This is a genomic window from Ruegeria sp. C11 (assembly GCF_056537725.1).
On sequence record NZ_JBQFSB010000006.1, the window covers coordinates 112,123 to 224,648 of the forward strand.

Below are 112,526 nucleotides of genomic sequence, written 5' to 3' on the forward strand. Positions count from 1 at the left end.
GCCCGCTTCGACCAGATGCGCCGTCACCTCGGGGATTCTCGGCGCGTGCTCCGATGCCATCCGGGTGCGGATCAGTTCGTTTACGTCCGCCATGTCGGCGGTCAGAATCTCCGCCAGACGCTCATGCGGTTTTGAGATTGTGCCGACGCTCATCAAACTCCTGCTACAAGGCTCGACTTTCGCCCCACCTTGCCCTTACATCCATCCCCATGAAAGAACTTCTGCGCAGCACCGATCCGACCATCATGGCCTTTGCTTCCGCTCTTCTTCAGGGCGAGGATATAGACTGCTTTGAGATGGACGTAAATATGAGCGTCCTAGAAGGCGGCATAGGAATCTTTCCGCGCCGCCTGATGGTGCGCGTTGATGATTTCGATCGGGCCGCCCGGGTGATGCGCGACAACGAAATTCCCTTGGGGAGATGAGTGGTTTTTCCGAAAGCGATCTGACCCGAAACGACTTTCTGGGTGGTCGGATCAGGTTGTGGCAGCCTAGAATCGGATATCGCGCGGGCGTTGATCCTGTGTATCTTGCGGCTTCTGTTCCGGCCTCTGCCGGACAATCTGTGCTTGAACTGGGATGTGGAGCCGGGGCTGCGATCCTTTGCCTGTCCACTCGGGTGCCGGGATTGGCGCTGACCGGGATCGAACTGCAGCCCGCCTACGCGGAACTGGCGCGCAAAAATGCATCGGAAAACGGCAAGGCGCTTGATGTTGTTCAGGCCGATCTTTCCGCCTTGCCGACTGAACTGAAACAGCGGCAATTCGACCACGTCATCGCCAATCCACCTTATTACCAGCAGGGCGCACATAGCCAGTCACCGGACGAAGGGCGGCGGATTGCCTTGGGGGAACAAACGCCCCTGTCCGTCTGGATTGACGTGGCAGCCAGGCGCCTTGCACCGCGCGGCTATCTTCACATGATACAGCGCGCCGACCGTTTGCCCGACATGCTGACGGCCTGTTCGGGGCGTCTGGGATCGGTCGAGATTCTGCCGCTGGCGCCCCGCGAAGGTAGGTCTGCCGAATTGCTGATTTTGCGTGCCAGAAAGGCAGGGCGAGCCGCGTTCAGACTGCACGCTCCGGTCATTTTGCATAAAGGAGACCGGCATCCGGGTGACGAAGATCACTATCACTCTGAGATCGAGGCCATACAGCGTCACGCCGCTGCTATGCCGTGGCCCGGCTCAAACAGGCGGTGAACAGCCGAAAATGTCGGATTTATGACAGAATCTGTGCGCTCGCAGCGTGACAGGGTGGAAACGATGTGATCAACTTCATAGGTACCATTCACAAAAAAGGAGGATCGCCATGAGCGTGAGCGCACATCTGACCGAGCTGAAGAAAAAGCACGCAAATCTCAGCGTCGAAGTAGAAGAAGCCCAGCGCTCGCCAGGTATCGATGATCTCCACATCGCTCAATTGAAGAAGCAAAAGCTAAAACTGAAAGAAGAGATCGAACGCCTTTCCACTTAAGGTTTCAGGCTGGCCCGCGCGGCAATTGTCGCGCCGCCAGTGATGAGCAGGGCCGCGACCGCCAGCGTCCACGATGGCGCGGCGATCCCGGCCAGTACCAGCACAAGGGTTGACAGCAACGGTGCCGCATATGAGCTGGTGCCGATCATCTGAATGTCGCCCTGCTTGACCCCGATATCCCATACGTAAAACGCCAGCCCGACGGGCCCCAAGCCCAGGGCAATCGTCGATGCCCAGCCAAGTGTCGAGGCAGGCCAAACCGTTTCTTCCAACGCAAAATGCAATCCCCACGAGGCCACAGCCGTCAGCACGCAGAAAACCGCGACCGAACTGGTGGGTGTCTTACCCAGCCGACGGGACAGAACCGAATACCCTGACCACGTCAGCGCACATAAAAGGGCCAGCGTATATCCCGGAAGATGCGCCGCCTGAAACCCGGCGCTGCCGCCACCGGTAATGATCAGCGCAGCACCTGAAAATCCAAGACATGCGCCAAACGAATGTCCGATGCGCAGGGATTCTCCGGGCAGCAGGCCGGAAAACAGGACTATCAGTAAGGGCCAGAGATAGGCGATCAACCCCGCCTCGGCCGCAGGTGCCATTCGCAGCGCCGAAAAATACAGCGCGTGATATCCGAACAGGCCAATCGCGCCGAACAGATAGATTTTCCAGCTGACCTCTCGCAACTGCGCCAGACCGGCTGTTTGCGAGGTCCAGATCAAGCCCAGTACGCCGCCAATGGTAAAGCAGATCGCGTTCAGCAGCAGTGGCGGCGTCGGGGCCGAACCAACGGTAAATAGCGCCAGCAAGGACCACAAAAGTACCGCGATGAAGCCGATGGCGGTGGCGCGTGATCTGGTCATCGGCGGTAGACATCCTCAATCGGTATGATTTCAAACTCGTCCGAGATATGGGCGGTTTTTTCAATCTCTGTCACGAACCATTCCTTGAAAGCGGCAATCTGTGGCCGCTTTTCCGCCCCCTGCAGGCACAGAAACCGAAACCGCGCCTGCGATTCGATGGCTGTTCTGAAAGGCGCAACCAGACGACCTTCGATCATGTCCTTGATGATCATCGCACGGCGACCCAATGCAACCCCCACACCGGCGACGGCCGCATCGATGGCATGATCCGCGTTTGAAAAATGCGCGCCATGCGTGGGCTCAAAATCCTGACCGACGGCACGAAACCAGGCAGGCCAGTCACACGGCGGATTCAGAAAACTGATTGAATCGTCATGAATCAGGGGCGCATCCCGCAGACTCTCGGGGCTCGGAAAGCGTTCGGCCAGTTCTGGTGTCATGACAGGCGTCAGCCACTCTTTGCGCACCGGAACGGAATACAGCCCGTCATCCTGCCCATAGCCAAATCGGATTGCGACATCCACGTCGTCCCGCTCCAGGTCCATCATGCGAAGCGTTGCCGAAAACCTCAGATCGATCTCGGGATGCGACCGCGCGAACTCGTACAGGCGCGGGGCCAGCCACTTGGCCGTCAAGGCCGGGCCAGCCGTCACGGTAAGGGTCGTGTTGTCCTGCAACCTGCGCGTTGCTGCCCAGGCAGCCTGAAGGGCCGAAAACCCATCAGCGGCACCGGGTGCCAGTGTCTTACCGGCCTCCGTCAGTTCTACCGCGCGATTGAGACGGCGAAACAAAGGCTGGCCCAGATGCTCCTCAAGCGATTTGATCTGAAAGGACAACGCGGCGGGAGTGACGTTCAGCTCGTCGGCGGCCTTTGCAAATGACATATGACGCGCAGCGGCATCAAAGGCGCGAAGGGCGGTCAATGGGGGTAGGCGGTCGCTCATTTCAGATAAGAATTATTTAACTGACCCGGGGAAAACTCTCGTTTGCCATAATTGAAATCAAGCGCCATCCTTGAAGCAAGTCAAGCCCACCTGAATTGAAAGGAAGACTGCCATGATCGAGATGACGACAAATCCCGCAGCCCGCTGTGCCTTTCAACGTGCACATGAAGAACGCGGCAAGGTGATCAAAAAGGTATTGAACTGGTTTTTTGGTTCCCGCTGAACGCAGCGCGCGCGTTCTTACGGGATAAAAGAAGGGCCGGCCCAAAGGGGTCGGCCCGTTCTGTTTTTCCGGTCGTCTGGTTTAGACGAAGAATTGTGCACCGTTTGCGGAAATGGTCGATCCGTTGATGAACTGCGAATCGTCCGACGCCAGGAACGCGACGCAGCGCGCGATTTCTTCCGGCTCACCCAGACGGCCCGCAGGGATCTGTCCAATAATCGCGTCACGCACCTTTTCCGGCACGGCCATGACCATCTCGGTCGCGATATAGCCGGGGCAGATGGCGTTTGCAGTGATGCCCGCGCGGGCGCCTTCCTGCGCCAGCGATTTGACGATGCCCAGATCGCCCGCCTTGGTCGCGGCATAGTTCACCTGCGCGAACTGCCCCTTCTGACCGTTGATCGAGCTGATGACGATCACACGACCGAACTTGCGTTCACGCATGCCGGGCCAAACGGGGTGCACGGTGTTGAACACGCCGGTCAGGTTGGTGTCGATCACCTGATGCCACTGTTCCGGCGTCATCTTGTGGAACGGAGCGTCCTTGGTGATGCCGGCATTTGCGACGACGATGTCGATCGGACCGACTTCGGCCTCGACCTTTTCGATGCCCGCCTTGGACTCGTCATAGTCGGCAACATTCCACTTATAGGTGGCGATGCCGGTCTCTTCGGTGAACTTCGCCGCGGCTTCGTCATTCCCCGCATAGGTGGCTGCAACGTTGTATCCTTCGGCTTTGAGCGCCTTGGAAATTGCTGCGCCGATGCCGCGGGAGCCGCCGGTTACGAGTGCTGTACGTGCCATTCAGGATTCCTCCAATTATAGTCGCCTTGGTAATGCTGTTACTCTGGAGCGCTCGGATGCGCAATATTGTTTCGCGGCAAAAATGCAAACTCTCGTTGTCAATTTTGTCGCATCACTGCCATAAGTTTGAATTGTAACAAAAAAGGGCGCCGTTCTGGCGCCCTTTTGATTTTGGGATCAGCGCAATCAGTCGCGCTCCACGCAAAGGGCAACACCCATGCCGCCACCAATGCAGAGGGTCGCGAGACCTTTCTTGGCGTCGCGGCGCTTCATTTCGAAAAGCAGAGTGTTCAGGACCCGGCAACCCGACGCACCGATCGGGTGGCCGATGGCGATGGCGCCGCCGTTCACATTCACGATCGACGGATCCCAGCCCATGTCCTTGTTCACGGCGCAAGCCTGTGCGGCAAAGGCTTCGTTGGCCTCGACCAGATCCAGATCGTCAACCGACCAGCCTGCTTTTTCCAGTGCCTTGCGCGAGGCATAGATCGGTCCAACGCCCATGATCGACGGGTCCAGACCGGCGGTTGCGTAAGAAGCGATCCGGGCCAGAGGCTCAATCCCGCGCTTTTCTGCATTTTCGGCCGACATAAGCAGGGTTGCGGCAGCGCCGTCGTTCAGACCGGATGCGTTGGCCGCAGTGACCGAACCGTCCTTGGTGAAGGCCGGGCGCAGTTTTGCCATGGCTTCCATGGTGGCGCCGTGACGGATGTATTCGTCCTTGTCCATCACGATGTCGCCCTTGCGGGTCTTGATGGTGAAAGGTGTGATTTCGTCGGCGAACTTGCCGGCCTTTTGCGCGGCTTCGGCCTTGTTCTGGCTGGCGACTGCAAACTCGTCCTGCATGTCGCGGCTGATCTGCCATTTCTCGGCAACGTTTTCGGCGGTCTGGCCCATGTGATAGCCATTGAATGCGTCCCACAGACCATCGCGGATCATCGTGTCGATGTATTTCATGTCACCCATCTTGTGACCGGCGCGCAAGGCGGCGGCGTGGGGCGACAGGGTCATGTTCTCTTGCCCGCCAGCGGCTACAATATCGGCGTCGCCCAGCTGGATGTGTTGGGCACCCAGTGCCACAGCGCGCAGGCCCGAGCCGCATACTTGGTTGATGCCCCATGCAGCGCTTTCCTGCGGCAAGCCGGCGTTGATATGCGCCTGACGCGCGGGGTTCTGTCCCTGAGCGGCGGTCAAGACCTGGCCCATGATGGTTTCGCTCACTTCGCCCTTATCGATTCCGGCGCGCTCGACGACCGCTTCCAGAACGGCGGTACCCAGATCATGTGCAGGGGTGTTCGCAAACGAGCCGCCAAAGCTGCCGACACCGGTGCGTGCGGCGGATGCGATTACTACGTTGGTCATATGGTCAATCCTTTACCGTCATGGTCCTTTGGGAAATCTGACGGCGCAGGTTTCGGGAAAACAATCCCCGTGTCACAAGCGCCTCACTATCCCCCGCTCCGACTGTACCTGCCATAACGTAATGCTGCAGTCGCAGCAACGGACAGCTTGTCTCATCAATGTGATCAGCAGGTTCTTGCGGACGCACGGCAGAGGCTAAGCGCTTGCGCGGCCGTCACTATTTTTCTTCCAAGGCGGTGTGACCGATGGTGCGCCAAACAGAAAGCCCTGCAGGCAGTCAACGCCGCTTGCCAGCAGAAATTCCGCATCCGGAGCGCTTTCAACCGATTCGGCGGTGACCAGAATGTCAAATTCGCGCGCGACCGAAACCAGCGCCCGCACCAGCGCCTGATTATCCGCATTCCCGCTGACGCCGCGCACGAACTGGCCGTCGATCTTGGCGGCATCGAACAGGAAGTCGCGAAAGTGGCGAAAGCTAAAGCTGCTGGTGCCATAATCGTCCAGCGCAAAGGCAATTCCCCGTGCCTGAAGGCGGTCCATGAAATCGATCACCAGCTCGGGCACAAGCATGGCTGAACTTTCCGAGATTTCCAGAATCAGCCGCTCTCCCAACTGGGCATTCCGTTTCAGAAACCTATTCAGAATCCGCGACCAGCGGGCATAGCCGATGGATCGTGCCGACATGTTGATAGACAGCCGGATTTGCGGGTTTCTGGACAGCGCGCGCAATCCCAGCTCAAGCGCGACGCAATCGAGCTCTCGACCGATTGGGGTGTCCTCGACCTGCGGCATGAATTCACGGGCGGGAATGACCCGGCCGGTTTCGTCCAGTACCCGGATGAATCCTTCGTAAAATGCAAGCGCATGCGGTGGATTGGCCTGAACAACCGGCTGAAAGGCAAGCCTGCACTGTTTGTGCTTCACAGCCTCAGTCGCCATGCCCACAACGGAACGGTCCCGCGCGCTGACCGCCGCGTTCAGGGGGGTGTCCGCGCCTTCGGGCACATCCGCCGGATTGCTTCGCTTACTCACGGTGATTCCTTGTGCGTTGCCGGAAAAGGTCCGGCAGCAGTTTCACGGAAAATCCGTAAATCCGCAGTTAATTCGCAAAGGATTTATGTGTTGCCCAGGTCAGACAGCCTCAGCGGGACATCTGCCATGCGCGGCTCAGTGTTACAGCGGCGCCGATAACTGCCCCAAGCGTTCCCACCGCCATCATGGCAAACCCGGTGGCAATTCCCACAGGCGGGACACCTTCGTTCAGGGCGGCCGCCATCGCAACAACAAGACCCATCAGGCCTATTGCGGTGTATATCGCGGTTGTACGGCTCATTGCTGCCTCCGGGGGTTCACATTCGAAACACCCGTTTCATATGGAGTTGCCGCGCCGTTTTTCAAGCGGCGGCCAAAACAACCGGCGGTATTCCGTCAGGCCCGTTCCGCTGCCGGGGTGTGGGGCGGTGTCCCGACCTGTTCGAAACCGGGGGTTCCGCGATCTTCGGGATGGCGTGCCAGATGACGGGCCTTGATCTTCTCCGAGGTGTCGCGGCTGCCGTCGTGACTGTATCCTGGCGGCGCAAAGGCATAGGCCAGCCGCTGTCGCAGGCTCAGACCGGGCTGGATCACATCGCGAAAGATACCGACCCATTCGTGAAAGGCCACGCGCAGCGGGTTGAAGGTGCCGATATTGTGCACCAGACCATAGTCAACCCGGTCGCCTTCCTGTTCCGGCACAAAGGTTCCGAACATCTTGTCCCAGATGATGAAAACGCCTGCATAGTTGCAATCCAGATAGCGTGCGTTGCGGCCGTGATGCACGCGGTGATGGCTGGGCGTGTTCATCACCGCCTCGAACCAACGGGGCATTTTGCCGATCGCTTCGGTATGTATCCAGAACTGATAGATCAGGTTCAGCCCGCCCACGAACAGCACCATAGCGGGGTGGAATCCCAGCAGGATCAGCGGTGCACGCACCACCATCATGAAGGTGAACGTATAGGTCCATGTTTGCCGCAGGGCGGTGGTCAGGTTGTAGTGCTGCGAACTGTGGTGGTTCACGTGGCTGGCCCAGACCCAGCGGATGCGATGCCCGAACCGGTGCACCCAGTAATAGCGCAGATCATCCAGAACAAAGCACAGGATAATGACGGGGATCGAGGTGCCGAGGTTCAGCGGTGTCAGCTCCCACAACCACATGAAAAACGCCCAGGCGATGAAGCCGAGCAACAGACCCGAGGCGATGTTGCCCGCCCCCATGATCAGAGAGGTCACGGCGTCGCGCGTCTCATACCGACCGCCTCGTCGTTTGACGGAGATCCAAAGAAACTCTGCCAGAATGGCGGCAATGAAAAATGGTACGGCCCACTGTACCGCATCCGGGAAAGTCACCTGATCTGTCATGCAGGCTCCATCAAATGCCGCCAATGGCGGCGTTCGGTTTCGTCAAGGCGGACAACAACGCTGGGTGCACCGAAATCGTGAAAGTGAACCGCCAGACCCTGCGGATGTTCCAGCCAGTCGAAATCCATCAGATGCCGCCCGACGGTATCTGCGCCAAAGGACCACAGCAAACCTGCCCCCGTTTCGGTACGGATCAAGGCCGAATGGCAGTCATGCGCGACGGTGACATCAATCACTATGTCTTCCGGGAAATGGCGCCGCCACTCGGCCCGCGCGTTGTCGGGCGTCAGCACGCGCCGCTGCGATCTGCCGGTCAGATGCAGTAACAGTGCGATCCCGGCAAGGCCTCCGATCACCAGAACCAACAGGATTTCAAGTGGCATTCAGTCCTCCTGCCGATACCGTGCAAAGGACGCCGGAGACTGTCAAAGGTGGCGTGGCGTCAGCCGGTCTGCATCTGCTCAAGCACTTCATGCCGGACGACGCGTTCAACAAAGGGAACCAGCCCGTCAGGGCCGGATTGCCGGTCTTTCAGGTGAATGCAGATATCGGGTCTTCGGGACGCGATGATGCCGACAAGCTCACCTCGCACCCTGTCATCCAGCCCGGCGCCGATAATGGCACAGGCGATACGCCGTTCTGTTTCCAACTGGCGCTTCACCTCTTCCTGATCGTGGGCGCCTAGCCACTCAATGGGCAGATGCTCCAGTTTTTGCGCGACGTCGCCGATTACATTCGGCAGTCGTCCGATCAACAGAACCACGGGTTTCATAGCCGCCTCCTTTCCCACGGCTGCAATTCAGAACCGGCCCGTTATGGGCCGTGTTCAGTGTAGCACAAAAACGAAGCGGATGGCGTGGCGCTAGTTGGATATCGTAAAGGTTCCGGACTCACCCTTGCCCTTGTCGCGGGTGAAAGTGACCTGATTGCCGTCTATCGAAACTTTCTGACAATCCTCGGGGAGTTGTTTGTCACCGACAATAACGTTTCGGCACCAGTACCGTCTGTTCCAGGCCCAGGCCCCGACGACTTTGGCTTTATTTCTGCCAACACCCGATATTTTTCCATCCGCCGAGATGACAAACCAGGTCTCTCCGCTGACCAGCTTTTTACCGGCCACAGCCTCCAGGAATTGCTGCTTTTTGCGGATGTCCTTGGCCTCAGCGGTTTCAACGAGGAAAAGTGAAATGCTGGCCACTGCGGCCAATAGGGCAACAATCTTCATAACAATCCTCCCAATCACAAAGATCGGGAGAATAGCACATTTCGGATAATTTTTCGCCCTGGCCTCAGCTCTCGCCGCCGACAAGCGTTGAAATGATCGACTTGGCGCTGTCGGAATTCCATTCGGCATCGCCGATCAGGCGGGCAATCTCGTTGCCCTCGGGGTCGATGATCACGGTGATCGGCAGGCCGACCACACCCATTTTTCGCGCCACGGCCTGTTTCGGGTCTTGATGACGGGGCAGGTTGGTGATGCCGTTTTCGTCAAAGAACTTTTTGATACCCGCGGGCGAGTTGCGCCCGGTGGCCAGCGTCAGCACCTCGAATTTGTCGCCCCCGAACTCATCCTGCAATTCGGCGATCTGTGGCATTTCCTTGCGGCAGGGGGCGCACCACGTGGCCCAGAAATTCAGCAAGACGTATTTGCCGCGGTAATCCGCCAGTGACCCGGTGCCGGTGTCATCCTCCAGCTGAAATTCGACCACTTCGACGGGCTTTGGCTCTGAATGCAGGATCAACCGCTTCAGAGTACCGTCACGCAGTGGCGCCAATGTTTCGGCATCTGTCGCCAGCGCGGTGTTTGCACCCAGCGCAAGGGCCATATAAAGGGGGATCAGACGAATTAGGCGCATATCAACTCCGGGTTCTCCAACATGACCGATCAATCCTCGAACCAGATGTGGGGCGGCCGCTTTGCCGCCGGTCCAGACGCGATCATGGAGGCGATTAATGCCTCGATCGGGTTCGATCAGCGGATGGCAGCCCAGGACATTGCAGGCTCGCGCGCCCATGCCGCCATGCTCGCGGCCACAGGCGTTATTACTGATAGTGACGCCGAAGCAATTCGGGAAGGGCTGCTCACCGTATTGTCAGAAATCCAGAGCGGCGCGTTTCAGTTCTCGACCGCGCTGGAAGACATCCACATGAACGTCGAGGCGCGGCTGAAGGAAGTGATCGGAGAGCCCGCAGGCCGTTTGCACACAGGCCGCAGCCGCAATGATCAGGTTGCGACGGATTTCAAACTCTGGGTCCGCGATCAGTTGGACGCGGCTGAGACCGGCCTGCTGGCCCTGATCCGTGCGCTTTTGGCGCAGGCCGAGGCCGGGGCCGATTGGGTCATGCCCGGCTTCACCCACCTGCAAACCGCGCAGCCCGTGACATGGGGCCACCACATGATGGCCTATGTCGAGATGTTTGGTCGTGACCTCAGCCGTGTCCGCGATGCCCGCGCCCGGATGAACGAATCCCCCCTTGGCGCAGCCGCGCTGGCCGGAACCTCTTTCCCCATCGACCGCCACATGACGGCACAGGCCCTGAGTTTTGACCGCCCCGCCGCCAACTCGCTGGATGCGGTAAGCGACCGCGACTTCGCGTTGGAATTCCTGTCGACCGCTTCGATCTGTGCCATGCACCTGTCACGCTTTGCCGAGGAACTGGTGATCTGGTCTTCGGCCCAGTTCCGATTTGTATCACTGTCGGATCGCTTCTCGACCGGCTCGTCAATCATGCCGCAAAAGAAGAACCCCGATGCTGCAGAACTGATCCGGGCCAAGGTCGGGCGGATTTACGGGGCCAATACGGGACTGATGATGGTCATGAAGGGCCTGCCCCTGACCTATTCCAAGGACATGCAGGAAGACAAGGAACAGGTCTTTGACGCTGCAGACAACTGGATGCTGGCGCTGGCGGCGATGGAAGGCATGGTCAAGGACATGACCGCCAACCGCGAAAGCCTCGCCGCCGCTGCGGGATCTGGCTTCTCGACCGCGACCGATCTGGCTGACTGGCTTGTGCGCGTTTTGGGCCTGCCATTCCGCGATGCGCACCACGTCACCGGATTGCTCGTGGCAATGGCCGAGGCCAAGGACTGCGACCTGCCAGATCTGACGCTTGAGGATATGCAATCGGTCCATGCGGACATCACGGATGATGTCTATTCTGTCCTTACTGTCGAAAATTCGGTAAACTCACGCCAGTCCTATGGTGGCACGGCCCCGACTCAGGTCCGTGCCCAGATCGACAGATGGAGGGCAATGCTGCCATGACCCTTTTGCGTGTGATCGTACTGACAGCCGCCGGGTTCGCTCTGGCGGGCTGCGGCGCCGATGGTGAGCCCATTCAACCGACGTTGAATGCAAATGTCGGTGTCTCGGGAAGCGGGACCTATGTCGGTGGCGGGGTCGGCTTTTTCAAAGGCCCCGTGGGACTGTATTTGGGTTTCTGACCACCTGATCGAAAGTCGCGGCAACTTTGCCTTCACCGGGTGAAGGCAAATTGCGTGACTTGGAAACAATCTTGCCAAATTTCTGTCATTTTGTCCGCGTATCCCAATTGGGACGATTGCGCAGAATTAGGAATAATGATGTCCACTGACGGCCAGAATGCAGCAACTCTTTTACAGGTTCCCCCTGATCCGGTTCCCCCTGCCTCATCTTTGATCGTGTCGGTCGCGCGCGACTCGGGCATCAGCCCGTTTCGCCAATTCGCTGAGATGAGCAAGCTGCATTTTGGTCCGGGCAAGTTAAACTCGGATGAATACTATTCTTTCCGGCTGTACGATCCGTCTAAATCGATTGACGAAAAGAAAGAGTATGTCGGCACAAATGCCAGCCGCGCCCTGAATCTACGGATGTCCGAAAAGACGCGTGCAGGGATGGAGCATATCGTCGATCACAAACTGATATACGGCACGTTCATCAGCGCGATGGGATTGCGATCGACGCATACGCAGGCCTATGCGTCGTCGATCCGGTCACTGGGCAACCTTCCCGTCCTGTCGTCTCCGGAAACCCTTGAGGCCTATCTCAGGGAAAAGGCAAAATTCCCGCTCTTCGGAAAGCCGCAATTTTCTTCGATGAGTGTCGGTTCCATCCTGATCACCGGTCTGGAAGGCGATACGCTGATCCTCGGAAACGGCAAGGCCATCCCGATTTCGGCCTTCTGTGCCGAGGTGTTTCTGAAGTTCTCGGACGGGTATCTGTTGCAGGATGCCCTTCTGCCTCATCCGGATCTGGCTTCGGTTGTGGGCAATGTCACCGGAACGGTCCGGATGGTAACCATCAGACGCTCGACCCAGCCCGAGCTGCTGTACTCGCTGTGGAAAGTACCGTCACCAGCCGCGATGTCCGACAATTTCTGGCAAAGCGGCAGCATGATCGCGCGTGTGGACAGGGACACTGGCCAGGTCGGCACCTGCTGGGCCGGAAAATCGACCGAGGCGCACGAGATCGAGGAGCACCCGGTATCGCAGGTGAAATTTGCCGATATCACGATGCCCGATTGGGAAGATGCCAAGAAGACCGTGCTGGACGCGCACGCTATGTTCCCCGAATTTGGGGTGCTGGGATGGGATGTTGCGCTGACAGACAATGGCCCGACCATTGTGGAAGGCAACACAAGCCCGCTGCACACGCTGTACCAGCTTGCCTATCAGCGGGGCGTGATGAACCCGGAATTCAAACCGGTGTTCGATCAGGTGGAGGCGTATTCCGAGCAATTGCAACGCCCGGTGGAAAAAAAGCGCAAACGGAACGGATCAAGGCGGTGAATCCCGGTCGGGGCTATTGATCCGCATCGTTCTTTCGGATTAAGCGCGCAGGTATGGATCACTTTCTCTACCGCGACGGCGCGCTTTTCGCCGAAGACGTACCGATCACCGAAATAGCCGCCGCGGTGGGAACGCCGTTCTACGTCTATTCGACGGCAACCCTGTTGCGGCATTTCCAGTTGTTCGACGACGCGCTGAATGGCACCGACCACCTTGTCTGCTACGCGATGAAGGCCGCCAGCAATCAGGCGATCCTGAAAACTCTGGCGCAGGCCGGAGCGGGAATGGATGTGGTTTCGGGCGGCGAATACCTGCGGGCCAAAGCAGCGGGTGTTCCGGGGGACAGGATCGTCTTTTCCGGCGTTGGCAAGACCGCCGACGAAATCCGCACGGCCCTGACGGGGGGCATCCGCCAGTTCAACGTCGAATCCGAACCCGAGATGGAGGTGATCAACGCCACCGCGCTGGAGCTGGGCGTTGTTGCGCCGATCACCGTTCGCGTGAACCCGGATGTGGATGCCAAAACCCACGCCAAGATCGCGACCGGCAAGTCCGAGAACAAGTTCGGCATCCCGATCGCCCGCGCGTCCGAGGTTTATGCACATGCAGCCAGCCTGCCGGGGCTGGAGGTGGTTGGAATCGATGTCCACATCGGTTCGCAGCTGACCGAGCTTGAGCCGTTTGAACTGGCCTATCAGAAAGTTGCTGAACTGACCGAACGGCTGCGCGCCGAGGGCCACAATATTCGCCGTCTGGATCTGGGTGGCGGTTTGGGGATTCCGTACACCCGTTCGAACGACGCACCGCCGCTGCCCGTCGAATATGGTGCACTGATCAAGAAAACCCTTGGCCATCTGGGCTGCGAGATCGAGATCGAACCGGGACGCCTGATTGCAGGCAATGCGGGTCTGATGATCAGCAAAGTGATCTATGTGAAATCAGGCGAGGGGCGCGATTTTCTGATCCTCGATGGCGCAATGAACGACCTGATCCGTCCCGCCATGTACGAGGCGCATCACGATATTATCGCCGTGCGGGAACCCGCGCCGGGGCTGGAGCCGCAGCCCTATGACATCGTCGGCCCGGTCTGCGAGACTGGCGATACTTTTGCCAAGCAGCGCAACATGCCGCCGCTGGCTGCCGGTGATCTGATCGCATTCCGCAGTGCCGGTGCCTATGGCGCGGTGATGGCCAGCGAATATAACACCCGCCCCCTGATCCCCGAAGTTCTGGTCAATGGGGATCAATTCGCGGTTATTCGCCCAAGGCCAAGCTTTGACGAAATCATAAACCGCGATACCATACCTTCGTGGCTTTGACGCGATAACCGCGCGGGCCGGACAGGAGGCCCGCTTTGAGCGCCAGACAAAAGTTGCCGATTCCCCGGATGTCGCTGCTGCTGACGCATGCGGGGATGCTGGCCGAGCGGGTTCTGCGCGCGTTCTGGCCGTTTTTCTCGATCTTCATGGCGATTCTGGCCGCTCTGATGCTGGGTCTGCACGATCTGGTGATGGCGGAGGTCGTCTGGGCCGTTTTTGCGGCGGCGCTTTTGGCCCTGCTGGTTGCGGCGGGTATCGGAATCAGGCGCTTTCACTTCCCGACTAGGGCCGAGGCGCTGGTCCGGCTGGACGAATCGCTGCCCGGTCGCCCAATTCAGGCGTTGATCGACGATCAGGCGATCGGGTCGATGGATGCGGATTCGGTCGCCATGTGGCGCGCGCATCAGGCACGTATGGCTGCAAAAGCAACCACAGCCGAACCGGTCAAACCCGATCTGCGGCTCGCCGCGCGTGATCCTTACGCTTTGCGGTATGCGGCGCTGCTGGCACTGGTTGTCGCCTTTCTGTTTGGGTCATTCTGGCGTATCGGCACCGTCGCGGAAATCGCGCCGGGCACGGCGGTCGCGGCACAAGGCCCGACATGGGAGGGTTGGGTTGAACCGCCGCTTCATACCGGACGGCCAGCGCTGTATCTGGCCGATCAGGAGGACGGTGCCCTGAGCGTTCCCGAAGGCAGCCGGATTACATTGCGTTTTTACGGTGAAGTCGGTGGACATTCCCTGACTGAAACAACCTCGGTCACCGGAACCGAAGCAGCCACTGCGCCCGAGCAGGATTTTGTGGCAACGCGCCCCGGTGTGATGCGAATTGAAGGCCCGATGGGTCGTGAATGGGTGATCGGTATCGTGGCCGATGAAGCACCGCAGGTTGCAGTGACCGGCGCGGCGGCGACAGGTACCGGTGGCCAGATGACGCTGCCGTTCATCGCCAGCGACGATTACGGGGTGGTTTCCGGTTCCGCCCGCATCGATCTTGATCTTGCGTCGGTGAGCCGCCGCTATGGTCTGGCGACCGAGCCGGACACCCGGCAGGCCGTCACAATCGATCTGCCAATGCCCATCGCCGGGGACCGGGCCGAATTCAGCGAAGATCTGATCGAAGACTTTTCCCAGCACCCCTGGGCACATCTGCCGGTTAAAATCATTCTGTCGGTTGAGGACGCAGCCGGTCAGAAGTCGCAATCCGAGGTCCTTGCCACAAACCTGCCCGCGCGCCGCTTCTTTGATCCGCTGGCTGCGGCCGTTATCGAACAACGCCGCGATCTGCTTTGGGCGCGCGCCAACGCGCCGCGCATCGCCCAGATTTTGCGCGCTGTCTCGCACCGGCCCGAGGACCTGTTCCGCTCGGACACGGCCTATTTGCGCCTGCGTGTAACCCTGCGCAGGCTCGAAACTTATACCGAATATGGGCTGACGTCCGAACAGCAGGCCGAAATAGCCCAGGCGCTTTGGGATCTGGCCATCCTGCTTGAGGACGGAACTCTGGCCGATGCGCTGGAACGGATGCGTCAGGCGCAGGAGCGTTTGTCCGAAGCGATGCAGAACGGCGCCAGTGATCAGGAAATCGCCCGGCTGATGCAGGAGTTGCGCGACGCAACCGATGATTACCTGCGGCAGCTTCAGCGTCAGGCACAGGAAAACGGCGACGATCAGGGCCAGCCGGGCCAGAACGGTGAAAGCATCCAGATGTCGCAGAATGATCTGCAACGCATGATGGACCGGATTCAGGAACTGATGGAACAGGGCCGGATGGCCGAGGCACAGCAGGCGCTGGAAGAGTTCCAGCAGATGATGGAAAACATGCGCGTCACCCAAGGGCAGGGTGGGCAATCCGAAGGTCAGCAGGCAATGGAAGGTCTGGCCGAAACCCTGCGCGAACAACAAGGCCTCAGCGATCAGGCGTTCCGTGACCTGCAGGAACAGTTCAATCCCGGCGCACAGGCCGGTGAAAGCCGGGGCAACGAGGGCACCTCGGGCGGTCAGGGCCGGGGTCGAAGCCACGAAGGTCAGGGTGGCCAGGGCCAGGGCCAGGATGAGACGGGGCAGGGACAGCAGGGACAAGGTAGTCTGGCTGATCGCCAGCAGGCCCTGCGCGAGGAACTCCGCCGTCAGGAGCAGGGCTTGCCACGAACCGGCACGCCCGAAGGTGAGGCCGCCCGTGAGGCGCTGGAACGCGCCGGGCGCGCGATGGAAAACGCCGAGGGCGCGCTGCGCGACAACGATCTTGCGGAAGCCATTGACCGCCAGTCAGAAGCCATGGAGGCCCTGCGCGAAGGAATGCGTTCGCTGGGTGAAGATATGGCGCAGCAGTCCCAGCCGGGTCAGGGCACACAGGACGGTGATATGCAGGCGACCAACCGCGACCCGTTGGGAAGAAATCCGGGCAGCGTCGGCGCATTTGATACAGACGAAAACCTGTTGGGACGCGAAGATGTCTATCGACGCGCCCGCGAGTTGCTGGAGGAAATCCGCCGCCGCTCGGGTGAATCGGATCGGCCCCGGATCGAACTGGAATACCTCAAACGCCTGCTGGAACGTTTCTGACCCGACCCTAGGGTCCGATCATTCCTGTGGTGCGGAGCCTGCAGCCTGAGATTCCAGCCAGATGCGCGCCTGATCTACCAGCGACACATAAGGCTTCAGTATCGGTTCGGCCTGAGGAACCGCGTCGCTGATCTGGCGCGCGTTCCCGTAGACCAGATACAGAACAATACCGATGGTCAGGATCAGCCCGAAACCACGTATGAAACCGCCGGACTTGCGCGGGGGTTCGGTGGCTTCCGGCGTGTCGTCGGCATTGTCGCTGCGTAGTGTCGTGCTGATCGCCTCGACATCCGGCAAGACATCCCGGCGCGATCCCTCAGACGCTGTTTCCGTTGCCGCAGGCCTTTTGGGGGCGACTTTGGCTTCGGGCTCGGTGTGCGCTTCCAGCCCCAGATCCGGCTGGCTTTCCAGATTTTCGGTTTCCTGCGCCCGCAATCCGGCCTCGCGCTCGGCTTCTTCGCGCAGGATGCTGGCAACCGATGGGTCCAGATTGCTGTCACTGTCAGTATTCGGAGGCTTCGGCGCGTCGGCCTCGGGTGTCTCGGCCTCGGCTGTATCCTCGACCTTGACCTCGGTTGCGGCGACCTGCTCGGGCTCTTTGGCTTGGGATGGTGCCGGCTCAACATCCGTCGGTTTTGACGGTGTCTTTTCCTGAAACCATGTTTCCTCGCAATTCGAACACTGCACGTCCCGTCCGCCCTCGGGGATAACCTCGTCCGGTACCTCGTATTGTGCGCTGCATTTCGGACATGTAAGACGCATACTGCCTCCGGGCCTGCCTTATGATCTGATAGTAGTTTTTTTAGGAATGATATTCCGTTAATACCTGCGAGCAAAGGGCGTTTTCGGTTTCGTGAGGCAAGTGTCGCCAATTCGACCCGCTACCGGCATTGAAACTGTCCGGGGGCTGGGGCAAGAAGAACGCCAAACCAAAGGGGGCAGGTGTGATCGAGCTGGAAAACGTCAGCTACAGCTACGGCGGAGGGGAGTTGCTGAGCAACGTTTCGATGCAGTTAAAGCCCGGCTCGTTTCATTTTCTGACCGGCCCATCCGGGGCCGGAAAGACCACGCTTCTCAAGCTCTGTTATGGTGCATTGTTGCCCACCGCAGGGCGGCTGAGTGTCTTTGACGAAAACGTCGCTGGACTGGACCGGGACCAGATGGCCGTGCTGCGCCGCCGGATCGGGGTGGTGCATCAGGACTGCCGCTTTCTCGATCACATGACGGTGGCTGAAAACGTCTCGCTGCCGCTGATGGTGTCGGGGCGCGGAGTGGCCGACGAACAGGACAACCTGAACGAGTTGCTGCAATGGGTGGGGCTGGGTTCCCGGCTGGACGCGCTTCCGCCTGAATTGTCCGGTGGTGAACGACAGCGCGCGGCGCTGGCCCGTGCGGTCATCCTTTCGCCGGATGTGGTGCTGGCTGACGAGCCGACCGGCAATGTGGACTGGGACATGTCGCAGCGGCTGTTGCGCCTGCTGGTCGAGCTGAACCGGATGGGCAAAACTGTATTGATCGCAACCCACGACCTGAGCCTGATCCGCGCTGCAAAAAGCCAGATTCAGGCGCGCGTTCTGCGTATCTCGCAGCGGCGCCTGCAACTGGCGGGGGCAGACCTGTGAGCAAGGGCGACATCCGCAATCTGCTGCATGCAGACAAACGCGCCGACCGGGTGGTGCCGCCAACCGGGATCACGGCGCAGTTAACCCTTTTTGTGTCAGGGGCCATGGCCTTTCTGGCTGTTTTTGCGCTGGCGCTCTCGCTTGCGTCTGGCCGTCTGGCCGACCGCTGGGCCTCAGAGCTTGCGGGCGCCGCGACGTTGCGCATCAATGCGCCCGCCGATCAGCGCGCAGCACAGACCGAGACGGCGCTGAAGGTTCTGCAGCAAACCCCCGGCGTTGCCTCGGCCCGGGCGTTGACAACCGAAGAACAGGCGGCGTTGCTGGCCCCGTGGTTCGGCCCCGACCTGCCGCTCGACAGCCTGCCGGTTCCCCAGTTGATCGAGATTACCGAAGGTGAGCCGGGCATCGACACCATGGGTCTGCGCCTGCGGCTTGGGGCCGAGGTTCCGGGCGCCGTGCTGGACGATCATACGCGCTGGCGCGAACCTTTGGTGGATGCCGCCATCTCGCTCAGGCGTCTGGGCCTGATCTCGATCCTGCTGATTGGCGGGGCCACTGCGGCAATGATCACGCTGGCAGCCAATGCCTCGCTGGCTGCGAACGCGCAGGTGATCGAGGTGTTACGCCTGATCGGGGCAAAAGACCGCTTCATCGCCGGCGCTTTCGTGCGCCGCTTTACCTATCGCGCCCTGTTCGGTTCTGCCGTCGGAACGCTGTTTGGCATGACCGGCGTGCTGCTGCTGCCCGAGGCATCCGATGCGGGCGGGTTTCTGACCGGTCTTGGGTTTCAGGGCATCGGCTGGGTTCTGCCCGCCCTGATCCCTCTGTTGGGTGCAGTCGTGGCGTTTTTCGCCACATGGAACGCGGCGCGCCGCAAGTTAAAGGAGCTTTCGTGATGGCCCTGGCAATTCAGTGGGTGCGGTCGCTTGTTTTCACGATCCTGATGTACGTCTGGATGCTGTTTCTGGGGCTTCTGTTTGCGCCTTATGCACTGGTCACCAAAAGAGGCGCCTTGCAGGCATGCAAGCTGTATGCGGGCAGTACGATCTGGCTGGCGCGATGGATGGTCGGCATCCGCAGCGAGGTGCGCGGACCGGTCCCGACCGGCGAAGTGATGATCGCGGCGAAACACCAGTCGTTCTTTGACATTCTGATCATTTTCGACGCCGTGCCGCATGCTAAATTCATCATGAAACGAGAGCTTTTGTGGACACCCATCATCGGCATATACGCCAAGCGGCTCGGGTGCATTCCCGTCGACCGAGGCAGGAAGGGTGCTGCGATCGCAAAGATGGTCAAGGACGTCGCCCGCGAATTCTCTGAACCCGGCCAGCTGGTGATCTATCCACAAGGGACTCGGGTCGCACCGGGGGCGAAGAAACCCTATAAGGTCGGTACCGCCGTTCTGTACGAAGGGCTTGAAAACCCCTGTGTTCCGGCGGCGACAAATGTGGGGGTTTTCTGGCCCAGAACAGGCATCCTGCGCAAACCCGGCCACGCGATTGTGGAATTTCTTGAACCGATCGCACCGGGGGTCCGGAAAAACGATTTCATGGCACGGCTCGAGGATTTGGTCGAGACGCGCTCGAACGAACTGATGCGCGAAGTGGGGTTTGATCCGGATGCAGTTCATTAAAGATATTGCGGCGCTTGAAGCGCTTTATGGTTCCCCGGGTGCTCCGGCCTTGCGCAAGGTGGCCCGCCGCCTGACGCCGCTTTATCGGCAATGGATCATGGCCTCTCGCATTTGCGTGCTCAGCACGGTCGGACCGGAAGGCGTCGATGGCAGCCCGCGTGGCGACGATGGGCCGGTGGTGCTCGAGCTTGACCCGGGTACGCTGGCCTTGCCGGACTGGCGCGGCAACAACCGGCTGGATTCGCTGCGCAACATCGTGCGTGACCCGCGCGTGGCGCTGATGTTCATGGTGCCTGGATCGAACAATGTGGTGCGTTTGAACGGCAGGGCGCGCTTGACTGCAGACGAGGCATTGCGCGATCGGTTTGAAAAGAACGGAAAACGCCCTGCGACCGTGATCGTGGTAGAGATCGAAGAAATCTACACACAATGCGCCCGCGCCCTCATCCGGGCGAAAACTTGGGCGGGCGCGGATGAAAGTCCGGAGTTGCCAACCGTCGGTGAGATACTGGCCGAGATGACAGACGGAGAAGAAGGCGGCGCGCGCTATGATCAGGAATGGGGCGCGCGCGCAGCAAAGACGATGTGGTGAGCAAGACCAGATGCTGAAAATGTGCTATTATGTCGGCATATTTTTCAGAAAGGGAATTGCATGCCTGATGTTAAGTATTTGTTTTTTCACACAGCCGCTGCAGACATTCGTAATGTGGATGCGCAAAAGATCGATGAATGGCACAGAGCCAAAGGTTGGAACGGCATAGGTTATCACTACGTCATCACGGATGACCGGCATGACACCAAGCCCGACGGGTTGGTGGAGGCGGGGCGTCCGGAAACCAGGGACGGCGCGCAGGTCTTTGGGGCAAACGGAATATCTCTGGGAATCTGCTGTGCAGGTCACGGCAACAAATCCGATTTCACAAACGCGCAGAAAGTCTCGCTGGTGAAATTGCTGACAAGCCTCGCCGAAAAGTACTCGGTTCCGACCCAGAACATCCTCGGCCATCGCGAGGTCAATGATCTGGTCGCTGCGGGCATTCTGGGCGATCACGCCAAGACGTCAAAATCCTGTCCCGGTCACAAGGTCAACACTGATGAGATCAGGGGACTGGTCGAGGTGGCGCGGGCAAATGGGGGCGTCGCGCCTGCAGCAGCTGCTGGTGTCGTAACCGAGGCAGCGGTTGCCGAAGCTATCAGGGTCATTGCCCGTGGTGAAAACGTGTTGGGTAACGCAACCGACGAATGGCGCCAGTTCTACTTTAATGGTGAAATTCAGGCCTTGCTGGCGCACTAAAAAGGCGCGCAGAAATCTGCACGCCCTGAATGCTTTGCCCAGTGGCTGTTCTGAGTCAGCTGTGAATCGGGCCGTCGCCGCAGGCCAAAGCTGCCTCGCGCACTGCTTCGGAATAGGTCGGATGTGCATGGCAGGTCAGGGCCAGATCCTCGGCGGATGCGCCGAACTCCATCGCGACACAGACCTCGTGAATCAATTCACCCGCTGCCGGACCGATGATATGCGCCCCCAGAATGCGGTCGGTTTCCTTGTCGGCTAGGATCTTCACGAACCCGTCCGGCGCCAGCGTGGCCTTGGCCCGTCCGTTGCCCATGAACATGAACTTACCCACCTTGTAGGCGCGCCCCTGTTCCTTGAGCGTCTGTTCCGTCTCACCCACGTTGGCCACTTCGGGCGCAGTGTAGATCACGCCGGGAATGACGCCGTAGTTCACATGACCATGCTTGCCCGCCACTTGTTCCGCGGCGGCCATGCCCTCGTCTTCGGCCTTGTGCGCCAGCATCGGCCCCTCGGTCACGTCGCCGATGGCATAGATGCCGGGAATATTGGTCTGCCAGTCCGCGCCGACCTTGATCTGGCCATGCTTGGTCTTCTCGACGCCCAAGGCGTCGAGCCCCAAACCCTCGGAATAAGGGCGGCGACCGGTGGCCAGCAGAACGGTATCCGCGTCGATGACATGCTCGCTGTCATCCTTGCGCAGCTTGTAGGTCACCTTGGCCTTGGTCTTGGTCGCTTCGGTCTTTTGCACCGCCGCGCCCATGATGAACTTCAGGCCCTGCTTCTTGAGGATACGCTGAAAGGTTTTCTGCACCTCGCCATCCATGCCGGGTGTAATCACGTCGAGGAATTCGATCACCGTCACCTCGGCACCCAGACGGCTATAGACCGAGCCCAGCTCCAGCCCGATCACACCCGCGCCGATCACGACCATCTTTTTCGGAATCTTGCCCAGCTCAAGCGCGCCTGTCGACGTCACGACAACCTTTTCATCAACATCCACACCGGGCAATGAGGCCGCTTCGGAGCCGGATGCGATGATGATGTTCTTGGCCTCGTGAACCTCGTCACCCACCTGAACCTTGCCGACGGCAGGGATCGATCCCCAGCCCTTGATCCAGTCGATCTTGTTCTTCTTGAACAGGAACTCGATGCCCTTGGTGTTGCCTTCGATAACTTCGTTCTTGTAGGCCAGCATCTGTTTCCAGTCGACCGAAGGGGTTTTACCCTTCAGACCCATCTTGGCAAAGTTGTGCTCGGCCTCGTGCAACTGGTGGCTGGCATGCAGCAGCGCCTTGGACGGGATGCAGCCGACGTTCAGGCATGTGCCGCCCAGCGTCTCGCGCCCCTCGACAACGGCGGTTTTCAACCCCAGTTGCGCGCAGCGGATGGCGCAGACATAGCCGCCGGGCCCGGCGCCGATTACGATGACGTCATAGTTAGCCATTATACTCTCCTAAATCGACCGGGTTGACCGGTGTCTGCAGGATCCGATCTTGCCGGATCACTGCACGTCGTTCTTCAAACAGGTTCCAGCAGCTTGATCGAGATATGCGCAATACCGCCGCGTTCGTGGTGCATAGACAGTTCCTCAGATCCGAAAAAGGCCCGGGCCTTGTCCAGATTCGTGACCTCGAACATGGCGATCGCGTGATCCTTCTGATCTGGATCACGCCAGACGTGCAGGTCGCGGATACCCGCGGCCTTGCGCATCGGTTTGTCCTCGCGGAACACTTTCAGCCAGACATCGAAATCGGCCACATCGGCCTGCCAGAGTACATGTGTCGCCATTTTACAGATCCATCAGCAGGCGGCGCGGGTCTTCCAGCGCCTCTTTCACGCGGACAAGGAAGGTCACGGCACCTTTGCCGTCAACGATCCGGTGATCATAGGACAGGGCCAGATACATCATCGGGCGAATCTTGATCTCGCCGTTGATGACCATCGGGCGGTCCTGAATCTTGTGCATACCCAGGATTCCCGACTGCGGCGGGTTCAGAATCGGTGAAGACATCAACGAGCCGTAGACGCCACCGTTCGAGATGGTGAAAGTGCCACCCTGCATCTCAGCCATGCTCAGCTTACCTTCGCGGGCGCGCTTGCCTTTTTCGGCGATGGCTTTCTCGATGGCTGCAAAGGACATCGCATCGGCATCGCGGATCACCGGCACCACAAGACCCTGTGGGGTCCCGGCGGCAACGCCCATATGCACGAAGTTCTTGTAGACGATGTCGGTGCCGTCGATCTCGGCGTTGACTTCGGGAACCTCTTTCAGCGCATGACAGCAGGCCTTGGTGAAGAAGGACATAAAGCCCAGACGCACGCCGTGCTTCTTTTCGAACTGGTCCTTGTACTGATTGCGCAGGGCCATCACCTCGGTCATGTCCACCTCGTTATAGGTGGTCAGGATGGCGGCGGTGTTCTGGGCGTCCTTCAGGCGTTTGGCGATGGTCTGGCGCAAACGGGTCATGCGCACGCGTTCTTCGCGCGCCGCATCCTCGGCGGCGACTGGTGCACGCGGGGCCTGTGCCGCAGGGGCGGGTACCGCGGCTGCAGGCGCCGGTGCCGTGGCCGCTGCGACGGCTTTTGCCACGTCTTCTTTCATGATGCGTCCGTCGCGTCCTGTTCCGGTTACCTGATCCGCAGACAATCCGGCCTCGGCCATGGCCTTTTCCGCCGATGGTGCATTGGCCACATCCTTGGCGGCGCCGGTGGCAACCGCAGGCGTCACCGCCGCTGCGGGGGCCGCAGGAGCCGGGCTTGCGCCCGATGCGGAGCCCGAAATCACGGCCAGTTTGGCCGATGCGTCCACGGTTGTGCCTTCGGGGGCCACAATCTCGGCCAGGACACCCGCCGCAGGGGACGGAACCTCGACCGAGACCTTGTCGGTTTCCAGCTCGCACAGCATCTCGTCCTGCGCCACGCTGTCGCCGACTTTCTTGAACCATGTCGAAACGGTCGCCTCGCTGACCGATTCACCCAGTGTCGGCACCATCACGTCGACGCTGCCGCCTGCGGGGGCTGGTGCAACCGTCGGTTCAGGCGCCGCAGCAGGTGCCGGTGCAGCCCCTTCTCCGGCAGTGATGGTGGCCAGCAGGGCGTTGACACCCACTGTCTCGCCTTCGGCGGCGACAATCTCGCCCATGACACCGGCGGCGGGCGAGGGTACCTCGACCGTTACCTTGTCGGTCTCCAGCTCACAGAGCATCTCATCAACCGCGACGGCGTCGCCGGGTTTCTTGAACCATGTCGCAACCGTGGCTTCGGTTACCGACTCGCCAAGCGTGGGAACACGAACTTCAATCGTCATCGCTTACTTTCCTTCGATGCTCAGCGCTTCGTTCACGAGCGCTTCTTGTTGGGCTTTGTGCTGGCTGGCCAGACCCGTCGCGGGCGAGGCCGAAGTTGCGCGACCCACATAGCGGGGTCGTTTGTAATCGGCGCCGATGCGGGTCAGCACCCATTCGATATTGGGCTCGATAAAGGTCCAGGCCCCCTGATTTTTGGGTTCTTCCTGACACCAGACCATCTCGGCCCCTTTGAAGCGCTCAAGCTCGTTGATCAGCGAGTGCGCCGGGAAGGGATAAAACTGCTCGATCCGCATTAGATAGACGTCGTCGATGCCACGCGCGTCGCGTTCTTCCAGTAAGTCGAAATAGACCTTGCCGGAACACATCACCACGCGCTTGATCTTGTCGTCCTTGACCAGCTTGGTGTCCGAGTTGCCTTTCTGCGCGTCATCCCACAGCACCCGGTGGAAACTGGACCCGGTGGTGAAATCATCGGCCGTGCTGACAGCCAGCTTGTGGCGCAGCAGCGATTTGGGCGTCACCAGGATCAGCGGCTTGCGGAAGGTCCGGTGCAGCTGACGGCGCAGGATGTGGAAGTAGTTTGCAGGCGTTGTGCAGTTTGCCACGATCCAGTTGTCCTGCCCGCACATCTGCAGATAGCGTTCCAGCCGCGCCGAACTGTGTTCGGGGCCTTGCCCCTCAAAGCCGTGCGGCAGCAGACAGACCAGACCGGACATGCGCAGCCACTTGCTTTCGCCCGAACTGATGAACTGATCGAACATGATCTGCGCGCCGTTGGCGAAATCGCCGAACTGCGCCTCCCACAGAACCAGCGCGTTGGGTTCCGCCAGCGAATATCCGTATTCAAAGCCCAGCACCGCATATTCGCTGAGCATCGAGTCGATCACCTCGTAATTCGACTGCCCCGCGCGAATGTTGTTCAGCGGATAATACCGTTCTTCGGTTTCCTGATGGATGAACCCGGAATGACGCTGGCTGAAGGTACCGCGCGTTGCGTCCTGCCCGGCCAGACGCACCGGATAACCCTCGGTCAGCAGTGATCCAAAGGCCAGCGCCTCACCCGTGGCCCAGTCAAAGCCCGTGCCGCTGTCGAACATCTGCTTCTTGTGATCCAGCAGGCGGCCCACGGTTTTGTGCAGGGCATACCCCTCGGGCGCGCGGGTCAGCGATGCCCCAACCTCGGCCAGTGTTTCCGGCGTGATCGCAGTTTCGCCGCGCACATATTCTTCTTTGCTTTTGTCCATGTGTGACCAGCGGCCGTCCAGCCAATCGGCCTTGTTCGGCTTATAGTCCTTTCCGGACTCGAACTCGTCGTTCAGATGCGCCTGGAACGCGGCCTTCATGTCCTCGATCTCGCCCTCGGGGATCAGGCCGTCCTTGACCAGTCGCTCGGTATACAGGCTCAGCGTGGTCTTATGGGTCTTGATCTTCTTGTACATGATCGGGTTGGTGAACATGGGCTCGTCGCCCTCGTTATGACCGAACCTGCGATAGCAGAAGATGTCGATGACCACGTCCTTGTGGAACTTCTGACGGAACTCGGTCGCCACCTTCGCCGCGTGCACAACCGCTTCGGGGTCGTCACCGTTCACGTGAAAGATCGGCGCTTCGACCATCAGTGCGATGTCGGTCGGGTAAGGGCTGGACCGGCTGAAATGCGGTGCGGTGGTGAACCCGATCTGGTTGTTCACCACGATATGCATCGTGCCGCCCGTCTTGTGTCCGCGCAGGCCCGACAGGCCAAACCCTTCGGCCACCACACCCTGTCCGGCAAAGGCCGCGTCCCCATGCAGCAGAATGCCCATTACCCGGGTGCGGTCACTGTCCTTTTTCTGATCCTGCTTGGCGCGGACCTTTCCCAGTACAACCGGGTTGACCGCCTCGAGGTGCGACGGGTTGGCCGTCAGCGACAGGTGCACAGTGTTGCCGTCAAACTCGCGATCGCTGGATGCACCCAGATGATACTTCACATCACCTGATCCATCGACTTCTTCAGGTTTGAAGCTGCCGCCCTGAAACTCGTTGAAAATGGCGCGATAGGGCTTGGCCATCACGTTGGCCAGAATGTTCAGACGCCCGCGGTGCGGCATCCCGATCACGATATCCTCAAGACCCAGCGCACCGCCGCGCTTGATGATCTGTTCCATCGCGGGGATCAGCGCCTCGCCGCCATCCAGGCCGAACCGCTTGGTGCCCATGTATTTGACATGCAGGAACTTCTCGAACCCTTCGGCCTCGACCATCTTGTTCAGGATGGCCTTGCGCCCCTCGCGGGTGAAAGAGATTTCCTTGCCATATCCCTCGATCCGTTCCTTCAGCCAGGCGGCCTGTTCGGGATCGGAAATATGCATGTACTGCATCGCGAATGTGCCGCAATAGGTGCGCTTTACGATCTCGACGATCTGCCGCATGCTGGCCATCTGCAGGCCCAGCACGTTGTCGATAAAGATCGGGCGATCCATGTCCCCGTCGGTGAAGCCATAGGTCTTTGGATCAAGCTCGGGATGTGGCGTGGTTGCGCGCATGCCCAGCGGGTCCAGATCGGCTACCAGATGGCCCCGGATGCGATAGGCTCGGATCAGCATCAGCGCCCGGATCGAATCCAGTACCGCGCGCTTGATCTGTTCGTCGCTGACCGTGACGCCTGTCGCGGCGGCCTTGTCCCTGATCTTGGTGCCGGCCGCTTTGGCGTCGACCTCGGCCCATTCACCGGTCAGTGCGCCCGTCAGGTCATCGCTTGGCATCGGCGGCCAGTCGGCGCGCGCCCATGACGGCCCTTCGGCCTCTTTGCGAACATCCGGCTCGGCATCCCCCATGGCCTTGAAAAACTCGGCCCAGGCGGCATCCACCGCGCCGGGGTCCTTGGCGTACTGGGCGTATAACTGCTCCAGATATTCGGCATTGTGCCCCTGCATAAAGCTTGAGGCATGAAAGGCAGAGTTGGGCGTTTGTTCGGTCATTGTGGGACCTCGAATGGGTAGGCGGTTACGTTTCTGATTTCAGTTTTGCGGGTGGTCCGGATAATCCAGAGCCTCAAAGACCCAGTCCATCTTTCGCCGCACGATTTCTATCGTTTCCGGGTCGAAGTAATCGGACACAGGGATATCCTTTCGTCGTTCACTCATTGACTTCTCATGAGGCAGATCAAAGCTGTTCTCCACCAGCCCAAAGCCAGCATAGATTTCATTCAGGTCGGAAAGCAGATGTTCTTTTCGAATAAAACGATTGATGATCAACTTGTCGTCGACCGACACGATTTCCCAATCGTTGCTCCAGTTTTCTGACAGGATGAAAGCTCTGAACTGTTTGAATTCTGTACTTGCGTCCTCAGACGGAAGGTTTCGCCGATGCTTCCTGAAGTGAAACTGTGAAACCGCCCTGTCAAACGGATCTCTCACGTTTGCGATCTTTGTGTAGGACTCGAATGTCCTGCGCCCCAGGTTTTCTTTGACCTCCTGGGCAGGCATGTGATTGCGCCATGGGTGGTTGCGCCAGAAATGCCATTTTGGCCGCCGCCGGTCCGATACCTCTCCTCTGGCGCCCACTATCCCATATCTGGAAGTGCGGACCTCTCCAGGTTGCAAAACACCCAGACCAGGCTCTTCGCACAAAGGCTGCAAAGCCTTTTCCGCCGAAGTACCCGCCGTCTTTGTCGTCTTCAAATATATGAAGCGGTGTTCATAACAAACGAGAACCATTTCACTGATCCTTCCCGATGTACGATTTATCGGCATCTACCTTACTCATTAACTCGAACTCGGCCGTTGGGATTCATTGGATGGGTTTGGACCGTATTGATTAGTGCCTGGCTGGCTGGGTCGCGTCAGCCACCACAGCACCAGAAGGGGCGACACAAACAGAACCAGCAGTGTTGGAATAACCACCAGCAGCGTTGCTCGGGTCAGAAGGATATCCATCGTGCCGCCGTGGAACTGGCTGGCGATGCCGATACCAAAGATCAGAACCGCAAATGCACCAACCATAAGCAGGATCGGCAGCAAGGCAAAAATCCCACTGCGCCCGGTGTCGTGCATCCGGCGGAAGGCTACGGCCAGATGCGGGATGAACACGATCAGCCCCACGATGCTTTGCACCGGGCGCGAGGACGTGGCGGTGACGGATTTCACCTCATCGGTTTCGGCTACCGAGACCTGTGTGAAGAACTGCCAGTCGATGATCCCGGCGATGATGTTCCAGATCACGATGAACAGGAAAAAGAACCAGTATTCTGGGCGGGACGCGCGCCCCGAAAAGGTGAAGAACTTGGCAAAGCAGGTGCGGACTGCGTCGGAGAAGGTCATTGAACGCACCCTCTCAGTTGGCCTGAGAATACAAGATCCACGCACCGGAATGCGCGGAATATGGTATGCAACTGACCGCATGCCATCCTTGTTATCTAACCTCACCGTTTACAACTTTCAGGACCGTGCCCTGAAGTGCATTGAAGTTGTGTCCGGCACCGCGCACGGTCACCAGTTTAGCATTGAGACCGCGCGATGCCGCCTTGCTCACATAGTCCTCACTGAGTACCGGAAACGTGTTGTTATCATCAGTCCCAACGACGAGCGTAATACGCGTTCCGCGGGCGATTTTTTTGACCTGTTTGTGCGGCGACTGACTGCCGCTTTTTGTCCAGGCGGACCGTCCGCGCATGTTGCGCCATTTCGAGATGTCGCAAGGGCAGGACACAAGTACTGCACTGTCAACCAATCCCGGGGCCAACCCCAAAACACCGCCGACCTGTGCCGCACCTCCGGAATGTCCGACGGCAACAACTTTGCTTGTTCCGATCTGCTGCGCCATGTCCTGAATGGTCTGAGCAACCAGGCCGTTGTTTCGCTTTGTATAGTGATCGCGGCGATTGTTGTTGGACCCTTTGGATTTCAATCCGGACCCGTCCCCGTATCCCGGCCTCAACAGGGCAAGCACAGTAACACCCCGGTTGGCTGACGCGATTTTCGAGGCAATGTTATAATGGTAGTTGGCCGGTCCGCCACTGCTGACATCCCCGTGAAGCACAACGACCAGAGCCTTATTCCCTGATCCAAAAACCTTGCCCTGAAGAGGGCTGGGAGATTGTGCAAAGGCAAATGCCGAAAAGGCGACCCATAGCAGGGCCGCCAAGCTTAAACGTAATCCGGCCAGCCGGCTCATCCAATCGCTTCCAGCACAGCCTCACCCAGCTGCGCCGGGCTTTCGGCCACGACGATGCCGGCACTGCGCATGGCTTCGATCTTGTCCTCGGCACCGCCCTTGCCACCGGCGACAATGGCGCCAGCGTGGCCCATGCGACGTCCCGGAGGGGCCGTGCGGCCTGCGATGAAACCGGCGGTCGGCTTTTTGCGACCCTTCTTGGCCTCGTCCGCCAGGAACTGCGCGGCTTCTTCCTCGGCCGAGCCACCAATCTCACCGATCATGATGATGGACTCGGTCTCGTCATCGGCCAGGAACCATTCCAGCACGTCGATATGCTCGGTGCCTTTGATCGGATCGCCGCCGATACCCACGCAGGTGGACTGGCCCAGCCCCACATCGGTGGTCTGCTTGACGGCCTCATAGGTCAGGGTGCCCGAACGCGACACAACGCCGACCGAGCCGCGCTTGTGGATGTGACCGGGCATGATGCCGATCTTGCAGGCGTCCGGAGTAATCACACCGGGGCAGTTCGGGCCGATCAGGCGCGATTTGCTGCCTTCCAGTGCACGCTTCACCTTCATCATGTCCAGAACCGGGATACCTTCGGTGATGCAGACGATCACTTCCATCTCGGCATCAATCGCTTCGAGGATCGAGTCCGCTGCAAAGGGCGGCGGCACATAGATCACGCTGGCATTGGCTTCGGTCACGTGCTTTGCCTCGTGGACCGAGTTGAACACGGGCAGGTCAAGATGGGTCATCCCACCTTTGCCGGGCGTCACACCGCCGACCATCTTGGTGCCATAGGCGATGGCCTGTTCGCTGTGGAATGTGCCCTGCGAGCCGGTAAAGCCCTGACAGATCACTTTGGTATTTTCGTCGATGAGGACTGCCATCTGGCGTTCTCCTATTTTAGGCGGGCCGCGGCCTGCCAGAATTCTTCGGAAAGGTGAGCCGAAGCCCACCCCACGGAATTGAGATTAACCTTTGACGGCCTTCACGATCTTCTCGGCACCGTCTTTCAGGTTGTCCGCCGCGATCACGTCCAGGCCAGAGGTGTTGATGATCTCTTTGCCCTTTTCGACATTCGTGCCTTCCAGACGCACGACCAGCGGCACCTTCAGGCCGACCTCTTTCACCGCGGCGACAACGCCTTCGGCGATGACGTCACAGCGCATGATGCCGCCGAAGATGTTGACCAGAATGCCTTTGACCTGCGGGTCCGAGGTGATGATCTTGAACGCTTCGGTCACTTTCTCTTTGGTCGCGCCGCCGCCCACGTCGAGGAAGTTGGCAGGCTCAGCACCATACAGCTTGATGATATCCATCGTAGCCATCGCCAGACCCGCACCGTTAACCATACAGCCGATCTCGCCATCCAGCGCGATGTAGTTCAGGTCATATTTCGACGCTTCCAGTTCCTTGGGGTCTTCCTCGGTCGTGTCGCGCAGCTCGGCAATATCCGGATGGCGGTAGACCGCGTTGCCGTCAAAGCCGACCTTGGCGTCCAGTACCTTCAGGTCGCCGCCGTCGGACACGATTAGCGGGTTGATCTCCAACATCTCCATGTCCTTCTCGATGAAGGCATTGTAGAGCTGGTTCATCAGCTTGACGCATTGCTTGACCTGAGCACCTTGCAGGCCCAGCGAAAACGCGATGCGGCGGCCGTGATAGGGCTGATAGCCGGTGGCCGGGTCAACCGAGAAGGACAGGATTTTCTCGGGCGTGGCTGCGGCCACCTCTTCGATGTCCATGCCGCCTTCGGTCGAGCAAACGAACGAGATGCGGCTGGTCTGACGATCCACCAGAAGGGCGAGATACAGTTCGCGTTCAATCCCCGAACCTGCTTCGATGTAAATACGGTTGACCTGCTTGCCGACCGGTCCGGTCTGATGGGTGACCAGCGTGCGGCCCAACATCTTCTTGGCTTCCTCGGCGGCTTCCTCGACCGATTTGGTCAGGCGCACGCCGCCTTTTTCCCCGGCGTCGGCTTCCTTGAACGACCCCTTGCCGCGCCCGCCCGCATGAATCTGTGCCTTGACCACCCAAAGGGGGCCGTCCAGTTCACCGGCAGCCGTCTTCGCCTCTTCCGCGCGCAGAACAACGCGGCCATCCGAGACCGGAGCCCCATAGCTGCGAAGAAGGGCTTTGGCCTGATATTCGTGAATGTTCATCGAAATTGTCCCGTCTGACTACGATTACACCGATATAGGCGTGTCTAGGGATCAAGTTTAAAGGGTTTTTTGACGTGTAACGGTTTTTTGTCGAAGATTTTTCATATTTGTGATCACGGGTTTTTGGGGTGTGATCACAAAATTGAAGTTGCACGCAAATGATTCGAAATTTGTAGGCAAGCAGGGAAAAACGCATCCAAAAAAGACGTTTGCGCCAACATTACCGACGTTGAGCGCGAAGACCGCAACTTAGCATATTTATTGAATGACCCAAGCCACCGGTCATGACCGATGTCAACCGACACCGGGTTTTGCGAAAACCATCAAGAGCAGGCGCCAGAGACGCAATCAGACACTTCCGAATTATCAGCTTTCTGCCTGGGCCAATTCCACCAGCGGTTTCTCGTTGGTCTGATGCCGCGCTACGAACTTGCTCAGCCTGCGTCGATCCGGGACAACCTTTGCCGTTGCGGTCAATAACCCTTGCGTCTCAGCATCCGGAAAAATGGCCCGTATCTCGTCCAGCGCGTCCTGCCCAAGCGTTTTGCGCGCCTCTTCCCCCAACAACAACGTTTCGCTGGGCAGACCGTTCGCGAATACGACCTCGTGGCGCTGGCACAGGAAATGGACGTATGTGACGCAATCTGCATCTGTGTCGACGCAGACACCGGGAAGGTCGGTTAGCTTCACCGCTGGAATCAGAATTTCCCGGTCGCCAAACATACGTTCAGCTATTGGGGACCGGGCCATGACGCGGTGCTGTCTTGAAACATGCAGATCGGTTTTGGGATACCCGTCCCCAAGCGCGTCGGCATGAATGACGATCGGGCGAAGGTTGGGCTTTGCCTGTAACTCATTTGCGTGAATTGTTCGGGCATTGATCCAACGTATCGTTTGCGGCCCGTTGTCCAAGGTCAGGACTTCGTCACCGGGTGCAAGATTTTCCACGGGTACAGGCCCGCTTGGCGTTTCGATCAGGGTTCCTGCGGAAAAGCAAACGGTATTGGCTGTCAGATCCACATCGTCGATGTAAACCTGACCAGCGTTCCCACCGGTTCTTCCGCCCATGACGAAGTCCCAGCCATCCTGGCTGGTTGTTATCCATTCGTTACCCGGAATAGAGCCACTGACGGTGTCGGGACCAAAACTGGCGGTCACGTTTCCAGAGGCATCGACGCTGACTGAAAAATCTGCAGCAGCAGGCGAGCTCATGTCACTGACGGAGGTGGAGCCAATTATCGCGCCGTTCCAACGAATTTCAATCACATTGCCTGAATAGCCCGCTGTCCCCCAGTTAAAGGGGGCAAGGCGAATGGAAAGCCCGGTTGAAACCCCCTGTTCCTCGGTCGAACTCAGCGATGCCGGGTCGCCAAGGTTGAAAGTCAAACCGTCGGATTCGCCATCGCCCCACGGGCCGGGCGCGGTTATGAAATCCAACGTCATATTGGCGTCGAAATGGTTCACCCGTTCCGATCCGCTGAGGTTGGCGTTGAGGTCCAGCCGGTTTTCCTCACCCTGTCCCGAATAAAAGACGAATTCGTTGTCGCCGTCGCCAGAATTGGGCGAGTTGAGAACCCCCAGATTGGTACCGTTTGTTCCGTATTCCGTGGCGCCGTTAAGATTGTCGCCGTCGCCGTCGGGATCAAATGTATTGGTGTATGTAAAGGTTCCCAAACCAAACGCTCCTTGTTTCAAGCGAAAATCAATAGATCACTCGGGTCTTGTCCAAAGTCGCCGAGGCTATCTACCGAAATTGTGGCAAAATTCCAGTTTCTATGGGCGAAAAATCATTGAATTACAAATGTTTACGTAACGTAATACCTCGAGTTCCAGTTGATATGATTCTTGCCCGGTAATTTGTTTTGAGCAGCAATAAATCAAAAGCCGACGTGCTGAGGTGGTTCGATGAGTCCTTGCCGGTAAATACGAAACCTGTCGCTCGATGCCGGGCCGAGGCAATGACCCGAGGGAACAAGGCCTCTGCTTTTCTGTTCAGGGCTGATTCATCAAAAAAGAAGCCCCGTCAAAATTCTGACGGGGCTTCGGAATATCAATGTCTGTCACGTGGACCGGTGCCGGTTCACGATAAATCGCTGACCTGTATTAGCCCAGCGAGTTGTCGATGCCCTTGCAGGCTTCGATCAGGCCCTTCACGGCGTTGACCGAGTTGTCGAAACCGGCCTGTTCTTCTTCGTTCAGCTTGATGTCAACGATACGCTCGATGCCGCCCGCGCCGATCACGGTGGGTACGCCCACATACATGCCTTCAACACCCAGTTCACCGTCACAGTATGCGGCACAGGGCAGAACGCGTTTCTGATCTTTCAGATAGGCTTCGGCCATTTCGATGGCCGAGGTTGCGGGGGCGTAGAAAGCCGAACCTGTTTTCAGCAGGCCAACGATCTCGGCGCCGCCGTCACGGGTGCGTTGCACGATTGCGTCCAGTTTCTCCTGTGTGGTCCAGCCCATCTCGACCAGATCCGGCAGCGGGATGCCCGCAACGGTCGAATAGCGTACCGACGGCACCATGGTGTCGCCGTGGCCGCCCAGAACAAAGGCAGTGACGTCGCGCATGGACACGTTGAACTCTTCCGACAGGAAATGTGCGAACCGGCCCGAATCCAGAACGCCCGCCATGCCGCAGACCTTGTTGTGTGGCAGGCCCGAGAACTCGCGCAGGGCCCAGACCATCGCGTCCAGCGGGTTGGTGATGCAGATGACAAACGCATCCGGGGCGTTGGCAGCGATGCCTTCGCCGACCGATTTCATCACTTTCAGGTTGATGCCGAGCAGGTCGTCGCGGCTCATGCCCGGTTTGCGGGGCACACCTGCGGTCACGATGCAGACGTCGGCACCAGCGATATCCTCGTAGGACTGGGTGCCTTTCAGCTTGGCGTCAAAGCCTTCGGACGGACCGGATTCGGCGATATCAAGCGCCTTGCCCTCCGGGGTGCCCTCGGCGATGTCGAACAGGACAACGTCACCAAGTTCTTTCATAGCTGCGAGGTGGGCGAGCGTGCCGCCGATCTGACCTGCGCCGATCAGCGCGATCTTGGGTCTGGCCATTTGGAATCTCTCCGGTCGGTTTTGAAATCGCGATTTTGCTAGTCGCTAAAACGGCATTGCGCAAGGGTTCCGCGACGCGGCATGCGACCGCATACCGTTTGCGCCGGTCCGACCGATTGCGCTAAAGGTCCTGAGAAACCGGGGTTTCGGGGCCGCCGCATGTTCGAATTGAATCTGACGTTTTTTGCTGTGGCGATCCCCGCCGTGATCTTTGCGGGTATCTCCAAGGGCGGGTTCGGTTCGGGCGTGGCCTTTGCCTCGGCCTCGATTCTGGCGCTGATACTTGAACCCGGACAGGCGCTTGCGCTGATGCTGCCGATCCTGATGATCATCGATCTGGCCACACTCCGCCCCTACTGGAAACGCTGGAGCTGGCCCGACGCCCGCCTGTTGATGTTGGGTGCGGTGCCGGGCGTGGCGCTGGGCGCGTGGCTCTATCGCGCGACCGATGCCGACCTGCTGCGCCTGTTGATCGGCGGCATTTCTGTCGGGTTTGTCCTCTGGCACCTGGCGCAATCCCGCGGCTGGATGAAACCTGCCGCGCGCCGCCTGCCAGCAGCCGCGGGCCTGTTCGCCGGGCTGGTTGCCGGTTTTACCAGCTTTGTCAGCCATGCCGGTGGCCCGCCCGCCGCTGTCTATCTCTTGTCACAACGCCTGTCGAAAACTCAGTTTCAGGCGTCCACCGTTCTGGTCTTCTGGGCCGTTAACATCGCCAAGTTCATTCCCTATGCCTATCTGGGCATGTTCACCTGGCACACAGCCCTTGCTGATCTGCTACTGGCGCCATTTGCTGTTCTTGGCGCTTGGCTGGGCGTTCGTGCCCACTGGATGATGTCCGAGCGCCTGTTTTTTGGCATCGCCTATGTGCTGCTGACACTCACCGGCACCAAACTGATCTGGGATGCGTTGAGCTAGACGTTGGGTGGCAACCCATCGGCCAGCGCCTCATAGCCCTGACCCGAGGCGATCAGGCAGGATGTTCCATCCGGCAGGGTCACAACAATGGTCCAGCTGCCAGTCCCCTCTGAGGCAAAAACCTCCATCACCGCACCTTGCCGGGCCATGCCGATGCCCCGGCGTGTCTCGCCATATGTCTCGGCCAGCCTTTGGATCACATCCATGCGCGGCGCACAATTGCGGGGTTGGGCGTTCAGCTGCTGCGCCGCCAACACCATGATCCCCAGCCCCATGGTCATCTTGAAAACTGTCTTCTTCATCTCTGGCCCCTTCTTTCATCCGATGCTCCAAAGGGTGCCGCACCCTTTGCGAAATACCGTTAAGACGGCGTGCGTTGCGCCGCCCGCAGCGTCAAATGCTGCATCGCGGCGATTTTGCGCTTGAACTTTCCGGCAAAAAATGCCCCATTCCGCGCAACTTTATTTCTCTGGGAGAAGCCAATGGACCCGCGCCAGCGCCCCTATCGTTCCGTTCTTTACATCCCCGCCTCAAAAGAGCGGGCGCTGGACAAGGCCCGTAACTTGCCGGTCGATGCGATTATTTTCGATCTGGAAGATGCAGTTGCAGCGGACGAAAAGGACAACGCGCGGGAAACTCTCAAGGCTGCACTGGCGGCCGGTGGATATGGTGAACGTGTCAGGATCGTGCGAATCAACGGGCTGGACACCGAATGGGGTCGCGCCGATGCCGAGGCCGTGCGCGATATGAACGCCGATGTCGTCCTGCTGCCCAAGGTCAGCTCCGCCGCGGATGTGGACGCGCTGGCGGCAATCACTGGTGATCTGCCTATCTGGGCCATGATGGAAACGCCGCGCGGGATGCTGAATGCGGCTGAAATTGCTGCTCACCCACTGATGGCCGGTTTTGTCATGGGAACAAACGATCTGGCCAAGGAACTGCAAACCCGCTTCCGCCCTGATCGCTTGCCAATGATGACCTCGCTTGGTCTGTGCCTTCTGGCTGCCAAGGCCGAGGGGCTGGTTATCATCGATGGCGTCTACAACGCGTTCAAGGATGACGAAGGGCTGGCCGCCGAATGCGCGCAGGGCCGCGATATGGGTTTTGACGGTAAAACCCTGATCCATCCGGCCCAGGTTGAGGTCACCAACGCTGCCTATGCCCCCTCGGATGCCGAGATCGATCTGGCCCGCCGTCAGATCACCGCCTTTGAAGAGATCGAGGCGCAGGGGCAGGGGGTTGCCGTTGTCGATGGCAAGATCGTTGAAAACCTGCACGTTGTAACTGCCCGCGAAATTCTGGCAAAAGCAGAAGCGATAGTAGCTTTGCAAGCGGGGTAAGCCAGCAATGGGCTTTGTTCTGTTAATTCTGGGTGTGGCACTTTGGTGGGCCGCGCATCTTTTCAAACGTGTGATGCCTGAACAGCGTGCCGCAATGGGCAACGCGGGCAAGGGCGTTGTCGCGCTGGCGCTGGTGGCGTCGATTCTGCTGATGATTTTCGGCTATCGCATGACCGATTTCATCTACGTCTGGTCGCCGCCGACCTTCATGATTCACATCAACAATCTGCTGGTGCTGATCGCCATTTATTTGATGAGCCCCGCCGGGCAAAAGGGGCGTTTGCTGAACGGAATGCGCCATCCGATGCTTGCGGGTTTCAAAACATGGGCTTTTGCGCACTTGCTGGTGAATGGTGATCTGGCCTCGATCGTCCTGTTCGGTGGGTTGCTGGCATGGGCCGTGGTCGAAGTGATCGTGATCAACAGGTCCGAACCCGACTGGACGCCGGGAGAGCCCGGTACAGTGGGTAAGGATGCGATGTTCTTTGTCGCCTCCATCGTTCTGCTTGGCATCATCGGATATGTGCATGGTCTTGTCGGACCCTCGCCATTCCCCTCGTAAGGATTTGATACTATGGCTAAACTCTACCGCCTTCTGACCGAGGAAGACACTTCGGCCTTCTGCCACAAAGTTTCAGATGCGCTGGCAAAAGGGTGGGAGTTGCACGGCTCTCCTTCGTATGCATTCGACCCGGCCAACAACGTGATGCGCTGCGCGCAGGCGGTAACCAAAGAGGTTAAGGCCGATTACTCACCCGAAATGAAACTGGGACAGCAATAATGGCGAAAACAAATCCGGGCCACTTTTTCGAGGATTACTTTGTCGGGCAGGTTCTGCACCATGCGGTGCCGCGCACCGTAACCGATGGCGAGCGCGCGCTTTATCACGCGCTTTATCCGGCGCGCCATGCGCTCTACTCCTCGGATGAATTCGCCCGGAATTGTGGCCTGCCGCAAAGCCCCATCGACGATTTGGCCGCATTCCATGTGGTGTTTGGAAAGACGGTCCCGGATATATCCCTCAACGCGGTCGCCAATCTTGGCTATGCCGAAGGGCGCTGGCTGAAACCGGTTTATCCCGGCGATACGCTTCGGTCCGAATCCGAGGTGATCGGCCTCAAGCAGAATTCCAACGGCAAGACCGGCGTTGTCTGGGTCCGCACCCGGGGTCTGAACCAGCGCGACGAAGTGGTGATCGAATATGTCCGTTGGGTGATGGTGCGCAAATCGAACCTCGACGCCCCCGCGCCCGACACCGTTGTGCCCGAACTTAAAAAGGCGCTGGATCCGCAGGATCTGGTGGTGCCGCAGGGGCTCGATTTCTCGAAGTACAGCTTTGTACAATCCGGAGAGTCGCACCGGTGGGATGATTACAAAACGGAAGAAACGATCGATCACATCGATGGTGTGACCGTAGAAGAGGCCGAGCACATGCTGGCCACCCGCCTCTGGCAGAACACCGCCAAGGTGCATTTCGACCTCACTTTCCGCTCCGATGGTCGCCTGATCTATGGCGGCCACGTCATCTCGATGGCGCGGGCGCTGTCTTTCAACGGGTTGGCAAATGCGCAGATGGTTGTGGGCCTGAACGGTGGCGCCCATGCAAACCCCTGTTTTGCAGGCGACACCATCAAGGCCTGGAGCGAAGTACTGGACAAGGCCGAAACGGATGTGCCGGGCGTCGGAGCAATCCGTCTGCGTCTGGTTGCAACCAAGGGCGGTGACCCGTTTGTGCTGCGCTCGGATGACGGTAAATACAGTCCCGATGTTCTGCTCGATCTGGATTATTGGGCGCTTATGCCTATGTAATAAAGGGCTTTTCAGACCGTGGCACAGTCGTTGTACCACCTGACATTCATGTGATCGCAGACGCCATATTTCATGCTAGTCTGCGATCATGAAAGCTCTGCGTTGCCTTGCCGTGTCCCTATGCCTCGCGCCTCCAGCGGCGGCCTGCGATCTGGCATTGGCATTGGCAGTGGACGTGTCGGGGTCGGTGGATTCCAATGAGTTCCGAATACAGATGGACGGCCTGGCTGAGGGACTGCGTGATCCGGTTGTCTCCGAGGCTCTGGTTCGGTCAAACGCGCGCCTGATGCTGGTGCAATGGACCGGCGCATCGCGACAACAGATCACCATTCCTTGGACCCATATCGACAGCTTTGACAGACTCGAAACCTTTGCGCAGCAAGTTGCGCAGGACCCAAGGGTCTGGCGAAACTTCTCCACCGCGATAGGAGAAGCCCTTGAAACCACGATACCTGCGTTTGAAGAGGTTCGGGAATGCGGCAGGCATCTGATTGATATCTCTGGGGACGGCATTTCAAATGAAGGGATCGAGCCCGCCAAGCTGCGCCAATCCCTGCGCAGTCACGGCATTACGGTGAATGCAATTGCAATTGAAGAAAGTGAGCCGGACCTTACGGCGTATTTCTTCGAGAACGTCATAGTCGGAGAAGGCGCATTCGTTGTTTCAGCGGCTGGTTTCCGGGATTATCCTGAGCGCATCCGTAAAAAATTACTGCGTGAGGTCACGCAGCAAACCGCTGGTCTGCGCTGAATTTCAGATTCGTGATCACAAGTGCGCCACGTTGATATCGCTCACATAGTTAGCTTGGCCATCAGTTTGTGATCACATGATCATTTTGCGTGATCACATAACTTCGATATCTGTAGACATGCGTCAATTTTCGCTTCTTTTTGCACTTGCAGCGCGTGACAGTGTCGCAAAATGCGGTAAAACGTTCGGTAGCCAACCGGAAAGGAGCCACCATGGCCGATGTGAATCGGGGCAATCGCCCGCTCTCACCACACCTGACGATTTATCGTCCTCAGCTGACCTCGGTCACCTCCATCCTGACCCGGATCACCGGGAACGCGCTGATCGTTGCCGCTCTGCTGATCGTTTGGTGGTTCCTTGCCGCTGCAACTTCACCCGAAGCTTACGCCTTTGCCAATGGGGTCATTACCTCAGTGTTGGGCGATCTGGTCATGGCGCTATCACTTTGGGGGATCTGGTATCACACGCTGGCCGGTGTCCGGCATCTGATCTGGGACAATGCCATCGGGCTGGACATCCCCACCGCGTACAAGCTGGGCTGGGCGGTGGTGATCGGATCGTTCATCCTGACCATCCTGACCCTTCTGATAGTCGCATAACGGAGGCGGACGATGCGTTATTTAACTGACCGCAAACGCGCTGTTGGCATGGGCTCGGCCAAGTCCGGGACCGCTCATTTCTGGGCCATGAAGGTCAGCTCGGTGGCTTTGCTGATCCTTGTGCCCTTGTTTATCTTCACGTTCGGACCCGTTCTGGGCCAGCCGTATGACGTGATGCTGGATTATTATTCGCGACCATTCCCGGCCATCGTGGCTGCGCTGACCCTGATCGTTGGCTTCAAGCATTTCGCTGACGGTGCACAGGTGATGATCGAGGATTACGTGCATGGGCTCATGCAGAAGATTCTGATCATTCTGGTGATCTGCTTGTCCTACGCCGCCGCTGCGACTGGCCTGTTCGCCATCGCGCGCATTGCCCTTTAAAGACCGGAGCTGAAAGAAATGGCTGCTTACGAATACGAAACGCACGAATATGACGTGGTCGTGGTCGGCGCCGGTGGTGCGGGTCTGCGGGCCACGCTGGGCATGGCCGAACAGGGATTGCGTACTGCCTGTGTGACCAAGGTTTTTCCAACCCGTTCACATACCGTTGCTGCGCAAGGTGGTATCGCGGCGTCGCTGTCGAACATGGGCCCGGATAACTGGCAATGGCATATGTACGATACCGTGAAGGGATCGGACTGGCTGGGTGACACCGATGCGATGGAGTACCTCGCCCGCCACGCGCCCAAGGCTGTCTACGAATTGGAACACTATGGCGTTCCTTTTTCGCGCACCGAAGAGGGCAAGATTTATCAGCGTCCCTTTGGTGGCCACACGACCGAGTTCGGCGAAGGCCCTGCCGTTCAGCGCACCTGCGCCGCCGCCGACCGGACCGGCCACGCCATCCTGCACACGCTTTATGGCCAATCGCTGAAGAACAACGCCGAATTCTACATCGAGTATTTTGCCATCGACCTGATCATGTCTGACGATGGTCAGTGTCAGGGCGTCGTCTGCTGGAAGCTTGACGACGGCACCATGCATGTATTCAACGCCAAGATGGTAGTGCTGGCGACCGGCGGCTATGGTCGCGCCTATTTCTCAGCCACCTCGGCCCATACCTGCACCGGTGACGGTGGCGGTATGGTGGCCCGTGCCGGGCTGGCCCTGCAGGACATGGAGTTCGTGCAGTTCCACCCGACCGGCATCTATGGCTCGGGCTGTCTGATCACCGAAGGCGCGAGGGGTGAGGGCGGTTACCTCACCAACTCGGAAGGTGAGCGGTTCATGGAGCGTTACGCGCCCCAGTACAAGGATCTGGCGCCGCGCGACTATGTCTCTCGCTCGATGACGATGGAAATCCGCGAGGGTCGGGGTGTTGGTAAAGATGGTGATCACATTCACCTGAACCTCAGCCACCTGCCAGCCGAAGCGCTACACGAGCGTCTGCCGGGTATTTCGGAATCGGCCAAGATCTTTGCCGGTGTTGATGTCACCAAGGAACCCATCCCGGTTCTGCCTACCGTGCACTACAACATGGGCGGCATTCCCACGAACTATTGGGGTGAGGTTCTGAACCCGGTTGCTGACGATCCGAACGCCGTTGTTTCGGGACTGATGGCCGTGGGCGAGGCGGGTTGCGCATCCGTTCACGGAGCAAACCGCCTGGGTTCGAACTCGTTGATTGACCTTGTGGTCTTTGGCCGGGCGGCCGCCATTCGTGCGGGCAGGGTGGTGGACCCCGAGGCCCCGAACCCAGTGCTGAATCAGGCTTCGGTCGATCAGGCGTTTGACCGTTTTGATGCGATCCGCAATGCCAGCGGTTCGATCCCGACCGCTGACCTGCGGCTTGAAATGCAGAAAACCATGCAAGCGGACGCCGCTGTTTTCCGTACGGCAAAAACAATGGCCGACGGCGTTGAAAAAATGACGGCCATTGCGGCCAAGATGGATGACATCCAGGTTTCCGACCGCAGCCTGATCTGGAACAGCGACCTGATGGAAACGCTTGAGCTGACCAACCTGATGCCGAACGCGCTGGCCACGATCATCGGTGCCGAGGCGCGTAAGGAATCCCGTGGGGCCCACGCACACGAGGATTTCACCGAGCGCGACGATGAGAACTGGCGCGTTCACACGATCAGCCATATCGACGGCAACAAGGTCGACCTCAGCTATCGTCCGGTCATCGTTGACCCGCTGACCACCGAAGACGAAGGCGGCATCAGCCTCAAGAAAATCGCGCCCAAGGCGCGGACCTTCTAAGGAGAGGAACACATGGTACAACTGACCCTCCCGAAGAATTCGCGCATCACGACCGGCAAGACATGGCCTAAACCTGACGGTGCGACCAATGTCCGAAAATTCCAGATTTACCGCTGGAACCCGGATGACGGCCAAAACCCGCGTGTGGATACCTATTTCGTCGACATGGACGATTGCGGGCCAATGGTTCTGGACGCGCTCATCTATATCAAGAACAAGGTCGATCCGACGCTGACCTTCCGCCGGTCCTGCCGTGAAGGAATTTGCGGGTCCTGTGCGATGAATATCGACGGGATCAACACATTGGCCTGCATTTATGGCATGGATGAAATCAAGGGTGATGTGAAAATCTATCCCCTGCCGCATATGCCGGTTGTCAAGGATCTGATCCCCGATCTGAACCATTTCTATGCCCAGCACGCGTCGATCATGCCGTGGCTGGAAACCAAGACCAACCGCCCGGCGAAAGAGTGGAAGCAGTCGATCGAAGATCGCAAGAAACTGGATGGGCTTTATGAGTGCGTGATGTGCGCCAGCTGCTCGACCTCGTGCCCCAGCTATTGGTGGAACGGCGACCGGTATCTTGGCCCGGCTGCGTTGTTGCATGCGTATCGCTGGATCATCGACTCGCGGGATGAGGCAACGGGTGAGCGTCTGGATCAGCTGGAAGACCCCTTCAAGCTTTATCGCTGCCACACCATCATGAATTGCGCCAAGACCTGCCCCAAAGGTCTGAACCCCGCAAAGGCAATTGCCGAAATCAAGAAGATGATGGTGGAACGGACCGTCTGAACCAAAAAATGAAAAAAGCACTGGCCGCGTTGCGGCTGGTGCAAAGCGATGTTGCGAAATTGTGCGGTGCAGCCGCTTCGCCAACAGCCTAGGCTGATCGTCGGGGAGGAGTGATCAAACCAAAAAGGTCACCCCAATGGACAAGAGCCGTAATTCGGAAAAAACAGATGCAGCAGAGGCGCTGAAACTGCTGGAGCAGGCATGGGCCTATTACACACCTGAACCGGTTTATCCGGCGTCCGAACATGAACCTGAGCTTTTCGAATATGCAAACGCCGCCTGAAGCTTAGTGCGTTAAAGTCGATTGAATTTATCGAAGGAAATGGGCAAACCGAAAGAATGCCCATTCTTCTTTTGCTACTTGCCGCCGGTGTATTTGCCTACTTCCTGTGGCGCGCGCGGACAACAACTTTGACTAGGGATTGCCGGTGGCGACAACACCGCAAGGAAGGCCGATGGGTTTGTACCTACTGCGGCGCCAAATCAGAAGGTGACGCTCAGCCGACGCAATGTATGCGAAACAGGTCTTAAATCCACTTGCGTGTCAGGGTTTCCTATTCGGGCAGTTTGCGCCAATCTGCGTGAAACTTCCGAAAGGGCAATCATGAGCCACCCACCATCCGACGCCAACGCCCGGCGCGCAATCGCCCCTGTCATCTGTTATCCGAATGATACGCTGCCCAAGCCAGATATGGAATTCTATGCTAAGGCCCGTGTAGAAGCCGAAAAGGTTTCGGAAACGGTGGTCCCTCCGCGTGATGCGCGGTGCTTTGAGGTTCCGGCCGGACATTTCTTTCGCATCACTTCGGTGGACGGCCCGCAGGTCGGCGATCTGAACCTCTGGAATCGTGACGACCTGTTGGAACGCTTCTATTCCGGCAAGACCCGGGCGTTGCACGGCACCCATATATCCACCGGTGAACGTATGTGGTCGAGCTTTCCGTATCTGCGACCGATGGCGACGATCACAGAAGATACTCTAAGCTGGTATGGCATAGATCAGTATGGCGGTTCGGTTCATGACGTGATTGGAACCAGGTGCGATCCCTATACGGGCAACCTGCTTTCCGGATCGCAATACCATCACTGTTGCCACTCCAACCTGACGCGGGCTCTGGCGGACCACTTGTCCATACCGCTAGCCGAAGCTGAACCGCACGTTCACGACGTTCTGAATGTTTTCATGTGCACCGGGTTCACCCGTGATACGGGGCAGTATTTCATGAAAGCCTCACCGGTCCGCCCCGGCGATTATCTGGAGTTCTTTGCCGAGATCGACCTTCTTGGCAATCTCAGCGCCTGCCCGGGCGGCGATTGCTCGTCGGAACATTCATCCGATACTGCGGCCTGCTATCCGCTACTAGTGGAAGTGTTTGCGCCGAATAACAGCGCACTGTCAGATTGGATAAGCCCTGCTCGTAACGGGTACGACCGCACGCACGGAAGCTAAGGGCGATTTCGAAGGATCCGGGCGAAGAAAGGTTTCGCCCGGATAGAATTATCATTCAGCGTCAGGAAATGCTGCCTGCAGGGCGATCTCGACCATATCGCCAAAGCTGCTTTCACGCTCCGACGATGGCAAGGCCGCGCCGGTCAGCAGGTGATCCGATACAGTTAGAACGGCCAGAGCCCGGCATTTGTGGCGCGCGGCGAGGATATAGAGCTCTGCTGCCTCCATCTCGACCCCGAGAATTCCATGGCGCACCATCTGTTCATTCAGGTCGGGGCGTTCGTCATAGAAAACATCCGAGGAATAGATACCGCCGATATGGGTTGGCGTGCCTTTCGCCTGCGCGGCCTTAGCGGCGGCCTGCAACAGCCCCCAATCTGCACAGGGTGCGAAGTTCAGCTCTTTCATGATGCCACGCGACGGCGTGCTGAGCGTGGTGGACGTCATCGCAAGGATGACATCACGCACATCAATACTTTCCTGCATTCCCCCGCATGAACCAATTCGGATCAGGGTTTTTGCGCCAAAGTCGCGGATCAGTTCATTCACGTAAATGGACAGCGACGGCATTCCCATTCCGCTGCCCTGAATTGTGACCGGAAATCCTTTCCAGGTTCCGGTAAATCCCAACATTCCGCGGACGTTGTTAATTTGCCGGACATCGGTCAAAAAAGTCTCGGCCGCCCATTTGGCCCGATATGGATCACCTGGCAGCAATACAGTTTCTGCGATGTCGCCTTTTTCTGCGCCTATGTGAATTGTCATCTTCGCCGCCTCGATCAGATTTCCAGATCGGATATGTCGGCCCCGGCTTTCAGCGCATCATGTACCCATTGCGGTTTGCGACCGCGCCCAGACCAGGTTTGGTCGGAATTGGATGGATTGCGGTATTTGGCCTTTGCCTTAGCCCCTTTTGCCGAACGGCGCGCATCCCCAGACAACTCCGCAAGCGAAAAGCCATACTCTGCCGCTGCCTTTTCCGCGGCCTCAAGCGCCTCACGGCGTTCGCGTACTTCTGCCTCTTTCAAAGCATCGTCGATATTGCCCCGCAATTCGGTCAATTCCTTGCGGGTCATTTTACTCAGGTCGATTCCCATCATTATCTCCGTATGGCGAAAGCCAATTAGGTGGCCAATTTTTTGGCCACCGTAATTACATACATCGCCATTATCCATCCCTCAATTATTGGGGAGGACGTTAGAGTTATTCAGCGGCAATATCCTTGGGATCGGCCAGCGTAATGATGTCGCCCATTATCGAATTCAATTCGAAATTCTTCGGCGTATAGATTTTGGCTACACCCATTTCGCGCAGCCTTTCTGCATCATCATCGGGAATAATACCGCCAACTACCACTGGAAGTTCCCCGAGCCCCGCTTCGCGCAGGCGCACCATCACGTCCTCAACCAGCGGAAGGTGGCTGCCGGACAGGATCGAAAGACCGATCACATGGGCTTGTTCCTCTGCGGCCGCCTTGACGATTTCCTCGGGCGTCAGACGGATGCCTTCATAGCTGATGTCCATCCCGCAATCCCGCGCGCGGAACGCGATCTGTTCGGCACCGTTCGAATGGCCATCCAGCCCCGGCTTGCCGACCAGGAACTTCAGGCGGCGGCCCAGCTGATCGCTGACAGCATCCACGGCGGCGCGCAGATCGTCCAGTCCTTCGGTCTTGTTGGAAACCGAACCCGATACACCGGTCGGGCCACGATAGGTGCCATAGGCCTTGCGCATTTCCTCGGCCCATTCGCCTGTGGTTACACCGGCTTTGGCGGCTGAGATTGATGGCTCCATAATGTTGGTGCCGGCTTTTGCCGCCTCACGTAGTGCGGCCAGCGCGGCCTCGACCGCCTGACTGTCGCGTGAGGACTTCCAATCATTCAGGCGATTGATCTGTTCCTGCTCGACCGCCGGGTCGACAACCATGATTCCCCCGTCCTCGGTCTGAAGGGGCGAGCTTTCGCCTTCGATCCACTTGTTCACACCGACGACAACCGTTTCGTTCCGCTCGATGCGGTTCAGGCGCTCGGCATTCGAATCAACAAGACGGGATTTCATGTATTCGATCGAAGCAACCGCGCCGCCCATGGACTCAAGATTGGCCAGTTCTGCCCGCGCGCCGTTCTTCAGCTCTTCGACCTTGGCATCGACAACCTGATTGCCGTCAAACAGATCGCCATATTCCAGCAGGTCGGTTTCATAGGCCAGAATCTGTTGCATCCGCATCGACCATTGCTGATCCCATGGGCGCGGCAGACCCAGCGCTTCATTCCAGGCCGGAAGCTGTACTGCGCGTGCGCGGGCTTTTTTGGAAAGCGTCACCGCCAGCATCTCGATCAGGATGCGATAAACGTTGTTTTCGGGTTGCTGTTCGGTCAGGCCCAGCGAGTTCACCTGTACCCCATACCGGAATCGGCGGAATTTGGGGTCCGTCACGTTGTAACGCTGTTCAAGGATTTCGTCCCAAAGGTCGACAAAGGCGCGCATTTTGCACATTTCAGTGACAAAGCGGATGCCCGCATTCACAAAAAATGAGATGCGCCCGCAAAGGGCCGGGAAATCTTCGGCTGGTACGCGTGGGCGCAATTCGTCCAGAACCGCAATCGCAGTGGCCAATGCATAGGCCAGTTCCTGCTCGGGCGTCGCACCCGCTTCCTGCAGGTGATATGAACACACGTTCATCGGGTTCCATTTGGGGACGTTGGTGTAACAGTACTCGGCCACATCAGCGATCATTTTGAGGGATGGCTTGGGCGGGCAGACATAAGTTCCGCGGCTCAGGTATTCTTTGATCAGGTCGTTCTGAACCGTACCTTGCAGGCTGGAGATATCCGCCCCCTGTTCTTCGGCAACGGCGATATACAACGCCAAAAGCCACGGCGCCGTTGCGTTGATGGTCATTGAGGTATTCATCTGCTCAAGCGGGATCTGATCGAACAGAACACGCATGTCACCAAGATGGCAGATGGGGACGCCCACCTTTCCTACTTCGCCGCGCGCCAGAGTATGATCGCTGTCGTACCCGGTTTGGGTGGGCAGATCGAATGCCACGGAAAGGCCGGTCTGACCTTTCGCCAGATTGGACCGGTAAAGCTGGTTCGAGGCTTTGGCGGTGGAGTGACCCGCATAAGTCCGGATGAGCCAGGGGCGATCTTTCTGCGTCTGCGTCATGACAAGAGCCTCGTGCTTGAGTGGGCAATAATATTTCACTGTAGCGTTCTAAATCGCAATTTTTGGGATATGTCAATTCGCTGCGTTGCGGCATCCACAGGTTTCTTCAGATTGTTCCCGCTGGCGATTGGTGGCAGGGTGCAGCTATGTGGCAGACCGTAGAAGTTCCGATTTGGCTGTTTGTGTTGATCGTCGTGTTTGCTGCGGTCACATTTGCCTCGCATTTTCTTTTTCCGTCCGTTCGTTGGTTTTTTCGGCGTCGTCTGGAACGGGCAGTCGCAAGGCTGAATCAACGGCTGCAGCGCCCGATACAACCGTTCAAGCTGGCGCGGCGTCACGATATGATTCAGCGCCTGATCTACGATCCTCAGGTCGGTAAGGCGGTACAGGAACATGCGCGCGAAACCGGTATCCCCGAGGCGGTCGCGTCGGAACAGGCTCGCAGGTACGCGCGGGAAATCGTGCCTTCGTTCTCGGCCTTTACCTATTTCAGCTTTGCCATCCGGCTCGCGCGCTGGCTGAGTAACGCCTTTTATCACGTTCGGCTGAGTTACGAGGACGAAAAGGCGCTGAAAGACATTGATAGTGATGCAACGGTTGTGTTCGTCATGAATCACCGCAGCAACATGGATTATGTTCTGGTTACCTATCTGGCTGCACAACATTCGGCACTGTCTTATGCGGTGGGGGAATGGGCGCGTGTCTGGCCACTCAGCCGCCTTATCCGGGCGATGGGGGCGTATTTCATTCGTAGAAAATCCGGGAGTGAGCTCTACCGTCAGGTTCTGGCCTGTTACGTACGGCATGCGACCGAGGCCGGTGTCACGCAAGCTATGTTTCCCGAAGGCGGGCTGAGTCTGACGGGCGGCCTTGGGCGACCGAAACTCGGGTTGTTGAAATATATTCTTGACGGAACCAGCGTCGACGGAAAAGACGTCGTTTTTGTTCCTGTCGCGCTGAATTATGACCGGGTTCTAGAGGATACGATACTTACCCGCGCGGCGCTGGGCAGCGAGAGGCGCTTCCGGGCAAGAATCGGGGTCATCACGCGCTGGTTTCTCAAGCAAATCTGGTTGCGCCTGATCGGGCGCTATCGCGGATTTGGTCTGGCATCGGTGCGGTATGGTACTCCGATTTCCTTGCGCGCCTTCAGAAAGGGTGGGGAGCGGGATTTGATGACCGATCTGGCGCGCGAGCTGATGGCAAGGATTGGCGCTGCCATCCCTCCAGTTCCAGCACCTGCTGCGTGTCGGCTTGTTCGCGAGAACGGGTCTATGCCGGAGGAGGTCGTGAAAGAGCGGATCTGCAAAACTCTTGAGCGAAATGGCGGCCAGCCCCAAAGCTGTATTGAAGATACAAATGCGGCCATTGAGCAGCTTGTGGAGCGGAGAATCCTTTGCCGCGCGGAAGGCCTGTTATTGCCTTCGATCGAGCGGCTGGACTTGATGGAGTATTACGCCGCATCGGCTCCGGTCGTAGACGATATCTCTGATGCTGCGAGTGCAAAGGAGATTTCTGCATCCGCTGGGTCATAAAATTACAAAACTATGCCCAAAAACTATTGCATTGTTTCTTTGGGGCTAATATTTCCTCCTTTGAGGTTCGCGATTCTGCGTCGCGGCAACGGAATTGAACAAAGGAGGCCACCATGGCTTTGGACACGGACAGCGGTATCGCGTCATACGAGGCACCCGAAAAAGACCTCTATGAGATGGGAGAGATCCCTCCGATGGGCTACGTGCCCAAACAGATGTATGCTTGGGCCATCCGCAAGGAGCGCCATGGTGAGCCGAACACGGCCATGCAGCTTGAAGTGGTCGACGTCCCAAAGCTCGACAGTCACGAAGTGCTGGTTCTCGTGATGGCGGCGGGTGTGAACTACAACGGTGTCTGGGCGTCGCTGGGCACGCCGATCAGCCCGTTTGATGGTCACAAGGCACCCTATCATATCGCGGGTTCGGATGCGTCGGGCATCGTTTGGGCTGTCGGTGAAAAGGTCACTCGCTGGAAAGTCGGCGATGAGGTCGTGATCCACTGTAATCAGGATGACGGTGACGACGAACATTGTAACGGTGGCGACCCGATGTATTCGGATTCGCAGCGCATCTGGGGTTATGAGACTCCCGACGGCTCGTTCGCACAGTTCACCAATGTTCAGGCACAGCAGCTGATGCCGCGTCCGAAACACCTGACCTGGGAAGAAAGCGCCTGCTACACTCTGACTCTGGCAACCGCCTACCGGATGTTGTTCGGGCACGAGCCGCATGACCTGAAGCCAGGCCAGAACGTTCTTGTCTGGGGCGCGTCGGGCGGTCTGGGCTCATACGCGATCCAGCTGATCAATACGGCGGGTGCGAATGCGATCGGCGTGATCTCTGACGAAAGCAAGCGCGACTTTGTCATGGGGCTGGGCGCCAAGGGTGTTCTGAACCGCAAGGACTTCAATTGCTGGGGTCAGCTGCCGACAGTAAACACACCGGAATATGCCGAGTGGTTCAAAGAGGCCCGCAAGTTTGGCAAAGCCATTTGGGACATCACCGGCAAGGGCGTGAACGTTGACATGGTGTTCGAACATCCAGGCGAAAGCACCTTCCCGGTTTCCACCTTTGTTGTGAAAAAAGGTGGCATGGTTGTGATCTGCGCCGGAACCACCGGTTACAACCTGACCTTCGACGTGCGTTACATGTGGATGCACCAGAAGCGCCTGCAGGGTTCACACTTCGCGCACCTCAAGCAGGCGGCGGCGGCCAACAAGCTGATGGTCGAACGGCGTCTTGATCCGTGCATGTCCGAAGTGTTCACCTGGGCCGATCTGCCCGAGGCACATATGAAAATGCGCCGGAATGAACATAAGCCCGGCAACATGTCTGTTCTCGTTCAGGCACCGCGCACTGGTCTGCGTACGCTGGAAGAAGTTCTCGAAGCGAAAGACTAATCGCGCAAAAAACACGACTGGAAAGCCCGCGAATCGCTTCGGTGAGTCGCGGGCTTTTTCATTGTGAAACTGGCCTCAGAAGTTTCAGTCCGTTACAACTCTGTGTCTCGCTATTTTTGGGGAGTAGAAACCGGTGAATATTCGCACCAGTGCCTTACATGCTATGGTTGTGTTAACCTTTCGTTAACTCTTTCGGAGAGACCCTGATGGCGCAAAATGAGTGGATACTGGACGTACTGTCGGATCTCAGAACTTTCGCCGCCGCGAACGGGATGAGTACGCTTGCCGAACAGCTTGATGATACCAAGCTGATCGCCGCAACCGAGATCGCGTCCCAACAAGATGAGGCACGGGCGCCAGTTTATGGGAACGAAAGTCGAATTGAGCCAGGTCCTGGGAGATTTGGAAGACACCAACTCGCTTGAAGACTTAGAGCGGATAGCGATTTCCATCAGGGACAGGCTTGGTGTTGCTCATATCATCTATCACTGGGTAGACAGCGCCGGCGATCAATATGGGTGTACCACCTATCCGGATGCCTGGGCTGAACGGTACCTGGAAAGAAATTACCACAGAATTGATCCCGTAATTCTGGGGTGCTTTCAAAGGTTCCAGCCGGTTGACTGGAAAACACTTGATTGGTCGGGCAAAATCGCCAAGGCGTTCTTGCAAGATGCGCTGAGTCACGGGATCGGGAATCAAGGCTATTCAATTCCCATCAGAGGGCCGAACGGTCAGTTCGCTCTGTTCACCGCCAACCACAGCTGTGATGATGAAACTTGGCAGGGTTTTATGAAGACCTATGGCCATGACCTGATTCTGATTGCGCATTTTTTTAACAAGAAAGCGCTTGAATTCGAAAGCGACCGGACACCTGAAACGTCCTGCTCATTGTCTCCGCGGGAAGTCGATGCAATGACCTTGCTTGCACTGGGATACAGCCGTGCACAAGTCGCACATTCACTGTCGATTTCCGAGCATACGCTAAGGGTTTACATAGAAAGCGCGCGCTTCAAGCTTGGGGCGCTCAACACCACCCACGCCATTGCAACGGCAATGAGTAGAGGCTTAATAGTGGTTTAACGGGCGTTCGATAGTCACACGGTAAATTAACCACAAGTTTGTACCCCCTTTGTTCCAGACATGGACGACAAGGGGAACAAGTCATGCTGCGTTATGTGTATGCCGATGAATTATTCAAATATCCGAAACTTGCTGAAGGGATGTTTCAGGATCGCGCAGATCAGTTCAAGACCCGGCTGGGGTGGGACGTTCAGATCAACGAAAAGGGTGAAGAGCGGGATGAATACGACGACCTGAACCCCCTTTATGTGATCTGGGAAGAAGAAGATGGCAGTCATGGCGGTTCGATGCGAATTCTGCCGACAACGGGCCCGGTCATGGTCAATGATGTGTTCGGTCATCTGACCGGGGGCAAACCTGTTCGTAGCCCGCTGATCTGGGAGGTGACGCGGTTCTGCCTGTCCCGCACGGCCAGCGCCCGGACGGCGGGCGCAATCATGCTGAGTGGGGGCGAGGTCATGGAAGGTTTCGGGCTGACCCACATCGCCGGGGTATTTGACGCACGTATGGTTCGCATCTATCGGCTGATCGGATCATCCCCGGTTATTCTGGGTTCGGAAGGTGAAGGCCGGGATCAGATTTCTGTTGGTCTGTGGCCGTATTCCCCGGCAGATTGCGCGCGTGTGGCTGAAAGGGCGGGTGTCCCCAGGGAACTGTCACGCATGTGGTTCAACGCGGCTTTCGGGAAGATGGCCAAACCCCGGTTCGCCCTTTCGGCCTGATGCCAGCGATTTCCTTATTCCGCATCTGGTGATGGGTCGCGCGGCCCTGTAGGGTCGCGCCATGTCCTTGCCGAATGTGACCTTTTCCGACGATCAGGCGACCGCCTATGACAGCATCGCCGAGATGCTGAAAACAGCTGGAGTTGACCTTGAAGACGACGCGCTGCTGAGGCCACCAGGCGGAGGGAAATCCGGGGTAATGGCGGTGATCGGTAAAGCAGGTTCCGGAAAAACGCTGCTGCTTGCCGAGCTTTACAAGGCACTCGCCGAGGCGGGTGTGAATGTTGTGTCCGGCGATTATGAAAGCCGCAAGTCCAAGGACAAACGCAGCCTTGCCATTCTGGCCCCAACGAACAAGGCCGCTAGTGTTCTGCGATTGCGCGGGGTCCCGGCAACCACAATCCACCGCATTCTCTATACGCCCGTATATGACCCTGAATACGAGCGGATTGCCGAATGGCTTGCTGGCAACGGGGACCGCCCCGAGATCGAAGGTCTGACGGATGAGGCACTGGATCGAGCGGCTGCCTTTTACGAGAAAAACAAGTCGATCCCCGGGGCTCTAGCTGCAGCAGGTTTGCGCGGGTCGGATTTCATAACCGGTTGGAAACGCAGGGACGAACCGCTGGACATCGGATTCGTGGACGAGGCGTCGATGTTGGACGACCGGCAGTTCGAGGACCTGCAGGAGATTTTTCCGACACTTCTGATGTTTGGCGATCCGGCACAGCTGGCGCCTGTCAATCAGTCCGGATCGATGGTCTTTGATGGATTGGCAGAGCCGCGAAAGTTGACCCTGCACCGCGTTCATCGTCAGGACGCGGATAATCCGATTCTGGATCTTGCACATGCTTTGGCCGACCCGGCGATGGGGTTTGAAGAATTCGAGCACTTGATTGAACAAACCTCGCGCAAGGATGATCGCGTGATCTGGGGCCAACGGGTCGAGGTCGACCTGATGGCCCGCAGCCCGGTTCTGGTCTGGCGTAATGCAACACGGATACGATTGATTAACGCATTCCGGCATGTTCACGGTGCGCCTGAAACGGAACTTCTGGAAGGCGAGCCGCTGATTTGCGACGGAATTGAACTGCCGCTGAAGCACCGCAAAAAACGCCTCGACCTCGAAGCGCGCGGGCTTATCAAAGGGGCACAGGTCATCTATCTGGGGCCGGGACGGAAACCGGGGTTTTCCCGGCTGCATGTTATCGGCGCCGAGGACCCGCAGGTCAGTGCCGCATCCATCGTCAAAATCGAAAAGCCGGACGAGGAAGAGCCGTTCATCCCCTACGCCGCACGCATGGGGGCCACATTCCTGCACGGCGCGGCGGTCACGATTCACAAGGCGCAGGGATCGCAATGGAACACGGTACAGGTCTTTGCCCCGGATATCTATGCTGCCGCCAGAATGGGCCGGACCGAGGCCGGACAGCCCTTGTGGAAACGTCTGGCCTATGTCGCGATCACCCGCGCTCAGGAACGCCTGATCTGGGTAGTGCGCAACCGTTTGGCCAAACCGACACACGAACTGCGTGTGGATGATCTGCGGCAGGTTCCGGCTGCATCCCTGACTCTGGAGGCGGAAGAAACATGAGTTCAATCATCGTGACCGGTGCAAGCTCGGGCATAGGTCGGGCCACTGCCGAGCTGTTTCTGGAACAGGGTTGGGTTGTAGGCCTTTTGGCGCGCAGCGGCGGCGTTCTGTCTGAGATGGCTGGCCAATACGAAAACGCTGTTCCGCTGACTGCGGACGTGACGGACCCGCAGGCAGTCGACGCTGCCTTTCTGTCATTTGCGCAAAAGGCCGGACGGTTGGATGTTCTGTTCAACAATGCCGGTGTGTTTACGCCTGCAGGCAAGATTGACGAAATCGCGCTGGAGGATTGGTATCAGACGGTCAACGTCAATCTGAATGGCATGTTCCTGTGCGCCCGGGCGGCTTTCAGCACCATGCGCAGGCAGTCTCCGCAAGGGGGGCGTATCATCAACAACGGATCCATCGCGGCACATGTGCCGCGCCCGAACTCGGTCCACTATACGGCAACCAAACACGCGATCACCGGCCTGACCCGAAGCCTTTCTCTGGACGGGCGTGATCTGAACATCGCGTGTGGTCAGATTGACATCGGCAACGCGAGAACGCCCATGGTTCAGGGATTGGTCGATGCGGCGATAACACAAGGGCAGCAGCCCGATCCGACCATGGCTGTCGAAGACGCGGCTCGTTCCGTTCTGCATATGGCGACGCTGCCGCCCGAAGCCAACGTGCAGTTCATGACCGTGATGGCGACAACAATGCCTTATATCGGACGCGGCTGAAGATCAGTTCTCGCGCAGCAGACGGAATGCCGTGGATGCGCTCCAGCCTGCGGCAATGGCAATCGCAAGAGACATCAGGCCATATACCATCGGGTTTTGCCGTGACAGGTTGTAAAGAAAGCGTTCCAGTCCGACCTTGCGCACGTCGATCGCGGTTTCCAGCTGTGAAATGACCTCTCCCCCGCGCGTCAGGAAAATTCGGGCGACGTACTCGCCCTCGGTCAGATCTGCAGGCATCTCGATCGAGGTGCGAAACAGGGTCTGCTGGTCCACGGCCACCGTGTCTTCGCGAATGGAATACAGGTGTTCCTTTTCACGGATGCGAACGACCGCATCAGCAAATGACTGTGCCTCACGGATATGCATGGCAGCCCCAACCGAGCGAATGGCCCGCTCGATGGAAATGCGATACCGCAGGTCTTCGGTATCGGTAAGCACCTGATCGAACGGTGCACTGGTTGCGACTGCGTAAAAACTGGGGGCCGAGTCCACCAACACGCTGTCCACATTCACCCAGATCCCGAACTTCTTTTCCTTGCGGCGCACCATCACCGGTTCGGATGGGCCGGACACAGCAACGACCACTTCCAGCGGTGGGCCCGATGGAATTGGGGCTTCGCGTTTGACTGCACCAAAGATCAGGATATCGGAGCCGTCGAAATTGGCGGTAATGGCAACACGGTCCTGGCTAAGGCCAAGAACAACCTGTTCCCCGTCAGCAAAAGCAGAGGAACACAACAGACAGAAAACAGCGATCAGACGCAACATCTCAGTGCCCTCCGTCCGTGCCAAGTGAATACAGCTCCGACGGCTGAAGAAGCAGTTCCAAAGCCAGCTTCCCGCAGACCGCCAGAACCATGAGGGCAAGCAAAATACGCAATTGCTCGGCTTTCATGCGGGCTCCGATCTGGGTGCCGATCTGGGCTCCGACGACACCGCCTACCAGCAGCAGAACGGCCAGCATCACATCAACAGTATAGTTGGTGGTCGCGTGCAGCATCGTGGTGAATGCGGTGACAAAGATGATCTGGAACAGCGACGTTCCCACCACGACCTTGGTCGGCATCCCCAGAATGTAGATCATCGCCGGAACCATGATGAATCCGCCACCGACGCCCATGATTGCGGACAACACGCCAACGCAAAGGCCGACGACCAGTGGCGGGATGACCGAGATATACAGGCCAGATGTCCGAAACCGCATCTTGAGGGGCATCGCATGAACCCATCCGCGCTGACGGCGTTTGGGCGGCGGTGCTCCGTCGGCCTTGCGCAGCTTGCGGATGGCGTTGAGGCTTTCGATGAACATCAGCCCACCGATGACACCCAGAAACACCACGTAGCAAAGCTTTACCAGCAGATCGACCTGACCGAGGCTTTTGAGATAGTTGAACACCACCACGCCCAGCGCTGCGCCGATTAGTCCGCCTATCAGCAATACCGTCCCCATCCTGAGGTCCACGGTCTTTCGTCGGAAATGGGCCAGAACGCCTGAAAATGATGATGCGACGATCTGGTTCGCTTCGGTGGCCACCGCGACGGCTGGAGGTATCCCGATAAAGAACAGCAGCGGTGTCATCAGAAACCCGCCCCCGACACCAAACATTCCGGAAAGGATGCCCACCAGACCACCAAGGCCCAAAAGCAGGAACGCGTTAACTGATACTTCGGCTATCGGTAAATAGATCTGCATGGTGACTTCTAGTCCAGCCTGGATAAGTTGTGCAATGCGGCAGGTTTTACGCACTCACCGGCATCAAGTGATCGTGTGCAGCCCAAGGGTGACAGTTCCGTGTCATTTCCCACCGCACGTGGTGAGTTTTGATTGCCGGTAGGATCAATCCCACCTTGTTCAGTGACCGAATACAGCTCGACCGGCTCGAGCAGCAGTTCAAAGGCGATTTTGCCCGAAACTGACATCACAAGAAGGGCCAGCAGAACGCGCAATTGCTCGGCTTTCAGGCGCGCGCCGATCTGTGTGCCCAACTGTGCCCCCACGACGCCGCCCAGAATCAAGAGAAGGGCCAGCATCAGATCAACACTGAAATTGGTTGATGCATGCACCATCGTCGTGAACCCGGCCACAAAGATGATCTGAAACAGGGACGTTCCGATCACAACCTTGGTCGGCATCCCAAGAATGTAGATCATGGCAGGCACCATGATAAAGCCGCCGCCGACCCCCATGATTGCCGACAGAATGCCCACGCCGAACCCAACCAATGCAGGTGGAATGACGGAAATATAAAGGCTTGAGCCGCGAAATCGCATCTTGAATGGCAGCGCATGAACCCATGTTCGCTGACGGCGTTTATAAGGTGCCGCGCCGCCGGCTTGTTTAGACCTCCGGATTGCGTTCACGCTTTCGACGAACATCAGGCTGCCGATGACGCCCAGAAACACCACGTAACAAAGCTGAACGGCCAGATCGACCTGCCCGAGCTGCTTGAGAAAGTTGAAAAGAACCATCCCCAACGCCGCACCGAAAAGCCCGCCAATAAGAAGAACAAGCCCCATCTTCAAATCGACGGTTCTTCTTTTGAGATGGGCCAGAAGCCCCGAGAATGAGGACGCGACAACCTGATTTGCCGAGGTTGCGACTGCAACCGTTGGCGGAATGCCGATAAGAAACAGCAAAGGCGTGATCAGAAACCCGCCCCCCACTCCGAACATCCCGGAAAGCACTCCGACGGCCGCACCGATGCCCAGTAACAATAGGGGATTCACCGAGACCTCGGCGATAGGGAGGTAGACATGCATACCCCCTTAGAGCGGTTGCGGCACGCAAAATCAACTCTGCATGCCGCTATGCAGCGAACAGGACCGAAGAACGGTCCTGAACTGGCCCTATCACCGTTCTTTTACATAGGGTTCGCCGCCTGCGCGTGGTGGGATGGCCTTGCCGACGAACCCGGCAAGAATCACGACCGTCAGGATATAGGGCAGGGCGTCCATAAGCTGAACCGGAATGACGACGCCACCCAGATCGATGTTCTGGAATCGCAGGGCTATGGCTTGCAACAGGCCGAACAGCAGGCAGGCCCCCATGGCGTGCCAGGGTCGCCATTTGGCGAAAATCAGCGCCGCCAGCGCAATGAACCCGCGTCCCGCCGTCATGTCCTTTACAAAGCCAGCCTGCAAGGCTGTCGCTAGATAGGCCCCCGCAATGCCGCAAAGCACGCCGCAGATCGCAACGGCCGCATAGCGTAGGCCCACCACTGACACCCCAGCGGTGTCGACCGCCGCGGGGTTTTCACCAACGGCGCGCAAGCGTAGTCCGAATCTGGTCCGGTACAGTATCCACCAGGTCGCGGGGACGGCCAGAAAGGCGAAATAGACCAGAATGGAATGACCTGAGAGCAATTCGGAATAAATCTGGTGCAAAACGTTGGTTTCGGACATCAGCGCCGAAACCGGGCGTCCTGCAAGCTCCGCGTCTTCCGGACCGATTGCCAACGGGAATTCAGCGCTCTCAAAACGCCCTTCACCGATCAGCGAAGGAGTACGTCCTCCCTGTTGAAACCAGTCCTGTGCGACAAGCACGGTCATACCGGCGGCAAGGAAATTGATCGCCACGCCTGAGATTAGCTGATTACCCCGGAAAGTGATCGAAGCCAGACCGTGCAGCCCGGCAAGAACCAGCGAAGACGCGATACCCGCCAGTAGCCCCAGCCAGACCGAACCGGTTACGGCCGCGACAGCGGCGGAAAAGAACGCGGCCATCAGCATCTTGCCTTCCAGGCCGATGTCAAAGATGCCCGCCCGTTCGGAGTATAGCCCTGCAAGACAGGCCAGCAGCAAAGGTGTCGCCAAGCGAACGGTCGAATCGAGGACCTGTATGAGTGTCAGAAAATCCATCAGGCCGATCCTTTCCGCAGTCCAAGGAACAGCTTTTCAAGCGGCATCCGCACCATATTGTCCAATGCCCCGGTGAACAGGATCACCAGTGCCTGAATCACCACGATCAGTTCGCGAGGGATTGAAGTCCACAGCGCCAGCTCTGCCCCCCCCTGATAGAGAAATCCGAACAGGATCGCGGCGAGGAATACGCCAAAGGGATGCGACCGGCCCATCAGCGCCACTGCGATACCGATAAAGCCCGCACCTTCGGTCGAATTCAGAACCAGCCGCTCTGCCTCGCCCATCACGTTGTTGGTTGCCATCAGACCAGCCAAAGCACCCGAAATCAGCATGGCGACAATGGTGATGCGGACAGGCGAAATACCTGCGTATATGGCCCCGGTTTCCGAATGGCCATAGGCCCGGATTTCGTAACCCAGGCGGGTGCGCCAGATCAGCGCCCAGACCACAACGCAGGCAAGGATCGCCACAAAGAACGAGATGTTGGCAGGCGCGCCGCGGAACACCACGTTTTCGGCGGTCGAGAACATTGACTGGAAGGTCGGCAGATGCGTCGCCTCGGGGAAACGGGCGGTCGCTGGGTCCATCGACCCCTGAGGACGCATGACGTTGACCAGCATATAATTGAGAAATGCTGCAGCGATGAAATTGAACATGATCGTGGTGATCACGATATGGCTGCCGCGTTTGGCCTGCAGATAGGCCGGAATTGCTGCCCACGCCGCGCCAAAGATCATAGATGCCGCGCAAGCTCCGAGCAAAGCGATGGACCAGTGCGGCCACGGCACGTGCAGGCAGACAAGCGCCACGCCCAGCCCGCCCAGCATCGCCTGACCTTCGCCACCGATATTGAACAGGCGCGCATGGAACGCGACGGCCACGGCCAGACCGGTGAAAATGAAATTGGTGGCATAGTACAACGTGTAGCCCCAGCCATAGGTCGACCCCAGTGCGCCGGTAACCATCAGGTTCACAGCCTCGACCGGGTTTTCACCGATTGCAAGGATGACAAGGGCGGAAAGGATCGCTGCCAGTATCAGACTGATCACTGGGATCAGGACCACGTCGGCCCATTTAGGCATTTTGTCCATGTTACGCGGCCTCCCCCGCAACACCGGCCATCAACAGGCCCAGTTCTTTTTCATCTGTTTCATGTGGCAAACGTTCGCCCATGATATGTCCGTCAAACATCACCGCGATCCGGTCCGAGAGCGAGAAAATTTCCTCCAGTTCGACCGAGACCAACAGGATGGCCTTGCCCTGATCACGCAGCGCGACGATCTGTTTGTGGATGAATTCGATCGCGCCGATATCAACGCCACGCGTCGGCTGGCCGACCAGCAGCAGGTCCGGATTGCGCTCGATCTCGCGTGCGACGACGATTTTCTGCTGGTTCCCGCCCGAGAAATTCTTGGCCGCCAGCCAGCCATCGGGCGGGCGTACGTCGAACTTCTCGATCTTGCGTTCGGTGTCGGCCCGCAGGGCTGCGTTGTCCATGAAGATGCCACGCTGATAAGCCGGATCGCGATGGTACCCGAAGGCCACGTTTTCCCAGGCGTGAAAGTCCATGATCAGACCCTCGCGCTGCCGGTCTTCGGGCACGTGTGCGATATGCTGGGCGCGGCGCGCCTGCCCATCCGAACCCGGACCGCTCAGCGCCAGAGGGGAACCATTCAGTTTGATCGTACCACTTCCGGCGCGCATACCGCCCAGAACTTCCAGTAGCTCTGACTGGCCGTTTCCGGCGACACCGGCGATGCCGACAATCTCGCCCGCCCGAACAGTCAGATTGATGCCCTTGACCCGCTCGACCCCAGCCTCGTCGCTGACGTGCAAATCCTCGATTTCCAGAATGGGCTTGCCCGGTTGTGCCGGAACCTTGTCGACCTGCAACAGAACCTTGCGGCCCACCATCAGTTCGGCCAGTTCTTCGGGGTTGGTTTCCGCTGTTTTGACCGTTGCCGTCATCTGGCCGCGGCGCATAACCGAAACCGTATCGGTGGCTTCCATGATCTCGCGCAGCTTGTGGGTGATCAGGATGATCGTCTTACCTTCTTCCCGCAGACGGTGCAGAATGCGGAACAACTGATCTGCCTCGGCCGGTGTCAACACGCCCGTAGGTTCGTCCAGAATCAGAATTTCCGCGCGCCGGTACAGCGCCTTGAGGATTTCGACCCGTTGTTGCATCCCGACACCGATCTCGTCGATGCGTTTGTCCGGATCGACAAACAGTTCGTATTCTTCTTCCAGCTCTTTCAGTTCCTTGCGCGCCTTGGCCAGAGATGGCGCAAGCAGGCCGCCTTCTTCGGCGCCCAGAACGATGTTCTCCAGAACTGTGAAATTCTCGACCAGCTTGAAATGCTGGAAAACCATGCCAATGCCTGCAGCGATCGCCGCCTGACTGTCGGGGATGTCGGTCTTTGTACCGTTGATCCAGATTTCACCTTTGTCGGCTTTGTAAAAGCCGTAGAGAATGCTCATCAACGTGGATTTGCCCGCACCGTTTTCACCGATGATCCCATGGATCGTACCGGGGGCGACGCTGATGGAAATATCTTTGTTGGCCTGAACCGGCCCAAAGGCTTTGGATATCCCTTTGAGCTCAATGGCGGGGACGGTCATGTCTTGTCCTCAATTGCCGAAGGGCCGCGCTTGCAATTCGCGGCAGAGTGGATGCGGGACGGAAAGCGCTCTCCCCGTCCCGCGCGATATCAGAACTGCAGTGCCGGGCAGCTGTCGTTCTCGTAATAGCTGACGACCGTGACGTTGCCATCGATGATGTCCTGGCGTGCCTTGTCGACTGCGGCCTTCATTTCATCCGAAACCAAAGGCGCGTTGTTGTCATCCAGAGCATAGCCAACGCCCTCTTCGGCGAGACCCATGGTAAAGACGCCGGGCTCGACCCCGTCGCCCGCTTTCATGGCTTCATAAACAGCCACGTCCACGCGTTTCAGCATCGAGGTCAGAACCTTGCCCGGATGCAGGTGGTTCTGGTTGCTGTCGACTCCAATGGACAGGATGCCTTCGTCTGCAGCGGTCTGCAGAACGCCAACACCGGTACCGCCCGCGGCGGCATAGACAACGTCAGCACCCTGGCTGATCTGAGCTTTGGTCAGTTCCGAACCCTTCACCGGGTCATTCCAAGCGGCCGGGGTTGTGCCGGTCATGTTGGCGACGACATTGATGTCGGGGTTAACCGCCTTGGCACCTTGAGCATAGCCACAGCCAAAGTGACGGATCAGCGGAACGTCCATGCCGCCGATAAAGCCAACGGTGCCTGATTTCGACGCCATCGCCGCCATCATGCCCACAAGGTACGACCCTTCGTGCTCGGCAAAGCCGACCTGACGCAGGTTCGGCGCGTCCAGCCATGTCACGTCAACCACGACGAACTTGGTGTCGGGATAGTCGGGTGCAACGGTGCTCAGCGGATCGGCCATCGCGAAACCCATGGTGATGATCGGGTTTGCACCCGCTTCGGCAAAGCGGCGCAGAGCCTGCTCACGCTGTGCTTCTGACTGCAGCTCGATCTCGCGATAGCTTCCGCCGGTTTCCTCGGCCCAGCGCGAGGCGCCGTTATGTGCGGCTTCGTTGAACGACTTGTCGAACTTGCCACCCAGATCAAAGATCAGGGCCGGTTCGGCAAGGGCTGCGCCTGCCGTCAATGCGACGGCGGCAGCGGCGCCCATCAAGGATTTCATCAGGGTCATTTTGTACTCCCGTTGGTTTTTATCGATCCGGAGCGAACGAATAATCCGTTGCTCCGCTCAAAGCGAGCAGAACTGCTGTGATGCTGGCAATTAAGGCCGTTTGCGGCGGCGGTGGTCAACCGCTTTTTGACCAGATGGTCTGAGAAACGCCCGGCTGCCGTCAGGGCAAGCTGCGTTCCATTACAATTGCATCCACGTTCTCCTCGTTTTCGCGCCGATAGTAGCCCCGGCACAGACCGCAGGGCGCATAACCGCAACTTTTATAGAGTGCAATGGCCGCTTGATTGTCAGCAGCGACATCCAGAAACGCGCGGGACGCGCCCGCCCTGATGGCTGTGTGCTGCCAGTCGTTCATCAGATGACGTGCCAATCCTGCTCGCTGGCGCGAGGGGTGGGTCGCAATGGTCAGCAGTTCCGCTTCGTCCGCTATGACGCGGAAAACCGCAAAACAGTCCGTATTGCCAATGGCATAGGTGAACCGGTTGGCCAAAAGATCAGCGAACTCTTCTTCGGTCCAGGGGCGCGACTGTCTGAAAGCTGCGGCGTGCAGGGCCGCCATTTCCGCCGGTGTCATTCGTCCAGAAGTACCGGCGGCACGTCTCTGGAAGGCGCCGCGTCAGCCGGTCGAACATAAAGAGGGGCCGGTGCCTCGCTGGTTGTGTTCCAACGCTGGGCTGCAGACCGGGCAATCGCCTCGGCATGTTTTTGGGGCTCATCGCAAAAAAACAGGGGGGTATGGGCTTCCACCTGTTCTCGGCCTGACAATACCGGAGCGTCCTCTCCGATCTGAATATAAACCTGATCCCGCGGGGCCGCGATAGCAGGGATGTGGCCAGCCGGGGCGACCAAACTCAACGCCTCAAACCCTGAGACGCCAACGGCGGGGACCTCAAGACCCAGCGCAAGCCCGCGAGCGGCGGATACCGAAATTCGGATGCCGGTGAAGTTGCCCGGACCGATTCCGACGCCGATTGCATCCAGATCGCTCCAGTCACATCTGGCCTCGGTCAGCAGTTCCTGAAGTAGTGGCATCAGCCGTTCGGCTTGCCCCCTCGACATGGCTTCGGCCCGCGACAAAAGGATTTCGCCGTCACGCAACAAAGCGGCCGCGCAATGCGCGGCCGATGTATCAAATGCCAGTATCGTCGGTTCAGACGGCAACCGGGCGCACCTCGGTCACTTCGGGGATGTAGTGACGCAGCAGGTTTTCAATGCCCATCTTCAGGGTCAAAGTGGACGAGGGGCAACCCGCGCAGGCGCCCTGCATATGCAGATAGACGACACCGCGGTCGAAGCCGTGGAAGGTGATGTCGCCACCGTCCTGCGCCACTGCCGGGCGCACGCGGCTGTCCAGCAACTCTTTGATCTGGTCTACGACTTCGGCGTCCTCGCCGGTGTGCTCGGCATGGCCCGAGGCTGTTTGCGCATCCGCGCCCATCACCGGTTGGCCGGACTGGTAGTGTTCCATCACCGCGCCAAGAATAGCGGGCTTGATGTGGTCCCACTCAACGCCGTCTTCTTTGGTCACGGTTACGAAGTCGTTGCCAAAGAATACGCCGGTCACGCCATTCACAGCAAAGATACGCTGCGCCAAAGGCGATTTCTGAGCCGCCTCTGGCGACGGGAAGTCCGCCGTGCCCATTTCCAGAACGGTTTGACCGGGCAGGAATTTCAACGTGGCCGGGTTTGGGGTGGATTCGGTCTGGATGAACATGTCAAGCTCCGCTTCTGTTGACCCTGATATGCGGGTGCGGACCTCAGAAGTCAAGAATTGGAACGATTCTAAAATGTGTAAATCTGGATCAGCATTCAGCTCTGGTTCAGATCCGGGCAGTCGCAGCCACTGATCGAACCTGTTGGCGAAGAGGAAAAGCCGCAGCATTGGACACCGGTGCTGAGCGTGCAGCAGCGTGTGCCTTGCGCAATTTCACAAGCCGAACCACCAGGCGACTGGCTGCCGACGGACAGAGTCAGAACAAGAAGAAAGGTCAGGCGCAGCATTTTATCCTCAATTCAAAGATGGATCACGATGATCGAACGCGGCCGCCAACATCAGAAAGACGAAAAAGTCGCGCACATAGGGCCGTTGTTCCTGCGGATGACGCGCCAGCAACCGGCTTGTGACGTTGTTTTCTACTTCGATGAACTTGCGCAACGTGTCGCGCCAGATGAAGTATCCGGCCAGATCGGGAACGGTCCAGAACTGCCCTTCGCGCAGGGCGGACGCACTGGTATTTGCCGCATAGGCATAGTCTTTCCATTTCTGGAGATAGCTTTGCTTCAGATCGTCCGCGGCACGCACCTCAAGCACCTTGCTGGACAGTCGGTGGTAATGGATGATGACAGATGTGGCGGATTTGGGTGTTCCGTCCACGCACCGTGATCGGAAAATTACGCGGAACAGCCACAGTTCACTATCATCTTCCTCGCTGACCGCAGGGGCGTTTTTGATCGGTTCGATGAAATAGGTCGACATCAGCAAATAGTCGTCCTCGCTCAGGGTGTTGGTGATTTCGGTGGTCAAAGCGGTTTCCGCCCCCGCGGATGCTTCGAAAATCCCGGCTGAAACCTTGGCCTTGAGGCCTACAGATGCGTCAAACCCCGAGGTATCGGTGATTTTCGTTCCACATTCCTTGACCGAGGTGATGCGGTAATTTGTCATTGCATCCAGCAGATTGGTTTCCTGTCCGGCCTGCCCGACGCCAAACCGGCGATGGAACGAGCCATCCAGTTGCCAGGCAAACGCCTGATCTGCATAAGCCTTCGTTACGATCTTGAGCGGAAACAGAGCGTTGTATTCTGCACCGGCAGCCTTTCGGCTTGCGCAGAACGACAAATAACTTGCGCCACTCTGGTGTGGCTCACCCCCAGCCTTGTAGGCCAGAACCGGAAACGGCTGGCACGCCGCTTCTTCAAGGTCTTCCAGACTGATTTCGTCTCCGCTTTCGCTCCAGTAATCCGCATCGCGAGAGGATTGGCTCAGGGCCGCCTGAAAGGCCTGTATTGTACTCATCGCCTGTGGATCATCCGCTTCAGCCACGGCAAACCCATAACGCGCCGAAACAACGTACCGGCACTGGGAAGGTCTGTCGCAGATTTCCATCCCACTTCCCGGGCAGTTATCGGCGCTTCTGCAAATCAGCGAATTTGCGGGGCTGTCGCTAAAGAAATAGGTCTGTTCCTGTAAAAGCGGCTGAATGTCCTGTTCGCGAATAAGCTTGCGATGTCCGTACTCGGTTATGACAAGGATTGCGCGGTCGCCGCGACCCGCTTCGAAATCCGGAAGCGAGACATAGGCGATCGGTTTCACGACGACGCCGATAGGATACATTTCCTGTTCTTCGAACTGGGCGTCATCGCAGCGCACATTCACGAAACGGCCCGGGGTGACCGTCACATAGTATTCATGTTCGCTGTATGGTACTGGTTCTGCTTCGTCGTTGCCGGTCAGAAACCAGTTCCACCTGATTCGCGGTTCATTGTCTTCCGCGCCGTGTAGTCGCGGGCAGGGATCGAACCCTTCGGCCTGTGCGGCGGTAAGGCATAGCGGTATAGCAAAAACCGCGACCAGAACGGTATGGAATAATTTTCTCACAACTAATACGCACAAGCTAATAAATCGACTCGCGCATATTATCAGAGTTTTTGAATTTTTCCGAATCGACACAGGATTCTGCATCACCCGGTTCAATGCCCGGTCAGGTGATCTCTTCCAGTTTTTCTTTACTTAGATCACCCGGAACTATGGTGATGGGAATGGGCAGGCCGCCGGAATTGCGCGTCAACTGTGTCACCAGAGGGCCGGGTCCCTTTTTGTCGGTTCCCGCGCCCAGCACCAGAACCCCGATTTCAGGGTCGGAATTCACATGCTCGATGATCTCGGGAACTGGTTCACCTTCGCGAATCGCCAGTTCCGGCTCAACCCCCTGCTTGTCCCGCATCCATTTCGCGAACACCTCGAAATGGGCATGAATTCTCTCGCGCGCTTCCTCACGCATCACCGCTGCAACGCCGATCCAGTGATTGAATTCATCGGGCGGTATCACGGACAGGACGATAACGCCGCCGCCAGTGTTTGACGCGCGCATAGCTGCAAACCGCATTGCATTCAGGCATTCGCGGCTATCGTCAAGAATAACAAGGAACTTGCGCATATATGTCCTTTCCGTTTCCGAGATCATGCCTGAGCAAACGAGGGCTGGCAACTCAACAACGCAGTTGGCCCGCTCAACGGTTTGACGCAGCCCAGTCCCAATACAACTCACGTGCGCGCCGGGCAATCGGCCCGATTTGGTACTGCGTGTCATCCAGCGCAGTCACTGGCGTCACCTTGTTCATGTTGCCGGACATAAAGACTTCGTCCGCATCGTGAAAATCCTCAAAGCTCAGGATGGATTCGTGCACCGTGACGCCATCCTCGCGCAGGTTCTTCATATGCCGCGCGCGGGTGATGCCCGCCAGAAATGTGCCGTTTGCCACGGGCGTGAATACCTCCCCGTCCTTCACCATGAAGATGTTGGCGGTGGCGGTTTCGGCGACATGGCCCATGGCATCTGCGACAAGGGCATTACTAAACCCTTTGGAGCGGGCTTCGCGTAACATCCTTGCATTGTTGGGATAAAGGCACCCCGCCTTGGCGTTCACGACTGCCGTTTCCAGTACAGGGCGGCGAAAACGCGTTGTCGTCAGCGTGACTGAGGCCTCTGCCGGGGCCAGAGGTATCTCTTCCAAACAGACAGCAAAGCCGGTGCTGTCTTCCTGTGGCACTATTGCCGATGCGTCACCGTCGATGCCCCAGTACATCGGGCGGATGTAGACGGCTTTGTCCGGGCCGTATGCCTGCAAGCCGTCGCGCACAATTTCAACCATCTGATCGACAGACACGGTCGGAGTCAGCATCAGCGCCTTGGCCGACCGGTTGGTTCTTGCGCAATGCGCCTCAAGATCCGGCGTCATTCCGTTGAAAAAGCGCGCCCCGTCAAACACGGATGTTCCCAGCCACGCGCCGTGATCTCCGGCCCGCATGATCGGCGCGTCCCCGTCGTGCCATTTGCCTTCGAAGTAGGTGCGAATGTTGCTGCCGACCGCCATGATGCTCTCCCTCAATTCCAGCAGAAACTAGGGGGGCACCGGGCAGAGGTCCAGAGAATAGTCAGACCGAAACAGGCAGCGTTTCGCGCTTGACCATGGTTCGCAGGGCAAAATTCGAACGCAGGTTTCGGATACCTGGTATCTGCATCAACTGGTTTTCCAGAAACGCGTCGAATGCCGAAAGATCGGACGCAACAACCCGCAAGAGAATATCGCGCGACCCTGTCATCAGATAGCACTCCATCACCTCGTCGCACCGGCGTATGGCGCGCTCAAAAGCATCAATGGCTGAACGGTCCTGTTTTTCCAGCTCGACTGACACAAAAATCGACACCCCGTAGCCAAGTTTCGCGGCATCCACCTTTGCCGTGTATCCCGTGATGATCTGGTCCTTTTGCAAACGATCCAGTCGACGTGCGCAGGGCGTCGCAGAAAGGCCGATGGTTTCCGCCAGCTCGGTAACGGTCATACGACCATCCTGCTGAAGGGCCCGAACGATTTTACGATCGATGTTGTCCATAGTGACAATCTCTAAATCCTACAGCTAAATTAGAGGACTTCACCAAAAATGCAAAGTTGGTCAGCACATCTTGGTGAAAACCGCTCAGCCCGGTGTGGCATGATTCCTGCAGTACTTCGGAGGGGCAACATGAAGATTACCGAAATTGACGCGCCGGACCACGAGCGCGTGGTGCAGTTCGAGGATGCCGCCAGCGGTTTGTTTGGCTACGCCGCCATTCATTCGACGCGGCTTGGACCCGCTGCTGGCGGTGTCAGGATGAAGACATATGGTCACCGCACCGAAGCGTTGCATGATGCCCTGCGCTTGTCGCGGGGGATGACCTTCAAGAATGCGGCCGCTGACCTGCCATTGGGTGGTGGCAAGGCGGTCATTATAGGCGATCCGACTTCGGACAAGACCCCGCAATTGCTGCGCGCCTTTGGCCGTGTCGTCCACAGCCTTGAGGGGCATTACCGGACTGCCGAGGATATGGGGATGACACCCGCCGACATGGCACATATCGGGACAGAGACGACTTTCGTTGCGGGCCTTTCAGACGGTGAATTCGCGAGCGGCGACCCTTCTCCGATTACGGCGCAGGGTATCTTCAACGCAATTCGAACCGCCGCGCGGCACCGGTTCGGGTCAGAGGACCTCAGCGGGAGAACGGTTTCGGTACAGGGTCTCGGCCATGTCGGGCATCACCTGTGTCGATTGCTGGACGGAGCGGGGGCAAACCTTGTCGTCACGGATATCGATCCGCAACAGGTTGCCCGGGTGGCCAAGGAGTTCTCCGCAACGCCGGTTTCACCGGATGAGATTTATGGCGTCGAGGCAGAGATCTTTGCCCCCTGCGCCATCGGTGCGATCCTGAACGAAACCACCATTCCGCTGCTCAAAGTCGGAGCGGTGGCCGGTGGCGCAAACAATCAGCTTGCTACCGATGAAGATGCGCTGCGCCTGCACGAACGCGGGATACTTTACGCACCCGATTACGTTGCAAACGGCGGTGGCATCATCAATGTCGCTACCGAGATTCTGCGGATTTCGAACCGGCAGGAATGGGTCGCGGCCAAACTGGACGCGCTGGACAGGACCATGGATCGCATTCTGATCCGTGCGATCAGCCAGTCGGTCAGCCCTCATGACGTGGCCGAATCCATAGTCCGGGAAATTCTGCAACCGCAGGCTGCCTGAACAAAAAAACGGGCCGCCTTGCAAAAGGGCGGCCCGGAATTGCTCAAAGGTTGGGTTCAGGAATTGCCCGCCCCGACCATTCCGACGATTTCGTAGGTCCGGCGCAGGATCGGAACCGTAATCTCGCGCGCCCGTTCAGAACCGCGCGCCAGAATCCGGTCAATTTCGGCCTGATCGTCCATCAGGCGCGCCATTTCCGAAGAAATCGGCGAAAGACGTTCAACTGCCAGGTCGGCCAGCATGGGCTTGAACTCGCCGAATTGCTTGCCGCCAACCTCGGCTAGAACTTGATCCACCGGCTGATCGCTTAGCGCGGCATAGATGTTGACCAGATTGCGCGCCTCGGGGCGTTCTTCCAGACCTTCGGCCTCGGATGGCAGGGCGTCGGGGTCGGTCTTGGCCTTGCGGATCTTCTTGGCAATGGTGTCGGCATCGTCGGTCATGTTGATCCGGCTCATGTCCGACGGGTCGGATTTGGACATTTTCTTGGACCCGTCGCGCAGGCTCATGACACGGGTTGCCGCGCCCTCAATCACGGGTTCGGTCACCGGAAAGAAATCGACGCCGAAATCGTTGTTGAACTTGATGGCAATGTCGCGTGTCAGTTCCAGATGCTGTTTCTGATCCTCGCCTACAGGCACATGCGTTGCATGATAGATCAGGATGTCGGCAGCCATCAGCGACGGATAGGCAAACAATCCCAGCGAGGCGTTCTGCTGGTTCTTGCCCGCCTTGTCCTTCCACTGGGTCATGCGCTGCATCCATCCCATGCGTGCGACACAGTTGAAGATCCACGCCAACTGCGCATGCTCTGGCACCTGGCTTTGGTTGAACAGGATCGACTGTTCCGGATCGATGCCCGCAGCGATAAAGCCAGCGCACAGTTCGCGCGTATTGTGGGCCAGTGCGGTCGGGTCCTGCCAGACGGTGATCGCGTGGAGGTCGACCATGCAATAGACAGTCTCGAACTCCGGACCCTGCATATCCACGAAGCGTTTCATCGCGCCAAGGTAGTTGCCCAGCGTTAGTCCGCCCGAGGGCTGGATGCCGGAAAACACGCGCGGCGTGAACATGGTTTCGGTCATGGAAGGGAACTCCCGTCTGGAAAAATCAGCCCCCGTCGCTTACCCATGAGGTCAGGGGACGTCAACAGCCGCGAAAGGCCAAGCCCATGAGCAGTGATCATTACACACCGCCGGTTAACCCGCTGCCGCCCGCCGTGGTGGCACTGGTGCTGTTCATCATGGGGATCGAACTGGCGTTTTCGCTGGGTGCGCGGGGGCTGGTCGGTGGGCCGGGTGCAGTGGGCTGGCGCGTTGAGGCGATCCAGAACTATGCGTTTTCCGCCGATATTCTGGATTGGATGATTGAAACCGGCCGCTGGCCGTTTGAACACATCATCCGCTTCGTGACCTATCCCTTTGTCTCGGGCAATTTTACGCAGGCGCTGTTCGTCAGCGTGTTCGTTCTTGCGATGGGCAAGATGGTGGGTGAAGTTTTCGGCGGCTTAGCAATGTTGCTGATCTTTGTGCTTTCCGGCATCGGCGGCGCGTTGGCTTATGCGCTGGTTCTTGATCCGAGCTACCCCCTGATCGGAGGGTTTCCGCCCGTCTATGGCCTGATCGGAGCCTTCACCTGGTTGCTGTGGCACAATTTGTCTCTGGTAGGGGCCAATCAGGCCCGCGCCTTCAATCTGATTGCAGTTCTGATGGGTATTCAGCTGTTGTTCGGGCTGCTCTTTGGTGGAACATCGGACTGGGTGGCCGATCTGGGTGGTTTTGCCACAGGATTCGGACTGTCGTTTCTTCTGGCTCCGGGCGGTTGGGCGCGGATTCTTCGCAAGATGCGACGGGACTGAGGCCGTAGTTCTGACTAGGATCGGCGCAGGGCTTTTTTGAATTCAGATGCCTTGAACGCGCCGAACACGTGTCCAAGCGCGAAATAGGCGCCTGCCGCAACCACAATCAGCGCCAGCAACGCCAGATAACGCCAGCCGGGAAGCTCGAAAGCCCAGCCAAAACTGTGAACGGCCGCGAACAAGACGACCCCCATCCCCAGCGATGCCGCCGCAATCCGCCATGCGCGATGTTTCATGCGCGCGTCAAAGCGGGCAACGTCCCCCATCTGCCGCGCACCGATGGCCAAAAGTGCGACCATGGCCCAGCCTGCCGCCGAGGCAGCAATGGCCGGTGCGATCCAGCCGACCACCGGAAAAAGACCAAAGGCAAGCACCGCGTTGATGATCATGGCAACCACCGCATAGCGGAAGGGTGCCCGTGTATTCTCGCGTGCAAAGAACAGGGGCTGTAACAGTTTCTGCAACATGAAAGCGGGCAATCCGATACCATAGATTGCAACCGCCAACGCCGTGGCCGCCGAATCCTCGGCACTGAACTGGCCGCGTTGAAACAGCACAGAGACCAGCGGAAGCGGAATGATCAGGAAGGCAACGGTCGAGGGCAGGGTAAGCAGCATGGTGAATTCACCGGCACGCGAGAAGGCGTTGCGCGCCCCGGTGTCGTCGCCCGCGCGCAGCCTTCGCGAAAGATCCGGCAGCAGAACAATTCCGACGGCGATACCCACGACACCCAGCGGCAACTGATACAGCCGGTCAGCAGCAAATAACCAACTGACAGCTTTTTCGGTCTTTGAGGCCACAAGTTGACCGACAACAAGATTGACCTGCGTGACCCCCATGGCCAGCGCGGCGGGCACAGCTATCCGCACCATGCGGCGCATTTCAGGCGTCAGACGGGGCCGACCCGGACGAATACGCACACCGGCCCGTTCTGCCGCCACCCACACCAGCGCCAGCTGCGCCACACCCGCAACAGGGATAACCGCGATCAGCCACCGGATGATCTCACCGCCCGAAACAGCTCCGGCGATAAGGGCGGTACACGCAAAGATGTTCAGCAATACTGGAGCGGCGGCGGCTGCCGCAAACCGACCCGTGGCGTTCAGAACGCCCGAAAACAAGGCCGCCAGTGCCATGAACAGGATGTAGGGGAACACCACATACCCATAGTCAACGGCCAGGTCGAAACGTTCATCGCCATAGAACCCTTCGGCAGTGATCCAGACCAGCGCAGGCATGAAAACCATCGCCAGCCCCACCAAGGCCAGAACGGCGACCGCCAGTAGATTGAACGCATCCTGTGCGAATCCTTCGGCGTCTTCGTCCCCCTCCAACCGTTTCGAAAACATTGGTACGAAAGCAGCGTTGAACGCGCCTTCGGCAAAGAACCGGCGAAACATGTTGGGCAGGCGGAAGGCAGCGACAAAGGCATCCATCACCGGGCCCGGACCGATATAGGCGGTTAGCAGAATTTCCCGCAGGAACCCCAGTATCCGGCTGGCAAGGGTCCAGAACCCCACGGTGAAAAAGCCCGACAGCAACCGGATGGGTTTCATGAGGCCGCGCGCTCCGCGCCTTCAGTAATGGCTTTACGCAACTTGGCCTCCAGCCCGCGTTGCTTGGCTTCGGAATGGTATTTCAGACCGAACATATCCTTGACGTAGAACGTATCGACAACCTGCTCGCCATAGGTCGCGATGACCGCATTGGCGATATAGACATTCGCGGCGGCCAAAGTGCGTGTCAGATCATACAGCAAACCGGGCCGGTCACGGGTGTCCACTTCGATAATCGTGTAAATCTCGGACCCGTCATTGTCGAAGGTGATATGCGTCGGCACGTTGAACGCTTTTTCCCGCTTTTTGATTTTGTCACGGGATTTCAGCGCATCGCGCGCAACCACTTCACCCTTCAGGGTCTTGTGGATCATCTGGGTCAGGCGCGGCAGGCGCGCGGCCTCATATGGGCGGCCCTCTGCATCCTGAATCCAGAAGGCATCGGTCACGTATCCGTCCTTGGTCGTATAGCTGCGCGCATCCACCACGTTTGCACCAACAAGTGCCAGCGCTCCGGCGATGCGGGCAAAGATGCCTGGGTGATCCGCCATCGCGAAACAGGCGCGCGTTGCGTCCCGGTCGATGTCGGGATGCAGGCGGACCTCCATCGCGCTGGGCGCGCCGCTTTCTTCCAGCGCCAACAGCATTTCGGCGAATTCAACATGCGTGGATAGGTTCAGGCCCTGCCAATACGGATCATAGTGGCGGCCGGTCTCGGTTTTGAGATCACCCTTGGACCAGTTTTCGAGCGCCTCGCGCAACGCCTTCTTGGCTTCGGCCCCGCGATTGGCGCGGTTGAGGTCCTCCATCCCGGTTTCCAGTGCGCGCTTGGTCTCGGCGTGCAGCGCCCGCAGCAGAGTGGCTTTCCAGTTGTTCCATGTATTTGGTCCGACGCCGCGAATATCGCAAACCGTCAGAACCGTTAGCAGGTCCAATTGTTTGACCGTTTTTACCGCCTTGGCAAAATCCCGCACCGTCCGTGGGTCGGAAATATCGCGCTTTTGCGCCATGTCCGACATCAGCAGATGATAACGCACCAGCCATTCCACCGTTTCGGCTTCCGCCTTGTTCAGCCCCAGTCGCGGAGCGACGGTGCGGGCGGTTTTGGCCCCCAGTATGGAGTGATCTTCGGGCCTGCCCTTGGCGATGTCATGCAACAGCAGGGCGACGTACAAAACCCGCCGGTTGACCCCGCGCTCCAGTATCGACGATGCCAGTGGCAACTCTTCGATCAGCTCACCACGTTCGATCTGGGCCAGATTGATGATGCACTGGATGGTGTGCTCATCCACGGTATAGCTGTGATACATGTTGAACTGCATCATCGCCACGATGTGTTCAAATTCCGGCAGAAAGGCCGACAGAACGCCCAGCTCGTTCATCCGGCGCAATGCACGCTCCGGGTTGCCGTGTTTCAGCATCAGATCAAGGAAAATGCGCTGCGCTTCCTTGTCGTTGCGCATGTCATCGTCGATCAGATTCAGATTTGCAGAAACCAGCCGCATCGCATCGGGATGGATCAGCATGCCTGTACGCAATCCTTCTTCGAACAGACGCAGCAGGTTCATCTTGTTCGCCAGGAATTTCGCGGGGTCGTCCACATCCAGCCGACCGTGCACGACCTTGTATCCCTGTTTGACCCTTGGGCGGCGGCGGAAGATACGCTCCAGCAGCGGTGCGCCCTTCATGTGCACCGCCTCCAGCTTGGTCAGAAGAATGCGGGTCAGCTCACCAACGCGCGTGGCTTCGCGGAAGTATCGTTGCATAAAGACCTCGACCGCGCGCCGACCAGCGCGATCCTCGTATCCCATGCGGTCGGCGACTTCGACCTGCAGATCAAACGTAAGCTGTTCGGTTGCGCGCCGCGTGACTAGATGCAGATGCGACCGGACAGCCCACAGGAAATTTTCGGCCTGAACGAAGGTCTCGAATTCCTCAGGGGTGAACAGGCCCAGCGGCACAAGCTCGGCAACGTCGTGAACCCCATAGACATACTTCGCAATCCAATACAACGACTGCAGGTCACGCAGGCCGCCCTTGCCCTCTTTCACATTGGGCTCGACCATATAGCGCTCACCCTGCTTGTGGTGGCGCTCGTCCCTTTCCTGCAGCTTGGCCTCGATGAACTCGCGTTCCGTTCCTTTGAACAGCTCTGATCTGAGGCGCGCTTCCAATTCATCGGCAAGCGGTTTGTCACCCGCAAGATACCGCTGCTCCAGCATCGCAGTCCGGATGGTGAAATCGTCGGCCCCAAGACGCATACAGTCTCGGATCGTGCGCGACGAATGCCCAACCTTCAGCCGTAGATCCCACAGGATGTACAGCATGGATTCGATCACGCTCTCGGCCCAGGCGGTGATCTTGTAGGGTGTCAGGAAAAGCAGGTCGACGTCTGAAAACGGGGCCATTTCGCCCCTGCCGTAGCCACCAACGGCGAGAACCGCGATTTTTTCGCCCTGCGTCGGGTTGGCCAGCGGATGCAGATAGGTGCTGGCAACATCCAGCGCCGTACAAACCAGACCATCCGTCAGATAAGTATAGGCCCGGGTCAGGGCGCGGGCATCGAACGGGCGCCCGGCAAAGGCCTGCGCTATTGCATCCCGGCCCGATTTTTGCACGTCACGCAAAATGCGCACAACTTCGGCGCGCATTTCGGTGTTGTCCTTGCTGTTCTCATGGGCTTTGGCGACTTTGACGCCAACATCTGCTGCGTCGAAAATCGCCTCGGCAGGGCAAATCAGCTCGCCCTCGGGCAACGGCAGTTGCACCGCAGGATCAGAAACCGGCACCAGAGAAGCTTTGCGGGGCAGGGTCAATCACAACTACCTGTCTGTTCTGGATCGTGGCCACGGCCATGCCTCTTTCATTAGTCCCGTTCGGCAGCAAACGGAAGATGCCGCCGACACCCTGAAACCCTGCCCGTTGCGTCAGGGCAGATCCGGTCAGAGCGTCCGATTTCCCTTGGCCGACCAACGCACCGATTGCCGCAATACCATCATAGGCAAGGCCGCTGATCGGGTGCGGCGCCTGACCATAGGTGGTCTGGTACCGCGCGCGATAAGACTGCGCCTTTGCCGGGTCCGGCAGCGCGAACCAGCCGCCCTGAACCCCCGGCAAATCCAGTGTTTGCTGCGGAATATCCCAGCGCGTCAGGCCGATGAACTGAGTCGTCGCGGGCGAAACCCCGGCCTCGGGCAAGAGCTGACTGTAAAGCGGCAGCGCCCCTGCGGTGGTTGCGGTCAGGAAAATCGAATCCGCGCCCGATGCATCCACGGTAGCCTTGATGGCAGGAACGGAATCGATCACGCCCTGCTGCGATCTGTCAAAACCGACCGTGCCCACATTGCCCACCCGGCTGCCGCTCAGGGCGTTGGCGATGGCAGTTTGCCCCAGTTGTCCGGCAGCATCATTGCTGTGCACGACCACCATGCCGGATTTTCCCTGCTTTCCGGCAAAGTCCACCAGCCGGTTGGCGGTATTGTCAAAGGTCGGTCCCAGCACAAAAACATTGCCGCCGGCGATACTGGTGTTGTTCGAGAAAGAAAGGACGTTGACGTTTTTGCTCAGCACCGCAAGACCTGCCGCGTTTGCCGCCTGTGCGTATACCGGACCCAGAATGATCTTGGCGCCGTCATTCACGGCTTGCTGTGCCGCGGCGGCGGCGGCATTGGCATTACCCGCCGTATCGTACACGCGCAGATCGATCTGAACGTTCTGCAGATCGGCCATGGCCAGCCTTGCCGAGTTTTCAAGGCTTCGGGCTAGCGCCGCGTCACCTGCCTGCGGCGACCCGCTTGGAACCAGCAAAGCCACAGGGACCGGTTCGGAAGTGTTGATCGAAGGTCCGCCACCGCCGACTGTAGTCGGTTCGCAGGCAGCCAGAAATGCCGCGGTCATCAATGCAATGGCGGAATGCGCCAGTTTGCGAGCAGGCTTGCAAACGGTAAACATCTAAATCAAAACTCCCTGATCCGACGGCATCAACGCCGCACTTTGTTGAGCCGCGATAATAAACGTCACGCAGAGAGGGTCCAGCTTTGAATTTCCAAAAGGTCAGATTGGACCCCGGGCTGTATTTTGTCGCCACTCCGATCGGTACGGCGCGCGACATTACGCTCAGGGCGCTGGATATTCTGGCCTCCGCAGACCTGATCGCAGCCGAAGACACACGCAGCCTGCGCAAGCTGATGGACATTCACGGCGTGCCATTGGAAGGGCGTCGCATTCTGGCTTATCACGATCACAGTGGACCTGGAGCGCGCGGTAAAATCCTTGAAGCTTTGGGTCAGGGATTATCCGTCGCCTACGCCTCCGAGGCCGGAATGCCACTGATCGCCGATCCGGGTTATGATTTGGGTCGGCAGGTGACTGAGGCTGGCCATCTGGTGACCTGTGCACCGGGGCCTTCGGCGGTTCTTGCCGCGCTGACTCTCGCCGGTCTTCCGACGGATGCGTTCTTTTTCGCGGGCTTTCTTCCAAACGCCTCTGGCGCACGGCGGTCCCGGCTTGAGGCATTGCGGCAGATACCGGGAACGCTTGTGTTCTACGAATCCCCGAAACGCGTTGCTGCCAGTCTGGCGGACATGTCTGAAACTCTGGGCGGGGATCGCCACGCGGTACTCTGCCGCGAGCTGACCAAGAAGTTCGAAGAGACGCGGCGCGGAACGCTTGCCGAACTGGCCGGGTTTTATGGCGATGCAAACGTCAAAGGCGAAGTTGTTCTGCTGGTAGATCGCGCCCATTCGCAAAGCGTTAACGAATTGGACATAGAAGAAGCTCTGAAAACGGCTTTGGAAACGCATTCGGTTCGGGACGCGGCGGATCTGGTTTCAAAAATGTACGATCTGCCGCGCCGTCCCGTATATCAACAGGCCCTGAAACTGGGAAAAGGATGACATGGCGCAGCGATCCGTTCAGGGCTCAAGGGCGTTTCACGCGGGGCAGGCTGCGGAACAGAGCGTCGCGTCAGAATATGAAAGACGGGGTTATCAGATCGCACATCAGCGCTGGCGCGGCGCGGCTGGTGAAATTGATCTGATTGCCAGGAACTCCGAAGGTCTGGTGTTTATCGAGGTCAAAAAGAGCGCCAGTTTCGAGGCGGCAGCAAACCGGCTGGCCAGGCGTCAGATAAGCCGTATATACGACGCGGCGGCGCAGTATCTGGCGCGGGAACCGCAGGGCCAGCTTACGAATGTGCGCTTTGATGCAGCGCTGGTGGATGCGGTCGGAAACATACAAATCATCGAAAACGCCTTCGGGCTGGACTGATCGCCATTGAACCCTCCGCCGCCCTGCGCCATGTAACGGGCGTGGATTTGAGGGACTTGCCATGAAAATCGCCTTTCAAATGGACCCGATCGGGGCTGTGGACATCAACGCGGACAGCTCGTTCCGCCTGGCAGAAGAAGCGCAGGCGCGCGGGCACACACTGTTTTTCTACGGGCCGGACCAACTGGCCTATCAGGAAGGTCGGATCACTGCGCGCGGTCAGGACATGACAGTGCAGCGTGTTCCCGGCGACCCGGCTGTTCTGGGTCCCGAGCGCGAAGTTGATCTGGCCGATTTCGACGTGGTGTGGCTGCGGCAGGACCCGCCGTTTGACATGCACTACATCACCTCCACCCATCTGCTCGACCGTCTTCAGGGGCAGACACTGGTGGTGAACGATCCGTTCTGGGTGCGTAACTATCCCGAAAAACTGCTGGTGCTGGATTTCCCCGACCTGACACCGCCGACAACCATCGCGCGGGATTTGCAGACCATAAAGCAGTTCAAGGAGAAACACGGCGATATCATCCTGAAGCCGCTTTACGGAAACGGGGGCGCTGGGGTGTTCCGGCTGGATGCCAACGATCGGAACCTGACCTCGCTGCATGAACTTTTTACCGGTTTTTCGCGCGAACCGTTGATCGTTCAGAAATTCCTGCCCGATGTCCGCAACGGCGACAAGCGCGTCATCCTGGTGGACGGAGAGCCGGTCGGCGCGATCAACCGGGTTCCTGCCGAAGGTGAAACGCGCTCGAACATGCATGTTGGGGGTCGCCCGGAAAAAATTGGCCTGTCGGAACGCGATCTGGAGATTTGCGCCGCAATCGGTCCGCTGCTGAAAGAGAAGGGGCAGATTTTCGTCGGGATCGACGTCATCGGCGACTATCTGACCGAAATCAACGTGACCTCGCCTACCGGCATTCAGGAGCTGGAGCGGTTCAATGGCATCAACGTTGCCGAAAAGATCTGGCAGGCGATCGAAGCCAAAGTCTAAGCTATTGCCAAGGCGCTGATGCGAAAACTCAGCGCCTCGGCAACGTGTGGGCGGCGCACATCCGACGCCCCGTCCAGATCGGCGATGGTGCGGGCCACACGCATGATGCGGTGATACGCACGGGCGGACAGGCCGAACCGGTCCGCCGCTTTCAGAAGCAGATGTTTACCTTCTTCGTCCGGGGTCGCAATCTCCTCAAGCGCCTTGCCTTCGGCATCCGCGTTTTGCCGGATTGCCGGATTGTCCCCGAACCGCATTTCCTGAATGTCCCGCGCTTTCTGAACGCGGCGCGCGACGGTTTCCGAGCTGTCGCCCGATGCAGGAAGGTCCAGATCGGTGAATTCTACAGGTGGCACTTCCAGACGCAGATCGAAACGGTCCATCAACGGGCCTGATATCCGGCCAAGATAGTCCTCTCCACAGGCGGGCGCGCGTGAACAGGCACGATGGGGATCGGTCAGGTACCCGCATTTGCACGGGTTGGCAGCGGCGATCAGCATGAAGCGGCAGGGGTATTTCACATGTGCGTTCGCCCTTGCCACCATGACCTCGCCGGTTTCAATCGGTTGCCTGAGTGTTTCAAGAACGGTTCTTGGAAACTCGGGGAATTCATCCATGAACAGCACGCCATTATGGGCCAGCGAAATCTCTCCGGGTTTTGCCCCTTTTCCGCCACCGACAATCGCCGCCATCGACGCCGTGTGATGCGGTTCGCGAAACGGGCGGGTCCGGCTGATGCCTCCTTCGTCCAGCAATCCGCACAGCGACTGGATCATCGATGTTTCCAAAGCCTCCACCGGGGTCAGCGGCGGCAGAATGCCGGGGATGCGTGCAGCCAGCATGGATTTACCCGACCCGGGTGTGCCGATCATGATCAGATGGTGCCGCCCCGCTGCCGCGATTTCGAGTGCTCGTTTGGCCCTTTCCTGCCCTTTTACATCGCGCAGGTCGCGCGGGCAGGGTGTCAGGTCGACTTCACCGGGTTGGGCGACGGCCAGTGGTGACTGGCCAGAGAAATGCCGGACGACATCCCCCAGCGATCCGGCGCCTATGACCTGTGTGGCATCGACCCAGGCCGCCTCGGCGCTGGAGGCCTGTGGGCATAAAAGAATGCGCGAGTCGGTGGCCGCCGTCATCGCGGCGGGTAACGCCCCGACAACCGGCATCAGTGAGCCATCTAGCGACAATTCCCCCAACGCCACAGCACTTTCGGCCGCATCAAAAGGGATGATTTCCAACGCAGCCAAAAGCGCCATTGCGATGGGCAGATCGAAATGGCTGCCCTCTTTTGGCAGATCGGCGGGCGACAGATTGATGGTGATGCGTTTCGAAGGCAGCGCGATCGCCATTGAGCTCAGTGCGCTGCGAATCCGGTCACGCGCTTCTGAGACGGCCTTGTCCGGCAGGCCGACAATGGAAAATGCGGGCAGGCCAGGCGATACCGCGCACTGAACCTCGACTGGGCGGGCGTCGACCCCCTGAAATGCGACTGTATGGGCGCGGGCGACCATGATTCCCCTGCTTATGGTTAACAGGTGATTGCTGCCATGGTTGCGGTTTAAGAAGCGTTAACGCGGAACTCCGCTCTTAGGCAGGTACAGTGTCAGGCCATGGCCGCACGGCGGCATCTACCGGATAGGGGAACGGATCATAGGTGATCTTCAGTGCCTCTTCCCGCCACTGTACCACCGCCGGATCAGCCAGCAGGGCACGGCAATAGTCCAGAGCGTCGGATGAGACCGGCAATCCATATCCGACAATTCTGGCGGCCACCGGAGTGTAAAACACATCCGCCAGCGAGTAGCGCCCGAACAACGGACCCTTTTGTGCCTTAGAGACGGACCGGGCGTGCCGCCATAGGGTTTCGATGCGCTCAAGATCCGATCGGGTTTCGGGTGATGGCGAATACCCCGTGTAGCAGTGCAGCAGTTGCATCGGGCATTCTGCCCGCAACGCGGAAAACCCGCCGACCATTTCTGCGCACAACCACCGCGCCGTTGCCCGGGCTGACGGATCTTCCGGCCACATCCCGGCATCCGGATGCCTCTCGGCCAGCGTTTCGGCCATGGCAAGGCTTTCGCCGACAACCGTTCCATCCGGCAGGCGCAGGGCGGGTACAAGCCGAGCTGGGGCAAGCGCTTCCATATCCCGGGCCATGGTGCCGGAATATAATCCAACCATATGAGTGCGGTACGGGATGCCGAATTTCTCGAGCATCAGCCATCCCCGCAGGGACCAACTTGAAAACAGGCGGTCGCCGATAAACAGATCGTAAGTCATGGGGCAAGGATGAGTGCTGTTGCACGGACGGTAAAACGGTATTTTGTGGGCACCGGCATCACGGGCGATGATTGATCCTGCCCACAGACCAGCCATTGTCGGATTTTGTCAGGTCGGTGACCGACAGATTGTCGATCCGGTGTGAAAATGCCTGATACGCATCCAGTTTCAACGCCCGCTGCACCTGCGTCAGGATGACTCCGAAATGGGCGACGATGATCAGGTCTTTGCCGGTGTGATCATCAATCAGAGCGTCAATCGCCGCATCAACCCGTGTGCAAACCTCGTTCCAGCTTTCGCCATCTGGTGGTCTGACCTCGCCCGGTGATTCCCAGTATGCCCGCGCAAGTTCGGGGTCTTCGGCCTCGATGTCGTTGAAGGTCCGCATCTCCCACGTTCCGAAATGGATTTCCCGCAGATCACGATTATGCGGCAACCGCAGACGGTTTCCCAGAATTGCGGTGGCGGTATCGACCGCGCGGCAAAGGTCAGAGGACACGACAGTAGCACTGTTCGGCAGATAAGATTGCAAGCGTGCAATAGCGGCATGGTCGCTCAGGTCGGCAGGCAGATCGGACCACCCAACCATGGTTTTGGCATGCGTGGGGCCATGTCGGACCATGTGCAAACGGGTCACGGCAATTGCCCCTTCAGAACCAGTGGCAATCCGGCAGTCACCTGCACAACCAGATCGGCCTGCGCCGCCAGCGCAATGTTCAGCCGTCCCTGAGCCTCGCGGAACTTGCGGGCAAGGGCGTTGTCCGGAACGATGCCCTGTCCGACCTCGTTCGAAACGATAACGACCTGCGCCCGGCACGTGGCCAGTGCGTCAAGCAAATCCGCCTGCGCCTGTTTCAGATCGCTGTCTTCCATAAGGTGATTATTAAGCCACATGGTCACGCAGTCGATCAGGCAAATCTGTTTCTCGTCCAACTTCGACAATACCGGTCGAAGGTCCAAAGGGGCCTCGATTGTCGTCCAATTGGGTCCGCGTTGTGCAATATGCTGCACAATTTTTAATCGCATCTCATCATCAAACACTTGTGATGTAGCGACATAAATCTGATCTTTCCCATGTGAAACAACAAGTTGCTCCGCAAAAGCGGACTTTCCCGACGCTGCCCCACCAAGAATTAACATTAAATCGGGATGCACTTTTATTACCTTTCTAGTGATCCACCCGGTTTCGACCTGCGTATCGACCACAGACGCGCATGGCAAGACCGGTAGGTACGCCTGTAGTATGGGGGAGAACGGCATGGCACTGGACAACCCGCGAGACCTGTCAATATCGCGGCAAGCGATGAAGGCAGAACTGCTTGACGCGGAAACCGAACTGCGTCTGGCCTATGCGTGGAGAGACCAGCGCGACGAGCAGGCCCTGCACCGCCTGATAAACGCGTACATGCGTCTCGCCATTTCCATGGCGGCAAAGTTCAAACGCTATGGTGCACCTATGAACGACCTGATTCAGGAGGCCGGGTTGGGCCTGATGAAGGCTGCTGATAAATTCGACCCCGACCGGGGCGTACGTTTTTCGACCTATGCGGTCTGGTGGATCAAGGCCAGCATTCAGGACTATGTCATGCGCAATTGGTCGATGGTGCGCACAGGATCGACATCTTCGCAAAAATCCCTCTTTTTCAACATGCGGCGTGTACAGGCCAGGCTTGAGCGCGAGGCGGCGACAGATGGCGTGGATCTGGACAAGCACCAGCTTCATCAGATGATCGCGGCGGAAATCGGTGTGCCCCTGCGCGATGTCGAGATGATGGAAGGGCGGCTTTCGGGATCGGACTTTTCGCTCAACGCAGTGCAGTCCACCGAAGAGGACGGGCGCGAGTGGATAGACATACTGGAAGACGAAAGAGAGCAGGCGGCGGAATTCGTCCAGCACCGTCACGACACGAAGCAATTGCGCGAGTGGCTGCTGTTGGCAATGCAGGCGCTGAACGAACGCGAACGTTTTATTGTGCGCGAACGCAAGCTGCGCGAACCGGCGCGGACGCTGGAAAGTCTTGGGCAGGAGTTGAATCTGTCGAAAGAGCGCGTGCGCCAGCTTGAGGCGGCAGCCTTTACCAAGATGCGGAAGAACCTTGAAGCTCAATCGCGCGAGGTGCAACAGTTCTTCGCATGAGACATCTTGCGATTCTGGTTTGCACCATCCTGAGTTTTTCTGCTGCTCCGGCCATGCCGGTCCTCGCATCAGAACTGATACCTGACGATGTTCTTCAGGAAATGAAAGCGGCAGATGTCGTGATTCTGGGCGAGACCCATGACAATCCCCAGCATCATCTGGTTCAGGAAGAGGCGGTCGAGGCCATCTCTCCCACCGCTGTTGTTTGGGAAATGGTGACCGAAGAGGGCGCGGAACGGCTGAACCAGAAGGCGGTTTCAGACCCCGAGGAACTGGCGCGGATTTTAAGATGGGCCGAATTGGGATGGCCGCCGCTTTCGATGTATCTGCCGGTATTCAAAGCGTCGCAGGCGCCGGTCTATGGCGCCATGGTCCCGCGCGAGGCTGCCAAGGCCGCGATGGAACGCGGTGCGGCCACCGCGCTTGGTGCAGATGCCGCGCGCTTTGGGTTGAATATCCCGTTGCCGTCCGAAGATCAGGCCGCGCGCGAAGCGGATCAGCAGGCGGCACATTGCAATGCGCTGCCGCCCGAAACGCTTCCGAATTTCGTGGCCATTCAAAGGTTGCGGGACGCGGTTCTTGCCCGCGCTGTTCTGCGCGCGGTCGAGGAAACTGGCGGGCCGGTTGCCGTCATCACCGGAAACGGTCATGCCCGCAAGGACCGTGGCATCCCCACCTTTCTGTCTCGTCTGCAACCGGGCCTGAAGGTTTTTGTCCTCGGTCAGTCCGAAGATGGCGTGGTCGAGGGTGAATTCGATGCCGTAATCGACAGCCCTGCCGCCAAACGGGAAAACCCCTGCAAAGCGTTCGAAGCACAGGACTGACAGGTCCGGAATATCCGCTGGAAGAATTTGGCACCGTTGCCTAATGTCGGAACCGAGCGGATTTAGGAAAGGCTGGGCATGCTTACGTCCAAACGTATTCTGCTGATCATCGGCGGCGGTATTGCGGCCTACAAGTCGCTGGATCTGATCCGGCGGCTGAAAGAGAGGGGCGCCTCGGTCACCCCGGTTCTGACCCGCGCGGCAGAAGAGTTCGTGACGCCCCTGTCCGTTTCCGCGCTGGCAGGCGAAAAGGTGTATCGTGATCTTTTTGATCTGACAGACGAGGCAGAGATGGGGCACATTCAGCTGTCCCGGTCTGCCGATCTGATCGTCGCGGCGCCCGCCACAGCGGATTTGATGGGCAAGATGGCAGGTGGTCTTGCCGGTGATCTGGCCTCGACGCTGTTAATGGCAACCGATACGCCGGTTCTTCTGGCGCCCGCCATGAACGTCCGCATGTGGGAACATCCCGCGACACGGCGCAATCACCGGCAGCTTATGGCGGACGGAATTCGGTTTGTCGGTCCAAACGAAGGTGACATGGCTTGTGGTGAATATGGCCCGGGGCGCATGTCGGAACCGCTGGAGATCGTTGCGGCGATCGAAGCGGCCCTGGCGGAAGGGCCGCTAACGGGCAAACGTATTCTGGTCACGTCTGGCCCCACGCACGAGCCGATCGACCCTGTGCGCTATATCGCGAACCGGTCTTCGGGTGCGCAGGGCACCGCAGTTGCACGGGCGCTGGCCGCGCTGGGCGCCGACGTGATCTTTGTGACCGGTCCCGCCGATGTGGCGCCGCCCGATGGGGTCGAGGTGGTCCGCGTCGAGTCCGCACAACAGATGTCTGACGCCGTGGATGCGTGTCTGCCGGTTGATGCCGGGGTGTTTGCCGCGGCGGTGGCAGACTGGCGGGTGGCAAGCGCCTCTGACCGGAAGCTGAAGAAAAGCCGCGACGGATTGCCGGTTCTGGAATTTGCGGAAAACCCGGACATCCTGAAGCGTATTTCACAATTGGACAAAGGCCGTCCCGCGCTGGTGGTTGGCTTTGCGGCCGAAACGGACAATGTCATCGAACATGCAACGGCAAAGCGGGCGCGCAAGGGCTGTGACTGGATCGTAGCCAACGATGTCAGCCCCGCGACCGGGATCATGGGCGGGTCCGAGAATGCCGTCGTTCTGATTTCCGGTGACGGGCATGAGGAATGGCCGAGAATGGGCAAGGATGCGGTGGCCAAACAGCTGGCGCAAAGGATCGCGACCGCACTGGTCGGATAGCGGGTTTATGCCCGGCAGTGAGTTTTGGAAAAGATAGAACAAGGGGCGCTGGAATGGTTGCTATCCGCGTGATCCGTGAAGAAGGGACCGACCCGGATGTCGCCCTTCCCTCGTATGAAACTTCAGGCGCGGCTGGCGCCGATGTCCGGGCCAGCTTTCCGGACCGGATGCCCGTCGTGCTTGATCCGGGGCAACGTATTCTCGTGCCGACCGGCTTACGGATAGAAATCCCGGCGGGTTACGAGGTTCAGGTGCGCCCCCGATCCGGACTGGCTCTGAAGCATGGAATCACCCTGCCGAACACGCCTGGCACCATCGACAGCGACTATCGCGGCCCGCTTGGTGTGATCGTCCTGAATGCTGGGCACGAGCCGTTCGAGATCGCCCATGGTGAACGTATCGCCCAGCTTGTGGTGGCCCCGGTAGTGCAGGCCGCCTTCGAACTTGTCGATGGTCTGGGCGATACCGCGCGGGGGCAGGGCGGTTTCGGCTCGACCGGGCGCGGCTGATGTTGGCGGTTCTTGTCGTTGCTGCCGCGATTTGGGGGCTGGGATACATTGCAGGCGTGCCCAGACCGGCGCGGGCAACCGCGGTTGCGTTCCTGTTGGCCGGGGTGGTCCTTGCGCAGCTGATATTGCCCGACGGGCACCCGCTGCGCGAAGCGACCGGCGGATCGGCGGCGATCTGGCTGATCCTGGGTGGTTTTGCGCTGCTGGCTCTGCTTTATAGCAGGCTGCTGAAGGCGCTGCGCAACCGGGCGGCATCTTCCCCGATCAAGGAGCCCGCTATGCAGTCGGATAAATTCAGCGATACGGAGCTGGAGCGGTATGCCAGACATATCGTGTTGCGCGAACTTGGCGGCCCCGGTCAGAAGCGGCTGAAGGCGGCGCAGGTTCTAGTGATCGGCGCAGGCGGTCTGGGCGCGCCGGTCCTGCAATATCTGGCCGCTGCCGGTGTGGGAACCATCGGTGTGATTGACGATGATGTAGTTGAAAATGCAAATCTTCAGCGTCAGGTGATTCACCGGGATGCCGATATCGGAATGCCCAAGGTATTTTCAGCGCAGCAGGCCATGGTGGCGCAGAACCCGAACGTGATCGTTCGTCCCTATCACCGCCGCCTGAGCGATGACATCGCTGCGGAATTGTTTGGCGATTATGATCTGATCTTGGACGGCACCGACAACTTCGAAACCCGCTATCTGGCTAACAAAACAGCCGTCGCGCTTGGCAAGCCGCTGATTTCCGGCGCTTTGTCCCAATGGGAAGGGCAACTGAGTGTCTTTCATCCCGCAGGCGGCAGCCCGTGCTATCAGTGCATTTTCCCCGAAGCCCCAGCTGCCGGGCTGTCTCCGTCCTGCGCCGAGGCGGGGGTGATTGCACCGCTTCCCGGCGTTGTCGGATCAATGATGGCGGTTGAGGCGATCAAGCTCATCACCGGGGCCGGGCAGCCGCTTTTGGGCGAGATGCTGATATATGATGCGCTTTATGGCGAAAGCCGCAAGATTTCACTTTCCAACCGCGCCGATTGCCCGGTCTGCGGTCAGGTCAAAGGCTAGACGGTACCGCCGCGCGCCCTAGCGCGCGGCCACGCCCAACCCCGCCAGGACGCATCTTTGATGCGACCACGGGGGCGGGAGCACCCGCTTTACCCGAGCGCCCGGTCGAGATCGGCAATCAGGTCTTCGGCATCCTCCAGCCCGACCGACAGCCGGAAAATCCCGTCGCCTGCATAGGCGCGATAATCCTCTCTTTGCGCGCCTTGCAACTGAAAGGACGTGTCCATCAGGCCCTCGGTTCCCATCCAGAAAATCAGACTGCGGTGATGGCCCAGCGACACCGCATAGTGAATGACCTGCAACCGCTCGATCATCTGCTGCGCTATGCGTTCTCCAGTTGCGGCATCACCGACCTGAAACGAGATCATGCCTGATGTATTCGACATCTGCCGCGCCGCTAGTTCCGCCTGCGGGTGTGATGCCAGCCCGGGATAGATCACCTGCGTCACGCGCGGATCGGCCTCCAGCCATTCCGCCACGGCCTGCGCCCCGGATTGGTGCGCTTTCATCCGCAGGGGTAAGGTGGCTGCGCCGCGCGCGATAAGCCACGCGTTGAACGGGGACAGAACACCGCCGTGATGAATTCCGGCCTCGGCCCGCATTTTCGCGATCAGTTCCACCGGTCCCGCCACCGCTCCGCCCACCGCGTCGCCATGCCCGCCGATATATTTGGTGGTCGAATGCATGGTCAGATCCACACCCAGCGCCACGGTGTCCATTCCGATCGGAGAGGCAAAAGTTGCATCGCAACTCAACAGCGCGCTGGCCTGCCGCGCGAGTTCGGAAATCGCGGTCAGGTCGGTCAGGCGCCCGATCGGGTTCACGGGCGTTTCCGTGTGGATCAGGCGCGTATTGGGACGAAGCGCAGCGGCAACCGCGTTCAGGTCTGACATGTTGACTGCGGTGACCTCGATCCCCATGCGCGGCAGCGTTTCCCGGGCCAGTTCGGCAACACCGGCATATGAGACATCCGAAATGATCAGATGATCCCCGGCGGACAGAAAGGTGAAAAAGATCGCCGCCGCCGCCGCCATGCCCGATGCGGTGGCAAGACAGGCTTCGGTGCCCTGCAGGGCCGCGATCTTTGTTTCTAGCCCAGTCACCGTCGGGTTGGCCCAGCGGGAATATACATAAGGGCTGTCCGGGGTCAGATCATGCGCGGAGAACCCGGCCACGTCTTCGGAAATATATGTCGAACTCATGTGGATCGGCGGGGCCGACGCATTGGTCGAAGGATCCGGCGGGTCGCCTGCATGGATTGCGGTTGTCATGATCCCGGCGGGGCGATTGGGCTTGCTCATATCCTGTCTCCTCATTTCCGCCGAGCCTGCTTGCCGCAAGGGGCAGATGCAAGCCGTACAGCGACAGAAATTGTCGGTTCACCCTCTTGGGCTCTGGACCATTTCCCAATGCCTTCCTAGCTTGACGGGCAAAGGAGAACCCCATGACCAACCCGATCCTGTCCAACTGGGATACCCCGTTTGAACTCGCACCGTTTGCCGAAATTTCGGATGAAGATTTTGCGCCCGCGCTGGATCAGGCGCTGAAGGCGCATAACGTTCAGATCGACGCGATTGCTCAAACCGATGAACCTCCGACTTTCGCCAACACGATCGAAGCGCTGGAAGCTGCGGGTGAAGAGCTGGATAAGGTCCTGTCCGTGTTCTTCACGGTTGCCGGGGCGGACAGCAATCCCCGGCGCGAGGAATTGCAGCGCGATTTCTCGCCCAAGCTGGCTGCACATTTCGCGGCGATTTCGTCCAACAAGGCGTTGTTTCATCGGGTGGCAGATCTTTGGAACCGGCGAGAGGACCTTGGCCTGACGGCCGAGCAGGACCGGGTTTTGATGCTGACTCACCGGAGTTTCGTGCGCTCTGGTGCGGCGTTGCAGGGGGCAGACGATGAGCGCATGAAGCAGATCATGTCCCGGTTGGCGTCTCTGGGCACGTCCTTCACCCAGAACCTGCTGGCGGATGAACGCGATTGGTTCATGGAGCTGACCGAGGATGATCTGGATGGTTTGCCGGACTTCGTTATCAATTCCGCCCGCGCTGCCGGGCAGGAAAAAGGTGCTGACGGGCCGGTCATAACCCTGTCCCGATCGCTGATTGTGCCGTTCCTGCAATTTTCGCCCCGCCGTGATCTGCGTGAGGTGGCGTATCGCGCCTGGGTGGCGCGCGGGGCGAATGGCGGTGAGACGGACAATCGCGACATCGCGGCCGAAACCCTGTCGCTTCGCGAGGAACGGGCCAAACTGCTGGGTTATGAAAACTTTGCCGGGTTCAAGCTTGAAACGGAAATGGCCCGAACACCGGACAAGGTGCGCGCGCTTCTGATGCAGGTCTGGCAGCCCGCGAAACAGCGTGCCGAGGCGGATGCCGAAGTTCTGACGCAGATGATGCAGGCCGACGGCGTCAACGGCCCTCTGGAGGCTTGGGACTGGCGGTACTACGCGGAAAAGCGGCGCAAGGCTGAACATGACCTGGATGAGGCAGCACTAAAGCCATACCTGCAACTGGACCGCATGATCGAGGCAGCTTTTGCCTGCGCCAACCGTTTGTTCGGGCTGGAGTTTGCGCCACTGGATGTGCCGCTTTATCATCCGGATTGCCGGGCATGGGAAGTAACCCGGAACGGGCAGCACATAGCGGTTTTCATAGGCGACTACTTTGCCCGTGGTTCCAAACGATCAGGCGCGTGGTGCAGCGCGATGCGCAGTCAGGCCAGGTTCCCGAAGGTGCAGGCGCCTGTTGTCATCAACGTCTGTAATTTTGCCAAGGGAAATCCTGCGCTGCTGTCCTATGACGATGCGCGCACGCTGTTTCATGAGTTCGGCCATGCGCTGCATCAGATGCTGTCCAATGTCACGTATGAGAGCATCTCGGGCACAAGTGTGGCCCGAGATTTCGTGGAACTCCCCAGCCAGCTTTATGAGCACTGGCTGGAGGTTCCCGAGGTTTTGGGTGAGTTTGCAACCCATGTAGATACGGGCCAGCCAATGCCGCAGGATATGTTGCAGAAGGTTCTGAAAGCAGCAAATTTCGATCAGGGGTTCCAGACGGTCGAATATGTGGCCTCTGCTCTGGTCGATCTGGCCTTTCACGACGGTCCGGCCCCAGCTGACCCGATGGCAAAACAGGCCGAGGTTCTGGCCGAAATTGAAATGCCTCACGCCATTGGAATGCGGCATGCGACCCCGCATTTTGCTCATGTGTTCGCAGGCGACGGCTATAGTTCCGGTTACTATAGCTACATGTGGTCCGAGGTCATGGATGCCGATGCGTTTGCCGCCTTTGAAGAGGCGGGCGGTGCATTCGATGCCGAACAGGCGCGGGCGCTGGAGAAGAATATTCTTTCAACCGGCGGATCGAAGGAGGCAGAGGATCTGTACCTTGCCTTCAGGGGGCGGTTGCCCGGTGTCGAGGCATTGCTGAAGGGGCGCGGGCTGATTGCGGCCTGAAGGGTTTGCGCCTGCGGCGCAAGCCTCCGGCAGGGATTTTTTTGGCAAAGGAAGGGGCGCACGCGCCCTTTCCGGCATGTGGTCAATAGCCCAGATTCCGGTCTACCAGATGCAGAAGGGGGGCGCCTGCCTCGTGCCTGCCGATGTTCTCGCAGATTACCTGCGCGGCGGTGGCGGGGCGCGTTTCCGACGCGATATGCGGCGTGATGGTCACGTTTGGATGTGCCCAGTAGGGGTGGTCGTGCGGCAAGGGTTCTATGCGGAAGACGTCAAGCGTAGCATGGCCGATCTGGCCGTCATTCAGCGCTGACAATAGCGCGTCGTCATCTATCAGGGGGCCGCGCCCCGGGTTGATGATCGTTGCGCCCCGCGGCAGCCAGTACAGGGTTTCCGCGTTCAGAGTATTTTCGGTAGAAGACGTGTTGGGCAAAAGCAAAACGGCGATCTCAGCCTGGCCCAACGCCTGGCGCAGACCATCCGGACCGTGCAAGCACTCGACGCCGGGGATGTTTTTGGGCGTTCGGCTCCAGCCACTGACGCGGAAGTTCAGGGCAGACAGGGCCCGGGCCGATGCTTCGCCCAACGCGCCGAGACCAAGCACGCAGACGGTGCGGTCCGTTGCAAGCGGGGGAACGTCCTGACGCCATTCGCCGTTCAGCCCGTGGATATGGGCATCCATGCCCAGGTGATGGCGCAGGACATGGCCCACGACCCATTCGGTCATTCCCTGCATCAAGCCGTGATCAACCATCCGCGTGAGTGGAACGGTCAGGGTTTCGTTATCGGCAATGCTCTCGACCCCGGCCCACAGGCTCAGCACCGCCTTGAGGCGCGTGAAGGGCCTGAAGTCGCTAAGCCCGCCATTTGGCGCGTAGACCACATAGTCGACGTCTTCGGGTGGGAATTCAGTTCCCAGCGTGAAATCCAGACCGGCATCGGTCAGGCCACGCGTCAGCAGAGGCTGATAGACCGGCCAAAGGGCAGGGCGCGCGGAAAACAGGATATTGATGGGCATTGGCCTGACCTTTTCATCAGCGTGGGCGATGGACGTTTGCGCTTTGTACGATGCCGAAGGCGGCCATGAGAACCAGCATGGCCGACCCGCCATAGCTGACCATGGGCAGCGGGACGCCCACAACCGGGGCAAGCCCCATGACCATCGACATGTTCACGGCAAAGAACAGGAAGAAATTCAAAGATATGCCGAGTGTCACCAGCGATGAAAACCTGTCCTTTGCGGCCAGTGCGGTGAACAGGCAGAAAATCAGGATCAGAGCATAAAGGACAAGCAGCGAAATACCCCCGACAAAACCGAACTCTTCGGCAAGGGTGGTGAAAATGAAGTCTGTGTGCTTTTCCGGCAGAAAGTTCAGGCGGGACTGGGTTCCCTGCATGAACCCACGCCCGTTCCATCCGCCCGATCCCAGCGCGATCTTGGACTGCGTTATGTGATAGCCCGCACCCAGCGGATCGGTCGATGGATCGAGGAAGGTGTCGATACGCCGGAACTGATAGTCCTTGAGCAATTGCCAGTCGGTGCCGCGGCTTTTGAAGACGGCGGTGATCAGCCCGCCCACAGCAGCTATGACTGCCGCAAAATAGGCCCAGTGCACGCCCGCAAGAAACATGAGGCCACCCCCTGCGGCAAGCAGCAGAATGGATGTGCCAAGGTCCGGTTGGCGCAATACCAGCAGCGTGGGAAGGATGATCAGACAAACGGGGATCAACACCCAGAGCGGACGCGAGGTCTTATGTTCGGGAAGCCAGTCGTAATAGGCCGCAAGCAGCATCACCAGCGTCACCTTCATCAGCTCAGATGGCTGCAGACGCATAAAACCCAGATCGATCCAGCGCTGGGCCCCCATCCCGACGGTGCCGACAAGATCAACAAGGACAAGCAGACCGATGGAAACCAGATAGGCCAGAACAGACATGTTCCGCCAGAACCAGATCGGTACCATGGCAACGATGAACATCGCGGCCAGCCCCATGCCGAACCGCTCAATCTGGGGCTCAGCCCAGGGTGTCCATGATCCTCCGGCGACCGAATAGAGCATCAGAAAACCGGCACTTGCCACACTGATCAGCAACAGCGTAAGCGGCCAGTTCATGTACAGAATCTTGCGGAACCCCGACGGCGTGGATTTGACGGCGTATTCAAGATAACTCATGCGCGGTCCTTTTCGTCAGGACGCGCTTTGGGGCGCCGGTCGCCTTCCAGCTTCTTTTGCTGTTCCTTGATGCGTTCACGGTCGCCCGCCGGATAAGCCTCAAGCGGGGGCGTTCCGCCATAAAGGGCTTGCAGCATCACATCCCGCGCCACCGGAGCCGCAGCCTTGGATCCGCCTCCGCCATGTTCGACCACGACCGATATTGCGTATTTTGGTTTGTCGAACGGCGCAAAGCAGACAAACAGGGCGTGGTCACGACGCTCCCACGGCAGGTCTTCGTTGCGGATCACACCGGCGGCGCGCTCGGCGGCGGTGATGTTGCGGACCTGGCTGGTGCCGGTCTTACCCGCCATGCGGAATTCATCGGCGATGATCCGGCTGCGATACGCGGTGCCGCGACGGTCGTTCGACACGGCATACATCGCCTGTTGTACCTGCTGAAGGTTGTAGGGGTTGATGTCCAGCGGCTCACCCGCACCCGAAGGCTGTTCGATACCATTGACCGATCGCACCAATCGGGGTGTCACCGCGCGGCCCGTGGCAATGCGGGCGCTCATCACTGCCAGTTGCAGCGGAGATGCCAGCATAAAGCCCTGCCCGATGGAGGCGTTAGCAGTGTCGCCCACCAGCCAGTCCTGACCGTGAACACGCGATTTCCATTCCTGATTTGGTGCCAGCCCCTCGGCCACAGCGGACATCGGGATGTCATGTCGGATACCCAGCCCGAATTTTCGAGCCATCTCGGAAATCTTGTCGATACCCACACGCAACGCGACGTCGTAGTAATACACGTCGCAACTGCGCTTGAGAGAGGTCAGGAGATCGACCATGCCATGGCCGCCCCGCTTCCAGCAGTGGAAACGCCGGCTGCCGACCTTGAGGTGACCGGGGCAGTAAACGGTATTGCCGGGGCTGACCACTCCGGCCTCCAGCGCGGCCAATGCGGTGATCATCTTGAAGGTTGAGCCGGGTGGATAGGTACCCTGCACCGTCTTATTGGCCAGAGGGCGGTACTTATCCTGCGTCAGCGTGCTGTAGTCGGCGACTGAAATACCGCGCACGAACAGATTGGGATCAAAACTCGGCGACGAGCTGATGGCGCGGATGTCTCCGGTTTCGCAGTCCATCACCACGACGGCAGCACTTTCGCCGTTCAGACGGGCCTGCGCATATTGCTGAAGATCGGCATCGACCGACAGCTGCAAATCCGCACCGGGCTGACCTTCGCGCCGGTCCAGTTCCCGCATGACCCGACCGGTCGCATTGACCTCGACCCTTTTGGCGCCTGTCTTTCCGCGCAGATTGTCTTCTTGTTTCGCCTCCAGCCCGACCTTGCCGATCTGGAACCGAGGGATACGCAGAACCGGTTCGGGGTCGGTCATCTGACTCAGGTCGTAGTCGCTGACCGGGCCCACATATCCGACGACATGGGCAAAATCCTCGTAGCGCGGGTATTGGCGGGTCTGACCAACCTCGGGTGTAATGCCGGGCAGCGCCGGGGCATTGATGGCCACTTTCGAGATATCTTCCCACGTCACCTGATCGGCCAGCGTCACCGGCAGAAAGGGGGCCGAGCGGCGCATCTCGGTTCGGGCGCGCTCGATTTCGTCTTCGTTTAGCGGGATGAGGCGGGACAGGTTGGCGATCACCTGATCTACGTCCCCGGCATCCTCGCGGACGATAATGATGCGGTAGGATGGGGAGTTCTGGCCGATGATCTGACCATTGCGGTCAAAAATTCGCCCGCGTGTTGGCGGGATAAGGCGTATGTTGACCCGGTTTTCTTCGGCCAGCAGGCGGTACTGATCCGCCTGATCGACCTGCATGTACCGCATCCGCATGGCCAGCGCGCCAATAAACCCGGCCTGAACGCTCCCAAGAACCAGCGCCCGGCGCGAGAAGCGCTTGTAAACCCGGCCTGCTTCTTTGGGATTCCGTTTCATGCCCGACCTCCCAGTGCCTCGGAAGCGGATGCCGACAGTCTGCGCACTCCAAGAACGTTCTGAGTGATCAGGATCGCAATCGGATAGACGGCGATCGTCATCGCAAGCTGCACAACTGTTGGCCAAAGGGCGGCTTGTTCAACCGACAACAGTGCAAGGATTACGCGGTTTGCAGCGAATATGGCCACAAGCACAACGCTGACAGAGCTCCACTCCGCCGCGAAACCCCCGTCACGCATACCGGGCGCGGCGGATCGCAAGTAAGCCGATCCCCCGACCACCAGCGCGGCCATTAGGCCGGGCGGTCGTTGCAGCAGAAGATCGGCCATTAGCATGACCGCTGCGATACTGAGTGTTGGCACGTAATCGGGACGGCGCAACACCCAGGCCATCGTCAGGGCGATTAGCAAATCGGGAAACGGCCATCGATCCGGCTGCGTATCAAGCGGCAGCAGATGAAAAAACAGGACCAGCATAGCCAGACAGACGTATAGTCCGCGCATAAACCAGAGATGCGTTTGATGTTTATCCATCTGCGGCATCCTCTGACGTCAGAGTGGCCTCGGGACGAACCGGTCCAACGATCCCGCCCGGATCCCGGATCGGTTCGGCGGAATGGTAACGCAGCACGCGCAAGAACTCCAACCGTTCGAAATCAGCCGAAAGGCGAACGCGCAGTCGGCCCCCAGGGTCCATCGCGACCTGACCGATCAGCAGCCCGGCAGGAAAAACGCCACCGTCGCCCGACGTAATTACCCGGTCGCCAGGACGAACGAGTTCGCGGCTTTCCAGAAATTCGATGGCGGGCGAGGGCGTGTTATCCCCGGTGACAAGTGACGTCTGGCCGGACGGCTGAATGGTCGCGGGTATCGCGCTTGAGGCATCGGTCAGAAGGATCACGCGCGAAGTGTCCGGGCCAACACCGGAAATTCGACCCACCAGCCCGATACCGTCCATTGCGGCCCAGCCATCGACGATGCCGTCGCGGCTGCCGACATTCAGCACAACCGATTGTCGGAACGGCGAGCCGCTGTCGGCCATCACCACGCCGGTCACATAGGTCAGGCGTGGATCGAGGCGCACATTGTTCAGATCCAGAAGCCGCGCGTTTTCCTGTTCCAGCTGCAACGCCGCTTCTTTCCAGGCCCGCATCTGCCGCAATTCGCTGCGCAATTCGCGGTTCTGTTCGCTCAGACGCTGGTAGCTTTGGAAATCCCTGACCAGATTTACACCTGCCGTGACCGGAACCATGGCCCATTCCATCGACGGCACCACCTTGTCGACGACCTGAGCGCGAAAACGTTCGACCCGCGGGCTGTCGATCCGCCAGACAAGGAAAATCCCGACAAGGCACAGCAGGACAATCCCCAGAAGCAACCGGCGCAGGGGGGCGGTATAGTCCTCGCGCTGTGAACGGTCCTTTGCCACAGGACTCCTTCCGGTGCTGCTCGCGCCGTGATTTGGACCCTCTGTTCAGAGGGTGCGCGCCTCAGCTTTCGTAGTCAATCGCGTGGCGCAGTTGTTTTTCGTATTCCAGCGCTTTTCCGGTGCCAAGCGCCACACAATTCAGACTTTCGTCCGCAATTGAGACGGCCAGACCGGTTTGCTCGCGCAGCGCAAGGTCCAGATCGCCCAGCAAAGCGCCGCCGCCGGTCAGCATTACGCCCCGGTCCACGATATCTGCTGCCAGATCGGGCGGGGTGGTTTCCAGCGCAGTCATCACGGCCTCGCAAATCTGCTGGACGGGTTCGGACAGCGCCTCGGCAACCTGCGCTTGGCTGATCTCGATTTCTTTGGGCACGCCGTTCAACAGGTCGCGGCCGCGAATATGCATGGATTGCCCGCGTCCGTCATCAGGCATCCGGGCGGTACCGATGGTGGTCTTGATCCGCTCGGCGGTGGATTCACCGACCAGCAGGTTCTGCTGACGGCGCAGGTACGAGATGATGGCCTCATCCATCCGGTCGCCACCCACACGGACCGAGCGCGCATAAACAATATCGCCCAACGACAGAACGGCAACTTCGGTTGTACCGCCACCGATATCGACAACCATGTTGCCGGTCGGATCGGTGATTGGCATGCCCGCACCAATGGCTGCAGCGATGGGTTCCGCAATAAGGCCTGCACGGCGCGCACCAGCTGATAGAACCGACTGACGAATGGCCCGTTTTTCAACCGGAGTGGCCCCATGGGGAACGCAGACAATGATCTTGGGTTTCGAAAAGGTCGAGCGTTTGTGCACCTTGCGGATGAAATGCTTGATCATCTCTTCGGCGGTATCGAAGTCCGCGATCACACCTTCGCGCATCGGGCGAATTGCTTCGATTGAACCGGGCGTCCGGCCCAGCATCAGCTTAGCGTCCTCACCTACGGCCAGAACCTTTTTCACGCCGTCCTTGACGTGATAGGCCACAACTGACGGTTCCGACAGGATCACTCCGCGCCCTTTGACATAAACCAGCGTGTTTGCCGTACCAAGGTCAATTGCCATGTCCGCTGTGAACAGGCCGCCCAGATTGCCAAAGATGCCCATGTTTTTCCTGATCCCGTTAGTCAGAATTTCTACTGCCCGCGACTCGACGGTTCCGGGACGCATGTCTTATAGGGTGCCATCTCGCCCGGTAAAAGGGCTGATTCCGCGTAAATCAGCGCTATTCCGCCTCATTTGCAAGGACATTAGAAGGCAACATGCTCTCTTATCAACACATTTACCACGCAGGTAATCTGGCCGATGTACAAAAGCACGCGTTGCTAGCTTGGATATTGGCCTATCTGACGCAAAAGGAAAAGCCGCTGAGCTACGTTGAAACGCATGCGGGCCGCGGGCTGTACCAACTGGACGCCGCCGAGGCACGCAAGACGGGTGAGGCGGCGGCGGGCATCGAACGGGCGCAGCGCGAAACGTGGTTCGGCCCGGAACATCCTCTGTCACGTGCGTTGAGTACGGTACAGGACCGGCACGGCGCAGCGGCCTACCCCGGATCGCCACTAATTGCCGCCAGTCTTTTGCGCGCGCAGGACAGCCTGCATTTTGCCGAACTTCACCCGCAGGAACATGCGGCCCTCGCCGGAGTCATGGCTGCGCACAAGGCCAAAGTTTATCGCCGGGATGGCTATGAGCTTGCGCAGTCGTTGCTGCCCCCCACGCCACGGCGCGGATTGATGTTGATTGATCCCAGCTATGAGGTGAAATCGGAATATGACCGGTTGCCTGGCCTGATCGCAAAGATGCACCGCAAATGGAATGTCGGGGTGATTGCCCTGTGGTACCCGATCCTGGCGGACGGGCGTCAAAAGACCATGGTCGCGGCGCTGAAACAGCAAGACCTGCCCGGGGCCGTCTGCCACGAGGTCCGTTTCCCCGCAGTGCGCGACGGGCATCGGATGGTGGGATCCGGCATGTTCGTGATCAACGCACCATTTGGTTTTTCCGAAGAGGCAGCTGCACTGGACCGCCTGTTCGAACGGCTAGATACTGCTTGACGCGATTTGCGCAGGGTCACTGGGCAACGCACGCACGCTATGGGCGAACATTCAAAAATTCTTGTTTGACAGGGCCGCGCGGCGCTAGAATTGCAGAAAGGGGGGGCCATGGAGCGCCGACTTGCTGCCATTCTTGCTGCCGACATGGTGGGTTACAGCCGGTTGATGGAAGCCGATGAGCAGGGCACACTGGCCCGCCTCCGGGCCCATCGGATCGAACTGATCGACCCCGCGATCCAGAAAAACCGCGGAACCGTTATCAAAACCACAGGGGATGGAATGCTGGTCGAGTTTTCCAGCGCCTGCGATGCGGTTGCCTGCGCCGTCGAAGTCCAGAGCAGGATGTCACGCAGAAACACGGACGTGCCCGGGGAACAGCGCATTCAGTTCCGCATTGGTGTCAATCTGGGCGATATAATTTTCGAGGATGGCGATATCTTTGGCGGCGGCGTGAACGTCGCGGCCCGGTTAGAGCAATCGGCAGAGGCCGGTGAAGTGCTGATCTCGGGTGCTGTGCACGAACAGGTTTCGGGGCGGATGGACCTGCAGTTTCAGGATCTTGGCGATCTCAGCCTCAAGAATCTGTCGCAGCCGGTGCATACCTATCGCATCGAACTGGACAGGCCTGCCGATCAGGACCTGACCGCGCCGCAGGAAGAGGCAACAAGGGTCGTCAAACCCTCGATCGCGGTGCTGCCTTTGGAAAACATGAGCGGCGATCCCGAGCAGGAGTTTTTTGTCGATGGCCTGACCGAGGACCTCCTGACGGAACTCAGCCGCAGGCACGAGTTGTTCGTGATCTCGCGCAATTCCAGTTTTGTTTATAAGGGGCAGGCAGTAAACGTCCGCGACGTGGCAGAAAAGCTGGGCGCGCAGTATATTGTCGAGGGAAGCGTCAGAAAGGCGGGCAACCGGTTGCGGGTGACCGTGCAATTGATCGACAGCCAGACCGATGCGCATATCTGGGCCGAAAAATACGATCGCGACCTCGACGACATCTTCGCCATTCAGGACGAGGTGACAGCGGCGGTCGTGGCAACTCTGCCCGGGCGTATCGAGGCGTCGCAACAAGAGGGGCTGGCCCGCAAGAAGCCGTCGAGCTTTGCCGCCTATGAATGCGTTCTGGCGGCCAAGGTACTGCACCACCGCAGCACCCGCGAAGATAATATCGAGGCGACCAGACTGATCGATCGCGCCATCGAACTGGACCCCGACTATGCCCATGCCCACGCCTGGAGCGGCTGCATTCGCGGTCAGGCTTGGGGATACGGGTGGTGTGACGATCGTGACGAAATGCTGGCGCTGTGCGAGGCTGCGATCCTCAAGGCGGCTTCGCTGGACGACAACGACGCCGATGTTCACCGGCTGATGGCGGCGGTCGAGATTCTGCGCAACAATCTGGACCGCGCCCGCTATCATCAGGACAAGGCGCTGTCGCTGAATCCTAACTACGACCTTGTCGTCGTGCAGATGGGAGAGTTGCTGACCTGGTCAGGAAGCCCCGACGAAGGGGCTGAGTGGATACTCAAGGCGATGCGGCTGAACCCCCATTACCCAGCCCGATTCTGGAGCCATCTGGGCAGAGCCCGGTTCTGTGGCCGCCATTACGAACAGGCAATCGACGATTTCTCGCATCTGCCCGCTTTGGACATCACGCAGAACGCCTTTGTCGCCGCATGTCACGGTTGGCTGGGGAATGAGGCCGGAGCCAGGCGGCACGCTGAGGCGATCCGTTCAGCCGATCCCGGGTTCAAGCTGGATGATCTGGCCGCCACCCTGCACTATGGCCGCGATGAGGATCTTCGGCATTTTCTGGACGGGGCAAAAAAGGCCGGACTGGCGTAATACGCAATCCGGCCTTGATGTTTCAGGACATTCGACAGGCCGCTCAGCCCGTCATGTCAGATCCTTATAGCTGATCTCGCGCGCATCCGCGCCCGGACCTGTTTTTTCACGCCGCACGATAAGGCGGTTGAGTGCGTGGATATAGGCTTTGGCGGATGCCACAACGGTATCGGTATTGGCCGACTGACCGGTTGCGATCATGCCGTCTTCTTCCAGCCGGACTGACACAGTTGCCTGTGCGTCGGTTCCTTCGGTCACCGCGTGCACCTGATAAAGCTGCAGATGCGCCGTGTTGGGATGGATGATGCGAATTGCCCGGAATGTGGCGTCCACAGGACCATCGCCATGCTCGGTGGCGGTGACATCCTGTCCGTTCACCTCCATCTCGACCGTTGCTTCGGCCTGACCGCCGGTACCGCAGGTCACTTTCATCGAAACAAGCTGCAGGCGGTCATCGCCATCATCGTCGTCCAGCGTCATCAACGCGATGATGTCGTCGTCGAACACCTCTTTCTTGCGATCCGCCAGATCCTTGAACCGCACGAAGATATCCTTGAGCTGGTTATCGCCCACCTCATAGCCAAGGGTGTTCAGCTTGTCGCGCAACGCCGCGCGGCCGGAATGCTTGCCCAATGGCAGGGAGGTGCCGGACAGGCCCACATCCTCGGGGCGCATGATCTCGAAATTGTCTCGGTTCTTGAGCATCCCGTCCTGATGGATGCCGCTTTCATGAGCAAAGGCGTTCTTACCAACGATGGCTTTGTTGAACTGCACGTTGAAACCCGACACGGTGGCCACCCGCCGCGAGATATGCATGATCTTGGTGGTGTCGATGCCGGTGTGGTACGGCATGATGTCGTTGCGTGTGCGCATCGCCATCACGACCTCTTCCAGCGCGGTGTTGCCCGCGCGTTCACCCAGACCGTTGATCGTGCATTCGATCTGGCGTGCGCCGCCGATCACAGCCGCCAGCGAGTTCGCCGTCGCCATGCCCAGATCGTTGTGGCAATGGGTTGCAAAGACAACCTCATCCGCGCCCGGAACAGTTTCGATCAGACGCTTGATCAAGTCAGCCGATTCCAGCGGCGCGGTGTAACCCACAGTATCCGGAATGTTGATCGTGGTTGCCCCCGCCTTGATGGCGATCTCGATCACGCGGCACAGGTAATCCCACTCGGTCCGGGTCGCATCCATCGGCGACCATTGCACGTTTTCACACAGGTTGCGCGCATGGCTGACGGTGGCGTGGATCTTTTCGGCCATCTCGTCCTTTGTCAGGTTCGGAATGGCGCGGTGCAGCGGCGAGGTACCGATAAAGGTGTGAATCCGGCTTTTCTCGGCGTGCTTTATCGCCTCCCAGCAGCGGTCGATATCGGTGATATTGGCGCGGGCCAGGCCGCATATGCGGCTGTTCTTCGAGCGCTCTGCGATTTCCGTCACAGCCTTGAAATCACCCTCAGAGGCGATGGGGAACCCGGCTTCGATGATATCGACGCCCATGTCGTCCAACAGCTCGGCGATTTCCAGCTTTTCAGTATGCGTCATCGTCGCGCCGGGGCTTTGTTCGCCGTCGCGCAAAGTGGTGTCAAAGATCAAGACGCGGTCTTGGTCGGTCACGTTGGTCATGTCGGTGTCTTTCTGTTCTGTCCTAAAGCCATTTGGCGCGCGGGCGTCCTCCTCTGAGCGGGCGCGCCGGATGGCACGCTCAGAGGCGGATTAGGATCAGTAGGCCACGCAGATCGGTACCGCGCAGGGCGGAACCGGAAAATGGGATATCGGCGTGGTTGATCATGGAATCGAGTTATACAGCGCCAATTCGGAATGAAAAGAACGAAAATACCGCAAACCGGCCCGTGGGCTTGTCTTTCTGAACGGATTTATCCGTCTGACGCTTCTGATCCGTCTTGAACCGGACCCGTTTCGGGCGCCTGAGTTCCGGAATTCGTATCTTTCTGTTCTGTCAGGGCGCCATTTTCCCAGACGCCGGTTTCTTCCTGACCATCGGAATAGCGCATTGTGCCTTCGCCCTGACGTTTTCCGTCCAGGAAATTCCCTTCATAGACATCGCCATTGGCATAGGTCGCAACGCCAAACCCGCTGATTTTGCCATCGGTCCACCCGCCGGCATACTTAAAGCCGTCGGCCATGATTATCTCACCCTGCCCATGACGCCGCCCCTGGTCGTATCCGCCGGTATAGACCGAGCCATCCGGGTATGTCGCTTTGCCCTGACCTTGCCTAGCGCCATCGACCCAGTCGCCGTCGTACCGGTACCCGTTCGTATATGTCATGACGCCCTTGCCGTGATTGCGGGCATTCCGGAATTGGCCCTTATACACAATACCGTCGGCATAAGCCGCGGTGCCGGTTCCTTCGATCACCCCAGCAACCCAGTCGCCGTCATAACTCGATCCATCGGGATAGGTGATCCGCCCTTTGCCATCCGCCAGATCGGCCTTGAAGTCACCGACGTATACGGACCCGTCGGGATAGGTGACCTCTCCTAGCCCTTCGATCTGGCCGCCGGACCAATTGCCGCTGTATTTATATCCATCCGTTCCGGTGAACGTACCGTCGCCGTGGCGCTGATCGTCCGAGAACTGGCCTTCGTAAACGTCGCCATTTGCGTAAGTGACCTTGCCGGTCCCTTCGCGCCGCCCGGCCACAAGCTGGCCTTCATACACATCCCCGTTTGCCTGCGTCAGGTGGCCGGAGCCGGTAATCTGCCCCTCTGCCCAGTCGCCGGTATAGATCATCCCGTCCGGCAATGTCAGGCTGCCCTGACCATGGCGCTGATCCGCCATAACGTCGCCTTCGTAGATTGCACCATCGGGATAGGTGATCTTGCCCTTGCCCTGTTTCAGTCCGTCGACCCAGTCGCCTTCATAGACATATCCGCCGGGGTCTTTCATCATCCCTTGGCCGTGATGCCGGGCGTTCTTGAAACCACCTTCGTAGCGTACACCATTTGCATACTCGGCCACGCCGGTGCCGTTGATCGCACCGTCCGACCAGTCTCCTTCATAGGTGCCGCCGTCGGCATAGATGATCTTGCCCTTGCCCTCGGGCTTGCCGTTGACGAAATCACCTTCGTAGACCGACCCGTTGGGATAGCGCGCCGTGCCCTTTCCGCGAATCTCTCCCTCGACCCATTCACCGGAATATTCAAAGCCGTTCGGCAGTTTATAGGTGCCGGTTCCGTGGCGCAGGCCTTTTTCAAAGGTACCCTCGTACACACCGCCAACCTCGTCGTCCTTGGTCACGATTTGCCCGTCCTGGGCAAGTGCACCACAGGCCATGGCTCCTGACATTGCGGTTGCCAGTGTCAAACGGATCATCTTCATGGTCTTTCCTGCCTGCCCGGTTATAAGCTGTTTCCCGATCGTTTGCGCAAAACTAAGGTACCTGCGGACGCCGGGCAATGTCTTTTGCCGCATTTGCCTTCCACTTGCGGCGTGATCTGATAAATGGCTTTGGGACTGACGAGGGCATGAGGGCAATATGGCCGACCGTTTCCGCATTACTCTGGCACAGCTCAACCCCACTGTGGGCGATATCGACGGCAACGCGGCCAAGGCCTTTGTCGCCTGGGAACAGGGGCGCGAGGCCGGAGCCGATCTGGTTGCGCTGCCGGAAATGTTCGTGACCGGCTACAATACGCAGGACCTCATCATGAAACCGGCCTTTCATCAGGCTGCCATCGCTGCGGTCAACGATCTGGCGGGACGCTGCAAGGAAGGCCCTGCGCTGGCAATCGGCTGTCCCTGGGTCGAAGGCGATCAGCTCTATAATGCCTATCTGATCCTGAAAGGCGGCAAAATCGCCAGCAAGACCCTCAAACATCACCTGCCGAACGAAACCGTGTTCGACGAAGTGCGCCTGTATGACGCCGGTCCTCTGGGCGGCCCCTATTCGGTTGGAAATACCCGCATCGGCAGCCCGATCTGCGAGGATAGCTGGCATGAAGACGTGGCCGAAACGCTGGCCGAGACCGGGGCCGAGTTCCTGCTGGTGCCGAACGGGTCCCCCTATTTCAGAAACAAATACGACGTGCGGATCAATCACATGGTGGCGCGCGTGGTCGAGACCGGGCTGCCGCTGATTTATCTGAACATGGTCGGGGGACAGGACGATCAGGTTTTTGACGGCGGCACATTTGCGCTGAACCCCGGCGGTGAACTGGCTCTGCGCATGCCCGTATTCGACGAAGCCGTCACCCATGTCGATCTTGAACGCAGCGACGACGGCTGGCGCATCGCGCCGGGCGAGATTGCTCCGCAACCGGATGAATGGGAACAGGATTATCGCGCCATGGTTCAGTCCCTACGCGACTACATGGGCAAGACCGGCTTCAAAAAGGCAGTTCTTGGTCTTTCCGGCGGTGTCGATTCGGCATTGGTCGCGGCAATCGCGGTGGATGCCATCGGTGCCGAAAATATCCGCTGCGTTATGCTGCCGTCTGAATATACCAGCCAGGGTTCTCTCGACGATGCCGAGGCCGTCGCCAAGGCTCTGGGAGTCCACTACGATTACGTTCCGATTTCTGACAGCCGGTCCGCCGTGACATCGACGCTTGCGCCTTTGTTTGAAAGGCACGAGGCTGACCTGACCGAGGAAAACGTGCAATCCCGCCTGCGCGGCCTGTTGCTGATGGCGATCTCGAACAAGTTCGGTGAGATGTTGCTGACAACCGGCAACAAATCTGAAATTGCCGTCGGTTACGCCACAATCTACGGCGATATGAATGGCGGGTACAATCCGATCAAGGACCTGTACAAAACCCGCGTGTTCGAGACCTGCCGCTGGCGCAATGACAATCACCGGGACTGGATGATGGGCCCTGCGGGCGAAGTGATCCGGCCATCGGTCATCGACAAGCCGCCAAGCGCCGAGCTACGCGAAGATCAGAAGGACAGCGACAGCCTGCCGGATTATCCGGTGCTTGATGCCCTGCTGGACATTCTTGTCGATCAAGATGGTTCGATTGCCGATTGCGTTGCTGCCGGTTTCGACGAAAGCATTGCCAAAAAGGTCGAGCACCTGATCTATATCAGCGAATACAAACGCTTTCAGTCGGCCCCCGGCACGCGCCTGACGCGCCGTGCATTCTGGCTGGACCGGCGCTATCCAATCGTCAACAGGTGGCGTGACAGCGGGCAGTAATGCAGCGGATCGATAGCGGCTGCTCTGAGAGTCGTTAACCTCAATTCTTCAATCTGGCGGGTCAGTCGACATTGTTTCGAATGTGGCCGCATGATGGCAGTCAGTGTCAAGGGGCTGATGGCCTGTAACCTATTGAAAAGTTTTAAATACACGCCGAAAATTGAAGGCGCGAAAGGCGTTTTGCCACATTTTTGCCACAATTAAGAACCAAAGTTGCCTTAAGTGGGGCAAATGTGACGCAATGCAGCCAGAGAAGTTGCGGCATCGGTCATTCTTAAGTGGTGTGGACGCGCCTTGGGCATAGCTCAACAGGTGTGTGTCAGTTGAAGATAGTTGGTGCGAATATGTTTAACGATTACGAAAAACCCCTTCACGGGCCTATCAAATGGAAAACCATGGAATCGCCCGCATGTGAACTGGACGAAGAGGGCACAGATGCCGCAATCGCGGACTTGATGCGCAGCGAAGCCCGGGCACAGATTCCTTCTTCGGCGACCCGGACCCGCCCGGAATTCCCTCCGTTGGCCCCTTGTGATGACCCTGAACCGAACAGTGACCTGTCCGTTTTGGATGCAGTGAAACGGAAATGGGCTGCGTTTGCGGCCTGAGTTCTAATCAGCCCGCGAATTCAGAGATACTCATCACCAGCTGAACCCGGCCACAGCTAGGCGACAACGACAAAAGTCGTATCGCCCGAGTGACCGGATTAGCACCGATGCGGTTCAGCCCATCAACTGATAACTGACCGGGACAAAGCGGAAACCGTCGCCTCGTTTCTCAACATAGCCAGCCGCTGGGAACGGCATGTGATAGCCGATCATCGGCACCCGGTCGGCGGCCAGAAGACCCAGCACATCTCGCCGCGCGGCGGTGGCCGCAGCCTTGTCCATGTCGAATTTGACCTCCCAGTCCGGATGCGCGAATGACCAGACATAATGGTTGGCCAGATCGGCTGTCAGGATCAGCCGCTGCCCGTTGTTTTCGAGGTGATAAACCATATGACCGGGCGTATGCCCAAATGCCGCCTTGGCGGTGACCCCGGACACAACGTCGCCGCCGTCCTCAATAAAGGTCATTTTCTCGGCCAACGGCGTTACCTTTTCGGCAACCAGATCGCCGACCCGGTTTCCCGCGTCCTGCGCCGCCCAGAAATCATACTCGGCCGCTGCCGTGACATAACGTGCATTCGGAAAGGTCGGTGCGCCGTCGGTTGTCATGCCGCCAATATGATCGGGATGCATATGCGTCAGAACCACGACATCGATGGCATCTGGGGTGACACCGGCCTCGCTCAGGGCTGCCTGAATGCCACCCTGACCAAGCCCGGTGTCAAACAACACAAGCTCGGACCCGGTGTCGACAAGCGTCGGGGTGAAAAAGAACTGGGCCTGATCAGCGGGAATGAAGTTTTCCGCAGAAACACTGGCGAATTCCTCATCCGAGGCACCGCCGCCGAATATCTCCTTTGCGCCGTCCCGTGGAAAGCTGCCGTCAAGCAGGGTGGTGACTGTAAAGTCGCCCAGCTTGAAGGATCGGGTATTCGGTGTCGCGGATTTGGGCTCTGAACCGGCGGCGCGCGCAGGTGTCACGCCTGCTGCCAGTGGCAGGGCAATTGCAGCCCCCAGTGCCGAGCGACGGGTAAGTTTGATGGCCATGAAATGAACTCCCTGTCTGATCTGATGACTGATACATAGAACGCGTGGATTGCTCTTCCAGCCTGTCCGGGGCTGTGCTCCTTGTATTCACATGGTACCGTCGCTTCATGGCAAACAGCAGTAACAAAACCGTGCCCACTGATCAGAGCGTCGAAGCGTTTCTGGCAGGCGTGCAGCCCCACAGCAAAGCAGATGATGCGCGCAAGCTTGATCAGCTGTTTCGTAAGGTGACCGGTTTCACGCCCCTGATGTGGGGGCCGTCGATGGTCGGGTATGGCAAGTATCATTATCGCTACAAAACGGGGCGCGAGGGGGACTTTCTGGCGACCGGATTTTCACCGCGCAAGGCGGCGCACTCGATCTATATCATGCCGGGATATGCCGATTTCGGGGATATCCTGTCCCGTCTGGGTAAGCACAAGCTGGGCAAATCCTGCCTGTATGTGAACAAACTTGCCGATATCGATCTGGATGTTCTGTCCGAACTGATCCGCGCCGGGCTGGACGATCTTGACCGGCTCTGGCCCGTCGAACCGACCTGAGCGTCAGTTGGGACGGTGCTCCAACTCCATGGTGCCGAAGGGTGTTCGGCTGGACAATTGGCCAATCCTGTGACAAGAGCCGCGCCAACAGGAGACACCCATGACAACCACCCGTTTCGCCCCGTCGCCCACCGGTTACATCCATGTGGGCAACTTGCGCACCGCGCTGATGAATTATCTGATCGCCCGCAAGGCGGGCGGCACGTTCATCCTGCGTATCGACGACACAGACCCCGAGCGGTCGAAGGAAGAATATGTCGACGCGATCAAGCAAGATATGGAGTGGTTGGGCCTTCACTGGGACCGGATTGAGCGTCAGTCGGACCGACTGGACCGCTATGCCGAGGCAGCCGATAAGCTGCGCGAAATGGGCCGGTTCTATGAGGCATTCGAGACGCCGACCGAACTGGACCTCAAGCGCAAAAAGCAACTGAACATGGGCAAGCCGCCGGTCTATGACCGCGCCGCGCTGAACCTGTCAGATGCCGAGAAAGAGGCGTTGCGCGCCGAGCGTGGCAATGGTGTCTGGCGCTTCAAGCTGGATCACGAGCGGATCGAGTGGACTGACGGCATTCTGGGCGACATATCGATCGATGCGGCTTCGGTCTCTGATCCGGTGCTGATCCGTGGCGATGGTCAGGTTCTCTATACGATTGCATCGGTGGTTGATGACACCGAGATGGGTGTGACCGATGTTGTGCGTGGCTCGGACCACGTGACCAACACGGCCACGCAAATTCAGATCATCAAAGCGCTAGGCGGGACGTGCCCACGTTTCGCGCACCATTCGCTGCTGACTGGCCCGCAGGGTGAGGCGCTGTCGAAACGTCTGGGCACGCTGGCCCTGCGCGATCTGCGTGAGCAGGGCGTGCAGCCGATGGCGCTGCTTAGCCTGATGGCGCGGCTGGGTTCTTCTGATCCGGTTGAGCTGCGCGCGGATATGGCTGAACTGATCGAAGGGTTCGACGTGAACCGTTTTGGTGCAGCGCCCACCAAGTTCGATGTGCAGGACCTATTTCCGCTGACCGCGAAGCACCTTCAGTCGCTGCCTTTGGCAAACGTGGCCGAAGCAGTGGCCGAGGCTGGTGTTCCGGCAGAACTGGCCGAGCCGTTCTGGGCCATGGCCCGGGAAAACATCACCACGTTGGGCGATCTGAAGGGCTGGTGGGAGTTGTGTCGCGACGGGGCCGAGCCGCTGATCGCTGATGAGGACCGCGAATTCATTTCTCAGGCCATGACATTGCTGCCCGAGGGACCGTTTGACGGAGAAACCTGGGGCTCCTGGACCAGCGCCGTGAAAGAGGCGACGGGCCGCAAGGGCAAGGGCCTGTTCATGCCGCTGCGCAAGGCATTGACCGGCATGGAGCGTGGACCGGAGATGGCGACGCTGATGCCGTTGCTGCAGGTGATCCGCGCCCGGGGATGATGAGGCGCGGCTGACGGCGTACCTCCGGCGGCCGTATATTGAACAAGGTAAAGGGGTGGGCGCTGCGCCTGCCCCTTTTTGTTCTAAGCTGGCAGTCTGATTTTGGCGGAAATTTTGTGAAGGCGGTCGTCCACGAAATCAGTCTCAGCGGGTTTCAGTTGTTGATGACGCGGGTATCGAGGTTCCGCCCGGTCGTTCAGGATCGGAGCGTCCCAGCCGTCTGTGGTGGAAAAGAAACGGTCCGCGCCTTCCGGGCCGAAGGCGCGCAGATAGCCCTGAATGACCACGTCGATATAGCTGAGCAGGATCGGATGCCCCTCGGACGGGTCGCGATGCCGGTGCTCGGGCACGGCATAGACCGCAATCTCGACCTCATGCGACAGGGGGTGCGCGACCGATCGTGTTGTCGGGATACGGTCATAAGCCCATTCCCGTTCGTCCAGCGCGGCCCAGTCGTTTCCGGGCACATGCGCGATCATGCCATCGATTTCACTGTCCGGGTCAGGGATGGCAGTCAGAAAGGCAACTGCTCTCAGGTCGGTATGTCGCCACGCGCGCCTCCATCCTTGCAAACGGGCCGGGCGCGGGTCGGGAAAGTCGTGAGTGGCAAGGTTCACCAGGCTGCCATAGCCAAAGAAATAGGGGTCTGCCATGCGATGTGACGTCCTTTGAGCAATTGATGTATGTCAAACCGTTTTTTTGAAGCACATGCAATATGGGTCCGTCTCGAAATCTGAGGAGAGTACCCATGCGTATTACCAAAAGGACGAATATCGCTGTCCGCCTTCTGATGTATTGCGCCGCCCACCAGGATCGGTTGGTCACGAAATCCGAGATCGCCGAGGTTTGCAACATTTCGGAAAACCATCTGGCGCAGGTCATCAATCAGCTGAGCCAGCTCAAGTACCTGAGCACGCAGCGTGGTCGCAACGGCGGCATGTCTCTGGGTCGGCCCGCCGATCAGATCAGAATCGGCGAAGTCTTTCGTCACGTGGAAGGCGGGCTGCCGATTGCCGAATGTTTTGCTGATGCCGACAACACATGTCCGCTGACCGATGCCTGCCGGTTGCGGCTTGCACTGCAGGACGCGGCTCAGGCGTTTTATGCGTCGCTGGACGAGATCACGCTGGACGCTCTGGTTTGTGACAATACGCAGCTGCTGAAGATTTTGCAGCCGGTGGCCTGCGTTCGCTAAAGCGTATCGGGTTCTATCTGAAACGGAACGGGTCAGTCGCTGGCACGCAGGATGCGCGCGGGCCGGGCGGACAGGGGTCGCCATGCAAACAACAGACCCGCAACCAGCGTAACCGTCGTTCCCGCCAGAACGATGCCAAGCGCGGACGGCCAGATGATCACAAAACCGGTTTCGAAGATGAAACTGACGACGGCCCAGCTTCCCAACAGCCCCGATACCAGTGCCACACAGGCGGCGGCAGCACCCAGCAAGGCGGACCGCAGCGCGAAGCTCAGCAATATGCGCGTTCTGTCTGCGCCAAGGGCTTTGAGGACCGCAGCCTCGAACCGGCGTGCGGATTCACCGGCTGCGGCCGCTCCGATCAGTACGAGGAATCCGGTCAACAGCGATGCGCCCGCCCCATAGGACGTCGCCGTGGCCAGCCCGGCAAGAAGCCCGGAGACCCGGTCTATGGCGTCGCGGACACGGATCGCAGTAATGTTGGGAAAGCGATCTGCGAGCTCTTTTAGTATCGCGCTTTCGGCGTGTTCCTCGGCATAAACAGTTGCGATGAAGCTGTGTGGCGCCCCGGCAAGTGCCGATGGATTCATCGACATGACAAACCCCATGCCTGCGGTTGAAAAATCGACCTCGCGGAAGGATGTGATCTGGGCGGTGATGTCGCGGCCCAGAACATTGACGGTTAGCATGTCACCAAGTTGCAGCCCCATCTCCTGCGCTTCTTCGGCTGCAAAGCTGATCTGGGGGGTGCCACTGTAATCCTGTGGCCACCATTCACCGGCTGTTAGGCGCGTGTTTTCGGGCGGCTGGGGTGAATAGGTCAGGCCACGATCCCCTTCGAGAACCCAGTGGTCTCCGGCGATTTCGCTGGCCGGGCGGTCATTGATCCGGGTGATGATACCGCGCAGCATCGGTGCGCTTTCCACCCGGCTGACCGCCGGATCGCTTTCGAGGCGCTGGGAAAAGCCCTCCATCTGGTCTTTTTGAATATCCACGAAGAAATAGGACGGGGCCACCTCCGGCAGATTTCCGGTGATGGCCTTGCGCAGGTTGCCGTCGATCTGACCGACGGCTGCAAGCACCGACAACCCCAGCCCCAGTGACAAAACCACGGAAACCGCGCTTTCCCGTGGCCCGGATATCGCCGACAGCGCCCAGCGAAGGGCAGGGCGGCCCCGGGATCTTGGCACGGCAGCCCGTGCGGCAAGGCGGATCAGCAAGGCTGATACCGCCAGCAAGACAAGCGCCCCGATCACGCCGCCGGTTGTCCAGATCGTCAGCCGGTACGAGCCGCTGAACCATGCGGCAGCCGCGATCAGCACGATCAGCGCGAAAAGGGTTGTCACAAGGTATCTGGCCCGCGGCAGGGGCCGGGCCGATGAAAGGGCATCCCGGAACAGCGTCGCCGCCCGGACCTCCTCGGTTCGTGCCAGCGGCCACAGCGTGAAAAGAAATGCCGTCAGCAGACCATAAAGCGCGGCCTCGGCCATTGGCGCGGGATAGAGCGTGAATACTGCCGGAACCGGCAGCCGGGCCTCGATCGTGGAGGCCAAGAGGATGGGTGCAACCCCACCCAATGTGATCCCCAGAAGGATACCTGCGCCCGACAAAATGCCGATTTGCAGGAAATAGGTCTGAAACAGGGTCGCGCGATCCGCCCCTAGGGTGCGCAACGTCGCGATCGTATCTGTTTTCTCTGCCAGATAGGCGCGAACAGCGGCTGAAACGCCAATCCCGCCAACCGCAAGCCCCGACAACCCGACCAACACAAGAAACGCGCTGAGGCGCTGGACGAACTCGGTAATGCCGGGCGCGCCGTTGCGCGCATCCGTCCAGCGCATGCCGTTGCTTTTGAAATCCTGCCGGGCGGTTTCGGCGATCGTGGCCAGATCGGTCCCCTCGGGCAGGGCCAGACGGTATTTGGTCGAAAACAGCGTGCCCGGCTCAAGCAGCCCGGATGCCGTCAGATCCTTGGTTTGCACCATCGTACGCGGGCCAAGGCCAAATCCGTCTGCGGCCCCATCCGGTTCATGCTGCAAGGACGCCATCAGCACAAAGTCCTGCGTGCCCAGCCGAAAGCGATCGCCGGTCTCCAGATCCAGTCGGTCGATAAGCGCCGGGTCCATAACTGCGCCGGGGGTTCCATCCTGCCCGGCGAAAGCGTCCTCCAGCGGCATGTCGGGGGCCAGAATGACCGAGCCGACCAGAGGATAGGCACCATCGATGGCCTTGATCTGCGTCAGCGCGCGTTGGGTTTCGCCCCCGCGTTCTGTCACGGCCATGGACCGGAAATCTACGACCTCTGACACGGATCGCGCGTTTGAACGCATCCAGGTCAGCTCGTCCTCGGACGCAAACCTGTAGGTGAACTCCATCTGGGCGTCTCCCCCCAGCAGCGCCGCGCCCTCCTGCACCAATCCGGTTTCAATAGCTTCGCGGACCGAGCCGACTGCGGCTATGGCGGCAACGCCAAG

At 58.8% G+C, this 112,526-nt stretch carries 112 protein-coding genes (2 of these 112 only partly in view); 49 read left to right on the forward strand and 63 right to left on the reverse strand.

The features are described 5' to 3' along the window. Positions 1–153 carry the 5' end (the start) of a polyprenyl synthetase family protein gene (locus ACR0NA_RS12700; RefSeq protein ID WP_480729387.1) on the reverse strand. It extends 846 nt beyond the left edge of the window, so the window shows 153 of its 999 coding nt (coding positions 1–153); it begins with the start codon at positions 151–153; the stop codon falls past the left edge of the window. A 56-nt stretch (positions 154–209) separates the two neighbouring features. Between ACR0NA_RS12700 and ACR0NA_RS12705 the strand changes: the two genes are divergently transcribed. The 3 genes from ACR0NA_RS12705 (at position 210) to ACR0NA_RS12715 (ending at position 1,475) form a co-directional block, all read left to right on the forward strand. Further along, positions 210–425 carry a putative signal transducing protein gene (locus ACR0NA_RS12705; protein ID WP_170654620.1) on the forward strand — a complete coding sequence of 72 codons (216 nt, stop codon included), beginning with the start codon at positions 210–212 and terminating at the stop codon, positions 423–425. Next, positions 422–1,201 carry a tRNA1(Val) (adenine(37)-N6)-methyltransferase gene (locus ACR0NA_RS12710; RefSeq protein ID WP_480729388.1) on the forward strand — a complete coding sequence of 260 codons (780 nt, stop codon included), beginning with the start codon at positions 422–424 and terminating at the stop codon, positions 1,199–1,201. The genes ACR0NA_RS12705 and ACR0NA_RS12710 overlap by 4 nt, the downstream gene beginning before the upstream one ends. Positions 1,202–1,310: 109 nt before the next feature. Beyond that, positions 1,311–1,475, forward strand: coding sequence for a DUF465 domain-containing protein (locus ACR0NA_RS12715; RefSeq protein WP_170654624.1), 165 nt, complete (start codon positions 1,311–1,313; stop codon positions 1,473–1,475). Here the strand turns inward: ACR0NA_RS12715 and yddG are convergent. The 11 genes from yddG to ACR0NA_RS12770 all read right to left on the reverse strand — a co-directional run bounded on the left by yddG (position 1,472) and on the right by ACR0NA_RS12770 (position 9,927). Next, positions 1,472–2,338, reverse strand: a complete 867-nt coding sequence (yddG, locus tag ACR0NA_RS12720) for an aromatic amino acid exporter YddG (RefSeq protein ID WP_480729389.1) — start codon at positions 2,336–2,338, stop codon at positions 1,472–1,474. The genes ACR0NA_RS12715 and yddG overlap by 4 nt on opposite strands. Then, positions 2,335–3,282: a transcriptional regulator GcvA gene (locus ACR0NA_RS12725; protein WP_480729390.1), complete on the reverse strand. Its 948-nt coding sequence runs from the start codon at positions 3,280–3,282 to the stop codon at positions 2,335–2,337. The genes yddG and ACR0NA_RS12725 overlap by 4 nt, the downstream gene beginning before the upstream one ends. Positions 3,283–3,586: 304 nt before the next feature. Continuing rightward, positions 3,587–4,309, reverse strand: coding sequence for an acetoacetyl-CoA reductase (gene phbB, locus ACR0NA_RS12730; RefSeq protein WP_170654631.1), 723 nt, complete (start codon positions 4,307–4,309; stop codon positions 3,587–3,589). Between the two features lie 186 nt (positions 4,310–4,495). Beyond that, a complete protein-coding gene (locus ACR0NA_RS12735) occupies positions 4,496–5,671 on the reverse strand; it encodes an acetyl-CoA C-acetyltransferase (protein WP_480451537.1) in 1,176 nt (391 codons plus the stop codon). A gap of 195 nt (positions 5,672–5,866) precedes the next feature. Beyond that, on the reverse strand, positions 5,867–6,703 hold the full coding sequence (locus ACR0NA_RS12740; protein ID WP_480729391.1) for an EAL domain-containing protein: 837 nt from the start codon (positions 6,701–6,703) through the stop codon (positions 5,867–5,869). A 109-nt stretch (positions 6,704–6,812) separates the two neighbouring features. Continuing rightward, on the reverse strand, positions 6,813–7,004 hold the full coding sequence (locus ACR0NA_RS12745) for a hypothetical protein (RefSeq protein WP_170654637.1): 192 nt from the start codon (positions 7,002–7,004) through the stop codon (positions 6,813–6,815). 95 nt (positions 7,005–7,099) lie between these two features. Then, entirely contained in the window at positions 7,100–8,071 is a 972-nt protein-coding gene (locus ACR0NA_RS12750; RefSeq protein WP_480729392.1) for a sterol desaturase family protein, read from the reverse strand. Further along, positions 8,068–8,454 carry a hypothetical protein gene (locus tag ACR0NA_RS12755; protein ID WP_480729393.1) on the reverse strand — a complete coding sequence of 129 codons (387 nt, stop codon included), beginning with the start codon at positions 8,452–8,454 and terminating at the stop codon, positions 8,068–8,070. The genes ACR0NA_RS12750 and ACR0NA_RS12755 overlap by 4 nt, the downstream gene beginning before the upstream one ends. A 59-nt stretch (positions 8,455–8,513) precedes the next feature. Then, a complete protein-coding gene (locus ACR0NA_RS12760) occupies positions 8,514–8,843 on the reverse strand; it encodes a hypothetical protein (RefSeq protein ID WP_170654642.1) in 330 nt (109 codons plus the stop codon). Positions 8,844–8,933: 90 nt separating this feature from the next. Beyond that, positions 8,934–9,296, reverse strand: a complete 363-nt coding sequence (locus ACR0NA_RS12765; protein ID WP_480729394.1) for a hypothetical protein — start codon at positions 9,294–9,296, stop codon at positions 8,934–8,936. 64 nt (positions 9,297–9,360) lie between these two features. Next, on the reverse strand, positions 9,361–9,927 hold the full coding sequence (locus tag ACR0NA_RS12770) for a TlpA disulfide reductase family protein (protein ID WP_170654646.1): 567 nt from the start codon (positions 9,925–9,927) through the stop codon (positions 9,361–9,363). A gap of 21 nt (positions 9,928–9,948) precedes the next feature. Between ACR0NA_RS12770 and argH the strand changes: the two genes are divergently transcribed. The 5 genes from argH (at position 9,949) to ACR0NA_RS12795 (ending at position 16,725) form a co-directional block, all read left to right on the forward strand. Next, positions 9,949–11,340: an argininosuccinate lyase gene (gene argH / locus ACR0NA_RS12775; RefSeq protein WP_480729395.1), complete on the forward strand. Its 1,392-nt coding sequence runs from the start codon at positions 9,949–9,951 to the stop codon at positions 11,338–11,340. Next, positions 11,337–11,519 carry a hypothetical protein gene (locus ACR0NA_RS12780; RefSeq protein ID WP_170654650.1) on the forward strand — a complete coding sequence of 61 codons (183 nt, stop codon included), beginning with the start codon at positions 11,337–11,339 and terminating at the stop codon, positions 11,517–11,519. Before argH ends, ACR0NA_RS12780 begins: the two co-directional genes overlap by 4 nt. 138 nt (positions 11,520–11,657) lie before the next feature. After that, on the forward strand, positions 11,658–12,842 hold the full coding sequence (locus ACR0NA_RS12785; protein WP_480729396.1) for a sugar-transfer associated ATP-grasp domain-containing protein: 1,185 nt from the start codon (positions 11,658–11,660) through the stop codon (positions 12,840–12,842). A gap of 53 nt (positions 12,843–12,895) precedes the next feature. Beyond that, positions 12,896–14,161 (forward strand): diaminopimelate decarboxylase, encoded by a 1,266-nt coding sequence (gene lysA, locus ACR0NA_RS12790; RefSeq protein ID WP_480729397.1) that lies wholly within the window; start codon positions 12,896–12,898, stop codon positions 14,159–14,161. Positions 14,162–14,229: 68 nt separating this feature from the next. Continuing rightward, positions 14,230–16,725 carry a TIGR02302 family protein gene (locus ACR0NA_RS12795; protein ID WP_480729551.1) on the forward strand — a complete coding sequence of 832 codons (2,496 nt, stop codon included), beginning with the start codon at positions 14,230–14,232 and terminating at the stop codon, positions 16,723–16,725. 18 nt (positions 16,726–16,743) lie between these two features. On the opposite strand, the gene ACR0NA_RS12800 is transcribed toward ACR0NA_RS12795, so the two are convergent. Then, on the reverse strand, positions 16,744–17,487 hold the full coding sequence (locus ACR0NA_RS12800; RefSeq protein WP_480729398.1) for a zinc-ribbon domain-containing protein: 744 nt from the start codon (positions 17,485–17,487) through the stop codon (positions 16,744–16,746). Positions 17,488–17,669: 182 nt separating this feature from the next. Between ACR0NA_RS12800 and ACR0NA_RS12805 the strand changes: the two genes are divergently transcribed. Genes ACR0NA_RS12805 through ACR0NA_RS12825 form a run of 5 tightly spaced genes read left to right on the forward strand, consistent with a single transcriptional unit; the run spans position 17,670 to position 21,277 of the window. Further along, entirely contained in the window at positions 17,670–18,347 is a 678-nt protein-coding gene (locus ACR0NA_RS12805) for a cell division ATP-binding protein FtsE (protein ID WP_480729554.1), read from the forward strand. Next, positions 18,344–19,243, forward strand: coding sequence for a cell division protein FtsX (locus tag ACR0NA_RS12810; protein WP_480729399.1), 900 nt, complete (start codon positions 18,344–18,346; stop codon positions 19,241–19,243). Before ACR0NA_RS12805 ends, ACR0NA_RS12810 begins: the two co-directional genes overlap by 4 nt. Further along, entirely contained in the window at positions 19,243–19,983 is a 741-nt protein-coding gene (locus tag ACR0NA_RS12815; RefSeq protein ID WP_480729400.1) for a lysophospholipid acyltransferase family protein, read from the forward strand. The genes ACR0NA_RS12810 and ACR0NA_RS12815 overlap by 1 nt, the downstream gene beginning before the upstream one ends. After that, entirely contained in the window at positions 19,970–20,575 is a 606-nt protein-coding gene (locus ACR0NA_RS12820) for a pyridoxamine 5'-phosphate oxidase family protein (RefSeq protein WP_480729401.1), read from the forward strand. Before ACR0NA_RS12815 ends, ACR0NA_RS12820 begins: the two co-directional genes overlap by 14 nt. Positions 20,576–20,635: 60 nt before the next feature. Further along, a complete protein-coding gene (locus ACR0NA_RS12825; RefSeq protein WP_480729402.1) occupies positions 20,636–21,277 on the forward strand; it encodes an N-acetylmuramoyl-L-alanine amidase in 642 nt (213 codons plus the stop codon). A gap of 55 nt (positions 21,278–21,332) precedes the next feature. Here ACR0NA_RS12825 and lpdA read toward each other — a convergent pair whose 3' ends face one another. The 11 genes from lpdA to mdh all read right to left on the reverse strand — a co-directional run bounded on the left by lpdA (position 21,333) and on the right by mdh (position 34,961). Beyond that, entirely contained in the window at positions 21,333–22,721 is a 1,389-nt protein-coding gene (lpdA, locus tag ACR0NA_RS12830) for a dihydrolipoyl dehydrogenase (protein ID WP_480729403.1), read from the reverse strand. A 74-nt stretch (positions 22,722–22,795) separates the two neighbouring features. Further along, the gene (locus ACR0NA_RS12835) at positions 22,796–23,065 is read right to left on the reverse strand and encodes a hypothetical protein (RefSeq protein WP_480451514.1); all 270 of its coding nucleotides are present in this window, start codon (positions 23,063–23,065) and stop codon (positions 22,796–22,798) included. Position 23,066: 1 nt separating this feature from the next. Then, complete coding sequence (gene odhB, locus ACR0NA_RS12840; protein WP_480729404.1) at positions 23,067–24,584, reverse strand: 2-oxoglutarate dehydrogenase complex dihydrolipoyllysine-residue succinyltransferase; 1,518 nt, start codon at positions 24,582–24,584, stop codon at positions 23,067–23,069. Between the two features lie 3 nt (positions 24,585–24,587). Beyond that, positions 24,588–27,545 carry a 2-oxoglutarate dehydrogenase E1 component gene (locus ACR0NA_RS12845; RefSeq protein WP_480729405.1) on the reverse strand — a complete coding sequence of 986 codons (2,958 nt, stop codon included), beginning with the start codon at positions 27,543–27,545 and terminating at the stop codon, positions 24,588–24,590. A 39-nt stretch (positions 27,546–27,584) separates the two neighbouring features. Then, a complete protein-coding gene (locus tag ACR0NA_RS12850) occupies positions 27,585–28,319 on the reverse strand; it encodes a sulfotransferase family 2 domain-containing protein (protein WP_480729406.1) in 735 nt (244 codons plus the stop codon). A gap of 12 nt (positions 28,320–28,331) precedes the next feature. Beyond that, complete coding sequence (locus ACR0NA_RS12855) at positions 28,332–28,886, reverse strand: DUF805 domain-containing protein (RefSeq protein ID WP_480729407.1); 555 nt, start codon at positions 28,884–28,886, stop codon at positions 28,332–28,334. 91 nt (positions 28,887–28,977) lie between these two features. Beyond that, on the reverse strand, positions 28,978–29,739 hold the full coding sequence (locus ACR0NA_RS12860; RefSeq protein ID WP_480729408.1) for an alpha/beta hydrolase family protein: 762 nt from the start codon (positions 29,737–29,739) through the stop codon (positions 28,978–28,980). Then, a complete protein-coding gene (sucD, locus tag ACR0NA_RS12865; RefSeq protein ID WP_058278790.1) occupies positions 29,736–30,617 on the reverse strand; it encodes a succinate--CoA ligase subunit alpha in 882 nt (293 codons plus the stop codon). Before sucD ends, ACR0NA_RS12860 begins: the two co-directional genes overlap by 4 nt. Before the next feature lie 84 nt (positions 30,618–30,701). Continuing rightward, positions 30,702–31,895 carry an ADP-forming succinate--CoA ligase subunit beta gene (gene sucC, locus ACR0NA_RS12870; RefSeq protein WP_170654678.1) on the reverse strand — a complete coding sequence of 398 codons (1,194 nt, stop codon included), beginning with the start codon at positions 31,893–31,895 and terminating at the stop codon, positions 30,702–30,704. A 366-nt stretch (positions 31,896–32,261) separates the two neighbouring features. Then, positions 32,262–33,569, reverse strand: coding sequence for a Hint domain-containing protein (locus ACR0NA_RS12875; RefSeq protein WP_480729409.1), 1,308 nt, complete (start codon positions 33,567–33,569; stop codon positions 32,262–32,264). A gap of 429 nt (positions 33,570–33,998) precedes the next feature. Then, entirely contained in the window at positions 33,999–34,961 is a 963-nt protein-coding gene (gene mdh / locus ACR0NA_RS12880) for a malate dehydrogenase (protein WP_480729410.1), read from the reverse strand. A gap of 159 nt (positions 34,962–35,120) precedes the next feature. Here mdh and ACR0NA_RS12885 point away from each other — a divergent pair, with 159 nt between their 5' ends. Continuing rightward, positions 35,121–35,876: a sulfite exporter TauE/SafE family protein gene (locus tag ACR0NA_RS12885; protein ID WP_480729411.1), complete on the forward strand. Its 756-nt coding sequence runs from the start codon at positions 35,121–35,123 to the stop codon at positions 35,874–35,876. Here the strand turns inward: ACR0NA_RS12885 and ACR0NA_RS12890 are convergent. Further along, the gene (locus tag ACR0NA_RS12890) at positions 35,873–36,178 is read right to left on the reverse strand and encodes a hypothetical protein (RefSeq protein WP_480729412.1); all 306 of its coding nucleotides are present in this window, start codon (positions 36,176–36,178) and stop codon (positions 35,873–35,875) included. The two genes, ACR0NA_RS12885 and ACR0NA_RS12890, sit on opposite strands and share 4 nt — an antisense overlap. A 180-nt stretch (positions 36,179–36,358) precedes the next feature. Here ACR0NA_RS12890 and ACR0NA_RS12895 point away from each other — a divergent pair, with 180 nt between their 5' ends. The 11 genes from ACR0NA_RS12895 to ACR0NA_RS12945 all read left to right on the forward strand — a co-directional run bounded on the left by ACR0NA_RS12895 (position 36,359) and on the right by ACR0NA_RS12945 (position 44,825). Then, on the forward strand, positions 36,359–37,216 hold the full coding sequence (locus tag ACR0NA_RS12895; RefSeq protein WP_480729413.1) for an HpcH/HpaI aldolase/citrate lyase family protein: 858 nt from the start codon (positions 36,359–36,361) through the stop codon (positions 37,214–37,216). 7 nt (positions 37,217–37,223) lie between these two features. Further along, positions 37,224–37,778 (forward strand): NnrU family protein, encoded by a 555-nt coding sequence (locus tag ACR0NA_RS12900; protein WP_480729414.1) that lies wholly within the window; start codon positions 37,224–37,226, stop codon positions 37,776–37,778. A gap of 12 nt (positions 37,779–37,790) precedes the next feature. Further along, a complete protein-coding gene (locus ACR0NA_RS12905) occupies positions 37,791–37,997 on the forward strand; it encodes a DUF1737 domain-containing protein (protein WP_480451495.1) in 207 nt (68 codons plus the stop codon). Then, positions 37,997–39,025, forward strand: coding sequence for a MaoC family dehydratase (locus ACR0NA_RS12910; RefSeq protein ID WP_480729415.1), 1,029 nt, complete (start codon positions 37,997–37,999; stop codon positions 39,023–39,025). The genes ACR0NA_RS12905 and ACR0NA_RS12910 overlap by 1 nt, the downstream gene beginning before the upstream one ends. Before the next feature lie 88 nt (positions 39,026–39,113). After that, positions 39,114–39,776, forward strand: a complete 663-nt coding sequence (locus ACR0NA_RS12915; RefSeq protein ID WP_480729416.1) for a DUF1194 domain-containing protein — start codon at positions 39,114–39,116, stop codon at positions 39,774–39,776. 212 nt (positions 39,777–39,988) lie between these two features. After that, positions 39,989–40,375: a succinate dehydrogenase, cytochrome b556 subunit gene (sdhC, locus tag ACR0NA_RS12920; RefSeq protein ID WP_170654698.1), complete on the forward strand. Its 387-nt coding sequence runs from the start codon at positions 39,989–39,991 to the stop codon at positions 40,373–40,375. A 12-nt stretch (positions 40,376–40,387) separates the two neighbouring features. After that, the gene (gene sdhD / locus ACR0NA_RS12925; RefSeq protein ID WP_170654700.1) at positions 40,388–40,759 is read left to right on the forward strand and encodes a succinate dehydrogenase, hydrophobic membrane anchor protein; all 372 of its coding nucleotides are present in this window, start codon (positions 40,388–40,390) and stop codon (positions 40,757–40,759) included. A gap of 18 nt (positions 40,760–40,777) precedes the next feature. Further along, a complete protein-coding gene (gene sdhA, locus ACR0NA_RS12930) occupies positions 40,778–42,583 on the forward strand; it encodes a succinate dehydrogenase flavoprotein subunit (protein ID WP_480729417.1) in 1,806 nt (601 codons plus the stop codon). A gap of 12 nt (positions 42,584–42,595) precedes the next feature. Next, positions 42,596–43,375 carry a succinate dehydrogenase iron-sulfur subunit gene (locus tag ACR0NA_RS12935; protein WP_170654704.1) on the forward strand — a complete coding sequence of 260 codons (780 nt, stop codon included), beginning with the start codon at positions 42,596–42,598 and terminating at the stop codon, positions 43,373–43,375. 136 nt (positions 43,376–43,511) lie between these two features. Beyond that, complete coding sequence (locus ACR0NA_RS12940; protein WP_170654706.1) at positions 43,512–43,658, forward strand: hypothetical protein; 147 nt, start codon at positions 43,512–43,514, stop codon at positions 43,656–43,658. A 321-nt stretch (positions 43,659–43,979) separates the two neighbouring features. Continuing rightward, entirely contained in the window at positions 43,980–44,825 is an 846-nt protein-coding gene (locus ACR0NA_RS12945) for an urea carboxylase-associated family protein (protein ID WP_480729418.1), read from the forward strand. A gap of 51 nt (positions 44,826–44,876) precedes the next feature. Here the strand turns inward: ACR0NA_RS12945 and deoD are convergent, their stop codons facing one another. From deoD to ACR0NA_RS12960, 3 genes are all read right to left on the reverse strand, one after another. Continuing rightward, positions 44,877–45,590 (reverse strand): purine-nucleoside phosphorylase, encoded by a 714-nt coding sequence (deoD, locus tag ACR0NA_RS12950; RefSeq protein WP_480729419.1) that lies wholly within the window; start codon positions 45,588–45,590, stop codon positions 44,877–44,879. A gap of 14 nt (positions 45,591–45,604) precedes the next feature. Beyond that, positions 45,605–45,922 carry an H-NS histone family protein gene (locus ACR0NA_RS12955; RefSeq protein ID WP_170654904.1) on the reverse strand — a complete coding sequence of 106 codons (318 nt, stop codon included), beginning with the start codon at positions 45,920–45,922 and terminating at the stop codon, positions 45,605–45,607. A 106-nt stretch (positions 45,923–46,028) separates the two neighbouring features. After that, positions 46,029–47,996: a methylmalonyl-CoA mutase family protein gene (locus tag ACR0NA_RS12960; protein WP_480729420.1), complete on the reverse strand. Its 1,968-nt coding sequence runs from the start codon at positions 47,994–47,996 to the stop codon at positions 46,029–46,031. Positions 47,997–48,142: 146 nt separating this feature from the next. Here ACR0NA_RS12960 and ACR0NA_RS12965 point away from each other — a divergent pair, with 146 nt between their 5' ends. From ACR0NA_RS12965 to ACR0NA_RS12990, 6 genes are all read left to right on the forward strand, one after another. Further along, entirely contained in the window at positions 48,143–49,531 is a 1,389-nt protein-coding gene (locus ACR0NA_RS12965; protein ID WP_480729421.1) for a 1-acyl-sn-glycerol-3-phosphate acyltransferase, read from the forward strand. Between the two features lie 113 nt (positions 49,532–49,644). After that, the gene (ccrA, locus tag ACR0NA_RS12970; protein ID WP_170654716.1) at positions 49,645–50,931 is read left to right on the forward strand and encodes a crotonyl-CoA carboxylase/reductase; all 1,287 of its coding nucleotides are present in this window, start codon (positions 49,645–49,647) and stop codon (positions 50,929–50,931) included. Between the two features lie 363 nt (positions 50,932–51,294). Next, positions 51,295–52,014, forward strand: coding sequence for a helix-turn-helix transcriptional regulator (locus ACR0NA_RS12975; RefSeq protein ID WP_170654718.1), 720 nt, complete (start codon positions 51,295–51,297; stop codon positions 52,012–52,014). Between the two features lie 83 nt (positions 52,015–52,097). Continuing rightward, positions 52,098–52,736 carry an acyl-homoserine-lactone synthase gene (locus ACR0NA_RS12980; protein WP_480729422.1) on the forward strand — a complete coding sequence of 213 codons (639 nt, stop codon included), beginning with the start codon at positions 52,098–52,100 and terminating at the stop codon, positions 52,734–52,736. Between the two features lie 61 nt (positions 52,737–52,797). Further along, entirely contained in the window at positions 52,798–54,330 is a 1,533-nt protein-coding gene (locus ACR0NA_RS12985; RefSeq protein ID WP_480729423.1) for an ATP-dependent DNA helicase, read from the forward strand. Continuing rightward, on the forward strand, positions 54,327–55,055 hold the full coding sequence (locus ACR0NA_RS12990) for an SDR family oxidoreductase (RefSeq protein WP_480729424.1): 729 nt from the start codon (positions 54,327–54,329) through the stop codon (positions 55,053–55,055). Before ACR0NA_RS12985 ends, ACR0NA_RS12990 begins: the two co-directional genes overlap by 4 nt. A 3-nt stretch (positions 55,056–55,058) precedes the next feature. Here ACR0NA_RS12990 and ACR0NA_RS12995 read toward each other — a convergent pair whose 3' ends face one another. From ACR0NA_RS12995 to ACR0NA_RS13065, 15 genes are all read right to left on the reverse strand, one after another. Next, positions 55,059–55,823, reverse strand: a complete 765-nt coding sequence (locus tag ACR0NA_RS12995; RefSeq protein ID WP_480729425.1) for a TIGR02186 family protein — start codon at positions 55,821–55,823, stop codon at positions 55,059–55,061. A 1-nt stretch (position 55,824) separates the two neighbouring features. Then, a complete protein-coding gene (locus tag ACR0NA_RS13000) occupies positions 55,825–56,748 on the reverse strand; it encodes a sulfite exporter TauE/SafE family protein (RefSeq protein ID WP_480729426.1) in 924 nt (307 codons plus the stop codon). An 8-nt stretch (positions 56,749–56,756) separates the two neighbouring features. Beyond that, the gene (locus tag ACR0NA_RS13005; protein ID WP_480729427.1) at positions 56,757–57,815 is read right to left on the reverse strand and encodes a sulfite exporter TauE/SafE family protein; all 1,059 of its coding nucleotides are present in this window, start codon (positions 57,813–57,815) and stop codon (positions 56,757–56,759) included. A gap of 90 nt (positions 57,816–57,905) precedes the next feature. Continuing rightward, positions 57,906–58,913: an ABC transporter permease gene (locus ACR0NA_RS13010; protein ID WP_480451466.1), complete on the reverse strand. Its 1,008-nt coding sequence runs from the start codon at positions 58,911–58,913 to the stop codon at positions 57,906–57,908. Next, positions 58,913–60,007: an ABC transporter permease gene (locus ACR0NA_RS13015; RefSeq protein WP_170654733.1), complete on the reverse strand. Its 1,095-nt coding sequence runs from the start codon at positions 60,005–60,007 to the stop codon at positions 58,913–58,915. Before ACR0NA_RS13015 ends, ACR0NA_RS13010 begins: the two co-directional genes overlap by 1 nt. 1 nt (position 60,008) lies before the next feature. Further along, complete coding sequence (locus tag ACR0NA_RS13020) at positions 60,009–61,538, reverse strand: ABC transporter ATP-binding protein (RefSeq protein ID WP_480729428.1); 1,530 nt, start codon at positions 61,536–61,538, stop codon at positions 60,009–60,011. Positions 61,539–61,627: 89 nt separating this feature from the next. Further along, entirely contained in the window at positions 61,628–62,626 is a 999-nt protein-coding gene (locus ACR0NA_RS13025; protein ID WP_170654737.1) for a BMP family ABC transporter substrate-binding protein, read from the reverse strand. Positions 62,627–62,786: 160 nt separating this feature from the next. Further along, positions 62,787–63,200: a GNAT family N-acetyltransferase gene (locus ACR0NA_RS13030; RefSeq protein WP_480729429.1), complete on the reverse strand. Its 414-nt coding sequence runs from the start codon at positions 63,198–63,200 to the stop codon at positions 62,787–62,789. Next, complete coding sequence (gene tsaB, locus ACR0NA_RS13035; protein ID WP_480729430.1) at positions 63,197–63,787, reverse strand: tRNA (adenosine(37)-N6)-threonylcarbamoyltransferase complex dimerization subunit type 1 TsaB; 591 nt, start codon at positions 63,785–63,787, stop codon at positions 63,197–63,199. The genes ACR0NA_RS13030 and tsaB overlap by 4 nt, the downstream gene beginning before the upstream one ends. After that, positions 63,777–64,340 (reverse strand): NifU family protein, encoded by a 564-nt coding sequence (locus tag ACR0NA_RS13040; protein ID WP_480451459.1) that lies wholly within the window; start codon positions 64,338–64,340, stop codon positions 63,777–63,779. The genes tsaB and ACR0NA_RS13040 overlap by 11 nt, the downstream gene beginning before the upstream one ends. A gap of 95 nt (positions 64,341–64,435) precedes the next feature. Continuing rightward, positions 64,436–64,627 carry a hypothetical protein gene (locus ACR0NA_RS13045; RefSeq protein ID WP_480729431.1) on the reverse strand — a complete coding sequence of 64 codons (192 nt, stop codon included), beginning with the start codon at positions 64,625–64,627 and terminating at the stop codon, positions 64,436–64,438. Positions 64,628–64,634: 7 nt separating this feature from the next. Then, complete coding sequence (locus tag ACR0NA_RS13050; protein ID WP_480729432.1) at positions 64,635–66,221, reverse strand: hypothetical protein; 1,587 nt, start codon at positions 66,219–66,221, stop codon at positions 64,635–64,637. 103 nt (positions 66,222–66,324) lie between these two features. Next, positions 66,325–66,780, reverse strand: coding sequence for a universal stress protein (locus tag ACR0NA_RS13055; protein WP_480729556.1), 456 nt, complete (start codon positions 66,778–66,780; stop codon positions 66,325–66,327). Positions 66,781–66,853: 73 nt separating this feature from the next. Further along, positions 66,854–67,717, reverse strand: a complete 864-nt coding sequence (locus tag ACR0NA_RS13060; protein WP_480451453.1) for a branched-chain amino acid aminotransferase — start codon at positions 67,715–67,717, stop codon at positions 66,854–66,856. 61 nt (positions 67,718–67,778) lie between these two features. Next, positions 67,779–68,237, reverse strand: a complete 459-nt coding sequence (locus ACR0NA_RS13065; protein WP_480729433.1) for an Lrp/AsnC family transcriptional regulator — start codon at positions 68,235–68,237, stop codon at positions 67,779–67,781. 129 nt (positions 68,238–68,366) lie between these two features. On the opposite strand from ACR0NA_RS13065, the gene ACR0NA_RS13070 reads away from it, so the two are divergent. After that, on the forward strand, positions 68,367–69,416 hold the full coding sequence (locus ACR0NA_RS13070) for a Glu/Leu/Phe/Val family dehydrogenase (protein WP_480729434.1): 1,050 nt from the start codon (positions 68,367–68,369) through the stop codon (positions 69,414–69,416). A 56-nt stretch (positions 69,417–69,472) separates the two neighbouring features. Here the strand turns inward: ACR0NA_RS13070 and trpS are convergent, their stop codons facing one another. After that, positions 69,473–70,501 (reverse strand): tryptophan--tRNA ligase, encoded by a 1,029-nt coding sequence (gene trpS / locus ACR0NA_RS13075; RefSeq protein ID WP_480729435.1) that lies wholly within the window; start codon positions 70,499–70,501, stop codon positions 69,473–69,475. An 86-nt stretch (positions 70,502–70,587) separates the two neighbouring features. On the opposite strand from trpS, the gene ACR0NA_RS13080 reads away from it, so the two are divergent. Further along, positions 70,588–71,274, forward strand: a complete 687-nt coding sequence (locus ACR0NA_RS13080) for a rhomboid family intramembrane serine protease (RefSeq protein ID WP_480729436.1) — start codon at positions 70,588–70,590, stop codon at positions 71,272–71,274. A 14-nt stretch (positions 71,275–71,288) separates the two neighbouring features. Here the strand turns inward: ACR0NA_RS13080 and murJ are convergent, their stop codons facing one another. From murJ to ACR0NA_RS13095, 3 genes are read right to left on the reverse strand one after another with little or no spacing between them, the layout of a single operon-like run. Further along, positions 71,289–72,830, reverse strand: a complete 1,542-nt coding sequence (gene murJ / locus ACR0NA_RS13085) for a murein biosynthesis integral membrane protein MurJ (protein ID WP_480729437.1) — start codon at positions 72,828–72,830, stop codon at positions 71,289–71,291. After that, the gene (locus ACR0NA_RS13090; protein WP_480729438.1) at positions 72,827–75,646 is read right to left on the reverse strand and encodes a [protein-PII] uridylyltransferase; all 2,820 of its coding nucleotides are present in this window, start codon (positions 75,644–75,646) and stop codon (positions 72,827–72,829) included. The genes murJ and ACR0NA_RS13090 overlap by 4 nt, the downstream gene beginning before the upstream one ends. Beyond that, the gene (locus ACR0NA_RS13095) at positions 75,606–76,781 is read right to left on the reverse strand and encodes a penicillin-binding protein activator (RefSeq protein ID WP_480729439.1); all 1,176 of its coding nucleotides are present in this window, start codon (positions 76,779–76,781) and stop codon (positions 75,606–75,608) included. The genes ACR0NA_RS13090 and ACR0NA_RS13095 overlap by 41 nt, the downstream gene beginning before the upstream one ends. Positions 76,782–76,867: 86 nt before the next feature. On the opposite strand from ACR0NA_RS13095, the gene rsmI reads away from it, so the two are divergent. The 3 genes from rsmI (at position 76,868) to gshB (ending at position 79,092) form a co-directional block, all read left to right on the forward strand. Continuing rightward, a complete protein-coding gene (gene rsmI / locus ACR0NA_RS13100; RefSeq protein WP_480729440.1) occupies positions 76,868–77,725 on the forward strand; it encodes a 16S rRNA (cytidine(1402)-2'-O)-methyltransferase in 858 nt (285 codons plus the stop codon). A gap of 1 nt (position 77,726) precedes the next feature. Then, the gene (locus ACR0NA_RS13105; protein ID WP_480729441.1) at positions 77,727–78,098 is read left to right on the forward strand and encodes a YraN family protein; all 372 of its coding nucleotides are present in this window, start codon (positions 77,727–77,729) and stop codon (positions 78,096–78,098) included. A 61-nt stretch (positions 78,099–78,159) separates the two neighbouring features. After that, on the forward strand, positions 78,160–79,092 hold the full coding sequence (gene gshB / locus ACR0NA_RS13110) for a glutathione synthase (RefSeq protein ID WP_480729442.1): 933 nt from the start codon (positions 78,160–78,162) through the stop codon (positions 79,090–79,092). On the opposite strand, the gene ACR0NA_RS13115 is transcribed toward gshB, so the two are convergent. From ACR0NA_RS13115 to cobU, 4 genes are all read right to left on the reverse strand, one after another. Continuing rightward, on the reverse strand, positions 79,089–80,603 hold the full coding sequence (locus ACR0NA_RS13115; RefSeq protein WP_480729443.1) for a YifB family Mg chelatase-like AAA ATPase: 1,515 nt from the start codon (positions 80,601–80,603) through the stop codon (positions 79,089–79,091). The two genes, gshB and ACR0NA_RS13115, sit on opposite strands and share 4 nt — an antisense overlap. Positions 80,604–80,679: 76 nt before the next feature. Continuing rightward, positions 80,680–81,372, reverse strand: a complete 693-nt coding sequence (locus tag ACR0NA_RS13120) for a glutathione S-transferase (RefSeq protein WP_480729444.1) — start codon at positions 81,370–81,372, stop codon at positions 80,680–80,682. Between the two features lie 58 nt (positions 81,373–81,430). After that, the gene (locus tag ACR0NA_RS13125; protein WP_480729445.1) at positions 81,431–82,009 is read right to left on the reverse strand and encodes a histidine phosphatase family protein; all 579 of its coding nucleotides are present in this window, start codon (positions 82,007–82,009) and stop codon (positions 81,431–81,433) included. Then, complete coding sequence (gene cobU, locus ACR0NA_RS13130; RefSeq protein WP_480729446.1) at positions 82,006–82,512, reverse strand: bifunctional adenosylcobinamide kinase/adenosylcobinamide-phosphate guanylyltransferase; 507 nt, start codon at positions 82,510–82,512, stop codon at positions 82,006–82,008. The genes ACR0NA_RS13125 and cobU overlap by 4 nt, the downstream gene beginning before the upstream one ends. Positions 82,513–82,630: 118 nt before the next feature. Here cobU and ACR0NA_RS13135 point away from each other — a divergent pair, with 118 nt between their 5' ends. From ACR0NA_RS13135 to ACR0NA_RS13155, 5 genes are all read left to right on the forward strand, one after another. Then, positions 82,631–83,509, forward strand: coding sequence for an RNA polymerase factor sigma-32 (locus ACR0NA_RS13135; protein WP_480729447.1), 879 nt, complete (start codon positions 82,631–82,633; stop codon positions 83,507–83,509). Beyond that, positions 83,506–84,333 (forward strand): ChaN family lipoprotein, encoded by an 828-nt coding sequence (locus tag ACR0NA_RS13140; RefSeq protein ID WP_480729448.1) that lies wholly within the window; start codon positions 83,506–83,508, stop codon positions 84,331–84,333. The genes ACR0NA_RS13135 and ACR0NA_RS13140 overlap by 4 nt, the downstream gene beginning before the upstream one ends. Positions 84,334–84,411: 78 nt before the next feature. Then, entirely contained in the window at positions 84,412–85,608 is a 1,197-nt protein-coding gene (coaBC, locus tag ACR0NA_RS13145) for a bifunctional phosphopantothenoylcysteine decarboxylase/phosphopantothenate--cysteine ligase CoaBC (protein WP_480729449.1), read from the forward strand. Between the two features lie 53 nt (positions 85,609–85,661). Beyond that, positions 85,662–86,117 carry a dUTP diphosphatase gene (dut, locus tag ACR0NA_RS13150; protein WP_480729450.1) on the forward strand — a complete coding sequence of 152 codons (456 nt, stop codon included), beginning with the start codon at positions 85,662–85,664 and terminating at the stop codon, positions 86,115–86,117. Continuing rightward, on the forward strand, positions 86,117–87,166 hold the full coding sequence (locus ACR0NA_RS13155; RefSeq protein WP_480729451.1) for a HesA/MoeB/ThiF family protein: 1,050 nt from the start codon (positions 86,117–86,119) through the stop codon (positions 87,164–87,166). The genes dut and ACR0NA_RS13155 overlap by 1 nt, the downstream gene beginning before the upstream one ends. 89 nt (positions 87,167–87,255) lie before the next feature. Here ACR0NA_RS13155 and ACR0NA_RS13160 read toward each other — a convergent pair whose 3' ends face one another. Beyond that, positions 87,256–88,467, reverse strand: coding sequence for a trans-sulfuration enzyme family protein (locus ACR0NA_RS13160; RefSeq protein ID WP_480729452.1), 1,212 nt, complete (start codon positions 88,465–88,467; stop codon positions 87,256–87,258). 143 nt (positions 88,468–88,610) lie between these two features. Here ACR0NA_RS13160 and ACR0NA_RS13165 point away from each other — a divergent pair, with 143 nt between their 5' ends. Further along, positions 88,611–90,626, forward strand: a complete 2,016-nt coding sequence (locus tag ACR0NA_RS13165; RefSeq protein WP_480729453.1) for a M3 family metallopeptidase — start codon at positions 88,611–88,613, stop codon at positions 90,624–90,626. A gap of 82 nt (positions 90,627–90,708) precedes the next feature. On the opposite strand, the gene ACR0NA_RS13170 is transcribed toward ACR0NA_RS13165, so the two are convergent. From ACR0NA_RS13170 to ACR0NA_RS13195, 6 genes are all read right to left on the reverse strand, one after another. Beyond that, on the reverse strand, positions 90,709–91,641 hold the full coding sequence (locus ACR0NA_RS13170; protein ID WP_480729454.1) for a 2-hydroxyacid dehydrogenase: 933 nt from the start codon (positions 91,639–91,641) through the stop codon (positions 90,709–90,711). A gap of 16 nt (positions 91,642–91,657) precedes the next feature. Next, the gene (gene rodA, locus ACR0NA_RS13175) at positions 91,658–92,797 is read right to left on the reverse strand and encodes a rod shape-determining protein RodA (protein WP_480729455.1); all 1,140 of its coding nucleotides are present in this window, start codon (positions 92,795–92,797) and stop codon (positions 91,658–91,660) included. After that, on the reverse strand, positions 92,794–94,740 hold the full coding sequence (gene mrdA / locus ACR0NA_RS13180) for a penicillin-binding protein 2 (RefSeq protein ID WP_480729456.1): 1,947 nt from the start codon (positions 94,738–94,740) through the stop codon (positions 92,794–92,796). Before mrdA ends, rodA begins: the two co-directional genes overlap by 4 nt. Then, a complete protein-coding gene (locus tag ACR0NA_RS13185) occupies positions 94,737–95,273 on the reverse strand; it encodes a rod shape-determining protein MreD (protein WP_480729457.1) in 537 nt (178 codons plus the stop codon). The genes mrdA and ACR0NA_RS13185 overlap by 4 nt, the downstream gene beginning before the upstream one ends. Beyond that, positions 95,266–96,168 (reverse strand): rod shape-determining protein MreC, encoded by a 903-nt coding sequence (gene mreC / locus ACR0NA_RS13190; RefSeq protein ID WP_480451415.1) that lies wholly within the window; start codon positions 96,166–96,168, stop codon positions 95,266–95,268. Before mreC ends, ACR0NA_RS13185 begins: the two co-directional genes overlap by 8 nt. A 61-nt stretch (positions 96,169–96,229) precedes the next feature. After that, complete coding sequence (locus ACR0NA_RS13195; RefSeq protein WP_039523195.1) at positions 96,230–97,276, reverse strand: rod shape-determining protein; 1,047 nt, start codon at positions 97,274–97,276, stop codon at positions 96,230–96,232. 155 nt (positions 97,277–97,431) lie between these two features. Between ACR0NA_RS13195 and ACR0NA_RS13200 the strand changes: the two genes are divergently transcribed. Then, the gene (locus ACR0NA_RS13200) at positions 97,432–98,226 is read left to right on the forward strand and encodes a 23S rRNA (adenine(2030)-N(6))-methyltransferase RlmJ (protein WP_480729458.1); all 795 of its coding nucleotides are present in this window, start codon (positions 97,432–97,434) and stop codon (positions 98,224–98,226) included. 108 nt (positions 98,227–98,334) lie between these two features. Beyond that, positions 98,335–100,071, forward strand: a complete 1,737-nt coding sequence (locus tag ACR0NA_RS13205; RefSeq protein WP_480729459.1) for an adenylate/guanylate cyclase domain-containing protein — start codon at positions 98,335–98,337, stop codon at positions 100,069–100,071. Between the two features lie 51 nt (positions 100,072–100,122). On the opposite strand, the gene ACR0NA_RS13210 is transcribed toward ACR0NA_RS13205, so the two are convergent. Beyond that, positions 100,123–101,697 carry a 2-isopropylmalate synthase gene (locus tag ACR0NA_RS13210; RefSeq protein ID WP_170654804.1) on the reverse strand — a complete coding sequence of 525 codons (1,575 nt, stop codon included), beginning with the start codon at positions 101,695–101,697 and terminating at the stop codon, positions 100,123–100,125. Between the two features lie 251 nt (positions 101,698–101,948). Beyond that, positions 101,949–103,415 carry an MORN repeat-containing protein gene (locus ACR0NA_RS13215; protein ID WP_480729460.1) on the reverse strand — a complete coding sequence of 489 codons (1,467 nt, stop codon included), beginning with the start codon at positions 103,413–103,415 and terminating at the stop codon, positions 101,949–101,951. 157 nt (positions 103,416–103,572) lie between these two features. On the opposite strand from ACR0NA_RS13215, the gene ACR0NA_RS13220 reads away from it, so the two are divergent. Continuing rightward, positions 103,573–105,234 carry an NAD+ synthase gene (locus tag ACR0NA_RS13220; protein ID WP_480729461.1) on the forward strand — a complete coding sequence of 554 codons (1,662 nt, stop codon included), beginning with the start codon at positions 103,573–103,575 and terminating at the stop codon, positions 105,232–105,234. Positions 105,235–105,629: 395 nt separating this feature from the next. After that, positions 105,630–105,842 (forward strand): hypothetical protein, encoded by a 213-nt coding sequence (locus ACR0NA_RS13225; RefSeq protein ID WP_480729462.1) that lies wholly within the window; start codon positions 105,630–105,632, stop codon positions 105,840–105,842. 114 nt (positions 105,843–105,956) lie between these two features. Here ACR0NA_RS13225 and ACR0NA_RS13230 read toward each other — a convergent pair whose 3' ends face one another. Next, positions 105,957–106,889 carry an MBL fold metallo-hydrolase gene (locus ACR0NA_RS13230; protein WP_480729463.1) on the reverse strand — a complete coding sequence of 311 codons (933 nt, stop codon included), beginning with the start codon at positions 106,887–106,889 and terminating at the stop codon, positions 105,957–105,959. A 107-nt stretch (positions 106,890–106,996) separates the two neighbouring features. Here ACR0NA_RS13230 and ACR0NA_RS13235 point away from each other — a divergent pair, with 107 nt between their 5' ends. Together ACR0NA_RS13235 and gltX are read left to right on the forward strand one after the other, a co-directional pair. After that, positions 106,997–107,431: a DUF1801 domain-containing protein gene (locus ACR0NA_RS13235; RefSeq protein WP_480729464.1), complete on the forward strand. Its 435-nt coding sequence runs from the start codon at positions 106,997–106,999 to the stop codon at positions 107,429–107,431. Positions 107,432–107,531: 100 nt separating this feature from the next. Then, positions 107,532–108,857 carry a glutamate--tRNA ligase gene (gltX, locus tag ACR0NA_RS13240; protein WP_480729465.1) on the forward strand — a complete coding sequence of 442 codons (1,326 nt, stop codon included), beginning with the start codon at positions 107,532–107,534 and terminating at the stop codon, positions 108,855–108,857. A gap of 83 nt (positions 108,858–108,940) precedes the next feature. On the opposite strand, the gene ACR0NA_RS13245 is transcribed toward gltX, so the two are convergent. Continuing rightward, positions 108,941–109,510 (reverse strand): gamma-glutamylcyclotransferase family protein, encoded by a 570-nt coding sequence (locus ACR0NA_RS13245; RefSeq protein ID WP_480729466.1) that lies wholly within the window; start codon positions 109,508–109,510, stop codon positions 108,941–108,943. Positions 109,511–109,605: 95 nt separating this feature from the next. Here ACR0NA_RS13245 and ACR0NA_RS13250 point away from each other — a divergent pair, with 95 nt between their 5' ends. Further along, complete coding sequence (locus ACR0NA_RS13250; protein ID WP_480451399.1) at positions 109,606–110,052, forward strand: RrF2 family transcriptional regulator; 447 nt, start codon at positions 109,606–109,608, stop codon at positions 110,050–110,052. A 32-nt stretch (positions 110,053–110,084) separates the two neighbouring features. Here the strand turns inward: ACR0NA_RS13250 and ACR0NA_RS13255 are convergent, their stop codons facing one another. Further along, positions 110,085–112,526: the 3' portion of an ABC transporter permease gene (locus ACR0NA_RS13255; RefSeq protein ID WP_480729467.1), read on the reverse strand. Its footprint extends 87 nt past the window's final position; 2,442 of the gene's 2,529 nt are visible here — the last part of the coding sequence; its start codon lies beyond the right edge, outside the window — the gene reads right to left on this strand; its stop codon occupies positions 110,085–110,087.

Bases quoted from the DNA above. Each gene is read 5' to 3' on its own strand.
- ACR0NA_RS12705 (WP_170654620.1), top strand. From the start codon at position 210: ATGAAAGAACTTCTGCGCAGCACCGATCCGACCATCATGGCCTTTGCT.
- ACR0NA_RS12710 (WP_480729388.1), top strand. From the start codon at position 422: ATGAGTGGTTTTTCCGAAAGCGATCTGACCCGAAACGACTTTCTGGGT.
- ACR0NA_RS12715 (WP_170654624.1), top strand. From the start codon at position 1,311: ATGAGCGTGAGCGCACATCTGACCGAGCTGAAGAAAAAGCACGCAAAT.
- yddG (WP_480729389.1), bottom strand. From the start codon at position 2,338: ATGACCAGATCACGCGCCACCGCCATCGGCTTCATCGCGGTACTTTTG.
- ACR0NA_RS12725 (WP_480729390.1), bottom strand. From the start codon at position 3,282: ATGAGCGACCGCCTACCCCCATTGACCGCCCTTCGCGCCTTTGATGCC.
- phbB (WP_170654631.1), bottom strand. From the start codon at position 4,309: ATGGCACGTACAGCACTCGTAACCGGCGGCTCCCGCGGCATCGGCGCA.
- ACR0NA_RS12735 (WP_480451537.1), bottom strand. From the start codon at position 5,671: ATGACCAACGTAGTAATCGCATCCGCCGCACGCACCGGTGTCGGCAGC.
- ACR0NA_RS12745 (WP_170654637.1), bottom strand. From the start codon at position 7,004: ATGAGCCGTACAACCGCGATATACACCGCAATAGGCCTGATGGGTCTT.
- ACR0NA_RS12750 (WP_480729392.1), bottom strand. From the start codon at position 8,071: ATGACAGATCAGGTGACTTTCCCGGATGCGGTACAGTGGGCCGTACCA.
- ACR0NA_RS12755 (WP_480729393.1), bottom strand. From the start codon at position 8,454: ATGCCACTTGAAATCCTGTTGGTTCTGGTGATCGGAGGCCTTGCCGGG.
- ACR0NA_RS12760 (WP_170654642.1), bottom strand. From the start codon at position 8,843: ATGAAACCCGTGGTTCTGTTGATCGGACGACTGCCGAATGTAATCGGC.
- ACR0NA_RS12765 (WP_480729394.1), bottom strand. From the start codon at position 9,296: ATGAAGATTGTTGCCCTATTGGCCGCAGTGGCCAGCATTTCACTTTTC.
- ACR0NA_RS12770 (WP_170654646.1), bottom strand. From the start codon at position 9,927: ATGCGCCTAATTCGTCTGATCCCCCTTTATATGGCCCTTGCGCTGGGT.
- argH (WP_480729395.1), top strand. From the start codon at position 9,949: ATGACCGATCAATCCTCGAACCAGATGTGGGGCGGCCGCTTTGCCGCC.
- ACR0NA_RS12780 (WP_170654650.1), top strand. From the start codon at position 11,337: ATGACCCTTTTGCGTGTGATCGTACTGACAGCCGCCGGGTTCGCTCTG.
- ACR0NA_RS12785 (WP_480729396.1), top strand. From the start codon at position 11,658: ATGTCCACTGACGGCCAGAATGCAGCAACTCTTTTACAGGTTCCCCCT.
- lysA (WP_480729397.1), top strand. From the start codon at position 12,896: ATGGATCACTTTCTCTACCGCGACGGCGCGCTTTTCGCCGAAGACGTA.
- ACR0NA_RS12795 (WP_480729551.1), top strand. From the start codon at position 14,230: ATGTCGCTGCTGCTGACGCATGCGGGGATGCTGGCCGAGCGGGTTCTG.
- ACR0NA_RS12800 (WP_480729398.1), bottom strand. From the start codon at position 17,487: ATGCGTCTTACATGTCCGAAATGCAGCGCACAATACGAGGTACCGGAC.
- ACR0NA_RS12815 (WP_480729400.1), top strand. From the start codon at position 19,243: ATGGCCCTGGCAATTCAGTGGGTGCGGTCGCTTGTTTTCACGATCCTG.
- ACR0NA_RS12820 (WP_480729401.1), top strand. From the start codon at position 19,970: ATGCAGTTCATTAAAGATATTGCGGCGCTTGAAGCGCTTTATGGTTCC.
- ACR0NA_RS12825 (WP_480729402.1), top strand. From the start codon at position 20,636: ATGCCTGATGTTAAGTATTTGTTTTTTCACACAGCCGCTGCAGACATT.
- lpdA (WP_480729403.1), bottom strand. From the start codon at position 22,721: ATGGCTAACTATGACGTCATCGTAATCGGCGCCGGGCCCGGCGGCTAT.
- ACR0NA_RS12835 (WP_480451514.1), bottom strand. From the start codon at position 23,065: ATGGCGACACATGTACTCTGGCAGGCCGATGTGGCCGATTTCGATGTC.
- odhB (WP_480729404.1), bottom strand. From the start codon at position 24,584: ATGACGATTGAAGTTCGTGTTCCCACGCTTGGCGAGTCGGTAACCGAA.
- ACR0NA_RS12845 (WP_480729405.1), bottom strand. From the start codon at position 27,545: ATGACCGAACAAACGCCCAACTCTGCCTTTCATGCCTCAAGCTTTATG.
- ACR0NA_RS12850 (WP_480729406.1), bottom strand. From the start codon at position 28,319: ATGCCGATAAATCGTACATCGGGAAGGATCAGTGAAATGGTTCTCGTT.
- ACR0NA_RS12855 (WP_480729407.1), bottom strand. From the start codon at position 28,886: ATGACCTTCTCCGACGCAGTCCGCACCTGCTTTGCCAAGTTCTTCACC.
- ACR0NA_RS12860 (WP_480729408.1), bottom strand. From the start codon at position 29,739: ATGAGCCGGCTGGCCGGATTACGTTTAAGCTTGGCGGCCCTGCTATGG.
- sucD (WP_058278790.1), bottom strand. From the start codon at position 30,617: ATGGCAGTCCTCATCGACGAAAATACCAAAGTGATCTGTCAGGGCTTT.
- sucC (WP_170654678.1), bottom strand. From the start codon at position 31,895: ATGAACATTCACGAATATCAGGCCAAAGCCCTTCTTCGCAGCTATGGG.
- mdh (WP_480729410.1), bottom strand. From the start codon at position 34,961: ATGGCCAGACCCAAGATCGCGCTGATCGGCGCAGGTCAGATCGGCGGC.
- ACR0NA_RS12885 (WP_480729411.1), top strand. From the start codon at position 35,121: ATGTTCGAATTGAATCTGACGTTTTTTGCTGTGGCGATCCCCGCCGTG.
- ACR0NA_RS12890 (WP_480729412.1), bottom strand. From the start codon at position 36,178: ATGAAGAAGACAGTTTTCAAGATGACCATGGGGCTGGGGATCATGGTG.
- ACR0NA_RS12895 (WP_480729413.1), top strand. From the start codon at position 36,359: ATGGACCCGCGCCAGCGCCCCTATCGTTCCGTTCTTTACATCCCCGCC.
- ACR0NA_RS12900 (WP_480729414.1), top strand. From the start codon at position 37,224: ATGGGCTTTGTTCTGTTAATTCTGGGTGTGGCACTTTGGTGGGCCGCG.
- ACR0NA_RS12905 (WP_480451495.1), top strand. From the start codon at position 37,791: ATGGCTAAACTCTACCGCCTTCTGACCGAGGAAGACACTTCGGCCTTC.
- ACR0NA_RS12910 (WP_480729415.1), top strand. From the start codon at position 37,997: ATGGCGAAAACAAATCCGGGCCACTTTTTCGAGGATTACTTTGTCGGG.
- ACR0NA_RS12915 (WP_480729416.1), top strand. From the start codon at position 39,114: ATGAAAGCTCTGCGTTGCCTTGCCGTGTCCCTATGCCTCGCGCCTCCA.
- sdhC (WP_170654698.1), top strand. From the start codon at position 39,989: ATGGCCGATGTGAATCGGGGCAATCGCCCGCTCTCACCACACCTGACG.
- sdhD (WP_170654700.1), top strand. From the start codon at position 40,388: ATGCGTTATTTAACTGACCGCAAACGCGCTGTTGGCATGGGCTCGGCC.
- sdhA (WP_480729417.1), top strand. From the start codon at position 40,778: ATGGCTGCTTACGAATACGAAACGCACGAATATGACGTGGTCGTGGTC.
- ACR0NA_RS12935 (WP_170654704.1), top strand. From the start codon at position 42,596: ATGGTACAACTGACCCTCCCGAAGAATTCGCGCATCACGACCGGCAAG.
- ACR0NA_RS12940 (WP_170654706.1), top strand. From the start codon at position 43,512: ATGGACAAGAGCCGTAATTCGGAAAAAACAGATGCAGCAGAGGCGCTG.
- ACR0NA_RS12945 (WP_480729418.1), top strand. From the start codon at position 43,980: ATGAGCCACCCACCATCCGACGCCAACGCCCGGCGCGCAATCGCCCCT.
- deoD (WP_480729419.1), bottom strand. From the start codon at position 45,590: ATGACAATTCACATAGGCGCAGAAAAAGGCGACATCGCAGAAACTGTA.
- ACR0NA_RS12955 (WP_170654904.1), bottom strand. From the start codon at position 45,922: ATGGGAATCGACCTGAGTAAAATGACCCGCAAGGAATTGACCGAATTG.
- ACR0NA_RS12960 (WP_480729420.1), bottom strand. From the start codon at position 47,996: ATGACGCAGACGCAGAAAGATCGCCCCTGGCTCATCCGGACTTATGCG.
- ACR0NA_RS12965 (WP_480729421.1), top strand. From the start codon at position 48,143: ATGTGGCAGACCGTAGAAGTTCCGATTTGGCTGTTTGTGTTGATCGTC.
- ccrA (WP_170654716.1), top strand. From the start codon at position 49,645: ATGGCTTTGGACACGGACAGCGGTATCGCGTCATACGAGGCACCCGAA.
- ACR0NA_RS12975 (WP_170654718.1), top strand. From the start codon at position 51,295: ATGGGAACGAAAGTCGAATTGAGCCAGGTCCTGGGAGATTTGGAAGAC.
- ACR0NA_RS12980 (WP_480729422.1), top strand. From the start codon at position 52,098: ATGCTGCGTTATGTGTATGCCGATGAATTATTCAAATATCCGAAACTT.
- ACR0NA_RS12985 (WP_480729423.1), top strand. From the start codon at position 52,798: ATGTCCTTGCCGAATGTGACCTTTTCCGACGATCAGGCGACCGCCTAT.
- ACR0NA_RS12990 (WP_480729424.1), top strand. From the start codon at position 54,327: ATGAGTTCAATCATCGTGACCGGTGCAAGCTCGGGCATAGGTCGGGCC.
- ACR0NA_RS12995 (WP_480729425.1), bottom strand. From the start codon at position 55,823: ATGTTGCGTCTGATCGCTGTTTTCTGTCTGTTGTGTTCCTCTGCTTTT.
- ACR0NA_RS13000 (WP_480729426.1), bottom strand. From the start codon at position 56,748: ATGCAGATCTATTTACCGATAGCCGAAGTATCAGTTAACGCGTTCCTG.
- ACR0NA_RS13005 (WP_480729427.1), bottom strand. From the start codon at position 57,815: ATGCATGTCTACCTCCCTATCGCCGAGGTCTCGGTGAATCCCCTATTG.
- ACR0NA_RS13010 (WP_480451466.1), bottom strand. From the start codon at position 58,913: ATGGATTTTCTGACACTCATACAGGTCCTCGATTCGACCGTTCGCTTG.
- ACR0NA_RS13015 (WP_170654733.1), bottom strand. From the start codon at position 60,007: ATGGACAAAATGCCTAAATGGGCCGACGTGGTCCTGATCCCAGTGATC.
- ACR0NA_RS13020 (WP_480729428.1), bottom strand. From the start codon at position 61,538: ATGACCGTCCCCGCCATTGAGCTCAAAGGGATATCCAAAGCCTTTGGG.
- ACR0NA_RS13025 (WP_170654737.1), bottom strand. From the start codon at position 62,626: ATGACCCTGATGAAATCCTTGATGGGCGCCGCTGCCGCCGTCGCATTG.
- ACR0NA_RS13030 (WP_480729429.1), bottom strand. From the start codon at position 63,200: ATGACACCGGCGGAAATGGCGGCCCTGCACGCCGCAGCTTTCAGACAG.
- ACR0NA_RS13040 (WP_480451459.1), bottom strand. From the start codon at position 64,340: ATGTTCATCCAGACCGAATCCACCCCAAACCCGGCCACGTTGAAATTC.
- ACR0NA_RS13045 (WP_480729431.1), bottom strand. From the start codon at position 64,627: ATGCTGCGCCTGACCTTTCTTCTTGTTCTGACTCTGTCCGTCGGCAGC.
- ACR0NA_RS13055 (WP_480729556.1), bottom strand. From the start codon at position 66,780: ATGCGCAAGTTCCTTGTTATTCTTGACGATAGCCGCGAATGCCTGAAT.
- ACR0NA_RS13060 (WP_480451453.1), bottom strand. From the start codon at position 67,717: ATGGCGGTCGGCAGCAACATTCGCACCTACTTCGAAGGCAAATGGCAC.
- ACR0NA_RS13065 (WP_480729433.1), bottom strand. From the start codon at position 68,237: ATGGACAACATCGATCGTAAAATCGTTCGGGCCCTTCAGCAGGATGGT.
- ACR0NA_RS13070 (WP_480729434.1), top strand. From the start codon at position 68,367: ATGAAGATTACCGAAATTGACGCGCCGGACCACGAGCGCGTGGTGCAG.
- trpS (WP_480729435.1), bottom strand. From the start codon at position 70,501: ATGACCGAAACCATGTTCACGCCGCGCGTGTTTTCCGGCATCCAGCCC.
- ACR0NA_RS13080 (WP_480729436.1), top strand. From the start codon at position 70,588: ATGAGCAGTGATCATTACACACCGCCGGTTAACCCGCTGCCGCCCGCC.
- murJ (WP_480729437.1), bottom strand. From the start codon at position 72,830: ATGAAACCCATCCGGTTGCTGTCGGGCTTTTTCACCGTGGGGTTCTGG.
- ACR0NA_RS13095 (WP_480729439.1), bottom strand. From the start codon at position 76,781: ATGTTTACCGTTTGCAAGCCTGCTCGCAAACTGGCGCATTCCGCCATT.
- ACR0NA_RS13105 (WP_480729441.1), top strand. From the start codon at position 77,727: ATGGCGCAGCGATCCGTTCAGGGCTCAAGGGCGTTTCACGCGGGGCAG.
- gshB (WP_480729442.1), top strand. From the start codon at position 78,160: ATGAAAATCGCCTTTCAAATGGACCCGATCGGGGCTGTGGACATCAAC.
- ACR0NA_RS13115 (WP_480729443.1), bottom strand. From the start codon at position 80,603: ATGGTCGCCCGCGCCCATACAGTCGCATTTCAGGGGGTCGACGCCCGC.
- ACR0NA_RS13120 (WP_480729444.1), bottom strand. From the start codon at position 81,372: ATGACTTACGATCTGTTTATCGGCGACCGCCTGTTTTCAAGTTGGTCC.
- cobU (WP_480729446.1), bottom strand. From the start codon at position 82,512: ATGTTAATTCTTGGTGGGGCAGCGTCGGGAAAGTCCGCTTTTGCGGAG.
- ACR0NA_RS13135 (WP_480729447.1), top strand. From the start codon at position 82,631: ATGGCACTGGACAACCCGCGAGACCTGTCAATATCGCGGCAAGCGATG.
- ACR0NA_RS13140 (WP_480729448.1), top strand. From the start codon at position 83,506: ATGAGACATCTTGCGATTCTGGTTTGCACCATCCTGAGTTTTTCTGCT.
- coaBC (WP_480729449.1), top strand. From the start codon at position 84,412: ATGCTTACGTCCAAACGTATTCTGCTGATCATCGGCGGCGGTATTGCG.
- dut (WP_480729450.1), top strand. From the start codon at position 85,662: ATGGTTGCTATCCGCGTGATCCGTGAAGAAGGGACCGACCCGGATGTC.
- ACR0NA_RS13155 (WP_480729451.1), top strand. From the start codon at position 86,117: ATGTTGGCGGTTCTTGTCGTTGCTGCCGCGATTTGGGGGCTGGGATAC.
- ACR0NA_RS13160 (WP_480729452.1), bottom strand. From the start codon at position 88,467: ATGAGCAAGCCCAATCGCCCCGCCGGGATCATGACAACCGCAATCCAT.
- ACR0NA_RS13165 (WP_480729453.1), top strand. From the start codon at position 88,611: ATGACCAACCCGATCCTGTCCAACTGGGATACCCCGTTTGAACTCGCA.
- ACR0NA_RS13170 (WP_480729454.1), bottom strand. From the start codon at position 91,641: ATGCCCATCAATATCCTGTTTTCCGCGCGCCCTGCCCTTTGGCCGGTC.
- rodA (WP_480729455.1), bottom strand. From the start codon at position 92,797: ATGAGTTATCTTGAATACGCCGTCAAATCCACGCCGTCGGGGTTCCGC.
- mrdA (WP_480729456.1), bottom strand. From the start codon at position 94,740: ATGAAACGGAATCCCAAAGAAGCAGGCCGGGTTTACAAGCGCTTCTCG.
- ACR0NA_RS13185 (WP_480729457.1), bottom strand. From the start codon at position 95,273: ATGGATAAACATCAAACGCATCTCTGGTTTATGCGCGGACTATACGTC.
- ACR0NA_RS13195 (WP_039523195.1), bottom strand. From the start codon at position 97,276: ATGGGCATCTTTGGCAATCTGGGCGGCCTGTTCACAGCGGACATGGCA.
- ACR0NA_RS13200 (WP_480729458.1), top strand. From the start codon at position 97,432: ATGCTCTCTTATCAACACATTTACCACGCAGGTAATCTGGCCGATGTA.
- ACR0NA_RS13205 (WP_480729459.1), top strand. From the start codon at position 98,335: ATGGAGCGCCGACTTGCTGCCATTCTTGCTGCCGACATGGTGGGTTAC.
- ACR0NA_RS13210 (WP_170654804.1), bottom strand. From the start codon at position 101,697: ATGACCAACGTGACCGACCAAGACCGCGTCTTGATCTTTGACACCACT.
- ACR0NA_RS13215 (WP_480729460.1), bottom strand. From the start codon at position 103,415: ATGAAGATGATCCGTTTGACACTGGCAACCGCAATGTCAGGAGCCATG.
- ACR0NA_RS13220 (WP_480729461.1), top strand. From the start codon at position 103,573: ATGGCCGACCGTTTCCGCATTACTCTGGCACAGCTCAACCCCACTGTG.
- ACR0NA_RS13225 (WP_480729462.1), top strand. From the start codon at position 105,630: ATGGAATCGCCCGCATGTGAACTGGACGAAGAGGGCACAGATGCCGCA.
- ACR0NA_RS13230 (WP_480729463.1), bottom strand. From the start codon at position 106,889: ATGGCCATCAAACTTACCCGTCGCTCGGCACTGGGGGCTGCAATTGCC.
- ACR0NA_RS13235 (WP_480729464.1), top strand. From the start codon at position 106,997: ATGGCAAACAGCAGTAACAAAACCGTGCCCACTGATCAGAGCGTCGAA.
- gltX (WP_480729465.1), top strand. From the start codon at position 107,532: ATGACAACCACCCGTTTCGCCCCGTCGCCCACCGGTTACATCCATGTG.
- ACR0NA_RS13245 (WP_480729466.1), bottom strand. From the start codon at position 109,510: ATGGCAGACCCCTATTTCTTTGGCTATGGCAGCCTGGTGAACCTTGCC.
- ACR0NA_RS13250 (WP_480451399.1), top strand. From the start codon at position 109,606: ATGCGTATTACCAAAAGGACGAATATCGCTGTCCGCCTTCTGATGTAT.